Source organism: Paenibacillus sp. RC73 (assembly GCF_044908085.1).
GTDB lineage: Bacteria > Bacillota > Bacilli > Paenibacillales > Paenibacillaceae > Paenibacillus > Paenibacillus terrae_A.
In genome coordinates this window covers 346029-461371 of record NZ_JBIYCV010000004.1, presented here as the reverse complement: position 1 = coordinate 461371, position 115343 = coordinate 346029, and the positions used below count along the sequence as shown (strand labels likewise).

General features: G+C 47.9%; 106 protein-coding genes, 6 tRNA genes, 3 pseudogenes and 3 riboswitches (2 of these 118 cut by a window edge). Of the genes and pseudogenes, 27 read left to right on the top strand and 88 right to left on the bottom strand.

All coding sequences use genetic code 11. The features are described from left to right. From ABH897_RS12195 to ABH897_RS12180, 4 genes are all read right to left on the bottom strand, one after another. Positions 1–1210 carry the 5' portion of an L-cystine transporter gene (locus ABH897_RS12195; protein ID WP_283655122.1) on the bottom strand. Its footprint begins 188 nt before the window's first position, so the window shows 1210 of its 1398 coding nt (coding positions 1–1210); it begins with the start codon at positions 1208–1210; its stop codon lies off the left edge, out of view. Between the two features lie 233 nt (positions 1211–1443). Then, a complete protein-coding gene (locus ABH897_RS12190) occupies positions 1444–3342 on the bottom strand; it encodes a beta-glucoside-specific PTS transporter subunit IIABC (protein ID WP_283655121.1) in 1899 nt (632 codons plus the stop codon). A gap of 165 nt (positions 3343–3507) precedes the next feature. After that, a complete protein-coding gene (gene licT / locus ABH897_RS12185; protein ID WP_404592045.1) occupies positions 3508–4341 on the bottom strand; it encodes a BglG family transcription antiterminator LicT in 834 nt (277 codons plus the stop codon). Positions 4342–4665: 324 nt separating this feature from the next. Beyond that, a complete protein-coding gene (locus ABH897_RS12180; RefSeq protein ID WP_283655119.1) occupies positions 4666–5907 on the bottom strand; it encodes a PTS transporter subunit EIIC in 1242 nt (413 codons plus the stop codon). 514 nt (positions 5908–6421) lie between these two features. Here ABH897_RS12180 and ABH897_RS12175 point away from each other — a divergent pair. Then, complete coding sequence (locus tag ABH897_RS12175; RefSeq protein WP_283655118.1) at positions 6422–8122, top strand: methyl-accepting chemotaxis protein; 1701 nt, start codon at positions 6422–6424, stop codon at positions 8120–8122. 100 nt (positions 8123–8222) lie between these two features. Here ABH897_RS12175 and ABH897_RS12170 read toward each other — a convergent pair whose 3' ends face one another. The 10 genes from ABH897_RS12170 to cobD form a co-directional block, all read right to left on the bottom strand. Further along, entirely contained in the window at positions 8223–9839 is a 1617-nt protein-coding gene (locus tag ABH897_RS12170) for a cobyric acid synthase (protein ID WP_283655117.1), read from the bottom strand. Positions 9840–9878: 39 nt separating this feature from the next. Beyond that, entirely contained in the window at positions 9879–10745 is an 867-nt protein-coding gene (gene cobS, locus ABH897_RS12165; RefSeq protein ID WP_283655116.1) for an adenosylcobinamide-GDP ribazoletransferase, read from the bottom strand. Next, positions 10742–11503, bottom strand: a complete 762-nt coding sequence (locus ABH897_RS12160) for a bifunctional adenosylcobinamide kinase/adenosylcobinamide-phosphate guanylyltransferase (protein ID WP_404519905.1) — start codon at positions 11501–11503, stop codon at positions 10742–10744. The genes cobS and ABH897_RS12160 overlap by 4 nt, the downstream gene beginning before the upstream one ends. Beyond that, entirely contained in the window at positions 11500–12570 is a 1071-nt protein-coding gene (cobT, locus tag ABH897_RS12155; protein ID WP_283655114.1) for a nicotinate-nucleotide--dimethylbenzimidazole phosphoribosyltransferase, read from the bottom strand. Before cobT ends, ABH897_RS12160 begins: the two co-directional genes overlap by 4 nt. An 81-nt stretch (positions 12571–12651) precedes the next feature. Further along, on the bottom strand, positions 12652–13518 hold the full coding sequence (locus ABH897_RS12150) for an ABC transporter ATP-binding protein (RefSeq protein ID WP_283655113.1): 867 nt from the start codon (positions 13516–13518) through the stop codon (positions 12652–12654). Further along, entirely contained in the window at positions 13515–14561 is a 1047-nt protein-coding gene (locus ABH897_RS12145; protein WP_404592043.1) for a FecCD family ABC transporter permease, read from the bottom strand. The genes ABH897_RS12150 and ABH897_RS12145 overlap by 4 nt, the downstream gene beginning before the upstream one ends. Continuing rightward, complete coding sequence (locus tag ABH897_RS12140) at positions 14558–15562, bottom strand: ABC transporter substrate-binding protein (RefSeq protein ID WP_283655111.1); 1005 nt, start codon at positions 15560–15562, stop codon at positions 14558–14560. The genes ABH897_RS12145 and ABH897_RS12140 overlap by 4 nt, the downstream gene beginning before the upstream one ends. A 207-nt stretch (positions 15563–15769) precedes the next feature. After that, positions 15770–15963, bottom strand: a riboswitch (cobalamin riboswitch). A gap of 200 nt (positions 15964–16163) precedes the next feature. Continuing rightward, a complete protein-coding gene (locus ABH897_RS12135) occupies positions 16164–16913 on the bottom strand; it encodes a histidine phosphatase family protein (RefSeq protein ID WP_283656221.1) in 750 nt (249 codons plus the stop codon). A 44-nt stretch (positions 16914–16957) separates the two neighbouring features. Then, positions 16958–17929 (bottom strand): adenosylcobinamide-phosphate synthase CbiB, encoded by a 972-nt coding sequence (gene cbiB, locus ABH897_RS12130; protein WP_404519903.1) that lies wholly within the window; start codon positions 17927–17929, stop codon positions 16958–16960. Further along, a complete protein-coding gene (gene cobD, locus ABH897_RS12125) occupies positions 17919–19022 on the bottom strand; it encodes a threonine-phosphate decarboxylase CobD (protein ID WP_283655109.1) in 1104 nt (367 codons plus the stop codon). The genes cbiB and cobD overlap by 11 nt, the downstream gene beginning before the upstream one ends. Before the next feature lie 163 nt (positions 19023–19185). On the opposite strand from cobD, the gene lplA reads away from it, so the two are divergent. Then, positions 19186–20187 carry a lipoate--protein ligase gene (gene lplA / locus ABH897_RS12120; RefSeq protein WP_404592041.1) on the top strand — a complete coding sequence of 334 codons (1002 nt, stop codon included), beginning with the start codon at positions 19186–19188 and terminating at the stop codon, positions 20185–20187. 162 nt (positions 20188–20349) lie between these two features. Then, a complete protein-coding gene (locus ABH897_RS12115; protein WP_044644680.1) occupies positions 20350–21150 on the top strand; it encodes a Cof-type HAD-IIB family hydrolase in 801 nt (266 codons plus the stop codon). Between the two features lie 116 nt (positions 21151–21266). Here the strand turns inward: ABH897_RS12115 and ABH897_RS12110 are convergent, their stop codons facing one another. Next, entirely contained in the window at positions 21267–22178 is a 912-nt protein-coding gene (locus tag ABH897_RS12110) for a DMT family transporter (protein WP_404519901.1), read from the bottom strand. Positions 22179–22311: 133 nt separating this feature from the next. Here ABH897_RS12110 and ABH897_RS12105 point away from each other — a divergent pair, with 133 nt between their 5' ends. After that, complete coding sequence (locus tag ABH897_RS12105; protein WP_404519900.1) at positions 22312–23805, top strand: aminotransferase-like domain-containing protein; 1494 nt, start codon at positions 22312–22314, stop codon at positions 23803–23805. A gap of 9 nt (positions 23806–23814) precedes the next feature. Here ABH897_RS12105 and ABH897_RS12100 read toward each other — a convergent pair whose 3' ends face one another. Continuing rightward, on the bottom strand, positions 23815–24585 hold the full coding sequence (locus tag ABH897_RS12100) for an MBL fold metallo-hydrolase (RefSeq protein WP_283655104.1): 771 nt from the start codon (positions 24583–24585) through the stop codon (positions 23815–23817). Between the two features lie 152 nt (positions 24586–24737). Next, positions 24738–25799 (bottom strand): sulfate/molybdate ABC transporter ATP-binding protein, encoded by a 1062-nt coding sequence (locus tag ABH897_RS12095; protein WP_283655103.1) that lies wholly within the window; start codon positions 25797–25799, stop codon positions 24738–24740. 234 nt (positions 25800–26033) lie between these two features. Here ABH897_RS12095 and ABH897_RS12090 point away from each other — a divergent pair, with 234 nt between their 5' ends. Continuing rightward, positions 26034–26435 (top strand): secondary thiamine-phosphate synthase enzyme YjbQ, encoded by a 402-nt coding sequence (locus ABH897_RS12090; protein ID WP_283655102.1) that lies wholly within the window; start codon positions 26034–26036, stop codon positions 26433–26435. A gap of 168 nt (positions 26436–26603) precedes the next feature. Here ABH897_RS12090 and ABH897_RS12085 read toward each other — a convergent pair whose 3' ends face one another. The 3 genes from ABH897_RS12085 to ABH897_RS12075 all read right to left on the bottom strand — a co-directional run bounded on the left by ABH897_RS12085 (position 26604) and on the right by ABH897_RS12075 (position 29328). Beyond that, positions 26604–27185 (bottom strand): TetR/AcrR family transcriptional regulator, encoded by a 582-nt coding sequence (locus ABH897_RS12085; RefSeq protein ID WP_283655101.1) that lies wholly within the window; start codon positions 27183–27185, stop codon positions 26604–26606. 5 nt (positions 27186–27190) lie between these two features. Beyond that, positions 27191–27823 carry a YigZ family protein gene (locus tag ABH897_RS12080; protein ID WP_014280426.1) on the bottom strand — a complete coding sequence of 211 codons (633 nt, stop codon included), beginning with the start codon at positions 27821–27823 and terminating at the stop codon, positions 27191–27193. A 149-nt stretch (positions 27824–27972) separates the two neighbouring features. Beyond that, positions 27973–29328 carry a glucose-6-phosphate isomerase gene (locus ABH897_RS12075; protein WP_014280425.1) on the bottom strand — a complete coding sequence of 452 codons (1356 nt, stop codon included), beginning with the start codon at positions 29326–29328 and terminating at the stop codon, positions 27973–27975. Between the two features lie 251 nt (positions 29329–29579). On the opposite strand from ABH897_RS12075, the gene ABH897_RS12070 reads away from it, so the two are divergent. Then, entirely contained in the window at positions 29580–30479 is a 900-nt protein-coding gene (locus tag ABH897_RS12070; protein WP_283655100.1) for an NAD(P)-dependent oxidoreductase, read from the top strand. Positions 30480–30589: 110 nt separating this feature from the next. Here ABH897_RS12070 and ppnP read toward each other — a convergent pair whose 3' ends face one another. The 6 genes and pseudogenes from ppnP to ABH897_RS12040 form a co-directional block, all read right to left on the bottom strand. After that, the gene (gene ppnP, locus ABH897_RS12065; protein ID WP_283655099.1) at positions 30590–30904 is read right to left on the bottom strand and encodes a pyrimidine/purine nucleoside phosphorylase; all 315 of its coding nucleotides are present in this window, start codon (positions 30902–30904) and stop codon (positions 30590–30592) included. A gap of 170 nt (positions 30905–31074) precedes the next feature. Next, positions 31075–33120, bottom strand: a complete 2046-nt coding sequence (gene tkt / locus ABH897_RS12060; RefSeq protein WP_404592039.1) for a transketolase — start codon at positions 33118–33120, stop codon at positions 31075–31077. Between the two features lie 349 nt (positions 33121–33469). Continuing rightward, positions 33470–34584, bottom strand: a pseudogene (locus tag ABH897_RS12055) (RNA-guided endonuclease TnpB family protein). A gap of 11 nt (positions 34585–34595) precedes the next feature. Further along, the gene (gene tnpA, locus ABH897_RS12050; protein ID WP_283655097.1) at positions 34596–34994 is read right to left on the bottom strand and encodes an IS200/IS605 family transposase; all 399 of its coding nucleotides are present in this window, start codon (positions 34992–34994) and stop codon (positions 34596–34598) included. Positions 34995–35296: 302 nt separating this feature from the next. After that, positions 35297–36196, bottom strand: coding sequence for a formyltetrahydrofolate deformylase (purU, locus tag ABH897_RS12045; RefSeq protein WP_134910680.1), 900 nt, complete (start codon positions 36194–36196; stop codon positions 35297–35299). A gap of 22 nt (positions 36197–36218) precedes the next feature. Further along, positions 36219–37346, bottom strand: a complete 1128-nt coding sequence (locus tag ABH897_RS12040; RefSeq protein ID WP_404519898.1) for a deoxyribonuclease IV — start codon at positions 37344–37346, stop codon at positions 36219–36221. A 272-nt stretch (positions 37347–37618) separates the two neighbouring features. On the opposite strand from ABH897_RS12040, the gene ABH897_RS12035 reads away from it, so the two are divergent. Continuing rightward, on the top strand, positions 37619–38533 hold the full coding sequence (locus ABH897_RS12035) for a TIGR01777 family oxidoreductase (RefSeq protein WP_283655095.1): 915 nt from the start codon (positions 37619–37621) through the stop codon (positions 38531–38533). A 79-nt stretch (positions 38534–38612) separates the two neighbouring features. Here the strand turns inward: ABH897_RS12035 and ABH897_RS12030 are convergent, their stop codons facing one another. From ABH897_RS12030 to ABH897_RS12015, 4 genes are all read right to left on the bottom strand, one after another. After that, positions 38613–38963 (bottom strand): hypothetical protein, encoded by a 351-nt coding sequence (locus tag ABH897_RS12030; RefSeq protein WP_094155898.1) that lies wholly within the window; start codon positions 38961–38963, stop codon positions 38613–38615. Beyond that, positions 38963–40084 (bottom strand): WXG100 family type VII secretion target, encoded by a 1122-nt coding sequence (locus tag ABH897_RS12025; protein ID WP_404592037.1) that lies wholly within the window; start codon positions 40082–40084, stop codon positions 38963–38965. Before ABH897_RS12025 ends, ABH897_RS12030 begins: the two co-directional genes overlap by 1 nt. 357 nt (positions 40085–40441) lie before the next feature. Then, on the bottom strand, positions 40442–40696 hold the full coding sequence (locus ABH897_RS12020) for a hypothetical protein (RefSeq protein ID WP_283655093.1): 255 nt from the start codon (positions 40694–40696) through the stop codon (positions 40442–40444). A 5-nt stretch (positions 40697–40701) separates the two neighbouring features. After that, positions 40702–41097, bottom strand: coding sequence for a hypothetical protein (locus ABH897_RS12015; protein WP_283655092.1), 396 nt, complete (start codon positions 41095–41097; stop codon positions 40702–40704). Between the two features lie 271 nt (positions 41098–41368). Here ABH897_RS12015 and ABH897_RS12010 point away from each other — a divergent pair, with 271 nt between their 5' ends. Next, on the top strand, positions 41369–41593 hold the full coding sequence (locus ABH897_RS12010) for a helix-turn-helix domain-containing protein (RefSeq protein ID WP_283655091.1): 225 nt from the start codon (positions 41369–41371) through the stop codon (positions 41591–41593). A gap of 77 nt (positions 41594–41670) precedes the next feature. On the opposite strand, the pseudogene ABH897_RS12005 reads toward ABH897_RS12010, so the two are convergent. After that, positions 41671–41844 (bottom strand): annotated as a pseudogene (locus tag ABH897_RS12005) (FHA domain-containing protein); the annotation flags it as partial. 256 nt (positions 41845–42100) lie between these two features. Next, the gene (locus ABH897_RS12000) at positions 42101–42688 is read right to left on the bottom strand and encodes a hypothetical protein (RefSeq protein ID WP_283655090.1); all 588 of its coding nucleotides are present in this window, start codon (positions 42686–42688) and stop codon (positions 42101–42103) included. 485 nt (positions 42689–43173) lie between these two features. Between ABH897_RS12000 and ABH897_RS11995 the strand changes: the two genes are divergently transcribed. Beyond that, positions 43174–43413, top strand: a complete 240-nt coding sequence (locus ABH897_RS11995; RefSeq protein ID WP_283655089.1) for a helix-turn-helix domain-containing protein — start codon at positions 43174–43176, stop codon at positions 43411–43413. A gap of 80 nt (positions 43414–43493) precedes the next feature. On the opposite strand, the gene ABH897_RS11990 is transcribed toward ABH897_RS11995, so the two are convergent. The 16 genes from ABH897_RS11990 to ABH897_RS11915 form a co-directional block, all read right to left on the bottom strand. Beyond that, a complete protein-coding gene (locus tag ABH897_RS11990; RefSeq protein ID WP_283655088.1) occupies positions 43494–45419 on the bottom strand; it encodes a DUF6382 domain-containing protein in 1926 nt (641 codons plus the stop codon). 65 nt (positions 45420–45484) lie between these two features. Beyond that, a complete protein-coding gene (locus tag ABH897_RS11985; RefSeq protein ID WP_283655087.1) occupies positions 45485–45997 on the bottom strand; it encodes an A24 family peptidase in 513 nt (170 codons plus the stop codon). A 117-nt stretch (positions 45998–46114) separates the two neighbouring features. After that, entirely contained in the window at positions 46115–47110 is a 996-nt protein-coding gene (locus ABH897_RS11980; RefSeq protein WP_283655086.1) for a TadE/TadG family type IV pilus assembly protein, read from the bottom strand. Further along, positions 47079–49295 (bottom strand): hypothetical protein, encoded by a 2217-nt coding sequence (locus tag ABH897_RS11975; RefSeq protein WP_404592035.1) that lies wholly within the window; start codon positions 49293–49295, stop codon positions 47079–47081. Before ABH897_RS11975 ends, ABH897_RS11980 begins: the two co-directional genes overlap by 32 nt. Positions 49296–49334: 39 nt before the next feature. Further along, entirely contained in the window at positions 49335–50003 is a 669-nt protein-coding gene (locus tag ABH897_RS11970; RefSeq protein ID WP_404519890.1) for a TadE family protein, read from the bottom strand. Beyond that, positions 50003–50194 (bottom strand): Flp1 family type IVb pilin, encoded by a 192-nt coding sequence (locus ABH897_RS11965; RefSeq protein WP_013309278.1) that lies wholly within the window; start codon positions 50192–50194, stop codon positions 50003–50005. Before ABH897_RS11965 ends, ABH897_RS11970 begins: the two co-directional genes overlap by 1 nt. Positions 50195–50207: 13 nt before the next feature. Next, entirely contained in the window at positions 50208–51086 is an 879-nt protein-coding gene (locus ABH897_RS11960; RefSeq protein ID WP_404592033.1) for a type II secretion system F family protein, read from the bottom strand. 11 nt (positions 51087–51097) lie between these two features. Continuing rightward, positions 51098–51895, bottom strand: coding sequence for a type II secretion system F family protein (locus ABH897_RS11955; protein ID WP_404580795.1), 798 nt, complete (start codon positions 51893–51895; stop codon positions 51098–51100). After that, complete coding sequence (locus ABH897_RS11950; RefSeq protein ID WP_283657719.1) at positions 51892–53139, bottom strand: TadA family conjugal transfer-associated ATPase; 1248 nt, start codon at positions 53137–53139, stop codon at positions 51892–51894. Before ABH897_RS11950 ends, ABH897_RS11955 begins: the two co-directional genes overlap by 4 nt. A gap of 15 nt (positions 53140–53154) precedes the next feature. After that, positions 53155–54312: a P-loop NTPase family protein gene (locus ABH897_RS11945; protein WP_283655080.1), complete on the bottom strand. Its 1158-nt coding sequence runs from the start codon at positions 54310–54312 to the stop codon at positions 53155–53157. 546 nt (positions 54313–54858) lie between these two features. Further along, positions 54859–57186 carry a histidine kinase gene (locus tag ABH897_RS11940; protein ID WP_404592031.1) on the bottom strand — a complete coding sequence of 776 codons (2328 nt, stop codon included), beginning with the start codon at positions 57184–57186 and terminating at the stop codon, positions 54859–54861. Then, positions 57173–57364 carry a hypothetical protein gene (locus ABH897_RS11935; protein WP_404592029.1) on the bottom strand — a complete coding sequence of 64 codons (192 nt, stop codon included), beginning with the start codon at positions 57362–57364 and terminating at the stop codon, positions 57173–57175. Before ABH897_RS11935 ends, ABH897_RS11940 begins: the two co-directional genes overlap by 14 nt. 38 nt (positions 57365–57402) lie before the next feature. Then, entirely contained in the window at positions 57403–58290 is an 888-nt protein-coding gene (locus tag ABH897_RS11930) for a metal ABC transporter permease (RefSeq protein WP_137062022.1), read from the bottom strand. Next, on the bottom strand, positions 58287–59216 hold the full coding sequence (locus ABH897_RS11925; protein WP_283655077.1) for a metal ABC transporter permease: 930 nt from the start codon (positions 59214–59216) through the stop codon (positions 58287–58289). The genes ABH897_RS11930 and ABH897_RS11925 overlap by 4 nt, the downstream gene beginning before the upstream one ends. 5 nt (positions 59217–59221) lie before the next feature. Then, a complete protein-coding gene (locus ABH897_RS11920; protein ID WP_283655076.1) occupies positions 59222–59986 on the bottom strand; it encodes a metal ABC transporter ATP-binding protein in 765 nt (254 codons plus the stop codon). Positions 59987–60001: 15 nt separating this feature from the next. Beyond that, on the bottom strand, positions 60002–60973 hold the full coding sequence (locus ABH897_RS11915; protein ID WP_283655075.1) for a metal ABC transporter solute-binding protein, Zn/Mn family: 972 nt from the start codon (positions 60971–60973) through the stop codon (positions 60002–60004). Positions 60974–61209: 236 nt separating this feature from the next. Between ABH897_RS11915 and ABH897_RS11910 the strand changes: the two genes are divergently transcribed. Next, positions 61210–62019, top strand: a complete 810-nt coding sequence (locus ABH897_RS11910; RefSeq protein ID WP_283655074.1) for a DUF3153 domain-containing protein — start codon at positions 61210–61212, stop codon at positions 62017–62019. A gap of 4 nt (positions 62020–62023) precedes the next feature. Here the strand turns inward: ABH897_RS11910 and ABH897_RS11905 are convergent, their stop codons facing one another. From ABH897_RS11905 to ABH897_RS11895, 3 genes are all read right to left on the bottom strand, one after another. Next, entirely contained in the window at positions 62024–62464 is a 441-nt protein-coding gene (locus ABH897_RS11905; RefSeq protein WP_283655073.1) for a thiol-disulfide oxidoreductase DCC family protein, read from the bottom strand. A gap of 123 nt (positions 62465–62587) precedes the next feature. Beyond that, on the bottom strand, positions 62588–62914 hold the full coding sequence (locus ABH897_RS11900) for a hypothetical protein (protein ID WP_137062016.1): 327 nt from the start codon (positions 62912–62914) through the stop codon (positions 62588–62590). Between the two features lie 124 nt (positions 62915–63038). Beyond that, positions 63039–63458 (bottom strand): organic hydroperoxide resistance protein, encoded by a 420-nt coding sequence (locus ABH897_RS11895; RefSeq protein WP_283655072.1) that lies wholly within the window; start codon positions 63456–63458, stop codon positions 63039–63041. Positions 63459–63748: 290 nt separating this feature from the next. Between ABH897_RS11895 and ABH897_RS11890 the strand changes: the two genes are divergently transcribed. After that, positions 63749–65071, top strand: a complete 1323-nt coding sequence (locus tag ABH897_RS11890) for an Nramp family divalent metal transporter (RefSeq protein WP_404519883.1) — start codon at positions 63749–63751, stop codon at positions 65069–65071. Between the two features lie 97 nt (positions 65072–65168). Here the strand turns inward: ABH897_RS11890 and kdpC are convergent, their stop codons facing one another. From kdpC to ABH897_RS11860, 6 genes are all read right to left on the bottom strand, one after another. Then, positions 65169–65894 carry a potassium-transporting ATPase subunit KdpC gene (gene kdpC, locus ABH897_RS11885; protein ID WP_283656220.1) on the bottom strand — a complete coding sequence of 242 codons (726 nt, stop codon included), beginning with the start codon at positions 65892–65894 and terminating at the stop codon, positions 65169–65171. Positions 65895–65952: 58 nt separating this feature from the next. After that, the gene (gene kdpB, locus ABH897_RS11880; protein ID WP_404519882.1) at positions 65953–67983 is read right to left on the bottom strand and encodes a potassium-transporting ATPase subunit KdpB; all 2031 of its coding nucleotides are present in this window, start codon (positions 67981–67983) and stop codon (positions 65953–65955) included. A gap of 52 nt (positions 67984–68035) precedes the next feature. Next, positions 68036–69712: a potassium-transporting ATPase subunit KdpA gene (gene kdpA / locus ABH897_RS11875; RefSeq protein WP_283657988.1), complete on the bottom strand. Its 1677-nt coding sequence runs from the start codon at positions 69710–69712 to the stop codon at positions 68036–68038. Between the two features lie 149 nt (positions 69713–69861). Continuing rightward, positions 69862–69936, bottom strand: a complete 75-nt coding sequence (kdpF, locus tag ABH897_RS11870) for a K(+)-transporting ATPase subunit F (protein WP_223264321.1) — start codon at positions 69934–69936, stop codon at positions 69862–69864. Between the two features lie 215 nt (positions 69937–70151). Continuing rightward, the gene (locus ABH897_RS11865; RefSeq protein ID WP_283655069.1) at positions 70152–70547 is read right to left on the bottom strand and encodes a hypothetical protein; all 396 of its coding nucleotides are present in this window, start codon (positions 70545–70547) and stop codon (positions 70152–70154) included. 115 nt (positions 70548–70662) lie between these two features. Next, a riboswitch (cyclic di-AMP (ydaO/yuaA leader) is annotated at positions 70663–70838 on the bottom strand. A gap of 159 nt (positions 70839–70997) precedes the next feature. Then, the gene (locus ABH897_RS11860; RefSeq protein ID WP_404529652.1) at positions 70998–71180 is read right to left on the bottom strand and encodes a hypothetical protein; all 183 of its coding nucleotides are present in this window, start codon (positions 71178–71180) and stop codon (positions 70998–71000) included. Between the two features lie 125 nt (positions 71181–71305). Between ABH897_RS11860 and ABH897_RS11855 the strand changes: the two genes are divergently transcribed. Beyond that, positions 71306–71791 carry a glutathione peroxidase gene (locus ABH897_RS11855; RefSeq protein ID WP_283655068.1) on the top strand — a complete coding sequence of 162 codons (486 nt, stop codon included), beginning with the start codon at positions 71306–71308 and terminating at the stop codon, positions 71789–71791. Positions 71792–71943: 152 nt separating this feature from the next. Here ABH897_RS11855 and ABH897_RS11850 read toward each other — a convergent pair. Further along, a tRNA-Leu gene (locus tag ABH897_RS11850) sits at positions 71944–72026 on the bottom strand. A 262-nt stretch (positions 72027–72288) separates the two neighbouring features. On the opposite strand from ABH897_RS11850, the gene ABH897_RS11845 reads away from it, so the two are divergent. Then, positions 72289–72978, top strand: a complete 690-nt coding sequence (locus tag ABH897_RS11845; protein WP_349361957.1) for an urease accessory protein UreF — start codon at positions 72289–72291, stop codon at positions 72976–72978. Positions 72979–73330: 352 nt separating this feature from the next. Then, the gene (locus tag ABH897_RS11840) at positions 73331–73552 is read left to right on the top strand and encodes an XRE family transcriptional regulator (RefSeq protein WP_134910706.1); all 222 of its coding nucleotides are present in this window, start codon (positions 73331–73333) and stop codon (positions 73550–73552) included. Positions 73553–73679: 127 nt separating this feature from the next. On the opposite strand, the gene ABH897_RS11835 is transcribed toward ABH897_RS11840, so the two are convergent. From ABH897_RS11835 to ABH897_RS11810, 6 genes are all read right to left on the bottom strand, one after another. Beyond that, entirely contained in the window at positions 73680–74063 is a 384-nt protein-coding gene (locus tag ABH897_RS11835) for a helix-turn-helix domain-containing protein (RefSeq protein WP_014280376.1), read from the bottom strand. 96 nt (positions 74064–74159) lie between these two features. Beyond that, positions 74160–74534, bottom strand: coding sequence for a helix-turn-helix domain-containing protein (locus ABH897_RS11830; RefSeq protein ID WP_283655066.1), 375 nt, complete (start codon positions 74532–74534; stop codon positions 74160–74162). A 185-nt stretch (positions 74535–74719) separates the two neighbouring features. After that, positions 74720–75175 (bottom strand): MarR family winged helix-turn-helix transcriptional regulator, encoded by a 456-nt coding sequence (locus ABH897_RS11825; RefSeq protein ID WP_283655065.1) that lies wholly within the window; start codon positions 75173–75175, stop codon positions 74720–74722. Positions 75176–75338: 163 nt separating this feature from the next. Continuing rightward, positions 75339–75421, bottom strand: a tRNA-Leu gene (locus tag ABH897_RS11820). A 15-nt stretch (positions 75422–75436) separates the two neighbouring features. Beyond that, positions 75437–75512: transfer RNA gene (locus ABH897_RS11815), tRNA-Lys, on the bottom strand. An 81-nt stretch (positions 75513–75593) separates the two neighbouring features. Then, a tRNA-Glu gene (locus tag ABH897_RS11810) sits at positions 75594–75665 on the bottom strand. A 245-nt stretch (positions 75666–75910) separates the two neighbouring features. Here ABH897_RS11810 and ABH897_RS11805 point away from each other — a divergent pair. After that, a complete protein-coding gene (locus ABH897_RS11805; RefSeq protein ID WP_044644752.1) occupies positions 75911–76669 on the top strand; it encodes a DeoR/GlpR family DNA-binding transcription regulator in 759 nt (252 codons plus the stop codon). A gap of 47 nt (positions 76670–76716) precedes the next feature. Then, positions 76717–77589, top strand: a complete 873-nt coding sequence (locus ABH897_RS11800; protein WP_283655064.1) for a Cof-type HAD-IIB family hydrolase — start codon at positions 76717–76719, stop codon at positions 77587–77589. Positions 77590–77718: 129 nt separating this feature from the next. Here ABH897_RS11800 and ABH897_RS11795 read toward each other — a convergent pair. From ABH897_RS11795 to ABH897_RS11785, 3 genes are all read right to left on the bottom strand, one after another. Further along, positions 77719–77807 (bottom strand) — tRNA-Ser (locus tag ABH897_RS11795). A gap of 1 nt (position 77808) precedes the next feature. Continuing rightward, positions 77809–77884, bottom strand: a tRNA-Asn gene (locus ABH897_RS11790). A 44-nt stretch (positions 77885–77928) separates the two neighbouring features. After that, on the bottom strand, positions 77929–78429 hold the full coding sequence (locus ABH897_RS11785; protein ID WP_283655063.1) for a SprT family protein: 501 nt from the start codon (positions 78427–78429) through the stop codon (positions 77929–77931). Between the two features lie 160 nt (positions 78430–78589). Between ABH897_RS11785 and cmpA the strand changes: the two genes are divergently transcribed. Further along, a complete protein-coding gene (gene cmpA / locus ABH897_RS11780; protein WP_007429337.1) occupies positions 78590–78724 on the top strand; it encodes a cortex morphogenetic protein CmpA in 135 nt (44 codons plus the stop codon). A 101-nt stretch (positions 78725–78825) separates the two neighbouring features. On the opposite strand, the gene ABH897_RS11775 is transcribed toward cmpA, so the two are convergent. The 16 genes and pseudogenes from ABH897_RS11775 to iolA all read right to left on the bottom strand — a co-directional run bounded on the left by ABH897_RS11775 (position 78826) and on the right by iolA (position 97205). Further along, positions 78826–81048: a Tex family protein gene (locus ABH897_RS11775; protein WP_283655062.1), complete on the bottom strand. Its 2223-nt coding sequence runs from the start codon at positions 81046–81048 to the stop codon at positions 78826–78828. A gap of 182 nt (positions 81049–81230) precedes the next feature. Beyond that, complete coding sequence (locus ABH897_RS11770; RefSeq protein WP_007429335.1) at positions 81231–81581, bottom strand: type II toxin-antitoxin system PemK/MazF family toxin; 351 nt, start codon at positions 81579–81581, stop codon at positions 81231–81233. A 6-nt stretch (positions 81582–81587) separates the two neighbouring features. After that, positions 81588–81869: a CopG family ribbon-helix-helix protein gene (locus ABH897_RS11765; RefSeq protein ID WP_007429334.1), complete on the bottom strand. Its 282-nt coding sequence runs from the start codon at positions 81867–81869 to the stop codon at positions 81588–81590. 294 nt (positions 81870–82163) lie between these two features. Next, complete coding sequence (gene alr / locus ABH897_RS11760; RefSeq protein WP_283655061.1) at positions 82164–83360, bottom strand: alanine racemase; 1197 nt, start codon at positions 83358–83360, stop codon at positions 82164–82166. A 261-nt stretch (positions 83361–83621) separates the two neighbouring features. Next, the gene (locus ABH897_RS11755) at positions 83622–84944 is read right to left on the bottom strand and encodes a LolA family protein (protein ID WP_283655060.1); all 1323 of its coding nucleotides are present in this window, start codon (positions 84942–84944) and stop codon (positions 83622–83624) included. A 116-nt stretch (positions 84945–85060) separates the two neighbouring features. After that, positions 85061–85367, bottom strand: a pseudogene (locus tag ABH897_RS11750) (hypothetical protein). 244 nt (positions 85368–85611) lie between these two features. Then, complete coding sequence (fba, locus tag ABH897_RS11745) at positions 85612–86484, bottom strand: class II fructose-1,6-bisphosphate aldolase (protein WP_349361956.1); 873 nt, start codon at positions 86482–86484, stop codon at positions 85612–85614. A gap of 53 nt (positions 86485–86537) precedes the next feature. Continuing rightward, positions 86538–87389 carry a 2-keto-myo-inositol isomerase gene (gene iolI / locus ABH897_RS11740; RefSeq protein ID WP_283655058.1) on the bottom strand — a complete coding sequence of 284 codons (852 nt, stop codon included), beginning with the start codon at positions 87387–87389 and terminating at the stop codon, positions 86538–86540. 105 nt (positions 87390–87494) lie between these two features. Beyond that, positions 87495–88370: a sugar phosphate isomerase/epimerase family protein gene (locus ABH897_RS11735; protein WP_192510392.1), complete on the bottom strand. Its 876-nt coding sequence runs from the start codon at positions 88368–88370 to the stop codon at positions 87495–87497. A gap of 138 nt (positions 88371–88508) precedes the next feature. After that, positions 88509–89537 (bottom strand): bifunctional inositol 2-dehydrogenase/D-chiro-inositol 1-dehydrogenase, encoded by a 1029-nt coding sequence (gene iolG, locus ABH897_RS11730; protein WP_283655057.1) that lies wholly within the window; start codon positions 89535–89537, stop codon positions 88509–88511. Between the two features lie 32 nt (positions 89538–89569). After that, positions 89570–90997: a sugar porter family MFS transporter gene (locus tag ABH897_RS11725; RefSeq protein WP_283655056.1), complete on the bottom strand. Its 1428-nt coding sequence runs from the start codon at positions 90995–90997 to the stop codon at positions 89570–89572. Positions 90998–91002: 5 nt separating this feature from the next. Beyond that, positions 91003–91908 carry a myo-inosose-2 dehydratase gene (gene iolE / locus ABH897_RS11720; protein WP_283655055.1) on the bottom strand — a complete coding sequence of 302 codons (906 nt, stop codon included), beginning with the start codon at positions 91906–91908 and terminating at the stop codon, positions 91003–91005. Positions 91909–91925: 17 nt separating this feature from the next. Beyond that, complete coding sequence (iolD, locus tag ABH897_RS11715) at positions 91926–93836, bottom strand: 3D-(3,5/4)-trihydroxycyclohexane-1,2-dione acylhydrolase (decyclizing) (protein WP_404592026.1); 1911 nt, start codon at positions 93834–93836, stop codon at positions 91926–91928. A 14-nt stretch (positions 93837–93850) separates the two neighbouring features. Further along, on the bottom strand, positions 93851–94867 hold the full coding sequence (gene iolC, locus ABH897_RS11710) for a 5-dehydro-2-deoxygluconokinase (RefSeq protein WP_404592024.1): 1017 nt from the start codon (positions 94865–94867) through the stop codon (positions 93851–93853). Between the two features lie 22 nt (positions 94868–94889). Then, complete coding sequence (iolB, locus tag ABH897_RS11705; protein ID WP_404519874.1) at positions 94890–95726, bottom strand: 5-deoxy-glucuronate isomerase; 837 nt, start codon at positions 95724–95726, stop codon at positions 94890–94892. A gap of 15 nt (positions 95727–95741) precedes the next feature. Further along, on the bottom strand, positions 95742–97205 hold the full coding sequence (iolA, locus tag ABH897_RS11700; RefSeq protein ID WP_404592022.1) for a methylmalonate-semialdehyde dehydrogenase: 1464 nt from the start codon (positions 97203–97205) through the stop codon (positions 95742–95744). A 372-nt stretch (positions 97206–97577) separates the two neighbouring features. On the opposite strand from iolA, the gene ABH897_RS11695 reads away from it, so the two are divergent. The 3 genes from ABH897_RS11695 to ABH897_RS11685 all read left to right on the top strand — a co-directional run bounded on the left by ABH897_RS11695 (position 97578) and on the right by ABH897_RS11685 (position 101792). Continuing rightward, positions 97578–98339, top strand: a complete 762-nt coding sequence (locus ABH897_RS11695; RefSeq protein WP_404592020.1) for a DeoR/GlpR family DNA-binding transcription regulator — start codon at positions 97578–97580, stop codon at positions 98337–98339. Between the two features lie 586 nt (positions 98340–98925). After that, positions 98926–99921 carry an ABC transporter substrate-binding protein gene (locus ABH897_RS11690; protein ID WP_283655050.1) on the top strand — a complete coding sequence of 332 codons (996 nt, stop codon included), beginning with the start codon at positions 98926–98928 and terminating at the stop codon, positions 99919–99921. A 275-nt stretch (positions 99922–100196) separates the two neighbouring features. Further along, complete coding sequence (locus tag ABH897_RS11685; protein WP_481857801.1) at positions 100197–101792, top strand: ABC transporter substrate-binding protein; 1596 nt, start codon at positions 100197–100199, stop codon at positions 101790–101792. A gap of 26 nt (positions 101793–101818) precedes the next feature. On the opposite strand, the gene ABH897_RS11680 is transcribed toward ABH897_RS11685, so the two are convergent. The 3 genes from ABH897_RS11680 to ABH897_RS11670 all read right to left on the bottom strand — a co-directional run bounded on the left by ABH897_RS11680 (position 101819) and on the right by ABH897_RS11670 (position 104356). Beyond that, on the bottom strand, positions 101819–103450 hold the full coding sequence (locus ABH897_RS11680; protein ID WP_404519868.1) for a formate--tetrahydrofolate ligase: 1632 nt from the start codon (positions 103448–103450) through the stop codon (positions 101819–101821). A 210-nt stretch (positions 103451–103660) separates the two neighbouring features. Next, positions 103661–103807, bottom strand: a complete 147-nt coding sequence (locus ABH897_RS11675; protein WP_404580782.1) for a hypothetical protein — start codon at positions 103805–103807, stop codon at positions 103661–103663. A gap of 36 nt (positions 103808–103843) precedes the next feature. Further along, the gene (locus tag ABH897_RS11670; protein ID WP_283655047.1) at positions 103844–104356 is read right to left on the bottom strand and encodes a DUF6933 domain-containing protein; all 513 of its coding nucleotides are present in this window, start codon (positions 104354–104356) and stop codon (positions 103844–103846) included. A 338-nt stretch (positions 104357–104694) separates the two neighbouring features. Between ABH897_RS11670 and ABH897_RS11665 the strand changes: the two genes are divergently transcribed. The 6 genes from ABH897_RS11665 (at position 104695) to ABH897_RS11640 (ending at position 111747) form a co-directional block, all read left to right on the top strand. Further along, positions 104695–105402, top strand: a complete 708-nt coding sequence (locus tag ABH897_RS11665) for a response regulator transcription factor (protein ID WP_404519867.1) — start codon at positions 104695–104697, stop codon at positions 105400–105402. 1 nt (position 105403) lies between these two features. After that, positions 105404–106348, top strand: a complete 945-nt coding sequence (locus ABH897_RS11660) for a sensor histidine kinase (RefSeq protein WP_283655045.1) — start codon at positions 105404–105406, stop codon at positions 106346–106348. 118 nt (positions 106349–106466) lie between these two features. Beyond that, complete coding sequence (locus ABH897_RS11655) at positions 106467–107390, top strand: ABC transporter ATP-binding protein (RefSeq protein ID WP_404592018.1); 924 nt, start codon at positions 106467–106469, stop codon at positions 107388–107390. Next, complete coding sequence (locus ABH897_RS11650) at positions 107383–108078, top strand: ABC transporter permease (protein ID WP_404519865.1); 696 nt, start codon at positions 107383–107385, stop codon at positions 108076–108078. Before ABH897_RS11655 ends, ABH897_RS11650 begins: the two co-directional genes overlap by 8 nt. Before the next feature lie 122 nt (positions 108079–108200). Then, a riboswitch (FMN riboswitch) is annotated at positions 108201–108345 on the top strand. A 170-nt stretch (positions 108346–108515) separates the two neighbouring features. Then, entirely contained in the window at positions 108516–109463 is a 948-nt protein-coding gene (locus ABH897_RS11645) for a DMT family transporter (RefSeq protein WP_283655042.1), read from the top strand. 241 nt (positions 109464–109704) lie between these two features. Continuing rightward, positions 109705–111747 carry a methyl-accepting chemotaxis protein gene (locus ABH897_RS11640; RefSeq protein ID WP_283655041.1) on the top strand — a complete coding sequence of 681 codons (2043 nt, stop codon included), beginning with the start codon at positions 109705–109707 and terminating at the stop codon, positions 111745–111747. A 113-nt stretch (positions 111748–111860) separates the two neighbouring features. On the opposite strand, the gene ABH897_RS11635 is transcribed toward ABH897_RS11640, so the two are convergent. Together ABH897_RS11635 and ABH897_RS11630 are read right to left on the bottom strand one after the other, a co-directional pair. Beyond that, positions 111861–113342: a carboxylesterase/lipase family protein gene (locus ABH897_RS11635; RefSeq protein ID WP_404592016.1), complete on the bottom strand. Its 1482-nt coding sequence runs from the start codon at positions 113340–113342 to the stop codon at positions 111861–111863. 154 nt (positions 113343–113496) lie between these two features. Beyond that, entirely contained in the window at positions 113497–114060 is a 564-nt protein-coding gene (locus tag ABH897_RS11630) for a GbsR/MarR family transcriptional regulator (RefSeq protein ID WP_134910742.1), read from the bottom strand. A 517-nt stretch (positions 114061–114577) separates the two neighbouring features. On the opposite strand from ABH897_RS11630, the gene ABH897_RS11625 reads away from it, so the two are divergent. Next, a protein-coding gene (locus ABH897_RS11625; RefSeq protein WP_404580780.1) for a quaternary amine ABC transporter ATP-binding protein crosses the window boundary here: on the top strand, positions 114578–115343 show its 5' portion. 458 nt of this gene lie beyond the right edge of the window; the window shows 766 of its 1224 coding nt (coding positions 1–766); it begins with the start codon at positions 114578–114580; its stop codon lies beyond the right edge, outside the window.

Sequence of the window (115343 nt, the reverse complement as noted above, 5' to 3'; positions counted from 1 at the left end):
TGGTCGAAAGCACGATCAGAGAAGCGAAGGTGGCACCACCGCCTACACCCGCCACGCCGAAGGAACTAACCGTAACGACCAGAATGAGCGTGAGGATAAAATCCCAGCTCGTCGGATTTATGCCCACGGTTGGCGCAATCATGACCGCCAGCATGGCCGGATAAATACCTGCACAGCCGTTTTGTCCAATGGTCGCTCCCAAGGAGGCAGACAGATTCGCGATGCCGTCTGACACACCGAGCTTTTTCGTTTGCGTTTCAACATTTAGCGGAATCGTTGCCGCACTGGAACGGGATGTAAAGGCAAAAACCAGCGTAGGCAATACCTTTTTCACATACGTTACCGGGTTATAGCCGAACAGAGCCAGCAAAATAAGATGAATGACGAACATGACCAACAGAGCCACATAAGAAGCGAGTACAAACTTGATCAGCTTCAAGATTTCATCCGGATTCGTCGTGGCTACAACTTTAGTAATCAGCGCCAAAATACCGTAAGGCGTCAATCTCAGCACCAGCGTCACAATCCGCATCACCACCGCGTACACGGCGTCGATTACTTTACGGAAGGTTTGCGCCTGCTCTGGCTTTTTACGATCCAGTCCAAGCACGGCTACCCCGATAAAAGCCGAGAAAATCACTACTGCCAGCGTCGAAGTACGACGTGCTCCCGTCATATCCTCAAAAGGATTGGATGGAATAAATTCCAGCACCTGCTGTGGAATCGTCATATCCTGAACTGTTCCAAGACGCTCCTCCATCTTCAAACCCTGTGCTTGTTCCTTTTCCCCACTTTGAATCTCAATCGCTTTAAGATCGAACGACAAGCTGGTCACAATACTGACCGAAGCGGCAATAGCCGTTGTAATCAGCAGTACTGCAATAATAGACACGCTTATTTTGCCAAGATTCTGTCTTCCCTTCAAATTCATAATAGCCGAAATGATCGACACCATGATGAGCGGAATAACTACCATTTGCAGCAAACGGACATAACCATTGCCTGCGAGGTTGAACCAATCGACCGATTTTGTAATGACCTCTGAGCCCGCCCCATAGGCGTATTGAAGAATAACCCCGTAGATCAGCCCGAAGCCCAGCCCGGCAAATACCCTTTTTGTAAAGGAAATGTGTTTTTTCTGCATCCAGACCAACACGCCGAGCAGTGCAAGCAGCACAAGCACATTCAAAATAATAAAGAAGGTATCCATATATTTTTCCTCCAGACAGATGATATTTTATTAAGTGACCCTTCAATCCGTTAATTACTATATCACAATACCAACTATCTTTGTAGGTTTTGTTTTAATAAATGGGTTGAAGCCAGTATAGCTTTGGGGGATTACATTGAAAACGCAAAAAGGCAAGTCTTCCTGTTTCGAAGACTTGCCTTTTGTTAATCCAACGATTGATGTTAGATTATACGTAAAATCTTTTGTTGTCGTTAGACGATTACTGTATAAAAAAGCTCCTGTTCCTTAACCACTTTATGCTCATTTCCAGCAGGCTCCAGTTCACTAAACTGAGCTACGTTCGTAACAATAACAGGTGTAATCGTTTCGTAACCAGCCTTGCGAATTTCCGCCAGATCAAACTCCAGCATGAGATCGCCTACTTTCACTCGATCCCCTGCTTTCACATGAGGAGTAAAATGAAGGCCTTTCAGCTTTACCGTATCCATCCCAACGTGTATGAGCATTTCAAGCCCGGAATCACTCACCAAACCTACGGCATGTCCACTTTTGGCAATGGAGAATACGGTACCTTCAACTGGAGAAACAACGCGACCTTCAGATGGCTCAATAGCCCATCCTCTACCCATGATTTCCTGAGAAAAAGCAGGGTCATTGACTTCACTGAGCGGCTTAACCTCACCCATAATCGGGCTGTATACCGGGATTTTCTCGCCTTTTGGCAGTGAGGCCACAGGAGATGGTGCTACTTCCTCAGTAGAGATGTCTCCAGCAGCACCTGTTGATGAAGCTTCTTCTTCCTTCACATCTTCAAAACCGATCAAATAGGTTGCCACTGTAGCAGCCGCAAATGCGATAATGATACCAAGAATTGCGTACAAGAAAGTTGGTCCGATAAACATTGCCAAACCAGGCAAGCCAGCCAGTCCACCCATAACATAAGCTTTTGTGCCAAACAAGCCCATGAATCCTCCGCCAACGGCACCTCCGATCAACGCTGCGATAAACGGTTTTTTAAACCGCATGTTTACCCCATACATTGCAGGCTCGGTTACACCCATAATAGCTGTCAAGCTTGTGGAGAAAGCCAACGTTTTGATTTTGGCATTTTTGGATTTCAAGAATACACCCATTGTAGCGCCAGCCTGAGCCAAGTTAGCTGCTGCCATAATCGGAATCATGTAGTCATAGCCCAGCGTGGCGATAGAACCAATCATGATAGGAATCAACGCATAGTGCATACCTGTCATGATGATCAGGGAGAAGGTACCACCGAGTACCAGACCTGCAAGCGGACCTGTATTTTCAAACAACCAAGAAATACCACCCGACAGGCCATTACCAATAATGGCGCCCAGCGGACCTACTGCAATCAACGTTGCAGGCACAACAATCAACAAAGTCAGTGTCGGAACGACAATCAGCTTCAATGATGCATGTGTATACTTATCAATGAATTTTTCAACATGGGCCGCCAGCCAGATCGCAATAACGATGGGAATAACAGTCGATGCATAGGTTGCCGCCGTCACCGGAAGACCGATAAAGCTAACCTTCACATTGGATGCCAGCAATGCCGTAATCGTCGGATGCAAAATAGAGGCACCTATCGCAGCCGCGATAAACATGTTACTTCCCAGTTTTCTAGCAGCACTCACAGCCAGAATAATCGGCAGGAAATAGAATGCTCCGTCTCCTATTGCCGCTAAAATCGTATAGGTTTGACTCTTATCGGACATCCAGTTCATTGCCACCAATAGAGCAATGATCCCTTTGATCATACCTGCACCGGTGATCGCCGGCAAAATAGGTGTAAACATACCAGCTATAAAGTCAAACAGACTGCTGATCGGGTTTTGTTTTTTCTTGGATGCATTGCTTGCGACTGTCTCACTTTGCGGCACCTTGGACATGTTGCTCACCAACGATTTGTACACGTTAGCTACATCATCACCGATAATAACCTGAAACTGGCCGCCACTCTCCATCACTCCCATGACGCCATCCGTTTTTTTCAACTGATCTTTCTGAGCTTTCTTATTATCATAAAGATTGAAGCGCAAGCGGGTCATGCAGTGAACTACCTGCTCAACGTTTTCTTCACCACCAACCAGTTTAAGTATCTCTTTGGATAATTGATTTCGATCCATGAGGGTTTCCTCTTTTCTTTTAAGGTATAAAATGCGTAAATTGGCAATAAAAAAACCTGAATACAGAAAGCAGACAGCTTTATAAAAAGCCAATCTTCTTTCAGCATTCAGGTTTTGCCTTCTGGTTTAGAAGTAGCAATCCTAAATCCCTGATCATCCATGAAATCATTGATTTTTAATGATACGCTCGATATGAATGGTGAGATATAGCATCTCATCCTGGGATAAGCTCCGACCATAGATTTTAGTCGTATAATCTCTTATTTTTTCAGCACAGGCGTAGGCATTCTTGTACTGCACCTTAACCATATCATGAAGGGAATTATCTGCATTTTGTACAGGGGTCCCGTTCATTACCCGTTGAGCAAAAAATTTGAGATGTGTAATAAAGCGGTAGTAGCTTAACGACTCTTCATCCAGCTCCATTACAAAAAAGCGGCTTACAATGTTAATGATATCCTTGACGATGTTAGTCAGGGCTATCGTTTCGCGCATTTCACTGTTGAGCTGAGCATTCACCAGATGCAGAGCAATGAAGGCTCCTTCATCATCCGGAAGCGTAACTCCCAGCTTGTCCTGAATCATATGCAGTGCTTTGGTCCCAATCGAAAATTCCTTGCGGTACATTCGTTTGATTTCCCAGAAAAGGGCGTTCTTTATATCCATCCCCAAACGATAACGCTCTATGGCAAAATGGATATGATCCGTCAGCGAAATGTAGATGCTGTCATGTAATTCCACACCGAGTATCGTTTTGGCATATTGAATGATCTCATCAGAAATTTCAACATATTCAATAGGGATATCAGACATCAGGGTCATCAGTTTGCGGGAAACCTCGGTGCTTTCAAGCTTAAAGATTTTCTCGATATGCCCTTCATCAATCTCATCGCCTGCGCTTTTCTTAAAAGCAATGCCTCTTCCCATAATGACTAATTCTTTCTGCTGCTCATCAATGACCGTTACAACATTGTTATTCAGCACCTTTGCTATCTTCATTCCATCACCTTAGGCCGCTTGGAGTAGTAAAAAAAGGCAATACCAAAACTGACACTTAGTGCCTGCTTATGGTTTTGCCTGATACAATCAGTAACAATCCACGAATGTGCAGTTTTGAATAACTGCCATCATAATATCATATAAGAACTGAGCTGACAAGTTTTTTTTGTAAACACTTTCATAAGGCCCCTAGGCGATGGGAGCACCAAATTACTGCCTTTAATCTGCACGATAGTGCTGCAGCGTGTCCGCTTTTGGAGTTAGAAAACACGATCCCTCCACTGGGGGAAATGACAAGTCCTTCGATGGTTTATTCGAAGCAGCCTAGTTGTTGGCGCTCTTTTCCACTGCCAAATCCGAAGCAGTGCTGGTGCCAGATGTGGATGGTCCTTTTGAATGTTCCTCTTTTTCCTCCACAAAGCCCATGAAATACGTAATTACACCAGCCGTCACAAACGAAATGACCATCCCCAAAACGGCATACACAAGCGTGGAGTCACTAAACAGCGGTAAAGTCATTAGTCCGAATAAGCTTACCAGAGCAGTGATCGCCGTTTCAAACAGGCACACAAATGCCCCACCAATGGCCCCGCCGATCAACGCAGCAAGAAACGGTTTTTTGAAACGTACATTAACACCATACATGGCCGGTTCAATGATTCCTAGCACGGCTAACAAGCCTGTGGTTGCGGCCAGCGCCTTGACTTTGGAATTTTTGGATTTAATACATACGCCGAACGCCGCCCCCGCTTGAGCCATAACCGCCGCCACCATGACAGGAGCAATGTAATCATAGCCCGTCGCAGCAACGGATTCCAGCATATCGTTCACCAGCATATATTGCATGCCCGAAAAATGAAGCAAAGGTATAGTGCCTCCATACAGCAGACCCGCCAATACTTCCGAATTGAAGAAGAACAATGAAGAAAATTCTTCTGACAATGTATGAGCCAAGGTAGTCCACAGCGGACCGAAAACAAACAGCAATAAAGGCATGATAATCATGAGCGTCAACGTTGGGACAACCATCAGCTTTATGGCATAGCGATTAAATTTGCCTAATCCTTGCTCAATTTTCGCTGCAAGCCAAACGGTAATAAGGATCAGTATAAAGGAAGAAATATACTGGGGCTCCGCCACTGGTAAACTGGTCGAGCTGATCTCTTTAGCGGACTTCAGCACTTCCGTAAGGCTGGGAAGAAACGAGCATCCCCCGATGACTGCTGCAATGAATATGTTGCTGCCAAGCTTTTTGGCTGCACTTACTGCTACCATTAGGGGTAAAAGATAAAATACTAATCCGCCAATGTACATTACAATTGTAAAAATTTTAAATTTAGAATCAATATCCAGATACAACAAGACAGAAGCAATCACCTGAATGATTCCCGCCCCGATCAGTGCCGGCAGGATTGAGGTAAACACACCCGAAATAAAATCAAACAGGCGACTTATCGGATTCCTTGCTGTGCCAGTTTTTCCATTGCCGGAAGCGGAAGCAGGCTCCTGTTTGTCTTCTCCTCCTGCCTGCGAAATCATTTCTTTGGAAAGTAAATCCTGATTCATAAAAGCCTTTTCCCCTTTTTTATGTATATTGAAGGCCACATTCGTACTTAATATATAACTGCTTACAGGAAGTACATGGAAAGCGACATTCCTTATACTACTTTCATTCCTTCTTTTTTACAATAGTCTTAAAAGAAGGAATGAGATATTCATTTTCATCCTCTGATGATTTTACATCAAGCTTACATCTAATAGCCCACGACCATAGTTACATTTTTTTGTTTGTTTTTGGGCAAATATGACTATTCAACCGCCTGTTAATTATGTAAAATAGGTCTAACCTACTTTTTAGTAATTCATGGATTGCTTCCCTTTCTTGTTCTTGCCCCTTGAATACAACTGAAATATACATAGAATCCGAACATTTTCAGTTTTTTCTTCAAGCAGAAAAGGAAAATAAGTAGATCATGACGTGTCTAATGTAAATTGGACAAGCGACCTACTTCAAGCAGGGAAATCTGTATATTTTCTTTTTAATACCAACTTATCATTATCATGTGAGAGGAGATTTTCCATGCAACGTTTTAATCGTTCCATTGGCGCAAGATTGCGGATTATGATTATATTGATTCTGCTCTTCGCGTCCCTTCTGTTCAGTGTCAGTTTTTATGCAGTATCCATGAGTATCATTAATAACAGTGTCATTCCTCAGGTGGATCAAATGCTGGAAACCGGGGCCAAGAGTGTGTATCAGGATCTTAATATTTCTTTGGCAGTTCAGGCACAGCAAGGAAATGGTTCAGATTCCGGGTCTGGTATGCAGATGGAATCTTATCTTCAAGATAAGGTCAACACGCTTAAACTTGAATCGGCATATATCGCAGTGGTGAAAGATGGTAATGCCGAAGTTGTCGCACGAAATGAAAAATCGGTATATAAGGTTAAAGATGTACTTGTTCCTGTGGAGGATATCAAAAAAGCAAAACAAGGCGAGATGAATGTCAGTGACATTTACAGCGATTCATACGGATTACACAAAACCGCCTTCTTTGCCATAGCGGGCAGTAACCTGGTCCTGGGTGTGAACGAGGACGTTGGATTTGTGCAGGACAAATCCCAACAAATTTTATGGATCTGCATAGGTATTACAATTGTAACGCTTCTGCTGGGTGGAATTATTTCTACCATTGTCGTACGCAAGGTTGTAGAGCCTATTGCCGAATTGGTTCGTCATAGTGAAAAAATTGCTCAAGGTGACCTGTCGCAAGAACCGAAGGTTATCGGTAACAACGAAATTGCGCAGCTTGCCCGCAGCTTCCAATCCATGTCCCACAATCTGAAAGAAATGATCGGTCATGTGCTTTCCACATCCGGTGCGGTTGTACAAGGCTCGGACGAGCTGCTTCGCCGGACTGAAGCCATGGGTGTAAAAGTACAGGACTCTACAGTTGCCGCAGAGGAAGTGGCAAAGGGTAGTACCAGCATAGCTTCTGCTGCTGCTGAAAATGCACAGGCTATGGAGGAAATCGCTCAAGGTGTTCAACATATCGCCTCCTCTGCCAATGATGTATCCGATCAGATCAGTGAAGCAACCGAAGAAACAGTGAACGGTAATACACTCGCTCAAAATGCTGTTGCCCAAATGTCGCAGGTAGGACAGGCTGCCGATGAGTCGCTTCGATACATCCATAGTATGAATGAGCGCTCCGAGGCCATTGGTAGCATTGTTTCAGCTATTTTTGATATTACGAAGCAGATTCAAATGTTGTCCCTGAATGCCTCCATTGAGGCTGCCCGTGCGGGTGAGCATGGACGCGGCTTCGCCGTTGTAGCCGGAGAAGTTCGCAAGCTGGCCGAGCAGTCGAAAGAAGCGACACAGCAAATTTCCGATTACCTGGTAACCATCCAGGAAGTATCGCAGCAGTCCGTTGACTCTGTGACCCGGGTCAGCCGTGAAATCCATTCGGGAACGGAAATGGTGCAGCAAGCGAGTACAGCCTTTAATCAGCTAAGTCAGCTCATGCAGACGATCAACGCGACGATCCAGACGGTATCCGCAGCAACAGAGCAGGTATCCGCCAGCTCGGAGGAAGTATCGGCTTCCGTGGAAGAGACAGCTCTCATCGCTGCCAATGCCCAGCTTATGATTCAGGAAATCGGTTTAAATTCCGATGAGCAACTGAATGAAATGGAAGGCTACAGCGAGGTCGTACGCCAATTAAGCAAGCAAGCGACCGAACTGCAAACAGCCGTACAAAAATTCAAAATCAAGTAAGCTGAACTACAAGGAAAGAGGTATCTCGCGGCCACGAACACGGCTGTGGAGATACCTCTTTATTTTTTAAAGCGTGATGTTATACGATCATCTATAAAGGTTAAGAGTCCATCCCCATAATGCGGTAGATTCGGTCCATGTCCAAATGAGCCCGCACCACCTCTGCAACACGGTCAAACTCACGTTCCTTGGCTTCACGTACGGTAAAGGTGCTATCCAGCCCTGCCAAGCCCTTGGCTTGTCTCAATCCATCCAGCCAGGAACGGCGAAAACGATCATTATCAAACACACCATGCAAATAGGTACCCCATACTTTACCATCCGCTGTTCCCCAACCTTCCTCAAAGGCTGTTCCCTCGCCGCGACGGATATGGAATAAGGTGTGCATTGGGTTCATTCCCTCGGTACCATCTTTAGGCGCGTGTGGTTCTGTAACACACTCCGTGACGCCCATATGTATTTCATAGCCTTCAATTATCGACGTGGGAGCAGAATCCGAATCGGGTGCAATTAGCAACAAGGGGCAGTGATTAGACAAGGTTCCCTGTACGCGTACCGTTTGCTTTTCCTTTAAAAAGGTCGTGGATAGCGCCAGCCAACCTAACCCTTCTGCCTGCTGCGGCAACCCAGATTCGACCGCTTCGGGATCAAACAAGGCTGTGCCGAGCATCTGATAACCTCCACAAATGCCAACCAACTGCGTGTGTCCCGTATTCATAGCCTCCCGAATGTCCTGCTCCAGACCTCTTGTCCGCAATTCAAGCAGATCGCCAATCGTGTCCTTCGTCCCCGGTAAAATAATAGCGTCAGGTACACCCAGTTCTCCGGCCTCCGTGACATAACGTACACTCACATCCGGCTCTACGGCCAAAGCATCCGTGTCTGTAAAATTGGAAATACGCGGATAACGAATGACCGCGATGTCCAGCGCTTTATCCTTTGCAGACAGCTTGGGCTTCTTGTCCAGCACCACAGAATCCTCTGCCTCAATGCGGATATCCGGTAGATAGGGCAGCACGCCGAGTACAGGAATACCGGTTCGTTCCTCCAGCCAGTCCAGTCCCGGCTGAAGCAGGGACAAATCCCCTCTGAACTTGTTAATGACAAATCCACGGATACGCTGCACCTCATGCGGCTCCAGCAGCTCAATCGTTCCTACCAGAGAAGCGAAAACACCGCCCCGGTCGATATCCGAAATAAGCAGCACGGGAGCGTCCGCCCAGCCCGCAAGATTCATATTTACAATATCGCGGTCCTTTAAATTAATTTCTGCCGGACTGCCTGCCCCTTCCATAAGCACAATGTCATAGGTATCACGCAGCCGATTCAGCGCGTCCATGACCGTCTGTTTGGCTTGCGGCAAAAAATTCTTTCGATAATCGGAAGCACTCATATATGCATAAGGCACACCGTGAACAACAATTTGTGAATGCATATCCTTGACCGGTTTGATCAAAATCGGATTCATGTCGGTCGTCGCTTCAATACCGCAGGCTTCTGCCTGCACACCCTGAGCGCGTCCAATTTCTTTGCCGTCCTCGGTGACATAAGAATTTAGCGCCATATTTTGTGACTTGAACGGTGCGGGACGATAGCCATCCTGCGTGAATATACGGCACAGTGCAGTGGTCACCACGCTTTTGCCCACATCCGATGCTGTGCCCTGGAGCATAAGCACCGCTGCGGGATTCGTGCGGGACGGTTCGAAATTTGACAATTGCCTCTTCCCCTTTTACCAATTCATTTAAAAATCTGCCTACAGTCCGTGCAAAATTACAATAAACAGCAATAAAACGGTCTCCAGCAATTCGTTCAAGGCTCCGTAAATATCCCCTGTCAGTCCTCCCAAACGGCGGTTAATACGGCTTGCTGTGAAGCTTCCAACACCATTAGCCAGCAGCGGCAGCAGCAAAAAGCCTGTCCAAATGGCTAATTCGCCCGGATGGGAAAAAATTGACTGCCCATACGCTATAAAAGATGTATTGCCCAAGCCGCCTGTTCCTGTGAACCATCCGGCAATGATAAATTGCCCTACTGCGGCACACACCGTAATGAGTACAGCCCAGAACACAGCCAATCCGGCACGTCTGCTACTCATATCAGCAAAACGCGCCGCCAGTCCATCATCATTACGAGCTTTCGGCCAACGCTTCATCGCGCTTACCATAAACCAGCGGCTCCAAACCATCGGAAGCAGCAATAAACCGGACAGATCCCGTTCAGCCAGCACCGTATACAGCAAAGAAGCCTTGAGCATAAGCAACAACACACAAGCAATGACACCCATCGCTCCTACACGGCTATCCTTCATAATCTCCAGCATCCGTTCACGGGAACGGTAGCTGAACAAAGCATCAGCCGCATCCATCCAGCCGTCCAGATGTAATCCACCCGTGAGCCAGACCCAAACAGCAAGAGTAAGAACTGCACATGGCAACGGTGGCAATATCAGAGAAGCAAGCGCTGCAAAGCACCATACAATGAGGCCAATGACCATCCCTACCAACGGATAATAGCTTGCACTACGTTTTAGCAGCTCTGGCGAAAAATCCAGCTCCGCCTTAACTGGAAGACGGGACAAAAATTGAAAAGCCGCCGCAATCGCCTGACGTTCGCCGCTCATAGCTTGTATTCCAACTGTTTTAGTTCTACGGGAATGCCAGCCGTCACCAGAAATACCTCATCACAAAGGCGGGCGATCCGCTGATTCATCATCCCGCTTAAATCCCGATACAGCCGTCCAAGCGGATACTCGGGCACAATGCCATCACCGACCTCATTGGTCACGATGACAAGTGGCCCCGGATACTGCTCCACAGCTATCGCCAGTTCATCCATGGCGGCACGGGCCGCAGCTTCGTCGTCCTCACCTGCGGCCAGCAGCACGTTCGACAGCCAAAGGGTCAGGCAGTCGACCAGCACCATCGGCGCGGACGCTGGCTGCGGTGTTTGACTGGCGTGCAAGTTGGCAGTGTCACTGCCGCGCTGCTGTTCCACAGCGACAGACTGCGCCGCAGAATGCAAAACGCTGCGGCCTTCGCCTGTTGGCGATGCGTCAGGCTGCGCCACTGAGAACGCAGCAGATGCGCCCGATGCAGAGGCTTCGTCGCCAGGATTGGTGCCTTGCGCAGCCAGCCGTGGCTCTACGCCGCCGCCCAGACGCCGCAGCAGCTCCGACAGCGCCTGCTCTTCCTCCAGCGTCTGCCAGTCGTACCCGGCAGACTCGCGCTGGAGCCGATGAAGGGCGATGCGCTCCTTCATCTCCACGTCATAGGCTTGCGCCGTTGCAATGTAGCAGGCGCGCGGGGCGCGCGACATGCACAATCGCTCGGCAAAGCCGCTTTTACCGCTGCGTGCGCCGCCGGTCACGAGCGCCTTCATCGCTGCGCGGCTCCCTGACCGTCCGATACGCCTGCATCGGCAAAGGTCGCCATTTCGCGCATAATGCGGCACGCCGCATCAATCAGGTGCAGGCTAAGCGCACCGCCTGTGCCCTCTCCAAGCCGCATGTCCAGATGAAGCATCGGCTCCAGCTTGAGCTCGCGAAGCACCGCCGCATGCCCGCGCTCGTCCGAGGCGTGCGAAGCGAGCATGTACGCTGCGCTTGCAGGCGCAAGTGTACGCGCAGCGAGCGCAGCTGCGCCGGAGATAAAGCCGTCCAGCACGACCGGACAGCGATGAGCGGCTGCGCCGAGGATGACGCCTGCCAATGCGGCAATTTCCAGACCGCCGACCTTGGTCAGTACATCTAAGGCATCGTTCCCATCAGGCTGGTTCACGTCCAATGCGCGGCAGACGACCGCTATTTTACGGGTCAGCCCAGCCGAATCCACACCTGTGCCCCGGCCGACGATTATTTCTGGCTCCAGCCCGGTAAGGGCACATACGACCGCAGCGCTGGCCGTCGTATTTCCAATGCCCAGCTCTCCGGTTACGAACAGTCGTGTGCCGCCTTTGACTGCTTCCGCAACGGCTTCAGCTCCTGCCAAAACCGCTTGCTCGGCTTCTGTACGCAGCATCGCCGGCCCCTTCGCCATGTTCGCGGTACCCATACGCACCTTGCGGTTCACCAGATCCGCATGAGCGACATCTGCGTTCACACCCACGTCTAGCACCTTGACATCTGCTCCTGCATGACGTGCCAGCACGTTAATTGCCGCGCCGCCGGACAGCATGTTATACAGCATTTGCTGTGTAACCTCAGCCGGGAAGGCGCTGACCCCCTCTTCACACACACCATGATCCGCAGCCATCACCATAACGGTTTTACGGTCAAACTCAGGCTTGTCCACCCCCGTAATGCCTGCTAACTGTATAGCCAGACTTTCCAGCTTTCCAAGACTTCCCGGTGGCTTCGTTAATTGATCCAGATGCTCCGAAGCCGCCAAGGCTGTCGCCCCATCCGGCTGTGCAATGCTGTCTATTAACTGCCGTAATTTTTCGTTCATGCCTTCCACTCCCTGCTCCGTATATATGTGTTTAGCGATCTCATCGTAAATTCTGTTGCTTCAGCACTTGACTCAAGCAAGCTACTCAAGTCGTTCACCCTGACCAGATACATCCCTTGCACGTCTTCGCAGTAAAAGCTGCGGCACACCACTATCCGGGTGAGGCAGCATCACAGGCTCAACACCGTACACATGGCGAATACGTTCCTCTGTTAGCAGCTCTGACGAAGCTCCTAACCCTTCAACCATCCCGTCCTTGAGCACAAGCAAATCATCACAAAACTGGGCAGTCAAATTGAGATCATGCAGAACAGATATAATCGTCACACCTGTTTCCCGGCGCCATTCCGCCAGCAGCTCCATAAATTCAAGCTGATAGCGCAGATCCAAATAGGTTGTAGGCTCATCCAGCAGCAAAATCTGCGGCTCCTGCACCATCACCTTCGCCAAAGCCACACGCTGCCGCTGTCCCCCGCTCAATTGGTCTAACGGCCTGTCCGCCAAAATAGTAAGACCCAGCCTCTCCAGCACGCGATCCGTGATGATTCCCGGGTCCATCCCTTTTTCCTTATCCACCTTTTCTCTACCAAACCAGTCCTGATGGGGAAAGCGTCCCATTTCCACAACTTCCCTTACCGTGTAGCCCACTGGAGGAAGCCCTTCCTGCTGGAGTACAGCCACAAAACGGGAAAGCTCTTTTCTGCCATAGCTGCTGACCTTTTTTCCATATATAAGAACGTTGCCCGAAGTCGGGTGATCCACACCGGAAAGCAGATGCAGCAACGTCGACTTTCCACTGCCGTTCGGACCGATGATGCCCCACCAATCTCCTTCGTCTACGCTCCAGCTTATATTTTTCAACGCATGGAATTCCCCGAAATCACGAGTCAGACTGGCAATCTCCAGCGCCCGGACTCGCGTCTCCTGTGGTCCATTTGCTTCTTTCACAGCAATCCCCCCCTGCGCAGCTTCTTGTTCCGGTACAGGAGATATGCGAAGAACGGTGCACCGACAAAGGCCGTCATGACACCAAGAGGAATTTCCGTCGGAGCCAGCAATGTACGCGCCGCAGTATCGGCCCATGCCATAAAAATAGCCCCGCCCAGCGCGGATAACGGAACAATCATCCGATAGTCGGGGCCCGTCACCAGACGGATAATATGCGGTACAACGAGTCCCACAAAGCCAATCACTCCGCATACCGAGACAGCCGCGGCTGTCAGCAGCGTGGATATGATCAGAACAGATAACTTCGTTGCATCTACATTAACCCCCATATGAGCCGCCTGACGTTCACCCAAGGCCAGAATGTTCAGCACTCGTGCCCGGTTCCACAGAAACACCAGCCCAATGACCACATAAGGTAAAAGAATGCCTGTATACGACCAGCCGCGCAGACTGAGGCTTCCCATTGTCCAGTACAATATTTCATTGACCGTCTCCCTGGACATGGCTGTCAGAAAGGAAACGACCGCACCCAGAAAAGATTGCATCACCACGCCCGATAAAATGAGACTTTGCGTCGGAATTTTGCCGCCTTCCCTCGCCAGCGTCAGCACCATCCACAACGTCAGCATTCCGGTCGTAAACGCCACCAGCGGCAGTGTCCATACGCCTACAAATGAAAATTGAAGCCCCCAATAAATCAGTACCGCTGCCCCTACCGAAGCCCCCGAGGATACCCCCAACGTGTAAGGATCAGCCAGCGGATTGCGCAGCACACCCTGAAATCCGGCTCCCGCCAGCGCAAGCGCTGCGCCTACCAGCATACCCAGTAACACACGCGGCAGTCTGACCTTCAAAATAATCTGCTCTGTGGATGTATTCCAATCCGGTGTAATCGTCTCACCTAACCACGGCAGATGGTTGACCAGAATACCCGTGATTTGGCTGACGGGAAGCTTGGCTGAGCCGATGCCGAGACAGAGCAGCAGCGTCAGCAGCAATAAAGCAAGACCTGCCCCTCCAAAGCCAATCAGTCTACGATTCATTTGAAAATTTCAGGATACACGCCCTTGGCCACTTCCTTGAGACCTTCCGTTACACGCGGACCCGGCCGACTGATCAGATTATCATCCACGGCAAACACCCGGTTGAGACGAACAGCCGATATTTGATCCCATCCACTACGGGCTTTGATGATATCGCCCAGTGTCTGGCCTGTTTTGTCGTCCTTGACATTTTTGCTGTATAAAATGACGTCCGGATTGGCCGCAATAATATTTTCCTCACTGATCTGATACCAGCCCTTTTGTGTTGCAGCCACATTTTCGCCGCCCGCCAAAGAAATCAGCTCGTCCATAAACTCGCCCTTGCCGACCGTCCAGCCGGGTGAAAATTCGACGTAGACTCTCAGCTTTTGCCCTTTACCGATATTTTTAACACCGTTTTTCACTTCCGCTACATCGGCTCTCATCTTGTCGGTTACCGCTCTCGCTTCTTTCTGATGATCGGTAATTTTCCCATATAGTTCGATATTAGCCATGACATCTTCAACCGTTTTCGGCTCGGTTTTAAAAATCATAATTCCCATGTCACGGAGCTTGGTTGTCGCCTGCTCACTGAGTGATATCCCTGCAAAAACGACTTCCGGATTCGCAGCAATGATCGCCTCTTCATTCGGCTTCATAATACCGCCCACTTTGGGCTTCTTTGTAGCCGCTTCCGGGTAATCCGAATAGTCCGATACACCGACAATTTCCTTATCCAGTCCGATGGCGAACAGCGCCTCGGTTTCAGCCGGGGAGACGGAAACGATTTTGTCCGGCGCTTTTTTGAACGTAAACTCCTGCCCGGTCGCATCCTTAATGGTCAGCGGGTAGACCGTTTTGCCCGGAGGCTCCTGAGCGGTTGCCGTCTGCCCCGGTTGCTGTGAAGCTTGATCCCCTTTATTTTCAGCGTTCTTTCCGTTAGCTCCACATGCACTCAGCACAACCGCCAAGACCAGAGCCAATAAGCCTGTAGTCCAGACCTTTATTTTATTCCCTGCCATAATTTACACCCCTCCATATAAATTCTTTTAAGAGCGTCACTTGAACATCATCCGATATCTGCTAAATCCAGCCTTCTTTTCCTTTCAAAAAACCCCTGCATCCTCAGATAAGGACACAGGGGTCACGTTAGCGCAGATCGTACGCAGGCGGCAGTTTCTTCCGCATGGACAGTCACTGCGAACACGTCATCCTTTCCTCGAAGGACTATGGTGACAGGCGGACGGGCAGGTATCCTGACTTACAGAAACATGCGACAGCCTGTTGCTCCTTCATATGCTTTATGGCACATAAAGCAGAGCGGGCTGGCATTTTTCCATTTACAGTGGCGGGACCGCGCCGGATTCAAACCGGCTTCCCTTTTAACAGCGCACCGGAAAGAACCCGAGGGTTTCATCCCGCTGCACCGACCTCGTCTGCTGGATATTTGATGTAGTGTTGGTCAAGCCGTTCTTTTACTTGATGATTATAGGTTAAAAAAGACTGGCTTACAACCCAAACCGCCTGTTTACCTGCCCTATGTCTGTGATCATGAGAAGTATAGCGTAGTCAGTTCATCCAGGTTATTCGGGAGTAGCAAATGCGGAGCCAGAGCTATAAACATCATGCCTGCTCCACCAGCCATCCGGTGAACTTATGCCCTGTAGCCAAATCTGGATGTGATTCTGTAGAACGGGTGGCGGTTAAATCTGCAAATGGCTTTTGTGCCAAACTCAACCGAATCGTAATTGCCGCTCCCGGCTTCGGATTCAGGCTCCAAAAATCATGACCCGGTACCAGCATACAAGCCAACTGACGAATCACTCCACCATGCGTGACGACCAGAACAGAAGGTGGAGCATCAGACAAACCTGTTTTCTGAATCTCCATCATTTTACGCCACTCATACAAAGAGTATAGAAATTCACCCAGGCGGTTCACAAAGTCTTTCCAGGACTCTCCACCCGGCGGCGTAACCCGTTGCGGCTCATCAATCCACGCGCGGTACAACGCCACATCCTTGAGCATATCATACGTTTTTCCATCCCATTCCCCAAAATGAAGCTCTCTCAGACGTGGTTCCATGGTGGCAGACCAAGCAGACATATTATCTGGTTTCAGTTCCGATTCTGGCAAAATGATCTGCAAGGTCTGACGACAACGTATCAAGTCACTACAATAGATTCGGGCAAAGGAATGTCTCTGTAATTTTTCCCGCAAAGACTCTAATTCCTGCTCTGCTCCCGGTAGCAAGCCCAGATCGGAGTGCCCCAGGTATCGACGTTCCCTGTTCCATAAGGTTGTGCCGTGACGTACCAGCACAAGCTCCAAATCCCATTGCGGGTGTTCTGTAAAATAATGCTTCAAGGTCATGTCACTTCCTGCTCTATTGCCGGTGTTCGGTGCGTCACGCTTCATCACTGCGTCCACCCCAGTGCATAGCATCCGGCGGACACGAACAGACACAATCCCACGAACATACTGGACACGGCAAACATCAGCCGAATCGTATGTCGGATATCCTCCGGCTCCATCGGTCGCACCAGTTCTCCCATATATGCACGGAAAGAGCGCACGCCATGATATACATTATAGCCCCCGAGACGAATTCCCAACGCACCCGCAACTGCTGATTCTGGAAAGCCACTGTTCGGACTGGGATGCAGCCGCGCATCTCGCCTTACCATACGCCAGCTACGTCCAGCATCATGCCCATAAACCCACGCCGCTACTACCAGCATACCCGCTGTCAGGCGTGCCGGAATGTAATTAGCCACATCATCCAGACGTGCCGAGGCCCAGCCCAAATGCAGATACTTTTCATTTTTGTAGCCAACCATGGAATCGAGGGTATTCACAGCACGATAAGCCAGAGCTAATGGTGCTCCCCCGATCAGGGCATAAAAAAGCGGGGAAATAATTGCGTCCACGATGTTTTCAGCCACCGTTTCGACGGTACCGCGCGCAATCTCAGGCTCATCAAGCCGCTGCGTATCCCGCCCGACGATCATCCCCAGCTCCCGGCGTGCCGCAGACAGGTCACCTGCCTTCAATTCGCGATACACCGCCATTCCGGCGTCCTTTAGTCCTTTGGAAGCAATCGTGGTGGCGATCAGCACAATTTCCGCGCCGATAGACAGCCACGGATGAATCCAGGCAAGCAAGCGCAGTAACGCCCAGCCAAGCGCGAAGGAGCCGCCCACCACAATCAATGGCAGCAGCAAGCCAGCGCGTTTCAAACCACGGTCACTGTGAACCCGGCGGCGAATCGCCTTTTCCAAGGCAGAAATGGCATGTCCCATGCCGATGACCGGATGTGGCAACCACCTCGGATCGCCGATCAGCCTGTCCAGAAGATATGCAGCCATCATGATCAAGCTAACTATCACGCCGCCGTTCCTCCTCCAGCACTTCACCCAATACAGACAGTAGCATGCCGTTGGCTTCCGTGTCCTTGACTGCAATTCGAAAATGGCTCGCCGTTAGCCCCGGGTACATAGCACAGCTACGTATAAGAATCCCGCGCTGTCCAAGCGCCTGTTGAATGGCCGATGCGCTCCACGTCCCCGGCGCCCGTGCCAGCACGTAATTCGCTTCACCGGGGATGACACCGCAACCCCATTCCGCCAAAGCGGTCAGCAGATGGCTACGCTCCGTAGCAATCAGCTCCTGCGTGCGGCGCTCGTACGCCTCACCGCTCCGCAAACACGCCTCTCCGGCCAGCAACGCCATTCCGTTCACGCTCCAGGTCACCTGCTTGGCGGTCATTCGCCGGATGTAGTCCGGATGAGCAATCGCATAGCCCAAGCGCAAGCCCGGAATCGCATAAAATTTCGTCATCGACCGGATCAAAATCACATGGGGATACCGATCCAGCACAGGCAATAGTGAAATTTGCCGCTCCTGCGGGATAAAATCAATAAACGCTTCATCCACCACCAGCACGGTGTCCGTTTTCCCCGCCGCCTCTGCCAGCTCGCGCAGCTCCTGATCGCCGTATTGCACACCGTTCGGATTATTCGGCTGACCGAGAAACAGAACATCCACCTGCTCCATGAGCTGGAGTATGTCCTCCACATCCGCCTTCCATTGAAGCGAGGCCTTGCCGTACACCCTGCTTACCTCGGCTCCAAATTTGCCTGCCAGCTCGGCATATTCCGAAAAGCACGGCTCCACCGTGCCCACACGCTTGGGAGCCAGTCCCAGTAACAGCAACGCCATACTCTCAGCCGCACCGTTTCCGATACTCAGCGACTCTGGTGGAACATGCAGTCGCCGCGCCAGCATATTTTTAAAATTCCGGTGTCCAGGGTCTGGATAGCGAACCACAGTGTCCAACGCGCTTTGTAGCACCTCAAGCACCTCTGGTGGCGGACCCAGCGGATTAATGTTCGCGCTAAAATCCACAAAATCCGCAGCCGCCCCGCCGAATGTCGCCGCAGCCGTCTCCCTGTCCCCACCGTGACCGTAAACCTCTATCATTGCCTATCATCCTTTCCGGCCGTTCCGAATCATTAGCTCCATTATGGGGCTGCTTTTCGCGTTGCGTCAATGCAAATGAGCTTTTGTGTACATCGCTCACTTGGGTTACAATAGAAGGAGGTACACATAAAACTACACAGTTTATATATACGGAGGAATGGACATGCTGTTCATCGACAACCAGGGCATACACGATCCAGCCATTAATCTTGCCATTGAGGAGTACGCACTCAAGCATCTTCCGCTGGACGACAGCTATCTGCTGTTTTACATTAATCAGCCTTCTATTATTATAGGCAAGCATCAAAATACCATTGAAGAAATCAACGCCGAATTTGTCAGAGACAACAACATTCAAGTCGTTCGTCGCCTGTCTGGTGGCGGGGCTGTATATCATGACCTCGGTAATTTAAATTTCAGCTTCATTACCAAGGATAACGGGGAGTCCTTTCATAATTTCCTCAAATTCACACAGCCTGTCATTGACGCCCTGCGCCAAATGGGTGTGGAAGCCGAAATGACCGGACGCAACGATCTTCAGGTTGGTGAGCGGAAAATTTCAGGGAACGCCCAATTTGCCACGCGCGGACGCATGTTCAGCCACGGTACACTGATGTTTAACCTGAACCTGGACAATGTGGCCGCATCACTGCATGCCAATCCCGAAAAGTTTAAATCCAAAAGTACTAAATCTGTCCGTAGCCGTGTCGCTAACATCAGCGAGCTAATGGACCGTGAGATGACCATTGAGCAATTCCGCGAGGAGCTGCTGCGCTACATATTCGATGCAGAGCTGGATCAGGTACCCCAATATAAGCTAACCGATGCCGACTGGGCCAAAATCCATGAAATTTCCGCTGAACGCTACCAATCATGGGACTGGAACTACGGTCAATCCCCTGAAAGCAATATCAAGCACACACGTAAATTTCCGGTCGGCATTATTGATATCCGCATGGATCTCAAGGAAGGCCACATCCGTGATATTAAAATCTACGGCGATTTCTTCGGTGTGGGTGACGTCGCTGATATTGAAAATATTCTGCGCGGCAAACGCTACGATGAAGGTGAGGTTCGTCAAGCCTTGTCCCCTCTTGATTTGAAGCATTATTTCGGAAATATTGAGCTGGACGATTTTGTAGGACTCGTATTTTTGGAAGACTAACAGCCACTTTTTCCCATTGATTCAATCCAATTCTTCAGTGGTTATAAGGGGACAGGCTCTTAAAGGAGTCGTCCCCTTTTCATTGTGATATTGTCATTTTGAATATTATAAGATACAATTTGGACATTGCCCCATGATAGAGATAAAGGAGAGAATACCGATATGTATAAATTAATTGCCATTGATATTGATGATACACTCATTAACGACCAGAAAGAAGTTACTCCTGCAACGCAACTGGCGCTTGAAGCTGCTGTAGCCAAAGGTGTCGTGGTTACACTTGCAACAGGACGTGCTTATGCATCTGCCAAACAACTCGCCCGCCAAACTGGCTTGAACGTTCCGATCATTACGTACCAAGGTGCCTTGATTAAAAACCTGCTGGACGAAAACGTGCTGTATGAGCGTTATGTTCCACTCGTGGCTGCACGTCGCTTGTATGAATTCTGCGTGGAACGCAATTTGCATCTGCAAACGTATATAGATGACAAATTGTACACACGTGAAGATAATCAGAAAATCAAAGATTACACCGCGCTAAACAATACGGAATATTTTGTTGAGCCTGTATTCAGCAAATTGGTAGAACTTCCTACGCCTAAAATGCTGATTATTGACGAGCCGGAAGTACTGGACAAATTGATTCCAGAACTGCGCGAGCTGCTTGGTGATGAAGTGCATATTACCAAATCCAAGCCTCATTTTCTGGAAATCATGCATCATGAAGGCACTAAGGGTCACGCTCTTACGTTCCTTGCTAACCATTACGGCTGTGATCTGTCCGAAACGATTGCAATCGGCGACTCCTGGAATGATCACGAAATGCTCGAATGCGCAGGCCTCGGCATAGCGATGGAGAATGCCATTCCTGATTTGAAAAAGCTGGCTGATTACATTACTAGCAGCAATAACGAAGACGGTGTTAAGCACGCCATCGACAAATTCGTGCTGAATGCTGAATAATTTGTGCTAATGAAATAGCAACACAACAAAACCTCCAAACGTCGCATATTCAGTAACACGCGGCAGCTTGGAGGTTTTTTCTGTCCTATCATAGGGTGCCTAACAGCTTCTGAATATCAGGCAGCAGAACGCACCTTTCGCCTGTTCACCAGACGGATCATTCCATTGTTCATCAGCATTAATCCGGTCACAATGAGCAGCACCCCCGCCAGCATCCACCAGCTTACATGCTCTCCGTACACCAAGGCTCCCAACCCCACCGCAATCGGCGGTGAAATATACAACCACGTCGTCGGGAAAAGAGGATTTGTACGCTCCATGAGCCAGTAAAACAGTGTATGTGCAATCATCGAACCAAACAGAATCAGATACAATAAAGAGCCCATGGCAGGAAGGTACTGCCACCCCTCAGAACTCCACGGCTCCGTAATCGCAGACAGTACCAGCAGCATCCATCCCCCATGGAGCATTTGCGCCGCATTCAGGGCAATCGGGTTCGTTTCCCGAAATACATCCATCACCCGCTTGGAATAAAGAGCTCCCCCGGAATAACACAGCTCCCCCAGCAAAATGACAAGGCATCCCGCCAGCCACAGGCCGCTGATCTGAACCGCCAATCCGGGCAGCACCACCAGCACCACGCCAAGAAAGCTGACCATGCAGCCAATGACCGTAATCCGCGACGTTTTTTGCCTTAGCAGCATTGATTGCAGAATAACAATCATCATCGGTCCGGTAGCTGACAAAATGGCTCCGATCCCCGAGCTGACATATTGCTCTGCCCAATACAAGGCCGAAAACGTACCAAAGGTCGTTCCCGCTCCAATGAGTACCATTTCCTTCCGCCATAATAACGACCAGCGGACCTTACCCGTGAGCTTCATGGCGATAAACAAAATGGCCCCTGCCGCGAAAAAACGTACGCCCGCCGACAAAAACGGCGGAAGTCCCGCTTCTACTCCCACTTTTATAGCCAAAAACGTTGTACCAAAAATAAGACACATTATCGTAAACGCGATACCAACCATGATACGTCCCTCTCCCTTCAGTTGCTTTCAAGCATACAGGGAGACGAACAGAACAGATGTATACCTACAGAACAGTTGTATACAGTTTTGAAATGTTTTATAGTAAAATACACACAAAAGGAGCGTGGACAGCATGGGCAAGAACAACAGCGAATTACTCTTTCCAGCCGATCATGCCTTAAAGCTGTATGAGCAGGTCATCCATTATGTGACTGTGCGGATTGATCGCGGGGATTGGCAAGCAGACACGAAGCTGCCGTCCGTAAGAAGCCTGGCTCAGGAGCTGGGTGTACATAGGCTAACCGTTTTCCGGGCCTATCAGGAGTTGAAGCAACGGGGGCTGGTCTATGTAAAGGACAAATCTGGATATTACGTTCATGCTTCCCCAGCGACCGGCCATGCGAAATATGCTGGCTACTCGGGGCATTCATCCATTGACCTTACGTTTCACTCCGAATCCGCCCATGCGGCAGATGATCCGTCTGTTTCAGCCTGGAGGGGAATGGATGGACTTAGCCGCGTTCAATCGGTGAATGCGAATTTTCAATTTTCCAAAGCGCTGATTGATCCGTCTCTCCTGCCCAACCGATATTGGGGTGAGCTGATGATGCAGGTATTTGAAAAGCATCCGAAAGTAGCGGCCACCTATTCCTCTGTACAGGGCGATTCCGAGCTTCGGGATGCGATGGCGCAGCATTTTAGCGTCGATAAGCATTTTGCATTGTCACCAGACGAAGTGCTGATTACCTCCGGCGCACAGCAGGCTATCGACCTGATTTCCCGTTCTCTGATCCGGACAGGAGACCGCGTGTTGACTGAGCGTCCCGCCTATGGCCCTGCTATGGAAATATTCCGCAGACAAGGTGCACGCCTGACCATGACCGATATCCAACCGGAAGGCTATGATATGGAACAGATTGAATGGTGCATGAAGACAGAAAAGCCACGTGTGTTCTATATCAATCCAACGTTTCATAACCCGACTGGCTTCACGGTACCCGATGAACAGCGCAAGCGTCTGCCCGAGCTGGCCGAGCGCTACGGCTGCCTTATTGTCGAGGACGACAGTACCTATGACATCAGCTTTGGGCAAAAGCCGCCGTTACCTATTTTCGCTTATGATATTTCGGGAAGCGTCGTCTACATTCGCAGCTATAGCAAATATGTCGCGCCAGGTCTGCGAATCGCAGCCGTGACCTGCCGACCACAGCTCATGAACAGCCTGCTGAACGTCAAAGCGCTGGTAGATAACGGCTCGCCACTGCTGAATCAAAAGCTGTTCCTGCAATACTTTCAATCTCCACGCATGCAGCAGCATCTCAAAAAGCTATGTATAGCGCTCCAGATTCGTAAGGAAACGATGGAAGACAGCCTCCGCGATTCCGGCTGGACATGGACCAGCCCGGCAGGCGGCCTCAGTCTGTGGCTCCAGTTGCCTTCTACGTTGAAACCTAATGAACTGCTCTCCAAATGCGTACAGGAGTCGGTCACCTTCGTACCGGGTAATGTATTCGATCCGATTGGCGAGGAAGGCAAAACGCATGTGAGATTGTCCTATTCGTATGCCAACGAGCTGCAAATCAAAGAAGGCATCGCGACCCTTCTCCGCATCAGCCGGACGATGTAAGGGACAGCATTATTCCAATGGCAGGCTCATTCCGGTCCGTGCCAGGCTGATCCCTTCCAGAAGCCCGTAGTTGCGTGTGGCATCCACATCATGAGACATATGTGTAAATACCGTGCGGTTGGGCTGGAGTCTCCCTATAAGCTCCTGAGCCTCCAGCATGTCATATACCGAGCGGGATGCATATTCGGCTTCTTCATGATAAAAGCTCGTTCCCAGCACGAGCAAATCCAGATTGTGCAGGGGCAGAATTTCCGCATCATTTAGTCCGATCGAATCTGAACAGTAGGCCCACGAGAAGCCGTCCTTTTCCAGTCGATAAGCGTAAGCATATCCGTTCTTCCCGTGATTCACACGCCAACCCCGGATATTCCATCCTCCAAGCAAGGCTCCCTGATCGACAGGGATAAGGTCAAGATGCCCCGGAAGCCAGGAAAATTGACGCAGGATCGTGTCGATTACCTCCTGTGGAGCGTACAAACGGCCTCTGTTTCCCGTCCAGCGGCAGGCATCCGCCCATTCCGGCAGTCCTCCAATATGGTCAAAATGTGCGTGCGTCACGAGGATCGTACGGATAAAGCGTAGCCCGCGCATTTCCAGTTGTTTGCGCCAGTCCGGGCCGCAATCAATCATAAAGTCCTCCGTCTCGCTTTCGATCATCACAGACGACCTCAGCCTCACATTTGCCCCTGTCGTGCGGGCCTCCGTACATACGAGACAATCACAATATACACGCGGAACGCCCATCGCATCCCCCGTGCCAAGAAAAATAAGCCGATTCATGGTTTAACTCCTATCTATCTGGGTGTTTTTACTACTATTATAACGAACACATCAAGTCTGCGTAAATCCTTCCAGCGCCCAACGCCAAAAGGAGCATGCCCAAACCTTGAAATCAGGCCAGACATCCCCTTAAGTATGATCGCGTTATAATTTTAAATCATAATAGGCATTGGATCTTTCTTGAGACGGTTTTCCACCATCCAACTGGACTGGTCGTTATACAGATAAGCCCGATGCACCAGTACGCGCACCTGCTGACCGGGCTCCAGCGTGGACTTCTCCAGCGAACGGTACGTCATGAGTCGATGATCCCCGACCTGTACTTCGACCATCCATTCACTCCCCCGAAAATGCAAATGCTTCACAATGCCTTCCTCGGTCGCCGACAAAAGCGCAAACTCCTCGCTTGGCCCGACATCAATATACTCCGGACGGATCAAGGCACGTGCTCCCGTTCCGGCAGCTTCCTCGAAGCCTTTGAGACTGCCCGCCTGTTCGATCACCGTCGATTCCCCAATAAAGGAAGCTACGAACGGGGTCCCTGGCTTTTTATAAATATCCCAAGGTGTTCCCTTCTGCTCCAGCCGTCCCTGATTAATCACCATAATTTCATCGGCTACTTCAATAGCCTCATCCTGATCATGCGTAACGAAAATCGAAGTGATTCCCACCCGCTCAATCAACTCCCGCAGCCAGGTACGCAGCTCCTGGCGAATCTTGGCGTCAATGGCTGCAAAAGGCTCATCCAGCAGCAGTAATTGAGGCTCCGGTGCCAAGGCGCGTGCAAAAGCAACCCGCTGCCGCTGTCCACCAGACAACTGATGCGGATAACGATGCTCGAAACCTTTGAGTCCTGTCAGCTCGACCAGCTCTGTGACGCGTTCCTTGATGCGGGCTTTGGAGCTTTTTTTCACTTTTAGACCAAAGGCAATATTGTCGTACACGCTCATGTGCTTGAACAAAGCATAGTTTTGAAATACAAATCCGATTCCGCGTTCCTGCGGGGCCAGCTCGTTTACCCTTTTTCCGTGAAAATGAATTTCTCCCGCATCCGGTTGCTCCAGACCTGCCAAAATCCGAAGAATGGACGTTTTACCGCCACCACTCGGACCGAGTAAACCAATCAGATGACCCGCTTGAATATCAAAGGATACGTCCTTAACCGCATGAAAATTACCGAAATGCTTGTTTAAACCCCTTACTTCCACATGCATAACCGTACACTTCCTTTCCGCTTCTGAACCTGTGCAGGAACAGCAGCAGCCTTGCTTACCGCAAAGCGCGTACCTCATTTGAAATCATATTATTATTCCAATGTATATACTATGTTTTTCTTATGTGATACTTTATCAAAGGAAAGCTTTCGTCGTCAACTCTATATATTACGTCAGGTGTTCATTGGGTAAAGTAAAATGGGTAAAGTAATAAGAAGAAGGGAGAGTGTAATAATGTTGCATACTTTAGAATTATCCACTAGCGGACGAGATGAGATGCGTGATATTACACGCGAGGTCGCTTCATTGATCGAAAAAAGCGGAGTCCAGGAAGGAACCGCACTGATCTATTGTCCACACACAACGGCCGGAATAGCCATTAATGAAAATGCAGACCCGGACGTCAAACATGATGTGATTTTAAGGCTGGATGAGGTTTATCCGTGGGAGCATCCCCAATATCGCCATATGGAAGGGAATACGGCATCCCACCTAAAATCTATCACCACAGGTCCCTCTCAGACTGTCATTATTCATGATGGAAAGTTGTTGCTCGGACGGTGGCAGGGGCTTTATTTTTGCGAATTCGACGGACCGCGCAGACGCCAGTACCATGTGAAAATCATGAAGGACTGACCATGCAAAAAAACAGACCATGATGTTCTCCTGCTGGATGCATCATCGTCTGTTACAATCTTAGTCGCTTTCGCAAAGTACCGTAATGATAAGGCACCGTCATGAAGTGAACATATCCAGAAAAGCGCCCTACAGATTCATAGCCGAGGCGTGTGATTGCAGGTACGCTCATAGGTTTCTGCACAGCAGCTTTACATGTGCCAAAGCAGCGGGCCTGATTTCTTCAAATGTTAAACCATCCTGAATATAAAAGGATACAAAGCCATGCATAGACAAAAACAGACTTTGCGGTACTCGTGAAGAATCTTCCTCTGAATGTCCCTGATCACTCAATTCCTGACGGATCATGGACGCGAATAATTCCACACAACGGTTTTGCTCCGTGCGACAGTAAGCGAACAGTTCTTCATCGTGCATCATGAACATAATTTCGTATTGATAAGGATTTTCCAAGCCAAAACGGATAAACTCCAGCATCAAGTGCTCCAGTCTGTTCAGACCATCCTCTGGGGTGCCTGTTGCTCCTTGTAGTAGAATTCCGCGTAACGTATTAAAATCCTCAATTACAATGGCGTAGAACAGTTCAGCCTTCTCTTTAAAATGATAGTATAACGAACCATGACTGTAACCCAGATGCTGGCCAATGCTGCGCATTGAAATCGCACGGTAGCCCTTGGTAATAAACAAGTGCCTGGCCGCTTCCAGAATCCGCCCTCTTGACAACTCCTGTTCTACTGCTCTTCTAGCCATATTTTTTATTCCCCTTCAATAAAGTAAAGCTGCTCTCCCTCCGACACAAGCGATTGCCCCTGTGTCAAGTCTGTTATCCAGTTGCTGAAGGATTCCGCATCACCAGCCAGCGGCAGACAGGTTAAGGTAACTTTATCCGTAAACATGGTTTCTCCTGTACGGATGCTGCGATTTCGCAATTCATTTTCCACTTTGCCCAACCAGGTGTAATCCAATTCCACAAAAATTTCACGATGCAGCACACGCGTAATCGCATCCCCTGCCTCAATGGCTGCAACAGCACCGTCTGAATATGCACGAATCAGACCGCCTGCTCCCAGCAAAATCCCCCCAAAGTAACGGGTAACGACAATTGCCACATTTTTCAGCTTCTGGTTACGGATAACCTCCAAAATGGGCTTGCCCGCCGTACCGCTCGGTTCACCGTCATCCGATTGCTTCTGGATTTCGTCTCGTTCCCCGATCATGTAGGCAGAACAATTATGGGTTGCGTTCCAATGCTCTTTTTTAATGCGCTCGATAAAAGCAGCCGCTTCTTCCTCGGTCTGAACAGGCTGGATGTGACCGATAAAACGGGATTTCCGGATCACAATTTCCTTGCTGCCGGAGCCGCGTACAGTTCGGTATTGTTCCAACATTTCACGTATAACCTTCCTTACTTCATTTTACAAGAAAGCAGTCCCCCGCTTCTGGCAGCCGGTGAACTGCTTTCCTGTACTTTATTTGGTGCTATACGCTATAACGCTCCTATCTGAAATCCTGTTTCAGTCAGGAGTTTACAGCTTCCTTATTCGGACAATCTCGCTTCAAGCTCCGCTTTTTGCTCTTCGAAGCCTGGTTTACCCAGCAGAGCAAACATGTTTTTCTTGTAAGCTTCTACGCCCGGTTGATCGAACGGATTCACACCCAACAGGTAGCCGCTGATGCCACAAGCTTTTTCGAAGAAATAAGCCAGGTACCCGAAGGAGTAAGGGCTCAAGTCAGGAATGTTCACAATCAGATTCGGTACTTGTCCATCTGTGTGAGCCAGCAATGTACCCTGGAATGCTTTTTTATTTACAAAGTCCACCGTTTTGCCTGCCAGGAAGTTCAGTCCATCCAGATCATCCTCATCTGCTTCGATGGTGATGTGGCTAGGTACATTTTCCACTTGGATAACCGTTTCGAAAATGTTACGGCTACCTTCCTGGATGAATTGTCCCATGGAGTGCAGGTCAGTCGAGAAGTCAACGGAAGCAGGGTAGATACCTTTGTAATCCTTGCCTTCGCTTTCGCCGTACAATTGTTTCCACCACTCGGAAACGAAATGCAGGGACGGCTCATAGTTCACGAGAATTTCAATAGCTTTACCTTTACGGTACAACGCGTTACGAACGGCTGCATATTGGTAAGCCTCGTTCTCAGCTACATTCGGATTGCTGTATTCCTTGGAAGCGTCTGCCGCCCCTTGGAGCATTTCCTCAATGTTAATGCCAGCTGTAGCAATCGGCAGCAAGCCTACTGCTGTCAGCACGGAGTAACGGCCACCTACATCATCAGGAATAATGAAGGATTCGTAGCCTTCCTCATTAGCCAGTTTTTTCAGAGCACCGCGTTCTTTATCTGTTGTTGCATAAATACGTTTGCGCGCTTCTTCTTTACCGTATTTTTTCTCCAGAGCCGCACGGAATACGCGGAAAGCGATAGCTGGCTCTGTTGTTGTACCTGATTTGGAAATGACATTCACGGAGAAATCTTTTCCTTCAATCAGTTCCAACAGATGATTCACATATGTAGAGCTGATGTTATTGCCTGCAAAATAAACAGCCGGGCCTTTGCGCTTGTCCTTAGGCAGTGCATTGTGGAAGGAATGCGACAGCATTTCAATCGCAGCGCGTGCGCCAAGGTAAGAACCGCCGATGCCGATGACGATCAGCACTTCGGAATCACTTTGGATCTTTGCAGCAGCTTTTTGGATGCGTGCAAACTCTTCTTTATCATAATTGGTAGGCAAGTCAATCCAACCCAGGAAATCGGAACCTACACCGGTTTGGTTATGCAGCTGCTCATGAGCCAGCTTGATGGGTTCTGCAAAATAATCAATTTCGTGCTGTCCTACAAAGGAGAGCGCTTTGGTGTAATCAAAAATAACTTTTTTAGACATGTTTGGAACCTCCTGTTTTGTATTGCTAAGACCATGAATACGAACATAAGGACTTAGGAATAGGATACTTTAATTTGCAGGGCCTGACAAGCTTGCGTTACCTGTATGTCCGGTGCCTTGCCAGACCCTAGTCTAGATAGGGTGGCATACCCATGCTACAATAAACGGAGATCAACTGATTCAAACCGTCAAATCAAGCCGAACTCGCATCTGCATCGGACGGCAACCTCCAACAAGAAAGGTGATTAGCTATGAAGAACATCGGATTTATCGGACTGGGCACCATGGGCGCCCCGATGGCATCCAACCTGCTGAAACAGGGATATGGAGTCACGGTCTACAACCGCACCGCCTCACGCTGCGAACCACTGGCAGAACAAGGCGCACGTACGGCTTCAACGCCCCGTGAGGCGGCTGAAGGCCAGCAGCTGGTCATTACCATGGTCAGCGATGATCACTCGATCCGTGATATCTACTACGGCGAGGACGGCGTGTTTGCCGGTCTTACGTCTGGTGTAACTGTGATGGACAACAGCACCATTTCACCTGAGCTGGTCAAACAACTGGCCGCCGAAGCGGACAAGCTGGGCTGTTCCTTCATTGATGCTCCAGTAACGGGCAGTAAGCCTGCTGCTGTAGACGGCACGCTTGTGTTCATGGTTGGCGGTGACGCGGAGGCCATTGCCGCACAGTCGGACGTTTTTGATACGCTGGGCAAAAAGGTGCTTCACATGGGACCGAATGGCAGCGGAGCCGTCGCCAAGCTCGCACATAACACGATGGTCGGTATTAACAACCTCGCTCTGGCTGAGGGCTTCGCCATTGCTGCTAAGTCCGGCATTCCGGCGGAAAGCTTCCTTGAACTGGTACAGCTCGGATCGGCAGGCAGCAAGGCTGCTGACCTGAAAGGACGCAAAATCATCGAGCATGATTTCAGCAACCAGTTCTCACTGGCCTTGATGCTCAAAGACTTGAAGCTTGCTGCCTCGCTGACGGATAGCCAGTCCATCCCGGCGCCTATGCTGTCCATTGCCAAAAGCCTGTTTCAAGCCGGGCAAACGCAAGGCTATGGCGACGAGGACTTATCCGCTGTCGTGAAGACCTATGAATCGTGGATCGGCCGCACTATTGGCGGTAAGCCACTCGAATAAGCCGCATCCTTCTTTTTAACCATGTTGCTGTGCTTTTGTACATATCGCATAGCTTATAGGGTAAGCACACTTGACTTAGAGTCGAGTGGTGCTTGCCCTTTTTTCACTACTTATTCCGGGTAAGAACAGCAGTAATCTGTTACGCTTCGTACTTCCAGCTTGAATGAAGATTGTGCAGGCACGTGGAACGTTGCCGTTCCCTGTATTTCCAGCCATTCCTCAGTACCTGGAAGCAACACCTTCAAATCCCCTGCCAAAATCTCCATAATCTCACGAGAATCCGTTCCGAATTCATACGTTCCAGGCAGCATAATACCCAATGTAACCTTACTGCCATCACCCAAAATAACTGTACGGCTTGTGACCTGACCGCCGTAATATACATTTGCTTTTTTAACTACGCTGACTCCATCAAACTGTGTCATTCGTTATCCCCTCATCTGCTCATCAATGGTTGAATGAATATTTATGGATCATAACATAGTTTTGATCCAAGCCTCAGTATGAAAATACACAAGGCTACAAAATTCCTCAATGTATGAAACAAACAGCCGTAAGCCTTGCTCAGGTTACGACTGTCTGTTTAAAGATTGTTTTATTTCAACAAAGTTTTTACACGATTAACAACGTTCTCTACCGTAAAGCCATATTCCTTAATGACGCGGTCGCCAGGTGCGGATGCGCCAAATGTGCTGATACCGAGAATGTCGCCTTGGTCGCCGACATATTTTTCCCAGCCCAGTGGATAAGCCATTTCTACAGCCAAACGTGCTTTTACTTCAGGCAGTAGAACGGAATCTTTGTATGCTTTGTCTTGTTTTTCGAACAGATCCCAGCTTGGGAAGCTGATAACGCGTACTTGGATACCTTGCTCCGCCAGTGCTTCCTGGGCTTTAACAGCCAGTTGTACTTCGGAACCCGTAGCCAGAATTTGAGCAACCGGCTTGCTGTCTGTCGCATCTGCAACGACATAAGCACCGCGTTTGATACCTTCGCGTGCATGCTCAGCAGTAGCAGCCAGGATTGGCAGGTTTTGACGAGTCAATACCAGAGCAACCGGGTTTTTCTTGTTTTCCAGCGTGTAAGCCCAAGCAGCAGAAGTTTCATTGCCGTCCGCCGGACGAATGACCGTCAGGTTCGGGATAATACGCAGGGAAGCCAATTGTTCGATTGGCTCATGAGTCGGGCCATCTTCACCAACAGCAATACTGTCGTGAGTCAGAACGTAAGTAACAGGCAATCCCATCAGAGCTGCCAAACGAACGGCCGGACGCAGGTAATCCGTAAACACGAAGAATGTACCGCCGAATACTTTTACCCCTTGGTGCAATGTCATACCATTCATCGCAGCAGCCATACCAAACTCACGGATACCGAAATAGATGTTACGGCCGGCATAGTCTTCTGGTGTAAAGTTCGTCAGGTTGTTCAAGTGTGTCATCGTGGAGCTTTCCAGATCGGCAGATCCGCCAGTCAGGAACGGTACGTTTGGAGCCAATCCGTTCAGTGCATTACCGGAAGCCACACGAGTCGAAACTGCTTTGTCTTCGGTCGTGTACTTCGGAAGATCACGGTCCCATCCTTCTGGAAGGTCGCCGTTTACGGCTGTTTCGAACTGAGCTGCCAGGTCAGGGTGAGCCGCTTTGTATTTCGCGAACTGCTCATCCCATGCTTTGTTAGCTGCGATGCCGCGCTCTTTTACTTTAGCAAAATGCTCACGAACCTCTTGCGGTACATGGAAGTCCTCTTCATATACCCATTTGTAAAATTCTTTAGTCAGCTTGGCTTCGTCTGCACCCAGTGGGGAACCGTGAGTACCGCCATGTCCGCCTTTACCTTGTTTGTTCGGACTTCCGTAGCCGATGACTGTTTTCACTTCAATCAACGTAGGGCGTGTCGAGTCGCCTTGCGCTTCCTCAATCGCTTTTTGGATCGCTGGAAGGTCGTTACCATCTTCTACGCGCAGCACTTGCCAGTTGTAAGCTTCAAAACGTTTTGCAACACTTTCGGAAGAGGACAGGTTCAGCTTGCCGTCCAGTGTAATATCGTTGGAATCAAATAATACAATCAGCTTGCCCAATTGTAGACGCCCAGCCAGCGAAGCCGCTTCGTGAGACAGGCCTTCCATCAGATCGCCGTCGCCGCAGATTGCATACGTGAAGTGATCCACAACTTTGAATTGATCTTTATTATAGGTAGCGCCCAGTTGAGCTTCAGCCATTGCCATACCTACGGCCATAGCTACACCTTGTCCCAGAGGTCCGGTCGTAGCGTCTACACCAGCGGTATGTCCAAACTCAGGGTGACCTGGTGTAAGGCTGCCCCATTGACGGAATTGTTTCAGTTCTTCCATAGGCAGATCATAGCCGCTCAGGTGCAGCAGGCTGTACAGCAGCATGGAGCCGTGTCCTGCGGACAGTACAAAACGGTCACGGTTAATCCATGTAGGGTGATTCGGGTTATGATTCATCGTTTTAGCAAAAAGTTGGTAGCCCATCGGCGCGGAACCCATCGGCATGCCGGGATGTCCCGAGTTTGCTTTCTCGATAGCATCGATTGCCAACGTACGGATTGTCGTAATGGACAAATTGTCGATCGTGGAGTTTTCATCCTTTTGAATCGTTTGATTCTGGTCAGTCATAGTTAGCCTCCTCATATTGTAAAAAGTATGCCAATTGCATTTGGTCATGCTCTCCAATACCGCCGTCCGATATAGTAACGACGCCCATTGAAGTGAGTGAATCTGCTTGAATGTTTCAATATGACTTATACATCCTTAAATATTGTACCATTTGCCGTGCAGGTTTGCCAGATCGTTTATAAAGATGGTTGTCGAAATGTCGTACCGAGTCCTCATATAAATATACCCGCAAAGTATTAACCTCATGTGTACTACCCTCCACTTACGCTAACGCTTAGAGGTGAGGGCTTCTAAGGTAATCGTACCTAACGGTACGAGCTATCAAGCCTGAACCATGCTCTATTGTGGGCTACAATTGCTCTAACAGCCGCAATCCTTCGCTTCTGATATTGATAGAAGCGTTCCCATCCCTATCTGACACAAAACCACATTCACAGTGGAATATACGTTCAGAAAGGGATAGAGATTCCTTTACTTTACCGCAACACGAGCAAGTCTTAGACGATGGAAACCACTTGTCTATTTTTATCAGTTTTTTTCCTTGCTCCTCTAACTTGTATTGGAGAAATGTCGTGAACATTCCCCAAGCATTGTCAGCAACGCTTTTGCCAAAGTTCAGGGCTTGCGACATTCCTTTCATATTGAGGTCTTCAATGACCACTCCGTCATACCGTTTGGCCAATTTGTGTGATTCCTTATGTAGAAAGTCTTTTCGTTGGTTGGTGATTTTTTCATGAATCTTTGCTACTACCATCCTTTGCTTGTTCCAACGAGAAGAACCTTTCACACGTCTGGATAAGGTACGTTGTGCTTTCACTAAACGATCTAACATTTGACGGTAGAAACGAGGATAATTGGCTTTCTCACCCTCACTACCGACATATAGTTCAGCCATTGTAAAGTCTAACCCAACGACGGTTTCGACTTGTTTTTGAATACGTTCCGTCTCATATTCAGTGAGAATAGACACGTAGTATTTCCCAGTGGATGTCATCGAGATCGTACATGACTTCATGATATGTTCAGCAGGGATTTCTCTATGTTGTTTTACTTTCACCCGTTTGAGCTTTGGTAATTTGATATAGCCATTCATAAGCATAATGTTTCCGTTCATAACATGGGTTGTGTATGATTTTCTTGCCTTCTTACTCTTGAATGTAGGGAAATCAGTCGTTCCACTATAGAAATTTCTGTAAGCAGTCTGCAAGTTTAATTGGGCATTAGCCAATGCCAAAGAATCGACTTCTTTCAGCCACACAAACTCATCTTTGTATTTGCAGGGGTAGGGAACTTTTGCTTTTTCAAGGCTTCTTTATCGTCCTTGAATTGTTCGTAAACTTCCTTGCGTTCAGCTAACATTTTGTTATACACAAAACGAACACAACCAAAAGTTTTACGCATAAGGTGGGCTTGTTCCTCTGTTGGATACAAACGGAACTTATATGCTTTATTATATTTAGCCATATATTCTCACCTCACTTTTGGCCTTGATTTTCTATATACTTCTTTATTACCTCAACAGGCGAGCCACCTGTTGTAAGTAAGCAAAAACTTCTTGACCAAAACATTTCTTTCCAAAGCTTCTTTCTGACTTGCGGAAAATCTCTTTTGATGAGTCGAGAACTTGCACTCTTATACGCATTTATGAACTTTGTCATTTCAGTGTTCGGATGTGCTTTGAACAGAACGTGAACATGGTTATTGTCATGATTCCATTCCATCAGAGTTATGTTGTAACCCTCCGCAAGTCGCACAAACATGTCTTTTGCATAATCGGATATTTCATCATCAAATACATTTCTTCTATATTTCACGACAAGTACGAGATGATAATACAATAAGAACACTGAATGATTATTACTATCTAATTTCATTGATATACCAATCCTTATACTCGATACGACTGATTATAAACCAACCCAAATAATAAGCAAACCTTTTTGGCTACGCCAAACTGAAATTCATCTCCACCTTACCATTGGAACTAACGTTCCTTAACACGCTTGAAGATGGAGACTTAATTTAGAAAATCGTTTAAAAATCATAAAATCGCGACAAATAATGCATTTTGTCCGGTTTTGACACCCGCAGCTGTAGAAAAAAGCAAAAAACCCGTCATTTCGACGGGCTTTGCTTGTAAGAAGTATGAACTTTTACATTTTAAAAAATATAAAAATCAGTTAAAAACGACCGTTTTATTTTCATGAACCAAAATTCGGTCCTCTGCATGCCACTTCACGGCTCTTGCCAAAACGACCCGCTCAATGGTGCGACCGATCCGTTTTAACTCATTGACATCATCACCGTGGCTTACCCGCTGCACATCCTGCTCGATGATCGGGCCGCCGTCCAGTTCCTCAGTTACATAATGCGCAGTAGCGCCAATAATTTTCACACCGCGATTATAGGCTTGAGCATATGGCTTTCCACCCACGAATGCAGGCAGGAACGAATGATGGATATTAATGATCCGGTTGCGATAATGCTCAATGAACTTGGGTGAAATAATCTGCATGTACCGGGCCAAAATAATGACGTCGATATCCTCACCAATAACCTCCAGTTGACGGCGCTCCGCCTCCGGCTTGGTATCGGCTGTCACTGGAATATGGTGATACGGAATGCCGAATGATTCCACGTACTCCTTCATATCCGGATGATTGCTGACGACCAAAGAAATATCCGCGTCCAGATCCCCTGCCTGCCATTGCCACAATAGCTCTACCAGACAATGATCTTCTTTGGAAACGAAAATAGCGAGCTTTTTCTTGCGGCTGACCGCTGAAATCGTCCACTCCATCCGGAATTGTTCTGCAACCGCGGCAAAATCCTGCTCCAGTTGGGGCTGGGTTTCACTCAAATATGGCAGATCAAATTCAACCCGCATAAAAAACATACCGCCGGACGGGTCCATCGTGTATTGATCAGATTGAACAATATTGGCTCCATGCTCGTACAAAAAGCGAGACACGGCCGCTACAATACCCGGGCCATCAGGACAGGATACGAGCATACGCGCACGGTTTTCATGCGCAGATTGAGTACTGTTTGGCTGATGTTTTACGTGAAGTTCCATGTGGCTACAAATCCCCCTTGGCTTATACTGTCACTGGCAAATGACTGCCGGCAAACCAGGCAATCAGACGATGATTAATATGTTCTTCGCTCAGCTCTGGAAACAGGGCTGCTTCCGTGATCATGTCGTACAGACGCTCCAGCGGCTCACGTGGGTCGGCTTTTCTCGCTTTGGCATCATTTTTCAGCAGCGTCCAGGTGTCTAGCACAAATTTTCGTACATCCACATCCTGCTTTTTGAAAAACGAATTCAATTGCTCTACTTGACCCAAAAATTCATCGCCAAAACGCTCCTTCACATTCCCGCGAAGCAAAGCTATTTCAACCTCATACATTGGACGCTGAGTTTTGGCTTCCTTTCCGATCCATGGCGTTTCCAAAATAAATGGACGTCCTTGAAGTGCTTCATGATGCACCACATTATGAATGGTCTGATAGCCAATCCAGCCCGATCCAATCGGAGTATGGCGGTCTTTATGAGCGCCGACTGGATTTTTACTGTCATTGACGTGAACCACTGCGATGCGATCCAGCCCGACAATACGATCAAATTGCTCCAACACGCCGTCCAGATCATTCACAATATCATAGCCCGCATCGTGAATGTGACAGGTATCCATACAGACAGTAAGACGCTCGTTGTGCTCTACTTTATCTATAATGGAGGCAATTTCCTCGAAGCTACGTCCCATTTCGGTGCCTTTGCCTGCCATCGTTTCCAGCGCAATGTTAACATCCGTCTCCTTCACACCGTTCAGTACCTCGTTCAAGCCATCAGCAATACGCTGAATGCCATACTCTGCATCCTTATCGGTAAAAGCGCCCGGATGAAGCACGATATTTTTCACGCCAATCGCGTGGGTGCGACGAATTTCCTCCTGAAGAAAGCTGACTGCCAGCTCATAGGTATTTTCTTTGTAAGAGCCGAGATTGATAATATACGGGGCATGCACCACGATATCATCCATCCCTTTTTCAGCCATCAACTGCTTGCCTTCCTCCAGATACATGGATTCCATCGGCTTACGACGCGTGTTTTGCGGTGCACCCGTGTATATCATGAACGAGCTGGACCCGTATGAAGACCCTTCTTTTGTAGCGCTGAGCAGACCCTTGTCCGAAAAGGACACATGAGAACCAATTTTCAGCATGATTCGGTTTCATCCCCTTATCCCTGTTATTCTGTTATGCTTATCTTATTTTGATTTAATCATTTTAACGTGATTATCGAAATCAAACAACATGGCTTTTATGGTAGTGCACACACAAATCAGGATTACACGAAGGGAAACGAGGTAAATGAAAGCATGGATTGACATCCTTTAGCGTATACAGATACATTCGAATGAGGTTTTTTTCTTGAAAAGGGTTATATTCTATAACATACATATTTTTTTGCGAATCGGAAGGAGAGTCAAACTCCATGAACATCGTCATATGCGGAGGTACTGGATTAGTAGGGTGTGCGCTGACCAAAAGCTTGCTCAACGACGGGCATACGGTGAAGGTAATCACCCGTAAACCCATGGTAGGTCACGAAGCGAGCCCACGCTTGCAATATATGAGCTGGAACGAACTGAAACAAAAGCCGGAAGCATTAGAGGGCACAGATGTGGCCGTTAATTTGGCAGGCGAAACGCTGAATCAGCGCTGGACGGATAAGTCCAAACAAAAAATTCTCCAATCACGCCTGCTGTCTGTTGCCAAATTGGCCCAAGCACTAAATGCTCTGCAAAAAAAGCCGGAAGTTATCATTCAGGCTTCGGCTGTCGCCGCCTACGGCACATCTCTTACTGAAACGTTCGATGAAACCAGCCCGCGCCGTTCGGAAGACTTTCTGTCTCAAGTGGTCGAGCAGTGGGAGGAAGCCGCCAACGCCTACCCTTCCGATACCCGGTTAATCAAGCTGCGCATTAGTCTCGTACTGGACAGCAAACGCGGTGCATTTCCACTGATGAAGCTGCCTTACAGCTTTGGATTCGGCGGAAAAATAGGCAGCGGCCATCAATGGATGAGTTGGATTCATATTAAGGATATCGTCCGCCTGATCACCCACTGCATCCATACGCCGGATATCACTGGGGCTGTGAACGCTTCATCACCACATCCGTTGACGAACGACCAGTTTGGTAGAACCGTGGCTGAGGTATACCACCGTCCACACTGGTTTCCCGTTCCCGGCGTTCTCGTACAAAAGCTAGTCGGTGAGATGAGTACCCTCGTATTGGATGGTCAAAAAGTAATCCCGCGCAAGGCGCTGGAGCACGGATTTCAGTTTAAATATCCTTCACTGAAGGAAGCACTGGAGGAATTATATTCTCCTCATAAGCAGCATTGAATTGATTTTAAAAAGAGGAACTCTATGTGGCGGCATCTCACCAGCTCAGAGTTCCTTTTTTAGATAATCTATTTTCATTTTAGCCTATCCCTTCAGCTATCCTCTCAACTATTTCCTTATCAAAATCATCTAGTTCAGCCATTAAAAGATCATATTGTTTTATAGATTCAGAGGTGTTCAATACTCGAAGTACAGCAATACTGTAGTGTCCAAGAGTATCAATACCAAATAGCTTATTTACCTTAGGATCTCTGAACTGGCTAATATGCTTCAATTTTTCGATAATTTTTTCGTTGCAGAGCTTCTTTTTTGCTATCTGACTCATAGCATTCATCATAACCTGGTTATGATGAATATCCAGACACTCCACCAATTTATCGTCACTTATCTTTCCCTCTCGTATTTCTTTTGATAAAGTAAGTAGATTCATTATACAATAATTCTCTCTGCTTCTTTTATTTCCACCATATAAGCCCTAAGCTCCATGATAATTCTATTTTTGAATTCATATGTTACATCCAAACTTGGAAATCCTTTAGCCTTATCATCAAGGAAATGTTGATACTCATGTCGCAATGCACTAATTGAAGCATCCTCATATATATTCAGCTGACCAGGCTTCCCTGATCCTTTGGGAGCATACGCCATAATATCTCTATCCAAAATCCTAACTTCAACGCCCGCTTCTTGTGTGTTTTTAATAATGTTACTCCACTCTTCTGGGTGAGAAAGTCTTCCCGGACCATAAATATCCCTAAATGGGTCAGCATCATTTTTACCTAACATATTATCAGATAAACGTTTTGAAGTCCCTTCGGCTTCAACAATAGTCCCAGATTTCACCTCATATTTTATTGACGATCCCAAACCAACTTTAGGCTTAATTACTGAGCTAACTCCTCCAAATATTGCTGCTGTACTAATCATATTGGCCCAATGTTCCTTTGACCAGGCATTTGTAGGCATTGTAGCTTCTCTGATCGTTCCATGTACACCAAAAGTCCAGAAGTTAAAAAAATCATTTGCTGAATCAAACTGCTTGGATGCTCGCTCCGCATATCCTTGATACAGACCTTTCGGAATACCAAATGTCCAATAGTCTAAAAATCCTCCTACTGAATCATAGCGTTTTTCATACCTTTCCTCAGCAGCGTTCAAGAAATCTTGACCAAGCTCCAATAAACTATCTGCCGATTTCTGAAACGCATTTCGTGTATCTGGAGGAGGAACAGCACATGCATTAGGTGGAGGTGGTAAACAACTTGCGTCAATGTAACCTGCTTTCATCAGATCAGCTAATCTGAATTTGTCTGCATGGTGACGTAGCTCCCTCGCAATAGAATCCGTCAGGGTAACAAAGTCAGTCATATTCTTCTGAGAGACTTGAAATTGACTATAAAATTGTTGTTTAGTTGTACCATCCCATGATTGCTGCATAAAAGAAATTTGCTGCATCAATTGACTATTCATCTGAATCGCTGTTTTCTGTGCAAGGTCAAATTGCTTGGAGACGGTTATAAGTTGTTCAGGAGTCACTTTAATGGTTGTCATAATTTACCTCGGTTCAAGTTCATTATGACATGATAGCATTATTCAAATTTATGGAAAACAGCCTTATCTCCTAAATTGTTATAAGAAAGAGTGTTTCTTTATACCTGTATCAAAAGACTTAGCCCTGAGTATCGCAAATAGTCATTCACACGTTCTTTTCACAAGAAGAATGAGCAATCGAAGGCTAATCCATTTATCGTCCCAAGTCTTGAGAAAAAGTTTACCGTCAATGAGTTTTCCGGTTTTGTACATAGATAAGCTCCTTTACGGAATAGAGGGGTTGTTGATTACAGGTTTAAAGCTATTTATATTTTGGGTAGTCGGATGTATTTTCCCTTTATGTAGGTTATAGAGAGGTTAATATCCAGATGCCAAACCTCTTGTTTCATCCTCAGCACGTTCTATCGCCTGAATCAAAGTCATCAAAGGTTTTTCAAGTTTGTATTGAATGGCTTTTTCACACGTACCACCAGCAGCTTCCCACTCCCAAAACGCAATGATGTCAACGGGTTCAAGGAAATATAAAGCTAAGGCATTCACTGGATTTGCAGTGTACAGTTTCATAAACTCTTCGTCTAAAAGTTGATTATACGTAAGATATTGCTCTTGCATCACTTCTAGGAGAAAAAGTACACTTCCTCATTCACATTAGTAATTCGATTAACAAAAGCATTTCGTCTTTCAACCGTATTCAGTATAATTTGTATAGCATTTCGAGTACGCGAAGCATCAGAAGTAATACCAAGCATATTAATTAGATCATTAGTAGTGAGATCAGGATTAAATGGGGCTTGCTCTATAATATACATCCATTTATCGTCGCTTCCATTTTGAAATACTCGAATAGCATCGGAAACGTTATAGCCAATCGTTTGCCATTTTCGATTAAGCACGTCAATAATGTGATAATAGTACAACTCTGTTTCTCCGTTGCCTACTTCCTGTCCCCAGACCTTTTTCATACGAACAATGTTTTTAATATCTTGTTTATTGAACTTTTCTTTTAAAATCATAGGTGTCATCTCCAGTTCTATTTTGGTAAAATGTCCATAGCAAAGCTAAGGGTGTTGTACATCATTTTTTTAGGATGATATGATATAGCTTAGCTTTGTTTCATCAGTTCCTTTTTAGATTTTTTTCACTTTGTCGTAAATATTTACGACTTGTTATAAACGATATCATCAACCCTTTCATTATTCAACTGTTTTAACGTAATTATTTCCGACTTATTGGAATTAAATCATATTTTCTATGTCATCTGGTATTAAAGAAGGAGAATGATAAATGATTAGTTTTGAACCATTACAAATAACTTTGATTAAAAAGAAAATCTCTAAAATGGAGTTTATAAAACTAATGAATATCTCCCCGTCAACTGCCGCTAAAATGTGGCGTAACGAGTACATAGCTATGAAAATTATCGACGATATATGTAACAAGCTAGAATGTAATTTGACAGATGTCATTGAACATACTCCAGATGATAAATTGAATCAAAGTACTCAATAGCTACCCCCAAATTAAACGTCAAAAAGAAGCCCATAACATTAATAGGCTTCTTCTTTATACATATCAAACTATTTCACTCAAGAGGCGTTGGCGGAAGATTTAAAAGAGTCCAGTCTATAAGCGTAGGACACTCCGGCAATCTTAAAAGTGTCTCCAGCATTCGGGATGAACTTCTTGTATGGCACCATCGCCTCTCCATTCAGAACAGTTCCGTTCGTCGAGGACAAATCCTTGATGATGTGGCCGTGCTGCTCTCTGCGTTGGAACTTTTATCCGTCTTTTTGATTTCGTCTTTTCCCATATCAGTGTTTTGCAACCGGCCGTAACTGCTTGTAAATGTCGGCATACGTGAAATGTTCATTGCTTTACCTCCTAATTCTGTAATGAGGAAATATATGTTTTCGTACACCACAATTCATTGTCAGTTTTTTGGGAAAAGTAAAGATGAATGACAGAAAAAATGAAGCGGAGCAATCCAAAGAGATTACCCCGCCCTAGCCTAACGGATTATTCCAAAACGTAGGAAATAGTCATTTCAACAGATTTATAAGAAAGGCTGCCGAACCATCTATCTCCGGTAGAACTTGCAATGTTTGTTCCAAAGACCTGTGCTGTCCATGTACCACGTGCTTCCTGATCTAGAAAACTTGCTCTCTCAGTCATTCCACTGGGCTTCCATGCGATAGTAGCAGATTTGCCGCTAGGAGAGGATACATTCAAATTAGAAAAAACAACCGTCCCCAGCATATTTCTATTGTTGTTGTTGATAATTCCTCTTCCTGGGTCAATCTCAATCGACTTTACCTTGGCATTAAGAGGCAATGACGTAAACCGGAAGCTAACCTGATCGGAAAAACCGCTTTTGCCGGGGGCTAATGCCAACCCTAGGCTTTTGCCTGCGCTCACTGTTCTACTGCTGCTGGAAGCATTGGGAGCGGCACTTAACTGTACATCCACTGTCTGTGTATAGACAGTTTCACCAGCCACATTGGTGGATACCTTAACATTCGGCTCCGCTGCAAATGCAGTCACGGACATTGCGGCACTCATGGATACCGCCAGTAACATTGCACCTAAACGTTTTTTCATGCTCATACTTTTTTACCTCCAAAAAATATTATTAAGGTGGTATGAATTGCTATCCGAGCATAAAGACCTATTTCCAAAAAGGATGACGTTTTCTAGTAGAACAGCAATAACCCCTTGTTAATATTATCGGTATATGGTTGGAAAAAGTCAATTGTTTCCAATGATTTTTTGGGTATAAATGGATTGAATTTTAATATTCTACCCTTTGTGAACCATCGCCTTAGTTCATCGTCTTCGCACAACTTTTTATAGCGTGAATGCGTGATAATCAAAACATCAGATTCACGTACAGCCTCAAGATTTTGCCTATAATAACTCCACTTTTTGGTAAAATGTCCATAGCAAAGCTAAGGGTATGTTGTACATCCCTTTACTAAAATGATATAATCATTTAATGAACATGAACATTTGTTGATTATATAAACAATATAAGACTATATACATCTGTTATCAATAATAATTCAATATGTTCTTGGAGGCTATCCATTGTCATGAAGATTAAATTCGAATTAACCTGTAACTTGGAGAGAATTCTTAAAGAAAAAAACATTACACCTTATAAGCTATCAAAAGATACAGGAGAGAGAATCGGAACGATCTATAAGCTAGTAAACAATCAAGGTCTGGATAATTCACGTCTTTCAACCTCATTGCTAGCCAATATTTGTGGATATTTAGGAATTACTTTAGGGGAATTATTTGACGTTGTTCAAGTGGAAGAAACTGAATAAACCTCCTTTCTATTAAAATACAAAAGAAGCCCGTAGCATTAATCGGGCTTCTTCTTTATACATATCAAACTACCCTTCACTCAAGAAGCGTTGGAGGAAGATTTAAAAGATTCCAGTCGATAAGTATAGGATACTCCGGCTATTTTAAAAGTGTCTCCGTCCTTCATAGCATACTCCTTGTAAGGCACCATTGGCTCTCCGTTCAGAACGGTTCCGTTCGTCGAAGACAAATCCTTGACGATGTGACCTTGTCCTTCTGCATCTATACAAAGCTCAATATGAGAACGGGACGCTCCCTCCGTATGTTCTACAAACTGGACCAATTGCGGGTCTCTTCCGATGAAGAAACTGCCTGCAACAAATTGATCCGGCTGCAATCGAATGCGCTCGTCCGCTCCACTTCCTGGTGGCTTGCGCTCCAGACAAGCAATCGGTGATTGTTGAAGGTGTGGAATATGTACTGCCTGATCTGCACGAAGCAGCACGGTTTCCTGCCTTGATGTAGCATTTAACAGCTCCGTCACACCAGACAAGGACTTATAATATGCCTCGCTGGTATCACTGGCTTCCAAATCATTTCTTCGAGCCGCACCTATCCCCTGTGGCTCGTGCAAGTCGTGACGTGCAGAAGCTTTATCTCCTTGTCCCGTATCCCGGCTACCCACATTTTCAGACTCCGGGTCAGGAAAAGACCAGCGCCAGCTTTCCTGTCCTTGATTACCTGAATCGGAAGAGTGCTTATCCTTATTCTGACGTCCTGCTACGAATCCGGTTAGCTTGTCAACCTGATAACGGTCATTTTTCCGTTGTGCAGGAGAAGCTGCGCCAAGCCATTCCGAATCCAGCATAGGGACTGAATCAGCATAAGTATGAGACGAAGCATCCTTGCGTCCCCATTTTCCTGTCCAGCTCATATAAGCAACGGCTACGAGCACCAAGGTCAGCACAACGGAAATAGCCAGCGGCACCGTATCTGGATGGTCCAGATAAATATAGCGCCACACGATGGCTGAAGCTAGAAGACAGCCTAAAGCAATATACGTTTTGTATTTCTGCAATGCAGGCTCCGTTTCTTCTATTTCTACATCTGCCTCATCATTCTCCTGGGGCTTCACGGACGGCTTGAGCCGATTGATCCGTTTAAGCTCCTGGATCTCCTGTAGTGTATCCTGATCCTCATGCATTTTTTTCCCGATTCTCGGATCCCTTGAGGCGAAAAATTTGTATTCCTCTCCTTGCCCATATCCTTCTTGACTCGCTGAATGATCACGCGTTGACGAATGACCGGATAAGGATTGATTAGCAAACGGAAAAGATTTTCCGTTTGCTGTTGAATGCAATCCATCACGCTCTCCTTGAACTCCCATTTGAACATGGGTATCTCTGCTGCGTCCTTCTCCATCTTCACCTTGAACGCTAACACTGTCAGTGCCGACCGCCATCCCTTGCAACAGCAGTTCCTTCAACGCTCTCGGATCAAATTCATCCCTATCACATAATTCAAATATATACTGCATATGGGCCCCTTGAAAATGAACCACACGTGTCATCAAGCGAATAACCAATTGCTTAAATTGGCTCCCAGCCTGTCCTTCATACAATACACCCTGCAAAGGGACATAGGTTAAACTGACGTTTTCCCTTGAACCTGAACCGCTCATAAAAATATAATCTTCGTGTAAAATAAATTGGCGCATATCCAGCATATACTGCGGACTACGATGGAGAGCATCCACTACTGCAAAAAGAATACGATAGAAATCGGAAGTCGACACTCCCCCTCCCTTCCATACCTGGGACAGCATACGTTGACCCGAAATATCGTAGTGCAGCTCCACCTGAAAATCGACTTCCTTGATTCTCAGCTCCAGAAGACCGGGAATCCGATTGCCAGTCATCATTCCGGTTTGCACGGAATTTAAATCATCGGTCTTAAGCCCGCCTTCCTTGTTTAAAATCATAAATGTCCCGCCGTTGCGGGCAAAATCCCTGCTTAAACCAAACAAATCATGACCTCCTTAGCATTTTCCCGATCTCCGTGAGTACCATGCTATCTACCTAACCGAACCTGTTATGGCAAAAAGTAAAGATAAGCGCTGATCGCTCCCGGAATGACAGCGGTCATAAAAGGAAACCTGAGGTGTGCCTCCCTCCCGTTCGTCAGCGCCTTGCCGCTGCGAAACAGAAAGAATCCTCCCAGATTAAAAGCCACACGCCGCAATCTCATCATGGTTTCCCGTCTCCACAGCAGGATCACCAAACCAATAATACCCGCGAAAAAAATCGAATAGAGAGCCGACTGCCATGCAAAAGCAGCCCCCGTCCATGCTCCGATCAAGCCAAACAGCTTCACATCGCCTGCACCGACAGCTCCCATCCAGTACAGAATCAACATGAAGCCGAATCCCGTCCCCAATCCAGCTGCTGCAAATAAAAATCCATGCCAGCCCCCAAACACCGTATTAAACAGCAAGCCCATCGCCATGCCGGGCAGCGTAAGCTTGTTAGGAATTTTCATACTACGTAAATCCGTGACCAGTGCAATCGCCAGCAAAACACCACATACGATATACATCCACGTCAATGCAATTCCCCCCTTAATGATAAGCACGAAGCGTTTCAAACCTTTTCCGTCGTTATTTTCTCTACCTATTCGCATCGTTCCCATATATCCGTGCTATGGCGAACCATCTGTGTTCCTCTATCCGTCCGCCGTCTTCTCCACCGAAAATGGAACCTCGATACGTTGTCCATCCTCCGTTTCGATCACAAAGCTCCATTGACCGGGTGTCGTATTTGTACCTACAAACCAGTTCCATTCAATAATCCCGTCCGCATCGGCAGAGGTCCAGCCCAAGTGTTGAGCCGTGCTTTGACCCGACTTATAAAGTACAGAAAGATTAGCAGACGTTCCAGGTTCCACCTTGGCCTTGATCAAATTGTATATACCCTTCACAGCAGGCTCAGGCTTGGCAAGCAGTTGTATGGAACCCTGCGCATCCTTAGCCGCTGTAGCATCTCCTGTACCTGCTCCCTCTCCCGTATCACCGATCCAAAGACGTTCCTCTGCCGCCGCTTGGAGCACAATACTACGATACAGAAAAGGAACCTTCATCGGCAGCTCGTAAGACAGCTCAACCCTAAAATAAGGGTCCTTAGTTCCCGTAAGAGACGGCACATGCACGCTCGTTACGTGTATACGGTCGTACTCCAGAATGCTATCCTCTATAAAAGGCTTTAAGAGCGGCTTTAGAGCAGGATCAAGTACGGCTTCCGTCAAGCGTCCTCGTAACTCTTCCATGGGCTTTTTGCCCCCCTGCACAGCGCTTTCTACCCAATCACCGATGGGAGGTGGCAGTTGGGCAGCGAATTGGCTTGCATATTCACTCACAGATAACTTGGGCAGCTCATCCAGCGGTTGGCGAACTGCATCTATTTTCGCAGATGCCGCATCCACAGCCAGAGACACCGGATAGATTTTAGCCGAAACCTGTTTAACCGCTTCTGAAGCGGTGGTCTGCAAGGCCGTAGATACCAGCGTCATCTGTACCATATAAATCAGAAAAATAATAAAAAACAGAAACAACGGCAACACCAGCGACGCCTCTAAAACGATACTTCCTTGTTCACGGCAACTCCGTCCCCCAATCCGCTGTAAATACCGATTAATAAGAAAAATGGGCTGTTTTAGTAACATAGTACACACTTCCCTTAATGCTTTCGCCTTCCTCTGAGGCAGTGCCCAGCATCTTCATCACCCCAGGTAAAAACAACAGCCTCATCCCGTTCTTAACCTCTCCCCTTGCATACGTTTGCCGTTCAGCAGGATTGACATCAGTATTCAGGCGAATCAGGGCCAGCATGCGGGACATTTTGCGTTCATTATTGCTATGGAGCATCAAGAACAATCGCAAATGATCCTTGTACGTCATTCGAAATTTAAGAAAATCAGACAAAGGCACATACCCCTTCTGGGCCAGCATAATCATATCTTCAATCGCCTTCTCTACCCCATATAGAAGAGCTGCCGCCAAAACGACCAACGGATTGCCTTTGGAGCTATTTTTGACCAATCCCTCCATCGTACGAATGGCCAGCCTCATGGCAAAAATCTCGCCATAAGCGGAGGCCAGGTTTCCGGTCGGATTATGGAAACCGTACAGAATGTACTCGACCTCCTGATTATTCAACTCCAGTTGGTCTCCCAAAATTTGCGCTGCGTTTCCCACACTTCTGCCTGATCCGGCTAAACTGCCAAATCGACTAAAATCCACGTGATTAAAGTATGAGAGCGCATATTCATTCTGGAAAAATTCATCACCCATTTGCGTCAGCAAGCCGGATGCTGCCCCGTATAGACCATCCATACTGTCCATGGAAGCTCCTGCCGCATCATAGGTGTCATAGGACAAATCAGCCGATACAGACGGGCTGGATGCAGACTGGTTAAAAGAAATACTTTCATCGTAATACTGCTCCAACTTTTGAAATTGTCCGGCACCTTGCGTACCTTTTGAAAGCATTTCAATGATCCGATAGGCTTGCTTGAGCTTGTTCTTCGCCTCTTTTTCCATTTTTTTGCGTTCTTTATCAGGTCCGCGTCGCGTGTCCATTGCTCTGGCTTCATCATCGAGTACATTAGAAGGTCCCGACCAGGCATACGCATTCAAGTATTGATCCATTTCCTTGAGCGTTGAGATCACTTCTTGTCTGAACATATCTGTATTGAAATTCGGATCTGTATAAAAGGATAATGTGCGGATCATACTCGTTAATCTGTTGTTAACCGTATGAATAGCCGTTCGCTGCTTTTCTATAGTCGCTTCCATCTGATCAAATTCCTTATCTGGAATCAATAAATCGTCAGCCTTTTGCCTTGCGCTTCCTACAGACGGATCAGCACTGGAGCTCCCTCCACTCGGAGTAGGGGCTGCGGAAACCTCATCATACCCTGCATTGGCAGCTCTCTGTTTATATTGAGCAATGACTTGACGCATCTCTTCGTTAATTTGCCTGGCTTCATTCAGCGGCTCCTTAGCCTCTACAAGCAGCTCATCATGCTCTTTTCCTACCTTGGTCATGGCTTGGCCCAGACGATCAAGTGCCAATCTCGCCCTTCTCGCATATTTCTCGATCTGCATGATTTTAACGTCGTCTACACTCTTTTTATTATCCTCATACACATGCACGTAATGCTTATATTGGGCGGCAATATCGGCTACAACCTCAAGCGAATCCCAAATATACTGATTGGGGATATACGCACCCCTCTGTTTAATAATCCGTTTGCGAACCTCTTCCATATAAGCTCCTGCCTCACGCTGCTTTTCCAGCATGTCATCCAGCTTGGCCTCACGTTTGTCATACAGCTTTTGCAGCCGTTTCAGCAAATCAACCGTATGCGAGGCCTCTTTCATGTTCTGAGAGAGCGGCTTCAGCTTTTCCAGCACTTCCACTGTAAAAACGACAGGCGCTTTATACTTCATTTCTTCTCGAATCTGCTCATTAAATATGGCATATTTACCAAGCTCTCTTTCCATATGCAAAGAGCTTGACTCCAGCTTCATATTCATAAGCGGCAGTGTGTCTGCCCGCGACGTACGCTTGGCGCTGTCATTCAGCACTTTGACCATAATTTGTTCTCCGCTGCTCTCACCATAAGCAAACAGACCGTAATCCTGTTGCAATGTTGGATCATAGGCAGACATGACTGAACGAACCGCCGCATGGGTCAACCGTTCGGTTTGCACATGTAGCGCAGCAATTCGTGCATAATCAATAAAAACAGCAATGAAGCCGAACATGACCGCCAAAATCAGAATCAAAAAAACCGTGACGGCACCTGACTCTCCATCCTTTGCATTACGTCCTCTTCCAAACACCCGCTTCCTCCTTTCCAGTCCATTCGCGTTCCCCGCTTCTTACTGACCGTTCTGTCCATATTGCGTCAATACTTGTCCTGCAACTGCCGGGTTTACCTTTTCCCCTGATCCTCTGCCCATAAACTTTGCTCCATAATATCGAGCCAGCTCCACCGTGCGAATCCATTCCACAGGCTCCACTACCCCTGAGCTCATGGTCCCCTGCAAATCCGTCTGATCCAGAAACTGATTCAGCAAAGGCACTTTCACTATTTTATTCAGCTCCGTCGTCACCTTGCGGCTGATCAGGCTGTTCTCATACGTCATCTGTCCCTGCATACCGGCAGGCATGCCACTCTCGGCGTGAGACAGCTTCTGAGCGGGCAAATCGCCTCCTCCACCGCCACCAGGCACCTGCACACTTACCTGATTATTGGCTCCAGCCCACCCAAACAAAGCTCCCAGCATCACATCATCCTTTAAGCGCCAATAAAGCGAATCTCGTTGTCCTTGGGTGAATGCGCCTGTACGCGGTTCCTTGAAGCTGTTATCCCAGCTATAAGCGGCTCGTTCCGAAGCAGTAGAAGCGACCTGCACCAAGATGGATTTTTGATATATGTACAGGCAAAAAAATAACATCACAAAAATGACCAGCAACAGTATAGGAAAGACGAGGGAAGCTTCCAATGAGAAGCTCCCTTCTTCTTTGTGTGCCAAATTGCGCAGCATTATGAATCCATGAAGTCGTTACTCTTTTTATCCGCTTTTTTCAACAGACCTTCTACAATCTTCTTGATCTGATCCTTGAAAATAATCGCCACCGCAATCAGAATCGCGATAATCAAAATCATTTCCAACGTACCCAGACCGTCCTCATCCTTGTACAATTTACGAATACTGCCTGTTACTAATGTCATCATCGTTGTATTCCTCCTACATATTCATCATCATTAAAGCGGGAGCACCCACCAGCACAATAACCGTTAGCAAAATCAGCGCCATCGGAAATACCAGCTTAGATGAAGCCTGCTCTCCTCTTGTGCGGCTAATCGAAGTCCGCTTGCTCCATAACGTCTGGGACAACTCACGTAAAGCCATCACAAAATCGCTTCCGCCGCGTCTCATATTCAGCAACACCGTTGTCGTAAACACCGTCATTTCCTGAATGCCGCAGCGCTTGCTCAAATGCTCAAATGCCTGTTGAAAGGAATAGCCACTTTCCAATTCCCCCACCGTCTGACGCAGCTCCCGATACAACGGATGTACCGTATCCGCCCCTTTGCGCTCCACGCAATGAAGCAATGCCCGCTGTACCGTCTCGCCTGCACCGACCAAAAGCATGATTTTACTCAGCAATTCAGGTAACTCCATTAAAATTTGCTGATCCCGCTTCTGTACCTTCCCGTGCAAATCCTTGACCAACGCGATAGGCACCAGAATACCCAGCCCTAATCCGAGCACCAGCCCGGTCGTATCCCCGTCCATCATGAGCGATATTAAAGCTCCACCAGCGACCATCAAGTATCCGTAGCCGAGCATCTCAGCTAAAAAAATCATCGTTTTCTCCCCGCTGTTGCGCATACCGTAGAGCTTTTGTACCGAGCGCTGTAGCTTGAACATCAGCAAAGGCAGTCTTTGGGCGGCACGTGAAGCATGGATCATGTGTACGAAAGGAACCGAGAGCCTTTGCAGCCGCAGTCCTTCCAGCTTCATATGACGAAAGCTCGCATACTTAGCACCATATATCCGGTTCAGCACCACCCAACCTCCCACTTGCAGAACCAGCATGACCAGACAAACCAATATCACCACGCTATCTCTCCTTACACTTCAATCTTCATAATGTGGTTGATCCACACGAGGCAGCCACCAAGCACCAATAGGCAAAAGGTAGACAAAATCATACCTGTCCCGCTGTATAACGGCATCATGTAATCTCCCGCAGTCATGGTCATAAACAGTACAAACAAAAAAGGCGCCGCAAACATAACTCTCGATTCAAAACGTTTCTGCGCGATCATCACACCGATCTCTTGCTGAATTTCCAGCTTCTCCCCTATAACACTTGAAGCCCGTCGCACGACCTCCACCAGATCACCCCCGGTTCGTTTGCAAGCTGCAAACACGTCCGCAAAATTCGTAATATCCTCCATCTGCGCCCGATGAGCAAAATCCTGCAAAGCCGTCTCCACAGGTTGTCCAATTTCCAGATAGGCTGTAATAATGTTAAATTCAAAAATCAGATCATGATCTCCATCCGGGCTAAGTAGCCTTAAATCCTCCACGGCTTCACGAAAGCCGTTCTCCACCGACCTTCCCGCCGAAAGGGAAGACGAGAGCGAATATAAAGCCTGCTTGAATTGAATGCTTAGAGCCGACCTGCGCCGTTGCAGCAAAAGCTGACGAAAATAACGTGGCGTCACTAAAGCTCCAGCAGCGCACAGCAACGACAATATCCATTGATGATAAAAAAGATAGCCGATCATCGCGAATAGCACGCCACTAAAGAGGATACACAGGCTTTTTTGCACAGGTGACAGTGTATATACCGTATAGTCCGGCAGAGAATTAGCCTGACGGGATGCTTGCCCCGACTTCACAGCCGCTTTTCCTGGCTTCATACCGACGCTTCCCCCCTGCTCCAGCTTTCCGGCTTCATCCCGGCCATTTGCAGCTTCAACGTATGCTGCAGACCTTCACCGCAACACTCCAGCCTTCCGACGATGCGTCCTTTACTTTCCCCCCGCTCCTGAAAACGATAGAGCGGATTGAGTATCACTTCACCATTTTCAAAGCCAGTTACCTCGCTAATTTCCAGCACCCGTCTGGATTTGTCGCGCAATCGTGACAGATGCACGAATATATCAATGGCCGAGCTGATCTGCTGTCGTACCACACCAAGCGGAAGATCAGCCCCACCCAGTACCATCGTTTCCAATCTGCTGACCATATCACGAATATTATTCGCGTGCCCCGTCGATAACGATCCATCATGTCCTGTGTTCATCGCCTGTAACATATCCAACGCCTCGCTCCCCCTGACCTCACCCACCACAATGCGATTGGGCCGCATACGCAGGGAGGAACGAATCAGATCACGAATCGTGATTTCGCCCTTGCCCTCGGTGTTGGCATTCCGTGTTTCCATGGAAACCAGATTAGGGACGGTTACAATTTGCAGCTCTGCCGAATCTTCAATCGTAATAATCCGTTCCGACGGCGGGATAAACTGGGATAATGCATTCAGAAAGGTGGTTTTACCGGAACCCGTACCCCCGCTTATAAAAATGTTGTACTTGCTACGTACCAAGTCCTTGAGCATATGGGCGGCTTCTGCATCCAGCGCCCCCATTCGTATCAAATCATCCATCGTCATCGGACGCTCGGGAAACTTCCGTATCGTCATCGTCGGCCCTTTGAGAGCGACTGGCGGTAGCACAATATTTACGCGTGATCCATCCTTTAATCGGGCGTCGACAATCGGCGAAGACTCATTCACAATCCGGTTCACCCCGGCTACAATCGTCTGGATCAAATCCTCCAGTCGCTCACGGGATTCAAATTGATCGGGTGCCTGGATCACCTCACCTGCCCGCTCCACAAAAATTTCCCGATGACTGTTAATCATAATTTCCGTAACCGTAGGATCATCGATCAACGGCTGGAGCACATCCAGCCCACGGAAGGAATTAAAAATTTTACGGACCAGCGCATGCTTTTCTCTGGAGGTCAAACCTGCCAGCTCTGTGTCATGCAAAATTCGATTTTCAATATGCCGCACTAACTCTGCATCCCCTACCGAGGACGTGACGTCCAGGCCTCCCCGGATATCCGCTCGTAGTGCACGAAACCGTTCTTCATTCATGTTCATCGGCCCCCTTTAAGACCAAGCAGCGGGCGGCTGTGTTACAGTCTCCACATTCAGCAGCTCGCGGCACAGCTGGCGAATTTCCCGCTGATAAATCGGCGAACTAAGCAGCAGCTCACGATGCTGCATCTGCTTCCATGAAGGAATGTAAGGCAGCGCCCCGTTCAGCTCCATAAAATCCCGAGGTAACGAGTTGACCATAGTTCCCATATAACGGTTCACCACAAAGCGGGTTTTGGTCAGCATGGCTTCAAGTCCTTCCGGCTGTGTGGCTTCCAGAACATCCAGCCATAGCCCGCACTTGTGCATGCTCATTAAATCGTCAGCCAGCAGCCAAATCAGCCTATGACTGGCTTTAAGCACAGCTTGAGCCCGGTCACTATTTTCAGACTCGCCATCTACAATTACGACATCATACTGTCCACTTTCGGCAATCGTCCGAATCAGCTCTACCGCTTCATCACAGGTCATGTCTATCAGTTCCTTGCGGTTATCGACAGGTTGAAAGGTGTCGGCCTGAATTTCAGAACGGCGCACACAATACGAAGCGACAGATAAGGGATTTCCGTTATGTCCCATCGCCTTGAGATCATAAAGCAGTCTGGACAGCCCCTCTCCTTCTCCTTCACTAGAACTGCCGGAACCTGTGAATAACGAACTTGAATCCACCGTTTCCAAATTCAAATAAAAAACCGAATACCCCTCATTTCCCAGCTGCTTGGATATATTGAGTGCGGCCGTTGTCTTGCCCAGCCCGCCGGAGGCTGCAACCATGCCAATAATCATTCCGCCTTCCCGGCTGTTTAAGCTCTGCTGCCCACTTGTCCGCTGTCTCACCGTTTCCAAAATAAAGCCCACCAGTTCAGACAAGGGCTGATATTTTAATAAAGGTTGTCCGTATTCGCTCACCTGTTCTCCCTCATGTAGCACCAGACAAGGAATATCAGAAGCTTCCCGATCTGTCCACAGACTCAAAAAAGCGGCTTCACCCACCACAACATCCGGCTTTTTCATTCCAGCCGTTTCCATCATGTATTGGCGAAATGCCTCCGGCTGCGAAAATGCCGTTACTCTCAGCCTTCTGGCGTACTCGCTTCCGTGTACATAATTCAGCAGTGGCTCGATATAATCCCGACTACCTACAGCCAGAACCACTTTTACCGGAATCATGACGCTCATCCCCTCCCCCAAAACAACAACGCAAAAAAGCACCGTTCATCAAACCGTACATACATACGGTTGGTGAACGGTGCTTCCGTCACGTGCAATCTATTTACTGGTAGAATAGCACAGCGCCTATTTTAGAGCAAGCATTTTTTATGTTAGAATTTCTTCACAATCCTTATGTAGCAAAAGGCGGGCATTCAAGCCCGCCTCCATTGCCTTAATCTTAGAAGAATTTGTGGTGACAACGGTGACAGTCATGGTGACGATGATGACGATGTTTCCGGTGGTGATGGTGATGGCCTTTCAGCACGCCACATTCCACATGAGTGAAATGACGACGTTTAACTTTAGGTTCAAATTTAATTGTAGTCACCGTTGTTTTGAAAATCTTCTTAAAGAAACGTTTTCTTGGCTTAGGAAAATGACAATGACGCGGACGATGTTTAAACATATTCGAATTCGCCTCCAATTCTTTGAGATAGAATATACTATGGAAGCACTGAACAACCGGAAACCAGCATCTGACTATTTATAAAAGGATTAGGCGATTCAATCCTCTTCCTCCAACTTGATGTCCGGGTCATAGTCCGCCACGATCAGAACATCCATATGACGCGCTTGACGGAGAATTTGCGGGACGACCGCATCCTTTCCCCAACGGCTTCTTCTGGAGGACTGCCCCACAATTAACTGCGTCCCCGTGTACCCTTCCACCGGAGTAATCAATATATCAGCAATCTTTCCCCGACTGGAAACAAGCCGGATTTCGAAGGTTCCTCCCAGACGGTGGGTTAGCATTTTCAACTGCTCCAGTCGGGAGTTTAGCTTCTCCGGTATGCTTATACCTACATGAACATAGGTCACGATCCACACCGCCTTCAAACGAAAAGCAATACGAAAACCGCGTCGAATCAGCCTTTCGGCATTGTTACTGAGCGTCACCCCTACGAAAATTACTTCCTCTCTACGCCACGGACCTCTAAGCGATTCGTGTCGATCCCACGATTCCAGCCGTTCGTCTACGTCATCTGCCAATTCCCGCAGAGCAAGCTCCCGCAAGGCAATCAGATTGCCTAATTTAAAAAAATGGCTAAGCGCCTGCTCCACCTTGACAGGATCGTATATTTTGCCATCACGCATACGCTGTTGCAACGATTTGGGAGCCACATCAATGAGCTGCACCTCATCGGCCAGCCGCATCATATGGTCGGGAACAGTCTCCCTCACCCGAATCCCGGTAATCTGCTCAACCGCGTCATTCAGGCTCTCCAGATGCTGTACATTCATTGTGGAAATGACAGAAATCCCTTGTTCCAAAATCATCAGCACATCCTCATAACGCTTGGATCTTGAACTGCCGGGAACATTGGTATGCGCCAGTTCGTCAATTAGGACCACCTCGGGATTGCGCCTGAGAATCGCTTCAGTGTCCATTTCCTCCAAATGTACGCCATGCCGCTCCATAGTCTGACGAGGAACGGTATCCAGCAAGCCTACTTGTGTCAGCGTTTCCGTCCTTCCATGCGTTTCCAGTAGTCCGATAACAACATCAATCCCGCTTGTCAGCAGATCATTTCCCTCTCTGAGCATCGTGTACGTCTTGCCGACACCGGGAGCAGCACCAATATATACCTTGAGCCTGCCGCGCCGGATTTTGGCAGCCTCAGCCTGCGCTTCTTCATCGCTCAGACGATGATACGGATCATTGTCTCCTTCCTCCTGCCTCATCGTCGGCAAAATACGTTCGCCCTCCTGCTCAGCGCGGTCGGCAATAAGCAGCAGATCCATATTTTTCATTCGCTTAAAGATTCCGTTCACCAGCGAGCCTCTAACCAGTTCCTGCCACCGGGTCTGCCGGGAATGTCCCATAACGATCCGGGTAACATTGCGCGCCACCGCATAATGGATAAGCTGCCGAGGCAATCTTCTGCGGGAAATGAGCGGGATTTCTTCAAATTCCGACCCTACCTTGTCAACCAGTTGCTCAATCGAGCGCTTGAAGGCCGCCGATTCCTTGGACAGCTTGCGCTTCGGATCGACAAAGGAGGCCACCAGCATATCTCCACCCAGCCGCTTGGCCACTTGCTCCCCCCTGCGTACATAAATGGACCCGTTCCAGTGATACTGGACAGGCACCAAAATACGCTCTGCGGCTCCTGATGCCCCGTGCAAACCCAATTCCTCTCGATGCCGTTCCAGTGAATCGTTCACATCCTCCGCCACCAATCGCAGAGCCAGCTCACGCAGCTTACCCAGATTCCCCCGATGAAACATCTCAGGATTGGGCGCATGCATGTACCCTTTCGCCAGCCGTTCCAAAATCGTTTCGGGTGTGACATCAATCAGACGAATTTCATCCGCCAGCTCCAGCGTATCGATAGGAACTGTATATTCCGTTTCTATTCCTGTTAGCTGATAAACCCACTCCGTAATTCCTTCCAGCTCATAGACATTGACCGTCGTAATGACACTAATCCCCAGCTCCAGCAGATATTGAATATCCTCCAGCCGGGTTGGAAATGGGGCGCCTTCCCGGTTGCGATGTGCCAAATGATCCACCAGCACCACCTCGGGATTGCGTTCCTCCAGTGCTTTTAGATTTAAATCCTTCTGCTCTATCCCATCCTGAACCCAATGGATACTGGGTATCCGCTCCAGCGTGCCCACCTGCTCCACCGTCTCGCGCCGCTGCATGGTCGACACTGCACAAATCACAACGTCGATACCTTCATGCTGAAGCGATTGTCCTTCCTGAAGCATATGATACGTTTTGCCCGATCCACTGACCGCTCCAATGTATATTTTGAGTCTGCCTCGATGCAGTTTATTAATGGAATCCAATATTTCCTCTGGTGATTTACGTTTAAAGCTCTCCATCTTTGTGCCTCCCTGCAACGTGACAGATCGTTCCGTCCGTTCTTGTATCGCTGTAATGAATGTACTCCCGTGTCCCCAACAATTCAAGACGATCCGCTCCAGCTTGCGCCAAATAAGTCACACAGGGCAGCATACGCGCAAAAAAACGCGCATTCAGGCATTTTCTACCTGTCTGCACGCTATTTTAGGCACTCATAGATGATCGCTTTCTGCGAATTACTTGCTGTCTTCACGAACCAGTCCTCGTTGCTGGAACAACTTTTGCCACACCACCCCATGGGACGGGGAAAAGAGAAAGGCCAACAGCAACAGCAAACCCGATACACACAGCATACATGCGGCAATAGAGGCATCCAGTACACTTGCTATGTAAAAGCCTGCTACCGAACTGATCGCCCCCAACCCGACGCTGTACACAATCATACGGGATAACTTCTCCGTCAGCAGATAAGCCGTAAGAGGCGGTACCACGAGCATTCCGACCACCAGAATCGCACCCACGCTCTCAAACGATGCCACCGTCGTAAGCGAGACGAGACTCATCAGCAGATAGTGAAAAAAAACAACCGGAATACCTACCGAAGCCGCCAGCGCAGGATCGAAAGAAGTGATTTTAAATTGTTTGAAAAATACTCCTACCACGAGCAAATTAATCAAAAACATCGCACCCGTAATCCATACCGCTCTCGGACCGACATCTACGCCGGCTATCTCCAGCGTATTCCATGGCACATATGCAATCTCACCATATAGCACGTGATCCATATCCAGATGGACATTGGAAGCAAACACACTAACCAGCAGAACACCTATGGCAAACAGTGTCGTAAACACCACACCAATGGCGGCGTCACTTTGCAGACCACTTTGTTGGAACAGCTGAATCAGATACACCGTAAGGAGTCCCAATACCGCTGCACCAAACATCATCCACACCGAATCCCTGGACCCGCTGATCAAAAAGGCAATGACAATCCCTGGCAACACGGCATGGCTGATGGCATCACCAATCATGGCCATTTTTCGTAGCACGAGAAAACAGCCGACAATGCTGCATCCCCCTGCCACTAACATTCCAGTCAAGATCACATAAAATGTACTCACAGGGCATGCTCCTTTCCTGGCTGTGTTGCAGCTGCCAGCTCCAGATTCTTTTTGGCGTTCAACCGAACGATAGCCTTGGAAATCAATCCACGCTGCGGTGCAAAAACCAGACTCACCCCGAACACGACAGTCGCACACAGCACACACAACGGCCCTGTGGGCAGATTTTGTCCCAGAGAACTAATAATTGTTCCACCGAAGCCCGCTATAGCACCAAACAAACCCGACAGACACACCATGACCCCCAGCTTCTCCGTCCAGTATCTTGCAGACACCGCGGGTGTAATTAACAAGGCCGCCATCATAATGACACCCACCGCCTGAATACCGGCAACCACCGCAATAACAATCAGCAGCATCAACAGCTTATCCAGCAAGCCTGCCGGAAAACCAAGTCCACGGGCAAAGCCGGGATCAAAGCTAAGCAGCTTAAATTCCTTGAAGAACAATATACAGATCCCGATCAGTACCACCGAAATGGCCGCCATCGTGTAAACATCAGACAATACCATCGCCGCTGCCTGACCGAACAGAAATTTATCCAGCCCGCTCTGATTCCCCGCCCCGCTGTGCTGGATTTCCGTCAAGAGCATAATGCCAAAGCCGAAAAATACAGACAGCACGGCCGCAATCGCCGAATCGCTTTTGATTCGTGAGTATCGGGTCAGCGCACTGATGGCAAAGGTTGCAACAATACCTGCAATGGCGGCCCCGATCATAAATCCAAATACGGATTTTGTGCCCGTAATCATAAACGCTACACATACCCCCGGCAAAGCCGCATGTGCCAAAGCATCCCCCATGAGCGACTGCTTGCGCAAATACATAAAGCTGCCAATCACGCCGCTGCTTAAACCGAGCAAGATGCAGCCCAGTAAAATCCACTGCATATTCGGATCGGCCAAAAGCGTAGCCAAGCTTGTCATACCGCTCACCTCACTCCGAGTATCGATCCGGAATCCGGACCTGTTTTGAGTATGCTCAGACGTCCGCCATACGTACGTTGCAGATTTTCCTCGGTGAAAATATCTGCCGTCTCTCCGAACCCCATCAGATGCCCGTTTAGCAGCATGACCTGATCAAAATAATCTGTGACCGTAGACAAATCATGATGAACGACAAGTACGGTTTTTCCTTGCCGCTTCAGATCTGTGAGCAATGAAATAATGGCTTTTTCTGTTGCAGCGTCCACACCTACAAACGGTTCATCCATAAAATAAAGCTGAGCGTCCTGCGCAAGTGCTCTGGCTAGAAAAACACGCTGCTGCTGCCCGCCGGATAACTGACTGATCTGCCTGTCCGCATAGTCGCTCATGCCTACCTTGTCCAGACTTTCCAGCGCAGCCTGACGATCAGCGGCTCCCGGCCGCTTGAACCAACCAAGTCTGCCATATCGTCCCATCATGACCACATCCAGCGCATTCGTTGGAAAATCCCAATCTACCGACTCACGTTGCGGCACATAACCAACCTTGAGCAACTGCTGTTTATAAGGCTTGCCGTAAACCAACACCTCGCCCCTGAGCTTTGGTATTAGTCCCAGCGCAGCCTTGATCAGCGTGGACTTCCCAGCCCCGTTCGGACCGATAATACCAATCAGCTTGCCTTCTGGCACCTCGAAGGAAACGTCAAGCAGAACGGGCTTTTTTTGATAAGCTACAGATAAATCACGAACCACAAGCGGTGAATGCCTCATGTGTTGCCTCCTCCTTTAATTAAGAGCTTTAACAATCGTATTGACGTTATGCTTGACCATTCCAATATACGTACCGTCTTCCGTGCCCTCTTCACCCATGGCATCCGAGTACAACTCGCCACCAACCTTGATCGTATGACCCTGCTGAGCCGCTCCCTGAATGACCGCATCTATGGCCTTTCTCGGAACGCTGGATTCTACGAATATGGCCTTGATTTTATGTTCAACCAAATAATCACGCAGCTTGGTCACATCCTGAGAGCCCGCTTCTGATTCTGTACTCATTCCTTGAAGCCCTTTCACTTGAATGTCGTATGCATCTCCGAAATAGCCAAAAGCATCATGGGCCGTGACGAGCACGCGCTGGGCTTCCGGTATGCTGGCAATCTGCTCCCGCGTGTAATCATCCAGCTTCCGCAGCTCAGCGAGATAGGCTTCTGCATTCGCCTTATAATCCTCCGCATGAGCAGCATCAAGCGCAGACAATTCATCTCTGACGGTTTCTACCGCAGACATCCAGTTTTGTACGTTAAACCAGATATGCGGATCATGCTCCGACCCCATTTCCGGGCTACCTGAGCGCAACTGATCCTGAGCAATATTTTTGGATACAGGTACGACAGGTTTTTGCTTGCCGATCTTCTCCAAAATGTCCTGCATTTTTCCTTCCAGATGCAACCCGTTATAAAAAATAATATCTGCCTGATCCAGTTTGCGCATATCTCCCTGAGAAGCCTTGTACAAATGCGGGTCAACGCCTGATCTCATAATGCCTGTGACCTCCACATGATTACCGCCTACCTTGCCGACAATATCAGAAATCATGCCAATAGTAGCTGTGGCCTTTATTTTTTGCCCCGCCTCCCCGGCAGCTCCCTGCTCCGCCTTCTTACCATTAGTGCATGCACTTGCTGCAACTAAAATCAGGAACAATGTTCCTGCAATCAAAGCCCAACGCGGTACAGCCGCCTTAAACCGTTTATTCATGTTTCAATATCCTCCTCTATTTATATGCATTCAGGACAAACTATTTCGTGTTATCAATTGTTTTTTACTAATACTATTTTTTAGAGTATACACTAAAATGTTTCCCTAGGTAAACATATTAAATATAAAAATCTATTTATACTGTCAGCTCGTTCGATTTTAGCTCTCCGAATGTGTAATATATAGAAGATATCCAATCGTTAAATGAAAGAACATATATAAAGAAGGTGAAGATCATGGAGCAAACAGAATACGACCCTTACCGGGACAAGCATCAACAAAATCAAACACGGAAAATGCTGCCCATTTTTGTGTTGCTGTGCTGTCTGATCCCTCTCACTTCCTGTGCACGTGGGGATGTCCATGTAGACGTTCATCTGGATCAGAGCGTGGATATGGATGCTTCGTTCAGTGTAAACAATCAGACGCTGTTGATGCTGAATAATCCCGGGCTACTGGACCGCTTGGCCAAGCGGATTCAAGGCAACAGTCTAAATGTTAAGCCACTATCTGAGCAGGGAAGAAAGGGTTATCAAATCAAGGGGCACTATCAAGGAGATTGGAGTACAAGCGGAAAAAATCCCATTCTGGGTTTAAATCTACCTGAGGGATTAGAATTTAAAAGCGCTGTGACTCAACATTTTTTCACAACGAATGTTGATCTTACAATGAAGCTCGATCTGCCACGAATGCTTCCTGAAGAAGCTCGGGGACTGAGTGACAAATTGGAGCAAATGAATGTGTTCGCACGCAAAATACTGGAGCGGCAGCTTGATCTTAATTTTAGCCTGTCCTTACCGATCCAGCCCGCTGCGAGCAATGCCGACAGTGTATCGGCAGACGGGAAAACGCTACGTTGGGATATTGCCCCATTAGAGCCTAATGAGCTAAAGCTATCCGTCAACGTACCCAATGTGCGTCATATTATATATGTAGCCGTTGCGGGCCTGATCCTCATTACGGCAATTGTGATATGGCTAATCCGTCGTCATCGCTCCAAAAAGGGCGCTAATAAGGAAGCTGCTCCTCCGAAACCTGAATCCTGAACAGTTAAAAAAATCGTTGCCTCATTTCTGGTGGGGGGATCTGACATTGATCCTCCTCATCCTTGCCAAACCAGCGGTATCGGTTACGTGCCACCCAGCTATAGACTGCATTGCGTATAAAGCGGGGGACGAGGATGAAGACATAGGCCAGCGGATATGGAAAACGAAGACGTCTGGCAATCCGCAGAGCTGCGGTTGACCTCGTGTAATACATACCGCCTTCAATTAGTACGAACGTATCCAGCTTATCCGTTGACAATCCTCCTGCACGCAATAGCTTTTGTCCCTGCTCGGATTGCAAGGAACCAAAATGAAACCTCCCCTTCGGGTCACGCTTAATAATGAAGCGGGCCGCCCCCTGACAAAAATGGCATACACCATCCACCAACACAATTGAATAATCTTGCTGAGAAGGATTTCGATAAGCATCGTCAGATTGCTTCATAAATGCATTTCACCTCCAGGAAATAAACAACAGAATATAATCAGCAATATAGTATAAACAAAAAAACGCCGAAATCATCCGACGCTTGTTTAACAATGTATAGGCTTTTACCTGTTTTGAGAACTAGCTCAATGCTTTCTCAAACAGCTGTTTCGATTTAATTTGCTCTAAAAACTCATCATGGAACTTATCCATACACTTGCAGATAAAATCCTTATGACATACCGGGCAAGGCGTCGTTAGCAATCGACTGATATTCGTCAAGATCCACTCCGGATTACGTTGAGAAAAAACGCGGCACTCCGTTCCATCGGCCAAACTCATTTTAAACTCATAAAGCCCTTCTTTTTCGTTGCTGCCAGCCAGCGTGAAATTAACAATATTCGGTCTGTAAGACATCATATCACCCGTATTTTTCAAATTTGTTTCGTACCTGATGACCAGAATCACCTAAGCCATCTTAATGAATTTTGGCGATGATGTCAAATGGTCGCGGATCTCGGCGAATCAAGGTCTATATGCAAAAGCCGCCGATCAATCAGCGGCTGGAACGTAGAGATGATGTGTTTCGTGATCAAATGACGTTCAGCTCAACGTCAATGTTGCCGCGAGTCGCTTTGGAGTATGGACAAAAATCATGCGCCTGACGTGCCAAATCTTCGGCTTGGGGACGCTCAACACCCGGTATTTTCACGTCCAGACGCACCGCTAATTGGAAGCCGCCGTCGCTCGGGTCCTTGCCGATGGACACGTGGCTGGTGACCTCAACATTGTCTACCTTTACCTTGGCTTTGCGGGCTACATTAGCCAATGCGCTCTCATAACATGCACCATAGCCTGCCGCAAACAATTGCTCCGGATTCGTTGCCTCTCCACCTGCGCCACCCAATTCCTTCGGCGTACTGAGCTTATGCTTCAAAACTCCGTCCGAGGAAGCGACAGAGCCGTCTCTTCCACCATGTACCGTTGCTGATGCTGTGTATAATGCTTCCATGATTTCATCTCTCCTTCTTTTATGTTTTACATTCTGCTGGCTGGGATTATCGTCATATTAATGATGATTTCCTTCTCGTATGTACTTTAAACGAACCACACAAAATGAATCATTTGAAATATGAATGAAGGGAAAGCTTGATTTTTTCATTATATCTATAAAATAAGATTAATTTGCTTGACCACACAAAAGTTGCACTAGACAAAAACTATTGTGGGTGTACAATAGGGATAAGGCAATCATTATGTCACTAATAATATATTTCAACATGAATAAAGAAGGTGAAGCGTATGAGAAATACAAAAGGTAACTTGGCGGAAATCGCTTCACTAGCGGAAGTGAATCGTTCCTTGAACGTCCCGAAGAACGGCACGTGGTTTCGGAAATTCCTAGCCTTTGCCGGACCCGGCTATATGGTCGCTGTCGGCTATATGGACCCCGGCAACTGGGCTACAGACATTGCGGGCGGATCGCAATTTGGCTATACACTGCTCAGTGTCATTCTGATCTCTAATCTGATGGCCATCTTGCTGCAGGCCTTATCCGGCAAGCTCGGCATTGCCACAGGTAAAGATTTGGCTCAAATGTGCCGTGAAGCCTACAGTCGCCCGGTCGCGATCGGCTTATGGCTTTTATGCGAAATCGCTATTGCAGCCATGGATTTGGCCGAGGTCATCGGTTCAGCCATTGCACTCAAGCTGCTGTTCGGCATACCCCTATTGTACGGTGTCCTGATTACTGCATTCGATGTCATGCTCATTTTATTGCTGCAAAACAAAGGTTTTCGTGCTTTGGAAACGCTGGTCATTGTACTGATGGTGACGATTGCCGGCTGCTTTGGCATCAATCTCATTTTGGCCCAACCGGAATGGAGCGGCGTGTTAGGTGGCTTTGTGCCGGACTCGCAAATCTTGACCAACCCAAGCATGCTGTATATCGCCATTGGTATTATGGGTGCTACCGTGATGCCCCATAACCTGTACCTGCATTCGTCCATCGTACAAACTCGTAAATTCGAGCAGACGTCAGCAGGCAAACGGGAGGCTATCAAATTCGCGACATGGGATTCGAGTATAGCACTCATGTTCGCCCTGTTTATCAATGCCGCCATTCTGATCGTGGCCGCAGCCGTGTTCCATACAGCAGGAAAAACCGATGTGGCGGAAATCAGCGATGCTTTCTATCTGCTGTCGCCATTGCTCGGAACCACACTCGCGAGTATCCTGTTCGGGGTGGCGCTGCTCGCTTCCGGTCAGAATTCAACCGTAACCGGTACCTTAGCCGGGCAAATCGTCATGGAGGGCTTTCTCAGCCTTCGTCTCGCGCCTTGGCTGCGCCGTCTGGTGACCCGACTCATTGCTATCATTCCAGCGGTAATCGTCACAGCTATCGCGGGTGAAAAAGGGGCCGAAGAGCTGCTGGTACTAAGTCAGGTTATTCTGTCCATCCAGCTTCCCTTTGCCATCATCCCATTGCTGATCTTCACCAGCGACAAAAAGCGTATGGGTGAGTTTGCGAACAAAACATGGCAAAAAGTATTAACCTGGATCGTGACCGCCGTCATCATTGTTTTGAATGTGGTGCTTATCATTCAAACCATTTCAGGTCATTGAGAGATAAGCAACACTTTAAAATCAAGAAAAAGGTATCTCACTAGCCCAAATGGCTGCGGGATACCTTTTTTTGATCGCTCTATTCCAACCTCTAGACTTACCGCTTGGCAGGCTGGGCCCGCGTTTGGGCTTCAAGCGCGAGGTTCAGCTTGAGCACGTTCACACGTGGCTCACCAAACACTCCGGCACTGCGTCCTTCGGTCTGCTCCTGCACCAGTGCCTTCAGCTTATCCTGCGCAATACCGGTCAAGCCGCTAATACGCGGGATCTGAACCTGTGCCGCCTGCGGCGAGATATGCGGGTCCAGACCAGAGCCGGAGTTCGTAATCAGGTCCACCGGAACCTGACTGATCGGTACATCCGGGTTATTTTTCTGCCAATCCGCTATGGAATCCTTGACCCGCTGTATCAAGGCCGGATTGGACGGTGCGTAGTTACTGGAGCCTGAACCGGCCCCATTATAATCTATGCTCGATACCCGCCCCTGAAAAAACGCCGGATTGGCAAAGGACTGCCCGATCAGCTCGGAGCCGACTACCTGACCCTCGGCATTACGAAGCATACTGCCATTCGCCTGCTGCGGAAACAATACCTGTGCCACGCCCGTGCTAACCAGCGGATAAGCGAGGCCGCACAGGAGGATCATCAGCACCGAGGTACGCAAGGCTACTCCTATAATGGTGCCTCCCCGCATCTCTTCTCTCTCCGACTGTCCATTCGGCACAGCCCCCTCTGGACGCTTGTTATTCCCCTGCCGGGCAGACCCGGCTTTTTCGTGGGCAGCAAATCTGCGTCCAGACATCATCCGATAAAAGCCACTCATATTGCTCACCCTTTCCGCTTCCATTCAGTATCCAAGATGCACACCTTCACAGGCTGCGTTAAATCCACAAATGCACTAGCAAATCAATGGCTTTAATGCCAACAAACGGCACCACCATACCGCCCAAACCGTAAATCAGCAAATTCCGTCCCAGCAGGCGATCCGAGCTCATGGGCTTATACTTCACGCCCTTCATGGCCAGCGGGATCAGAAGCGGAATAATAACAGCATTAAAGATCAGCGCCGACAAAATAGCGGACAACGGAGAGCCAAGCCCCATTACGTTCAATGCGCTCATTTGCGGAATCGCCAGCATGAACATCGCCGGAATAATGGCAAAATATTTGGCAACATCGTTCGCGATACTGAATGTCGTCAAAGCACCGCGTGTCATGAGTAACTGCTTTCCGATAGCGACCACCTCAATAATTTTGGACGGATCGGAATCCAGGTCCACCATATTGGCGGCTTCCTTGGCTGCGACCGTGCCACTATTCATGGCAAGCCCAACGTCAGCCTGCGCCAGCGCAGGAGCATCATTCGTACCGTCCCCGGTCATGGCAACCAGCTTTCCCAGCTCCTGCTCACGACGAATAACCGCGATCTTATCCTCTGGCTTGCTTTCAGCCACAAAATCATCCACACCCGCTTCCCGCGCAATCGTCGCAGCAGTCAGCGGATTATCCCCTGTACACATGATCGTACGGATACCCATTTCCCGGAGCTGATCGAACCGCTCCTTCATGCCCGGCTTCACCGTGTCCTTCAAATAAATAATGCCATACATCTGATCATCCAGCGCGACAGCCAGCGGCGTACCTCCTTCAGAGGCCACCTGATTCGCCTTTTCCTCCAGATCGGCTGGGACGCTGCCGTTTTGCGATAGTACCCACTGCCGGACAGAGTCCACCGCGCCCTTACGTACCTTTCGTCCATCGGCCAGATCCAGACCACTCATCCGGGTTTCCGCCTTGAACTCGATAAAGGTCCCTCCTGCTGCCAAGGATTCATCCAGTGTGTACTCCTGCTTGCGCATCAACTCCAGAACTGAGCGCCCCTCGGGCGTCTCATCCTTCATCGAGCTCATCGCAGCCCACTTTACTAACTTTATTTCCTCTACGCCCCCTACAGGCACGAATTGGCTCGCCATCCGGTTACCGAAGGTAATTGTACCCGTTTTGTCCAGAATCATTGTATTGATGTCTCCAGATGCTTCTACCGCCTTGCCTGACATCGCCAGCACGTTAAACTGCGTGACCCGGTCCATACCGGCAATCCCGATGGCTGACAGCAGTCCTCCAATCGTCGTCGGAATCAGACAGACCAGTAACGAGATAAGTATGGGAACAGGCAGATCGATGTTAAAATGACGAGCAATCGGTGCTAGTGTCACTACCACGATCAGAAAAATAATCGTTAGGCTGATCAGCAGGGTATTCAGCGCAATCTCGTTCGGCGTCTTTTGCCGCTGTGCGCCTTCCACGAGCGAAATCATTTTATCAATGAACGTCTCACCCGGTTCTGTCGTAATCCGGACCTTAATCCGGTCACTAACCACACGCGTCCCGCCGGTTACCGAGCAAAAATCACCACCCGATTCCTTGATCACCGGAGCCGATTCTCCCGTAATCGCCGATTCATCCACTGAGGCAAGACCTTCAATAACCTCACCATCGCTCGGAATCATCTCGCCCTGGGACACCATCACAATGTCACCTTTCCGCAGCTCGGTTGAGCTGACCACCTGAATCTCATCCCCGACAAGCTTGTTAGCTTGTGTGTCCTGCTTGGATTTTTTCAAAGAGGCAGCTTGTGCTTTACCCCGACCCTCTGCGAGCGCTTCAGCAAAGTTAGCAAAGAGCAACGTGAACAACAGGATGATAAAAACAGCCAGGTTAAAGCCCATTTCATTACCCGTTCCAAAATAACCGGGAAACAGCAGCATCAGCAACACAACCAAAGTGCCGATCTCCACGACGAACATGACAGGATTTTTCATCATGATCATCGGATTTAATTTCATAAAGCTATCCTTGATCGCATGCTTCAAGATGCTTTTATCCAGCATGCGTTTGCGTTGTTCCTTCATGATCAAGCACCCCGTTCATCCATTCTCAATTTCTTCTTCATGTTCATCTTCTTCACATGGTCAAAAATTCAGCCACAGGCCCCAATACGATGACGGGCAAGAAGGTCAACGCACCAATCAGCAGCACAACCCCGATCAGAATCGCCCCAAACAGCTTGTTGTCCGTACGAAGTGTGCCTGTCGTCACTGGAGTCGGTGCTTTGGCATTCAATGAAGCTGCTACAGCTAACAGTGCAACAATCGATACATATCGTCCGAAGAACATAACGATACCCGTTGTCGCGTTCCAGAATACGTTGTTATCCGCAAGCCCCTCAAATCCCGAACCGTTATTAGCCGCAGATGACGCATATTCATATAACACCTGAGTCAACCCGTGATATCCGGGGTTTGTGACCGCATCGTATCCCCAATGACTCATAAAAGCGAGCGCAGTCGGCACCAAAATGAGAAACGGATGTACCAAAATGGCAATTGCGATCAGCTTCATTTCCTTGCCTTCAATCTTCCTGCCCATAAATTCCGGGGTCCTGCCGACCATCAATCCACATATAAATACACCCAGAATCGCGTACATCAGCATATTCATCAGCCCGACACCCTTACCGCCGAAAATGACGTTCAGCATCATTTCACCCAAAGCAGCCATACCGCCCAGCGGGGTCAGTGTATCGTGCATATTATTGACCGAACCTGTCGTAGCCGCCGTCGTTACCGCCGTGAACAGTGCCGATTGTCCGATGCCGAAGCGGACCTCTTTCCCTTCCATGCTTCCCTGAGAAGCATCCACCCCCAGTGCCTGAATCAGCGGATTACCCGTTTTCTCTGACACGTACGTAATAGATAGGAATACGAGAAACAGTACCATCATGGAGCTAAAAATAATCCACCCCTGCTTGCGATTACGAGCGAACAGCCCAAAGGTATACGGCAGAGAAGCTGGCATCACCCACATCGCCAAAATTTCCAGCACATTCGTCCAGGGACTTGGATTTTCAAAAGGATGCGCCGAGTTGGCCCCATCGAAACCGCCCCCGTTCGTCCCCAAGTGCTTGATCGATTCCATCGAAGCAACGGGTCCCAAGGCAATCTGTTGCTGTGTTCCACTCATCGTCGTGATATCCGCCGTAGGCTGAAGCGTCTGCGGTACTTTCAGTCCGACCAGCACCAGCGTAAGCACAAAGGCCAACGGAAGAAAAATCCGTATAATTGCTTTGATAAAATCCTGAAAAAAGTTGCCCATTCCTTCACCGCGCCGCGTCAATCCTCTCATAAAAGCCGCAGCAACCGCAAAACCGGAAGCAGCCGAAGTAAACATCATCATCGTAACGAACGCCATCTGCGTCATATACGTAAGTCCACTTTCTCCGCTGTAATGCTGGAGATTCGTATTGGTCATAAAGCTGATCACTGTATTAAAAGCCAGTGACGCTTCCATATTGTCGTTTCCAGCCGGATTACCGGGGAGCAGTCCCTGCAAGCGCAGTAGCACATAGCTGATCGCCACAAGCACGACATTCGTAGCGATAAAGCTCATCACATACGTGGTCCAACGCATGCTCTCCAGCTTTTTCAATCCTATAACCTTGTAAATCAGCTTCTCCGTCCCGCCAAACACTCGGTCCGTCCGATTCGGTTCATTTGAGAATACATGATACATATAGGTGCCCACTGGTTTCACCAAGAGCAGCAATATCACAATCACAATTCCAATTTGCAGCAGCTCCATCATCTATTCCCTCCTCCAAAATGCTCCTGCGTTTGGAATAACAGACGGGTTCGTAGCACCAGGCGTTGCACACGTTTGCGAAAGCCCGCTGCCTCTGATGCTTCATCCATGATCTGCTGTTCCCCGCCCGCTTGATCCTGTTTAGCTGATTAGAACTTTTCAGGATTCAGGAGTGCGTAGATTAAATACACAAACACAATAGCCGTAAGCGTAAGCACAACCATCATCCTTTTCGCCCTCCTTTGGAGGTCTGTGCATCACACCAGCGTACAAACAGCAGTATCACTCCATAACTCGCAGCCATCACGAGCAGCATGTATATATCCATCATGTTCATACCCTCCCGTATCTGTCCTCAGATCGTTATTCTTACACCCTCGTAAAATCAACATACAATTACTTTGAAAATTTTAATTTATATTAGCCATATCGTAAGCGACTATCCGTTCAGCAGGAAACCCACCTCTCCATTCAAAGTGTAGATCACATGGTCCGCTCCCAAACCTCGATAAATCCCTTGAGGATTACAGCCGTGTGTAATGACATAGATCGAATCTGATGTCAGCGGCCGGCATATTTGCAGAAAACGGCACGTCAGATTCAAGCTGTTCTCGAACAAATACACGCAGCCAATTTCTTTTTTGGGAAAATTCCATTTCCCCGCTTGCATCGTATTGATGCGCACAATATGCTCCACACCCATTTTTTTGAGCTGTCGTTCCTCCTGAGCGCTATTCGTAAGAACCGCAAACGCCAGTTTTTTGAACATAAGCAATTTCACAAAATTTCTGCCCGTTTCATTCGGTGCAGTGACAATGATTAGCCGACCTTCCATCAGTAGCTCCTCTCCCGGTATAAAAAGACAACAAAAAGAAGCCAAAGGAAAAAGGCTTTCCTCCGGCTTCTTACGTAACCATGATAAAATAAACCATGGCTGCACACGGCGGTTTGTTGCCTCTCCCTGTACGCTTACGAGGTTAGCTGTCGGATTCGGACGTGAGAGTCGCCCTATTTCTGACACTTGGCCAGAAAATTCACCCCTTGAGACACTCGGCCCTTTAAAAGCCGCATAGATCTCGTTTGGTTCCCCCGCTTTTGCAACTGCAAAATTCAGCGCTATAGACAATTCGTTGCTGCTTCATTCACTTAATTTGAAATTACGTCTTGAATCATACACCCGCGCAAGGAACACTGTAAAGCTCACCTGCGGGGTTATAAATCGGTCTTTGGAGCATAAAAGATTAATAATAGCGTTTACAACACAAATATCCTTCTCCCAGCTCCTTCAATCTCGGTTTTTCATCCCTTTTCGAAAATGAAGAGGCATGTCAATATTGGCGTATGGGGAGCATTTTTTGTCCTTTTTTTGTAAAAGAGAAAGGAAAAGTGCTGTATGTACCTGATAAACGCCGATTGAACCTGTTTTTACCATGAGAAACACCGCTATTTGCCCCATTTGCAGTGCCATTTGCCGTTTTGGACAAAATACGATTTTACAGCAGCAGACGGCGCATTACATCTATTTATAGACTTGCAACTCTTCGTTAAATTGCTTACAATTTAATTGTAGAATATCAAATTAGGAGGAAAACCATGACCGTTTATGAACATGATGCACAAACCCTGCAAGGGAAAGAAATTCCGTTGTCCACATACGAAGGAAAAGTACTGCTCATCGTGAATACAGCCAGCAAATGCGGGCTAACCCCCCAATACAAGGCGCTACAAGAGCTATATGACCAATACCATGAGCGGGGTCTTGAAATCTTAGGGTTTCCCAGCAACCAGTTTGCCAAGCAAGAGCCGGGTTCCAGCGAGGAAATTTCGGAGTTTTGCCAGATCAACTATGGAGTTACATTTCCGATGTTTGCCAAAATAGATGTCAATGGCGATCAGGCGCACCCTTTATTCCGCTACCTCACCCAAACAGCTCCGGGCGTATTAGGCTCCAAAGCAATCAAATGGAATTTTACTAAATTTTTGATTACACGCGAAGGTAACGTATTTAAGCGCTATGCCCCACAGACAACTCCGGATAAATTGGCGGGGGATATCGAGAAGCTCTTGCAACAAAGCTGACAGGTCCATCCCTGTTCACAAGCAGCCAATCCAAACGGCTGCTCCTGTGGCTAGGAAAAAGGGATATTTTAGTTCGGCTTATATAACAAAAAAAGCAGCCAATCACGTCAAAAACGTGTCAGGATGCTTTTTTAACTGTGTCTTGCATGTAATGCGGTCGAGAGGACTCGAACCTCCACGGGCGTACGCCCACTACCCCCTCAAGATAGCGTGTCTGCCATTCCACCACGACCGCAAATTCTAATGTTTTGAGGCAACAGATTTATTATACTCCCTTGCATTCTATTTGTAAACATAAATACAATAATTATTTTTATGTCAAATAATCTAACATATAAAAGCTATAAAAATATTTAATTTGACATATCAACACTATGAGTGTAAATATATATTACATAATATCTCTAAATTTTTTCTGAATTCATTTTTAAAGTCATTTAATATAACATAAACATTCTACTCCAAGGAGGCGAACCGCATTGCACAAAGGCAATCGTTTGCTGAACTACGCATTGCTGTTGGACCCTTCCCTGCCTGTCGGTGGCTTCACTCGTTCCTACGGGCTGGAGGAGCTGTTTCGCAATGGCCGCTTAACCTGTTTACAAGACCTGGAACACTATGCACGCACTGATCTGCTTCCTCAGTTCACATCCCTCGATGGCATGGCTATCAAAAGCCTTTATATTGCCGTTCAGCAAAATGATGGTTGGCGTATCGCCCTCATTGATAAAATGCTGCACGCCCAGCGCTCTTCCCTACAACACGTGAAAGAGTCACGCCTATCCGGCCAACGCCTGCTTAAGCTCGCCAAAGCCTTGTACCCTTGGCTTGAATTCGACCAACTCGAAGCTACACTCATCCAATACAATGCGATTGGTACACTTGCAACCGTTCATAGTTGGATTAACGTTTCCCTTGGAAATGATGTAGAGCAGACCATTCACGGCTACCTTGCCGCAGCAGTGTCCTTCTGTGTCGAAGATGCTTCCAAGCTGCTTAATCCCCCTTATGAGGAAAAGAATCCTGTTATTCAGCGAATGACCAACGAGCTTCTAACCGCATGGAAACAATTCAACACCCCAGAGTCTGAGCCAACCGCATTTCAGCGTGGCCTTCTGCATAGGCATTGGTCCAGCTCCTACATTGCTCAGCCACCCTATATGAGCAGCAACCACCAGCGCGGGTGAAATTCACTGATTCCTTTGTCCGGCCCCATTATACGCCTACAGCATCCCCCTGATGCCTGTTTTCACCAATCCAGTACCAACGACAAAAGCACTCCCACCACTTTTTCCAGTGGCAGAGTGCTCTTTTTATCCAGAATACAACTGCAATTTCGCACAATTAACAGGCTCCAGATGGATTATCCAGACATCCATCACTTAATTAAGTTATATTTTTATCTGAATTACGTATTTTAGATTGTAAAAACACGTATAAACGTGTATCATAGTTTTAGATGGTTAATTCTAACATGTTTACTGATGATTATTATAACACACCAATTATTCCGCAAGAATCCGTAAGGGGCGATTTCACTTGAACAACAAAATGCCTGTCACCTCCTTAGGGTGGGCCATCAAACAAAGGCTTGTCGAACTTCGGCTGGATCAGAAAACATTTTGTGAAACGCATAACATCCCGCCTTCACGCTTGTCCAATCTGATTCACGGCACCCGCAAAGCACAAAGGTACAGAAAACAAGTTGCTGCAATCCTCAACATCGACGATAACGATTATAAGGAGGCATCACCACTCTGAAACCAACGATGTGAGCGTCCCCCAAGCATGCGGCACGCTATAACATCGGCAACCCAAATAAACTCGTCAATCGAACCCGTCGGTCCGTTTTACGGGTTTTCAACCTGAGTGATCTTTAGCGAGAAGATCATTCAGGCTGTGTTTTGTCATTCTCACCTTTTTGCTTACGATATTTCGCAAATTCCACATATTCTAATATGAAATTCTGTTCTTCTGTATCCAGATCCTCTGCCTGGCAATTCAATGGCCCCATCACTCCAAAAAAATAAGCAGCCTTCTGCTCCTGAAGTACACCCTCACCCGGTTTGACGCCTTTCATTAACCAATCCAGCGATACATTAAAAAAGTCCGAAATCTGGATTAAATGCATCGTTCCCGGCGTTGTTTTACCTCTTCTCCAGTCTCCAAGATTACCCGAGCTGATTTTGAGCTTTTCACAAAACGCCTTCTTCGTCATTCCCCGATCCTTAATCAAGGCTTCAATTCGCTGATAAATCGTTTGGTCTCCCAAAATTATCCCCTCCGACACCCTAACTTTTTCTTGAACTATTCCCAAAATTTCAACCATACTTATTCGGTTATCATTACTTTAATATTCCGCACCCGATTATTCCGTAGTGGAACCTTCCTGCCTTTTCTCTTTACGAAAGCGGGTAAATTCAATATACTCAAGTATAAAATCCTTTTCCACCTCGCTAAGCGATTCCCCCTGGCAATCCAGTTGCCCTGAAACTCCAAAAAAATAAGGGTCTCTCGACTCCCTCAGCGCCTCACCCTGCACATTGCGCCCCAACATGATCCAATCCAGACTGGCATTAAAAAACGAAGCGATTTCAATGAGCTTATTCGTGCCTGGCGTCGTTTTTCCTCTTTTCCAGTCCCCAAAGTTCCCTGTACTAATACCCAACTGCTCGCAGAACGCTTTTTTTGTCATTCCACGTTCCTTGATAAGTTCTTCAATACGTTGGTAAATAGATTGCATAGAAGTTCCTTCCTCCCCAGCAGACTCTCAAATAACCATATCATGTCCCCTGTTCCCATTTCAAAGATCACGTGTGCCAAAATTGCCGAATTATGTATGTTGGCTTTCATTATACCACAATATGCAACAAAAACCGCCTATTTTCCGAAGAAAATGGCGGCCCTCAGTCAGCTCGTGTACACCCATTACAAATTATAGTTGTCAATTTTAAGTAGAATCTGCTTCAATTCGTTCAAAGTTTCACTCAAGTGTGATAAATCTTCTTCTGGCAGAAGCACCAGTCTCTCTTGAATTTTATTGGAAAAGGTATGAAATACCTGTTCACAAAAAGCATCGCCTTCTTCTGTAATCGCCACGTTCACGACTCTGCGATCCGAGTCACACGACTGGCGGTCAGCCAACCCAAGCTCCACCAGCTTGTCCAGCAGAGGAGTCATGTTCGGGCGTGAGACATTAAGTAGTTTGGACAAATCAGATACCGTAGACAAACGCACTTCTCGCAGCAACAGTAATGCCTGAAAGTTATTAGGCGACAAATGTAATGGGAAATCGAGCGGACCGTAGGTGAAAAATTTCTTCTTCACCATTGGAAACAAGCCCAAAATATTTTCTGATATATTCCCTAACAGTTGAGTGTCCATATTTTTCACCATCACTTCATCAGTTTATACTTATCATTCTATAACATTATGGCTTTATATTATACTATGGAATCATTATTTCTTCATAATAATTACTTTATTACATTACTGCACAAACAAAAAAAAGCCTCTACTACCAGAGACTTTTCCGTTTATTCATTGATGCGGTCGAGAGGACTCGAACCTCCACGAGCATACGCTCACTACCCCCTCAAGATAGCGTGTCTGCCATTCCACCACGACCGCATAATAAAATATAAATGGTGAGCCATGAAGGACTCGAACCTTCGACACCCTGATTAAAAGTCAGGTGCTCTACCAACTGAGCTAATGGCTCATGCTGTTCATCCAAGATGTCCGCCATCAGACTTCAGGAATTTCCCTTAAGCATATAACATGTAGTCCATAAAGACAACAATGACCCGTAGGGGAATCGAACCCCTGTTACCTCCGTGAAAGGGAGGTGTCTTAACCGCTTGACCAACGGGCCGCATTTTTAAACACCAACTTGGCGACAAGAAAGAGTATATCAAATAGAAGAATGAATGGCAATACTTATTTAAAAAAATTTAAAACAAGTAGTTTACCGAAAATTAAACCGCATTTTCACTTACGTAAATTTGCTCTTTTCACATTAATCAGAAGCATAAAAAGAGATTATATTGCAAAATAACTTAACTTTACTTATAATCACTTACATAATACCGAAATCATTTTGAACACAAGGAGCTTTGTATGTATCAAGAAGAACGGATGCTAAAAATTGTGGATTACCTACAGCTTCACAAGCGTATTTCGGTGGATGATATTTGTGAATTTTTTAATGTATCACGAGATACGGCCCGCCGGGATCTGGTAAAGCTAGAGGAGCACCAGAAGATTATTCGAACCCGTGGCGGTGCCCTTCTGCCTACACTGGATCATGAATTAACCAGAAACTATAAAGAGAGACTGCTCACCGTATCCGCAGAAAAACAAATTATCGGACAAATAGCTGCCAATATGGTTCGTGACGGAAATCGCATCATACTCGACTCCTCCACCACTGTGCAGGCATGTGCCGAAAGACTCCATGTACAGGAGTGCTCGGTCATTACCAATTCGATCAATCAGGCTGATGTTCTTTCCGAAAAGGACGGCGTTTCCATTCATCTGCTCGGCGGACGCTTGCAAAAGGAGCACCGTTTTGTCTACGGTTCCTCCGCCATCGCTACCCTGTCCCGCTATTTTGTAGACAAAGCTTTTGTTGGGGTCGGGGGCATTTCTCTCCATGGACTGAGCATTAATCATGAAGAGGACGGTATGCTCAAGCACCAAATGATGAAACAGGCCGATCAGGTGATCATTCTTGCGGATCACTCCAAATTCGGCAAAAACCTTTCTTACCGCTTTGCCGATTTATACGAGGTGGATATCGTTATCACCGACCGCTTGCCAGACCCGGCCATGCTGGATGTTTTTCGCCGTCATGATGTTGAAATTATTGTTCCGTAAAGGAAGAAGTTGCATGAGACATAAAGAAGAAGACAGGAGATGGAGAAATGAAACTGTTTGCGATTGATTTGGATGGAACTCTGCTAAACGACGAAGGAAAAATAAGTAAGGTGAACGCGGACTCAATCCGCAAGGCACAGCAGCAAGATATTCAGGTAACCATTGCCACGGGCAGAGCCGCTTATGATGCCTGGATCAAGCTGGAGGAAGCAGGACTTGTCACCCCCGTCATCGGGGCAAACGGCGCGACCGTACACGATGCACAGCGTCGCCAGCTAACCTCTACGCCTATGGACCGGAATGAAACGTTTGAAGTGCTTAGCTGGCTGCGCGAAAACGATTTTTATTATGAGGTCATGACAGACCGCGCTATTTATTCTCCACAAAACGGTCATCAGCTACTGGCTGTTGAAATGGATCGCCTGTTAAGCGCCAATCCGGATATTTCGCTGGATGCTCTGTTACATGCAGCCGAAAAACAATATGAACAGACCGGACATACCCGTATCCCCTCGTATGAAGACATTCCGCTGGATGTAGAGATTTATAACGTGCTGTGCTTCTCCTTTGATCAAACCAAGCTGAACCGGGGTCGTGAGCGTTACCGGGATTTTCCCGGCCTGAACATGGTCATTTCCTCAGACCGCAACTTCGAAGTCGAGCATAAGGATGCTTCCAAAGGAAACGCACTACGTTATCTGGCAGATTATTTGAGTATTCCCATGGAGGAAGCCGCAGCGGTAGGAGACAGCTATAACGATATTTCCATGCTGACAATGGTAGGTAAAGGCATCGCTATGGGCAATGCAAATGACGACATTAAGGCCGTCTGCTCTGAAGTTACCCTGACCAATGTAGAGAATGGCGTAGCTCATACTCTCCTAAATATACTGGATCAACTTACGAAGCCGACCTTTTAAACTAAAAATTCACATGCTGTGCCACTTTTTAGATCATCGTTATTTTCAGAATCGAATATAGACAAAAAAAGACGCTCGCAAGCATCATCCGATGCATACAAGCGTCCTTTTTCTGATTTGAAAAACCAACGGAGAGAGAGGGATTCGAACCCTCGCACCGCTTTCGCAGCCTAACCCCTTAGCAGAGGGTCCCCTTATAGCCACTTGGGTACCTCTCCATGGCTCCCCGAACAGGACTCGAACCTGTGACAACTCGATTAACAGTCGAGTGCTCTACCAACTGAGCTATCAGGGAACATTACTGTAAATTATCATACAGTATATTTAATTTACCATGATTCAGGGGGTGCCGTCAAGTGCCAGCAGACGAAGTTTACCTCCGCATTTGCCGCAGCGGTAACGCTGCGGGTTCATTTTACGCTTCCGTAAGTATTCCTGACTACATGAGGCGCACACCAGCTTGTAGCGATAGGGCTGCGGCTTCCGTTCCGCTCTCCCCGGTAGAGTTTGGCAATGCCTGCTCCCTCCTACACGGGCCAACCATGCTTTGAAATCCGCATCTCGGTGCTGGTAGCCCATCCCGCGCAAATGCAAATGATAATGGCACAGCTCATGCTTAATAATTTTTTCCACCTCGGGCCGCCCGTAGGCTGCAAGCTGATGCGGATTAATTTCAATATGATGGCTTTTCATAAAATATCGACCGCCTGTGGAAGACAGACGCGAATTAAAGCTGGCACGATGGCGAAACGGTACGCCAAAACTCTCCATTGAAATGTGCTCCACCCATTCCTGAAGCTCTTCCTCGCTCATGGAATTGCTTATGGACTTGGACTCCATCCTTCCCCAATCCCCTCCTTTGCTCCATACTGCCAAGCATATTACAAAATAGCGTCCAAAGTCTAACCCTCAATTCATAAGCCATTCAATTGATAAGCACACTTTAGGCACCCACCCCATATGCTAAACATACAGATGTAACGCAGAGGAGGAGATTGGCTTGCCTCAATGGCTCAGCAACCAGCTTATGCGGGCCTTTTACAAAAAGGACCGGCGCCAGATCAAACTGTTGAATGACTGTTGGTTTTTTTATCATAAAGCACCGGGTGTAGAGTTTGATGCCAACAATGGGTAGAAGTTCAGGGCAGTAAAAAATGAAGGCCGGAATCTCCGAAGTGGTTCGGAGATTCCGGCTTTTGTTATACCCTAAAGGCGGTTATACGGATTTGTAGAGTATTATGCCTGCGATTGCGCTTCTGCCGGAGCTTTCATCGTCAGACCGACCCTGCCTTTTTTCAAGTCTACATTCAGCACCCACACGGTTACGTTATCACCAACGGATACGACATCCATCGGATGCTTGACGAAGCCGCTGCGCAGCTGCGAAATATGAACCAATCCATCACTCTTGATGCCGATATCGACGAACGCACCGAAATCAATTACATTGCGGACGGTTCCCTGAAGCTCCATGCCCGGTGCCAGATCCTCGATCTTGAGCACATCCTTACGGAATACAGGCAACGGCAGCTCGTCACGCGGGTCGCGGCCCGGACGCTGGAGGCTGTCCAGAATATCCTTCAACGTCGGCACGCCGACTTTCAGCTTCGCGGCCAGTTCGTCAATGCTGGACACGTTCAGCGCTTCCGTCGCAGCCTTGGTGCCCAGATCGTGGGCGCTGATGCCCAGTTCAGCCAACAGGCGGTCTACGACAGCATACGATTCAGGGTGAATCGGCGTGCGGTCCAGCGGATTTTCTCCACCCGGTATACGGATAAAACCAACCGATTGCTCGTAGGTTTTCGCGCCAAGACGCGGTACCTTTTGCAACTGACGACGGTTGTTGAATTTGCCGTTTTCCTCACGGTATTTCACGATATTTTTGGCAATTGTCGAGTTAATGCCCGCTACATAGGACAGTAATGCCGAGGAAGCGGTATTCACATCCACACCGACATGGTTAACTGCCGATTCAACAACATCCTTCAAGCTTTCATCCAGATGCTTCTGTGACACATCATGCTGGTACTGGCCTACACCAATGGCCTTCGGCTCAATCTTGACCAGCTCGGCCAACGGGTCCTGCACACGACGTGCAATGGATGCCGCGCTGCGCTCAGCCACGTCCAGATCCGGGAACTCCTCCTGCGCCAGCTTGGAGGCGGAATAAACGCTCGCGCCTGCCTCATTGACGATCAGGTACGCCAGGCTGCTGTCGCCAATATCTGCGATGACTTCAGCCACGAATTGCTCTGTTTCACGCGAAGCCGTTCCGTTACCGATGACGATCAGCTCAATGCTGTATTTGGCAATGAGCTGCTTGAATTTCTCGGCAGCCTCACGCTTTTTGTTGTTCGGCGGTGTCGGATACGTCACCGCGACTTCCAGCAGCTTGCCCGTATCATCTACGACCGCCAGTTTGCAGCCTGTCCGAAACGCCGGATCGACACCGAGCACACGGCGGCCCTTGATCGGGGCCTGTAACAGCAGGCTCCGCAAATTGCCCGCAAAGATAGAGATGGCCTGCTGCTCGCCCTTCTCTGTCATTTCAGCGCGCACCTCACGCTCAATAGAGGGTGCGATGAGCCTTTTATATGCATCCTCAATGACGTTGCGCAGCAGCTCTTCCACGGCGGATGAGCCTTTAATCACTTGACCTGCGACGTAATTGTGAATCGAATCGGGCGCTACCTCCAGTCCGACCTTGAGAATGCCTTCACGCTCTCCGCGATTAATCGCCAAAATACGATGAGGCGGCATTTTCTTAGCCAGCTCACGATAGCTGTAGTAATTCTCGTAGACAGACTCTTGCTCTGCATCCTTCGCTTCGGAGGTTAGCATGCCATGATCCAGTGTATATCGACGCACCCATTGGCGAATACCCGCGTCGTCCGCTATATTTTCCGCTAAAATGTCCAAAGCTCCTTGTATTGCCGCCTCAGCGCTGTCCACTCCCAGTTCCGCATTCACATAGGACTCAGCTTCCTTCAGAGCATCACCCTGCTTCGGCTGACTCCAGATCCAGATGGACAACGGCTCCAGCCCCCGTTCCTTCGCCACACTCGCGCGGGTTTTGCGCTTTTGCCGATATGGACGGTACAGGTCCTCCACTTCCTGAAGCTTAACCGCAGCAGTGATGGCAGCCTGAAGGTCTTCTGTCAGCTTGCCCTGCTCATCAATAATGCGAATGACCTCTACCTTGCGGTCCTCCAAATTACGTAAATACAGCACACGATCTTCAATTTCACGCAGCTGATTTTCATCCAGTTCCCCAGTCATTTCCTTACGGTATCGTGCGATAAAAGGAATCGTATTCCCTTCATCCAGCAAACTGATCGTCGTCCGGATTTGCTTGAGTGCCAGCGACAGCTCTCTCGCCACTTGTTTGACAATCCGCTCCTGGCGTTCTGCTTCGTTCGGCTCCTGCCGGACTTCCATCTTCGTTTCCTCGTTAGACAAAGCTATCCCTTCTTCCTTACAACTCTTGTCTTTCATCATGTCTTTCATTATCACAAAAAAAGAATCAAAGCGCCAGCACGTAACGATGAGGCCAGGCCCAGCCTGCATTTTTCATCGGACACGCAAAAGGACAGCGCCCACGCGCTGCCCTTTTCCCGTTTCACTCGTCGTTCCAAAAATGCCTAAAAATCAATCAAACCAAGACTGATTTGTAGCGAATCGCTCACTTTGCGCATGGTTTCTTCATCCAAATGGGTGATTTTGTCGGTAAGCCTTTGCTTGTCAATCGTCCGAATTTGCTCCAGAAGAACGACAGAATCGCGATCAAAGCCATGCGTCGCCGCGTCGATTTCCACGTGTGTGGGTAGCTTCGCCTTTTGAATCTGGGCGGTGATGGCCGCCACAATCACGGTGGGACTGAACCGATTGCCGATATCATTTTGGATGATCAGCACAGGTCTGACGCCACCTTGCTCGGAACCGACTACGGGTGAAAGGTCTGCAAAAAAAACGTCGCCGCGCTTTACGATCAATATGGATTACACCCCGCTAACTGTACGGCCCAAGGTGCTGTTTGCATCTTCCTCCGCATGAAAGGCTTCGGAGGCCATGGTCAAGTTAATTTTAGCCATCTCCATATAACCACGCTGCATGGCTTCACGAATGTAACGTTTCTTACGTTCGCCCACATACAGCTTCATGGCCTGCCTGATAAATTCACTACGGTTGGAATTTTCCATGGCTACGATCCCGTCCACTTCCTGCAAGAGATGATCCGGCAAACTGATCATTATTCTTTTGGTGTTCTGCAAATTGGCCAACTTCTCTTCCACCCCCAAAACCTTGTCGCCATTGTACCATTATAACGTTATTCCCGGTAATTTATTCAAACGGAATACAAGAGAATGTATATGATATTCGTATATCATCTATGCTGTATTCCATTATAAACTACGCAGTTCGTTTTCGTACAGGCGTTTGATCCCCGAAATACAAGTGTCAGCGGAGCCTGATGCGTCGTTTTGACAGTTACAGCGCTCTTTTCTTTCCTTTGTACATATTTCGGGACGTTCTGCGAAAACTCCTGCTTTTATCCGGTAATTTGCGTCATGAAATTAATCCCAGCGGGTTGGAAGAAGCGAATTCACTCGAACGACAGGAGTATCTCCCCGTGTATAAACACGCGGCACCCTGTGTGCGATCATGCAGATCACCTCATAGTGGATGGTACCCAGCTTGGATGCCAGCTCATCCGCCGCAATCGTTTCGCCGGACTGCTGGCCGATGAGAACAACCTCTTCGCCGATTTGAATTTCTTCCGCATCCTCTGCGAAAGATTGTAAGGATACCATACACTGATCCATGCAAATGGTGCCGAGCACCGGGACGCGGCGGCCGCGTATCAATACTTCGATGTTCCCACTCAGCATGCGGGAGTATCCATCCGCGTAGCCAATCGGCAGTGTGCCAATTCGTTCTTCCTCAGTGGTCACGTACCGGGTGCCGTAGCTAACCCCCCAGCCGGGAGGGAGCGTCTTGGTGTAAACCACTGCCGTCTTTAATGACAATACAGGCAGCAACTCAATGGCTTGCCGATTAACCTCATCAGATGGATACAGGCCGTAAATACTGATGCCAATCCGCACCATATTGGGGGAAAGCGCAGGGGTATCAATGGTGGCCGCGCTGTTGCCCGTATGTATAATGGGAATGGTGATGCCTTGTTCCCTTAGCGCTTCCGCCACGCCCTGAAACCGATTATACTGTTGCAGTGTATAGCTTTTGTCTTGTTCATCCGCGCGGGCAAAATGGGTGTACATGCCTTCCAGCAGCACTTGCTCCAACTGGTGAGTCTGCCGGACAAAGGCAACTGCCTCTTCTCCAGGCAGCAGGCCCAGTCGTCCCATGCCGCTGTCTATTTTGATGTGCACCTTCAGCTTGCGTTCGCTTCCTTTGCGGTCCAGTCTGCGAATACCCTCCAGCACTTCTTCACTGAACACAGTCAGTGTAATATCATGCTCCCAAGCCGTCTGCACAGCTTCGGGCAGGGTATAACCGAGTACAAGGATAGGCAGTCTGATCCCCGCCTGCCGAAGCTCCAGCGCTTCGTCCAGAAAAGCGACGCTCAAGTAATCCGCACCAAGGCGTTCCAATTCCTTTGATATTTCCACGGCACCGTGTCCATAGGCATTAGCCTTGACACAAGCCAACAACAGCTTATCCGCTGGCAATGCCCTGCGAAAAGCCTCATAGTTGGCGCCAAGGTGATTCAGGTTGATTTCGGCCCGGGTCGATCTGTATTGTGCTTGCAAAATCCAGTCACCTTCTTCAATTGTTAGCCTGTAACATAGCCTCTTACCATTCGAAATGGCAAAATCCTTACTTCCAAAGGTTAATGGTAATGTTCAGAAACGTGGCTGTCAATGGCAGATGGCGTTTGCCAGCATCCTCCATAAAGAACATGACTCCCAAGCGAGCGGTGCACACCTCTAGACCTCGAATGAACAAAAGACGGATACGGGCGGAAGCAGAGTAAAATACACTCTAAACCGTCTGCATCCGTCTATAAAGTTTTATTTACCCGATTGATCCTGTATAGAAGCGGCAATTTGTATCATTTCGCTCACGGGCAGGTCAGCACTGGTAATACGGAACTCTATGCCGTCATTCATCCAGGTCATCGTCTGCTGCTCACTACCCGTCAGAACAGCAAAGCTTCCTCCAATATCGACCAGTTCACCCGCAGCCAGCGAAACGGCCCGATCTTTCGGACGCGCCTCCACTAGCGTATAGTTATACGTCCCACTATACCGTAGCATCACCGCATGTGTACCATTGTCCTCCAGCTCCGGCGTATCCTTAATCTGTACCCCGGCCGGCGTATAGGACGGTTCAATCAAGCCGAACTCACCCATCACAGCTTCAGCAGCATCCGTGCCTGCCGATGTCCCTGTTGCTGCATCAGATGCACCCGGGGTTTGCTGCTGCGTCTCTGTGTTGCCCGCTGTATCCGGCTTGGCCTCCGTATCCGTGCTGCCCGTCGCGTCCGCGCTATCCGGTTTTGACGTATCGCCTGTGGCAGCTCCATCCATCGACGCTTCTCCTGACGGCTGCTGTGCCTTCTCTCCTGCTGTTCCCTGCACTTGTCCTTGCTCGCCCGAGATTACGCCAGTCGTGCCATCAATCGTACCTGTAGGATCTAGTTGCCCGCTGGAATCCACTGCTCCGGCCGAAGGCGTCCCTTCATTTCCCTTACCTGTTTTTCCAGAAGCCATATTGCGCTCCATATCAAAAGAGTCCTTGTCGAACTTCGTATCAAACGCAAATTGATCGAATTTCAAATCCACAACTACCTTCGCATTCGCATCAGATACCTGTACCTGAGTGGGTGCATAGTTATTTTTGGACAGCCATATTTTTTGCCTTACCAGCGCGTGGCTGTTGTAGTTTGCCGCTACATCGAACACATAGGATTTATCGTCCGAAGCCAGCTGACGTGAAGCATCGCCGATAATACTGCGAACCAGCGTTTCATACAAATATACCTGGCCCTGGTTGTTCGGCCAATCGCTTTTAAAGCGGAAGCTCTTATTCAGACTGGGCGTCAATACGAATACACCCTCATCATTTCGCAACACGATCTGAGTAACATCCTTTTTCTCATTCGTCATGGCAATTCGGTAATAGGAAGGCTTGCGGTAGGAAATGTCCACCTTGTACTCCTGCGGCGTGTCGCCGGTATGCAGCGTCATCAAAGCTGTACCGTGGTAGCTGTTCAGGTCACTCACCACGTCACTCAAATCCTTAACCACATCATCCGCGCTCTTCTTGCCGCACCCGGCCAGCAGCAGCGTTACACACATGACCATGGCAAGCATCCATGAAATCCGGCGCATATCATCAACCCCTTCAGCACATGTTTTAAATGAATTAGTACATGTCTATGAAGGACTTGTTCGATTTATGCAGACTGGCATGACAAGCTTGAGAGCTTGGATGGCGATTTGTATTGCTACAAAAGCTTTTGAACACTAATGATAAATTCATACCAAAAATACATCGAAAAACCGATTAAAACAACTCCGGCACTGATCGTGACCCACTTAATTGCCGTTCGATTCATCGCTTTTCGAGTAGTTGCTACGATAGTCATTAAGCCTAAATCATGAATCAGAATACCAGATTTCCAGGTGAAATAGCTACGAGCAACCCATTTTTGTATGAAGAGAACAACGTTTAGTAATAAAATTAACTTTCATTCCTCCAAGGCCCACAATCCATCCATGCATAAACCCGTTCTTTAGCCCTTGTTTCGTCATCTCAACCGTAATCGTACCCACAGGCAGTGCTATAGAAAAGCCCAGTAAAACATATGTAAAAAGCAATCCCGTTACAAAACCTCTTTCATTAATAATGTATAAAAATACATTGTATACTATGGAAAATAAAAATCGATACATTTTGCCTACTTTTTGCGCACGAAAAAAAGCCGTTCCCTACACGGTAAAATCCGCACAGGAAGCAGCTTTGAAATTACTTTGAAGGCTGTGTTCTCTAATCGCATTACACGGTAAAACGCGCATCTGCCTTATGACTCGTGCCAAACTCTTGCATCTTCCCTTTGACCACAGCAGTAATCGCTGCCGTACCCGGTGTGAGAATTGTTTTCGGATCATAGACATGGGAATCACTCGTTAATACGTTACGAACGGCCTTAGCCCAAGCCTGAATGCATTCGGTATTGACGTTGATTTTGGCGTGGCCCAATTCAATCGCCTTGGTAATCTGATGCTCAGGGATGCCGGAACCACCATGCAGTACAAGCGGGATGCCCGTCAATTCCGAAATATGCTTCATTTCAGCAAAGCCCAGCTTGGGCTCTCCCTGATACGGCCCGTGAACCGAGCCAAGGGCGGGCGCCAATGCGTCAATTCCCGTTTCCTGCACCATGCGTGAGCATTCCTGTGCATCCGCGTACCGGATTCCGCCCACCAGCCCGTCTTCCATCCCTCCGACCGTACCGACCTCTGCTTCCACAGAGACCTTATAAGGACGCGCATAATCTACGACTTGTCGGGTCATCGCTATATTGACATCAATCGGATCATGAGAACCGTCAATCATCACCGAGCTGAACCCGGCATCAATCGCTCGCTTGCAGTTCTCTACCGTCCTGCCATGATCCAAATGAAGCGCCACCGGAACGGTAATCGACATTTCCTCCATTAAGGCGCTGACCATCACTGCAATCGTCCGATAGCCTCCCAAATATTCTACCAGCCTGTCGGAAGCAGCCACAATGACGGGGGCATGCTCTTCCTCGGCTGCCTGTAAAATCGCTTTAGCCCATTGTAAACCGTTTAAATTGTACTGTCCCACCGCATATTTCTCGTCTTTGGCTTTGAGCAGCATCTCTTTCATGGACACGAATGGCAACGGCATAGTGGCCCTCCTTTCCGGGTATCTCTATTTCCAGATCATCTGACCGATTATCTGACTTCCTGCCGAATCTCATAAACGCCGGACACCGCCTGAATGGTTGTCTCTTTGGCCGTCCGGATGGCTTCCTCGGCATCCAGCTCATAATATTCCGGCCGGAACAGCTCCACCGATACAACGTCCGAGAAGCCAATTCCTTTTAAAGTGGACAAAATGCTCTCCAAATCAATGGCGCCAAGTCCCGGCCATACCCGGTCCTCATCGGTCAGAAAACCAATTGGGAAATCCTCGGTGTCGTCAATGTGCAAAATAAATATTTTCGAGCCGTCCGCCTTTTGCAAATCCTCCAAACGTGAACCCATCGCATGGAAATGGAAACAATCCAGCACCAACCCAACATTAGCCCGATCCACCGCCTCGACAATATCGTAAGCCTGACCAAATGTATTAACTGTACATTGCGGATGCCCCACAAACTCGACCGCTATACGGATGCCGTAAGGCTCAGCTAAATCCGACAGCTCTTTCAAAACAGACACAGCGCTTTGACGAATATCCTCTTTGCGTATTTTTTCTTCTGTCACCAGCGGAACGGCTACGATGTATTGAATCCCCAGTTTTTGGCCTGTAACGAGCATTTCTTTAAATTCACGAATGATTTCCTGATATCCGGCTTCGTCACGATTGTTGAAAAAGACTAACGCGTTGAACGCCAACGGCTTAATATGATGAGTGTTGAAATACGCTACCAAATCGTCAATCGTATGATCCTGCAAGTATTCCGGTAATTTATCCATCGTGCGAATTTCAATGTAGTCGTAGCCGTGCTGTTCACAAAGCTCCAAATCCTTCACCAGATTGGAATTTTGCAGGGTCGTCGCCTGATTAAAACATAGCTTCATCGTCTGCACCTCTCTCCTGTTATGAGGAAACACCGTAGTCCCAGTTCGAACGGGTCTGCCCAAGGCGTTTCGTAAAATATCTTCAAGTTCCGGTTATTGCCTTGATCATTTCGTCGGTGACGCAAGTCCCAAACCATCTTTGATTTTGTTCAGCATAAAGGTGCTGGATTCATCTGCCTTTTCCATCCAGGCAAATACGGAGTTGGTGGCAATTCCGTCGAATTTCATCTCTTTTAACTTACGGAAGATGGTGTCAAAATCCACTTCTCCCTCGCCAATGTTCAAATGCTGATGGACCGTCGCTTCGACGCCGGGAGGGTTGACGATATAACGCAGGCCGTCAGCAGCTTTGTGGTTAAATGTATCTGCAAACAGTACATGCGTCAGGCGGTCGCCTGCATAGTCGAACATGGGCGCAATATCGCCAATCCCATCATCATAGAAAAAGGTATGCGCCGTGGAATACACCAGGTTAATCCAAGGTTTGTCGAGCGCCCGAATCATATCCACTGCGCCCTGATTGGTTTCGATAAAATCATACGGATGCGCTTGCAGATTCAATTTCACGCCTTCCCTCTCAAAAACCGGAAGCAGCTCATCCATGGATTTGATAAACTTTTCCTCGCAAATATCCGCGTTAAACTTGGAGCCGTTAAATTCGCTGTTCATCAGGTCCACATCCAGCTCCACCGCGATTTCAATGGCACGCTTCCAGTTCCGCACGGCAGCCTCGCGGCGATCTTCGTCTGGTCCGGCCCAATAATATAGCGGCAGCAACGATGAAATTTTCACTCCTGCGTCGTTTAGCCACTTTTTCAGATTTTTAATCTGAGCCTTATCGACCTTGGGATATTTGTAAAATGGACAGAAGTCCTCACGAGGTGACAATTCAATGTAGTCATAGCCCAATTGCGCCGTTTTATCTACCATTTCTTTCAACGGGATATTTTTGTACAGGGTTGGGTCCAACGCTAATTTCATATTTCATTCCTCCATTTTTTGTGATGATTTTTTAGCCTTACATCAAAAGCTGTACCAGACAAGCATATGAGCATCTAAGGCGCTACGGGGTCGGATGAAGTCACACACAAATTTTTCGCTATAAGCCTGTTTTCGTGATTATTGATGTACTACGTTTTGGTAGAAGGCTGGCTTATCTCCGATTGTAACCGCTTCCTTAACTCCGCTTGCTTGTGCCTTCACACACGCATCGGCTGTCACTGCGGCAATGTAGCCGTCCCATGAGGTTGGGCCTTTCGGTTCGCCTGTTGCCTTGATCGAATCAATGAAATCCTGCAACTCCCGGTCATAGGCATCTATAAAGCGTTGCTTCCAATCCATCAGCAAATCCACGCCCAGTTGAGCTTCCTTGCGGTACACAATGCCCGGCACCTCTGGCAGCTTCGCTACACCCTCTTCACCAATAATCTCGCATTGGATGTCATAGCCGTATTTGCAATTCACGAACACCTCGGCTTGAATAGCGATCCCGCCTTTGGTTTCCAGCATAATAATTTGAGGGTCCTTCAAATGGCTTGATGCATGGCGCGTTTTCTTAGGATATACGACCTGTACGGAGGTATAATCATCATCGACGAGCCAGTGCAGCACATCTATTTCGTGAATCAGCGTATCGGTAATCGCCATGTCAGTCGTGTAGTTATCGTCTACTTCCGGATTCCGGTGTGCGGCGCGGATCATGAGCGGCTCTCCGATAAAACGATTGTCAATCGCTTGCTTCAATTGCTCGTAGCCCCGGTCATATCGGCGCATAAAGCCCACTTGAACCAGTCGCTTGCCATGCTTGATCTCTGCTTCCACGATGCTTTTGCAGCCTTCGGCTGTCGTAGCCAGGGGCTTTTCACAAAAAACGTATTTTCCTGCCGCAATCCCCGCCAGCACGCTCGCCTCATGTGCAGGTCCCCAGCTCGTAATAATGATCGCATCTACATCGGATGCAGCAACCAGTGATTTATCATCCGGGTACACGACGGCATCCAGCTTGAATTGCTCAACCGCACTTTTGGCAGCTTCCGGGTTCACGTCTGTGACTGCTACAATTTTACCGCCGGACAGGTTGTTGGTAATTCGTCTGATATGCTCGCGTCCGATGGCTCCCGTTCCAATAACTCCAATATTTAATGTCATGTTGTTGCTCCTCCTCTAATTCATCTGTACGATTATTTCATTTGCACGATCTCTTCAAGATGCTTGCCAGCAACGGGCTGTTTGCCGTGATTACGGAAATTATGCTCGACTTGCTCCAATGTAAGCCCTTTCGTTTCTGGCAGGAATTTTTTGACGAACAGGATTGCGAGAATGCCAAGTACGACGAAAATGTAAAATGTTGTGGACAATCCCAAGCCCCCGAGCAAAACCGGGAACAACAAGCCAATAATAAAGTTCACAATCCAAAGGAAGAAAACGGTTAGTCCCATACCAAAGCCACGCAAACGAAGCGGGAATATTTCCGACAGCATCAGCCAGGTAACCGGAGAAATGGCTCCCTGTTGGAAAGCAAGGAACGTGACGGTCAATGCCAATACTACATAAGGCAGGGCAGGTGATCCTGCTAACGTGCTGGAGAAAATGGAAATGAGCAGCAGCGCCGAGGTGGTCCCGATCAGCCCCGTCATGAGCATTGGACGACGGCCCACTTTGCCAAGTAGCCATATCCCTACAAAGGTCGCCAGTACGGAAATCGCACCGTTAGCAATGTTGCCTATCAGAGCGGCCTGGGTTGCAAACCCCGCATTTTTTAATATTTCGGTGCCGTAATACATGATGGAGTTCACGCCTGTAATCTGCTGAACCACCGCGATACCAATACCGATAAGCAAAATACGACGTACCCAGGGAACCGCCAAATCCTTAAAACCTGCTTTTTGGATATCAGACTCTTCTGCCAGATTGGTTTTGATTTCTACCAATTCGCTGGATGCCTGCTGTTCATTACGAATTGTTTTCAATACGTCCAGAGCCTGATCATTTCTGGCCTTAGATACAAGCCAGCGTGGACTTTCTGGTACACGCAGCATACCGAAGAACAGGAATAAGGCGGGTAGCGCTGCAATGATGAGCATATAACGCCATACATGTGGATGCTCGCCCATCGTTGTACCGAGAATAGCATTGAAAATAAAAGCAAGCAGCTGACCACTTACGATCATTAATTCGTTTTGGGTGACGATCCGGCCGCGCCTGTCGGCGGGAGACATTTCCGCCAGATATGAAGGCACGGTTACGGATGCGCCACCAACAGCTAACCCGAGCATAAAGCGGCATATAATCATCACCGTGATGTTCGGTGCGAGCGTACAGCCAAGCGTGGAGATAAAGAACAGGATAGCGAGGTACAGTATATTTTTTCTGCGACCGTTGTAATCGGATAATCTGCCGCCGAACACTGCACCAAACGCAGCGCCGAACAGCAGCGCGCTGGCAACTAAACCTTGTGTAAGCGCTGTAAGATTAAGCTGATCTTTGGCTGACATGTAAGGAAGCGCACCGTTAATAACTCCAGTGTCATATCCGAACAGCAGGCCACCCAAGGTAGAAATGATGACGATCTTGCGCAAAAATGTATTTTGAACTGCCCCGTTACTCAATTCGTTCACCTCTCCTCTGTCTTCCCTAAAGTGTGAGCAAGTAAAGCTTCATTAATATACTTGCGAGCGATCAGCGCGTACTCCAGAGGGTGCGCAACCGCCGGGTCCTGTTCCGCTTCGACAACAATCCAGCCGCTATACTGATGCTTCAAGAGCACTTCGTACACTTTGCTGAAATCGATGCATCCATCGCCAGGGACCGTAAACATGCCCATCAGGAAGGAATCACGGAAAGATTTTTTCTCTTTTTTACAGCTATCCAGCACTTTCTTGCGTGCATCCTTGAAATGCACATGCTGAATGCGGTCCATATGCCGATGCAGCAGCGTCAGGTAGTCTCCATCTGACACATAAATATGGCCTGTATCATAGAGCAAATGTACATACTTCGGGTCGGTATTTGCCATGAGACGATCTACTTCTTCCAGCGTCTGCACACCTGTTCCCATATGATGATGAAATACCAGCTTTAACTGATATTGCTCTGCAATCCTGCCCAGCTCATTCAGCCCTTGGCACAACTGGCTCCATTCTTCATCTGTAAAATAAGGCTTGTCGGAAAAAACGCATCGGCCTGTGCCTTGTATGCTGTATGTTTGCTCGGAAACAACTGCCACACTGGCATGCACCTGCTGCAAATAAGCACAATGCTTGTGGAAAGCCGCCGCTGCTTCCTCGATACCGTCACGAATGATGTAGCTGCTGAACCACTGTCCGGCAATTTTCAGATTGCGTAGCTGTAATTCTTTATTCAGGATTTGGGGCTCAGGGAAAAAGCCGCCTACCTCTGTTCCGTCAAATCCAGCAACGACAATGTCACTAAGTAGATGCTGAAGCGTGTTGTCTGCCCCGATTTCCGGTATATCATCGTTTCGCCAGCCAATCGGGGCAATCCCCCACAAAATAGACATGAGCCAGACCTTCCTTCCTAGTATTGTTTGGCGTTTTCCAGCTTTTTCTCTTTGGCCTCATACGCCTGTTGTACGTTGTCTGAATCAGATACTTCGGCTACACCGACATGCCACCAGCTATCATAGCCATCCGTCATTGTCTTCGGCAGCACCTTCAGTTCAATGAGTGTGGAAACCGTCTGGTTTTTCGCGTCTTCGAGCGCTGCTTTTAATTCCTCTACCGTATTGGCACGGTAAGTCTTCGCTCCATAGCCTTCGGCTACTTTGGCATAATCTATATTGAGAATCTGATTGTCATGTGTACGGAATTCACAATAGTAGCTGCCGCTGCCATGCTCCATCTGCAAATTGTTAATACAGCCATAGCCCGAATTGTCGAATAGCACAATGTTGATTTTCTGATTGTATTGAATCGAAGTAATCAGTTCGGAATGCAGCAGCAGGAAGCTGCCATCACCTACGATGGAGTATACTTCCTTATCCGGTTCCGCCAATTTCAGTCCCAACGTGCCGGATACCTCATACCCCATGCAGGAGTAACCATATTCGAGATGATAGGTGTTCGGGACGGCAGGATTCCATACGCGCTGCAAATCCCCCGGCAAAGATCCGGCTGAGCTAATGATGATACTGTCTGGCGCAATCGTATCGTTAACTGCGATCAAAGCCGTCGTTTGCGGCAATTCGGTCTGGAGAGCGTCCGCATATTCATTCAGCACTTCCTGTGTAAACTGGTTTTTCACCTCTGGTGTAAAGCCTTCTCGACTAAAGGTCACTTGGCTTAGACGGTCACGTTCGGCTAACCAATCCTTCTTCAACTGTGAAATGGTGTCTCCCCACGTGCTTGTGTAGCCTTCCAACCGGGAGCCAAGCTGTTCCAGCGTTGTTTTGGCATCTGCGACAACCTGAAATGCATCCAGTTTGTACGCTTGCATACGACTGACATTGATATTCAGGAACCGGGTCGTATCCCACTCAAAAGCCGTTTTCGAGGATGTGGCAAAATCGGTGTATCTTGTGCCAATCCCGATGATCAGATCCGCCTGTCGCACCGCCGCATTTGCTGCTGCCGTTCCGGTGATACCCACGCCGCCCAGGTTGTTTGCAAACGTGCTTTCCACCGTCGATTTCCCGGCCTGTGTTTCGACCAGCGGAATCTGGTATTGCTCGGACAGCGCGATCAAAGCTTCGCGTGCCTCAGAGTATTTAGCACCGCCGCCGACCAGAATCACGGGCTTGCGGCTCGCCTTTAAAATATCTGCCGCACCCTGTAATTCCCGTTCGGACGGCAGCTTGCGGTCGATATAATGAATGCGCTTACTAAAAAACGATTCTTCGTAATCGAATGCTTCGCCCTCCACATCCTGAGAAATACAGATCGTTGCTGGTCCTGCCGTGGCCGGATTCGTCATCGTTTCGAACGCCCGAATCAGGCTGGACATAAGCTGCTCGGGGCGGGTGATGCGATCCCAATAGCGGGACACGGGCCGCAGCGCGTCATTGGTCGTGATGGCTGCGCTGTGCTCCTGCTCCACCTGCTGTAGCACCGGATCAGGCTGGCGTGTAGCAAAGGTATCCCCCGGCAGCAATAGCACAGAGATGTTATTCGCCAGCGCCGTACCTGCGGCAGCCACCAAATTGGCTGCGCCCGGTCCGACAGATGTTGTGACTGCATATATTTTTTTCCGCAGTAGCTGTTTGCTGTACGCAATGGCTGCATGGGCCATACCCTGCTCATTTTTGCCCTGAATAATCTTCAAGTGACCTGATTCCTGCTCCAGTGCCTGACCGATTCCCAGTACGTTTCCGTGTCCAAAAATGTTAAATATACCTTCTACAAATGGAAACTCTCGGCCATCGATATGCACGTATTGCTGATTCAAAAAGCGTATTAACGCCTGTGCGGTCGTCAAACGAATTGTTCGCATCGTCTGCTCTCCTCCTATCTGTACTGTTTGGCTTCATTCTCCGCGATCAGTTGCTCGATCTCTGTGGCTGTCGGCATGGCATCGGAAGAACTGTGCTTGCTCACCACAATAGAAGCCGAGGCGCTGCCGAATCTAAGAGCCGTTTCAATATCCTTGCCCCGCAAGAGTGCATACAGGAACGCGGAGGCATAGGAATCGCCTGCACCAAATGTTTTTAAAACCTTCGTCTTATAGGCTCGGCCGCTGAACGTTTCTCCTGTGTTGGTATAAGCGTAGGAGCCTTTGACCCCATGCTTGATCACGATTAACTCCGGTGAATGCTGAAACAGATAGCGAATCGTCTGCTCATTGGCTTGCTCTCCCTGCTCATCGTCAGCCGTTTGATTTTCCAAAGCATCATATTCGTCACGAGTGCCTATAACTACATCTGACTGCTCGGCAACCAGTGCGTAGTACACTGCCGTTTCCTCCGGTGTGGCCCACGAATACGGACGGTAATCCAGCTCAAACACCACTTTAACGTCATTTTTCCGTGCCAGACTTACCGCTTTCAGCACCGCCTCGCGGGAGGGACTTTTGGACAAAGCTGTCCCTGACACGAGCAACAGCTTGGCTTTGCGGATATATTCCTCATCCACCTCGGACGGGGTCAGGTACAAGTCCGCCACATCCTGACGGTACATCAGAATACTGCATTCATCCGGACTTTTAATTTCGGTAAAAGCCAGCCCGGTCTTGTGCCCTTCCTGATCCACCACGATATTGGAGGTATCAATGCCTGTGTTGCGCATGTATTTTTCAATAAAACGTCCATGCTGGTCGTCAGCAATTTTGCCAATAAATCCGGCCTTCAAGCCCAACCTGCAACCCCCAATCGCGATATTCGCCGGGGAACCCCCTACATATTTGGTAAACGTCATCGTCTCTTCCATCGGGCGGTTATATTCCGTTGCGTTCAGATCAATACAAGCTCGACCGATGGCAATCAGATCATATTCTCTCTCGGTGGGACTGTTGAATTCATATTTCACGGGCTGTTTCTCTCCTCTCCGGTTAACGCTTCAATATCCATTCATGCGCAGGATCATTATGAAACTTCCAAATACGTGTCGGTCCAGCCATGACATTCAAATAATAGGACGTATAACCGTCCGGCACACCCACCGGATGATATCCCTTCGGTACAATGACCACATCGCCGTTCTCCACGGTCATCGTCTCATCCAGCAAACGGTCATCGGTATAGACACGCTGAAACACAAAGCCCTGTGGCGGGTTGATTTCATGATAATAGGTTTCTTCCAGCAATGATTCATCTGGCAGACGATCCCGGTCATGCTTATGCGGAGGATAGCTGGACCAGTTTCCGCTATCCGTGAACACTTCAACCACTAACAGACTGTTCGCACCCGGATCGGAATCCGGTAAAATGCTATGCACCGTGCGTTGATTATGATACTGCCCCCGATGCTCCACCTGATTATCTGCAGCCCGAATGAGCCGGGTCGGTAGCTGCTTGGTCGAAGGAGAGTAGCATAACGCAATCCGGGCTGGCGTGACCGCCTCCACCTGAAAAGCACTATCATTGGATACATACACACTATCGGTCGGTATTTTCTCAAACACGCTCGTTCGCGTGCCTATATTCTCATAAGTTTCTCCCTGCGCGGTAACATGAATGTGGCCTGTGACCGCCACAATACAGCATTCCATTTTGCCCAGTTCCTCGGCGTACACTTCACCCGGAGCCAAATCCACGATTTTAAAACCGATATAGGATAATCGCGAATTACTCGCTGTTACATCATGGACGAGGGTCCCCGTTTTCGTAGTTGGTGTAGTTGTTGGAGCTTCGTTATTCGTGCCTGGTTTCCGCAGCAATTTGCTCATCTCTCTACTCCCCCCTCACTCAAAAACAGGCTTGGGATACCGCGCTGTCACAACCTTTTTGCGGGTATAAAATTCTACCCCATCCTTACCGTTGGCAGGTAGTGTTCCGAAGAATGAGGATTTCCATCCCGAGAAAGGGAAGAAAGCCATCGGTGCGGGTACACCCAGATTTACGCCCAGCATGCCTGCGTCGATATTTTCACGGAAATAACGAATCGCTGACGCATTCGTAGTGAAAATACATGCTCCATTTGCAAATTCAGATTGGTTGGCAATGTCTACCGCTTCCTGGAGATGCTTCACACGGATAATGGACAGCACAGGAGCAAAAATTTCTTCCTTCCAGATCGTCATGTCCGTAGTTACGCCATCAAAAATCGTTGGCCCGATAAAAAAGCCTTCGTCCGACACACGTTCACGCCCATCACACAATAAAGTGGCTCCTTCTTCAATGCCTTTTTCAATGTAGCGAATGGTTCGTTGCTGATTTTCTTCCCGAATGACCGGACCGAGGAACACCCCATCATCCAGCCCATTGCCGATTTTCAGGCTCCCTGCTTTTTCTGTCAGCTTGACTAGAAGTGCGTCCGCAATTCCTTCCTCCACAGTAACCACGGCGCATGCCATACAGCGCTCACCTGCTGAACCAAAAGCCGAAGCTATAATGTTCGTCACCGTATTGTCCAGATCCGCATCATTCAGCACAATGGTATGGTTTTTCGCTCCCGTAAGAGCCTGAACACGTTTGAGATTTTCACTACCACGCTTGTAGATGTATTCCCCTACCGGCTTGGAGCCGACAAAGGAAATCGCCTTGATCTGCGGATGATCCAAAATACCGTTGACCACATCATGAGCGCCGTACACCACGTTAAATACACCCTTTGGCAGTCCGGCTTCCGTAAACAGCTCCACCAGCTTTTCAGTTAACAGCGGCGTTCTCTCGGAAGGCTTCAAAATAAACGTATTTCCCAGCGCAATCGCCATCGGGAACATCCAGCACGGTACCATCATTGGGAAGTTAAAAGGGGCAATGCCGCCAACCACTCCTATCGGATACCGATAGTTCGCCACTTCCACATCCGTTGCAATTGTCGCCAACGAGTCACCCATCATCAAGGTAGGCGCTCCAGCGGCAAACTCCACATTTTCGATCCCACGTCCAACCTCACCCAACGCTTCGGACAAATTTTTACCGTTCTCAATGGTGATCAGGCGGGCCAGCTCTTCTTTGTGCTGTATGAGCAACTGTTGGTAATTGAACAAAATGCGGGCTCGGCGCGGGACAGGGACCTTCTTCCACTGTTCAAAGGTACGGGCGGCAACCTCTGCCGCGTAATCTGTATCCTCCTGCGTCGAAATCGGCACCAGCGCTACAACCTCTTTCGTAGCTGGATTGTATACTTCCTCATAACGTGTTGTTTTGCTCTCTACCCATTCTCCGTTAATGTAGTTTTTCAGTTTCCGTGCTTCAGACATACATTGTTCCTCCTTGCGGCTATTTGGTTGATGCTGAAGTAAGCTCTTGGTTACATTGGGACAAAATTCATTCACAGGGGTGCTAAACCATGGTGTTCATCCCTCTTTTCATCGTTTGTTTGTTATCTTTTTGTTATGTTTTGGTCATAATATGATAACATCATAATATTTGAAGCGCTTTCAGTCAATACGTAATTTGAATTTTTTATAAATTTATCTATCCAAATTACGAATATATATCGAAATAAACATAAAACAAAAAAAATGATTAAGTTTTGGTTAAATGTTGTTATAATGAATGTAAGAGAACCTTTTACCGCTGTTCAATTGCAATAATCGCTCTCATTTAACCAAATTAAAAGGTGGATTTACATGTTAAAGACGAAACGCATTAAACAAATTCAGGAATATGTTTTTGAGCACCAGACAGCTTCATTAGATGAATTAGTTAATGTATTTGATGTTTCCAAAAATACGATTCGTCGCGATGTTCAGGAACTCGTGGAACGTGGAGAGCTTAAAAAGGTATATGGAGGTGTGGCGGTTAATCATACGACACTGGAGCCTTTTAACGACCGAATCACACGGCACCAGCAGGAGAAGACACTCATCGCCAAAGCGGCGGCAAGCTATGTGGAAGACGGGGATATTATTTTCATAGATTCGGGAACCACGACGCTGGAAATGATCGAATTTCTCAAAAACAAGCAACTGACGATTATCACTAACAATTTTGATTTTATGATCGACTCTTTCCCGTTTCCGGGTTTGAATGTTATTTCGACAGGCGGTATGCTGGAGCGGAAAACCAAATCTTTTGCCAGTTTCAAAAATATTGAACTCTTAAAATCCTATAACATTAATAAAGCGTTCATGGCTTCTACCGGCATTTCCATTGCCAATGGGGTCACCAATTCCTCTCCCCTGGAGAGCGAGATCAAGCAGGTAGTGGTCGAAAAAAGCTCGGAGATTTTCTTGCTGGTGGACCACTATAAGTTCGACAAATACGCGCTCATGACCTATTGCAGTCTGGATCAGATTCATTATCTCGTCACAGACACGATGCCAGATAACACGTATCAGGAATATGTGCGGGAGCACGATATTCAGTTGATTATTGCGGATCGGGAGTAGAAGTAGAGCGATCAGACAGGACGTTGCGACAGAACAAAACACACGGATAGAACCGGGACAGCCGGCTTATCCGTGTGTTTGTGTTTTGTACAAAGTTAAATTGAGTGCATTCCAAAAAATCTTTATATAAGCTGCACTGAAAGTAAATAGTTACATTTGGAGCCACTGCGCAGTCGGATGGTGCTTCCCATCACCGTCGCCCCTGGATTTCTTGAATAAAGCTTATATTAGGATCAATAAGATATTTAACCTTTGCTTCTGCATCTGAAATCACAATAGTATATAGCTCGTTCTACAGTAATGTACCTATTTCCTCTTTATTAAATAACTAAATTAGACAAAAGCACATAGGGCTGGCTCAAAAGTAGTTTTAACTACTATAAGCGGCCTCTTTTTTGCGTGAGACAAATTGTAATACAAGGTGCGATACGTGTCAGCTCTATTCATGCATCTTCATTTTGTACAAAATCGAATTCCGTGACCAAGTTTGTCCATTGAGTATTGAAGGTGCATCGCTTATCATTGCTTCTGTGATAATAATTCTCATTTACACAACCCTGAATCCATCAATCATACGGAGGTTACCATGATCAATAAGAAATCCACTCGACAATATACGACTATGCTCGGCCTATTCTCTCTTATCGGAGCATTGCTGTTGGGATGCGGCACCTCGGAGAAACCTGCTGCAAATAGTAACACAACAGCACCCACTGCAGGAACGACGGCATCTACCAAGACTTCAGAAGCGGCTGCAACACGCTCTTACACAGACTATAGGGGACACACGGTAAACATCCCCACGTCTCCCCAACGTATTGCCTATTTCGGAGAAAACTATGGGGATCTGCTGGTTTTGGGCGTTCAGGCTGTAGGCACATCCACTTCCATGATTGAGGGCAAGGTGTATGAGAAGCAGGTTCAGAATGTAGCCGATCTGGGATTTCCGATTAATTTGGAAAAAGCATTGACGCTAAAGCCTGACCTGATCATTACAGGCAATACAGACGAAAAGCAGTATGTAGCTCTGAGCAAAATCGCGCCTACGATTGTATTCGACACCTTCGCTCCGCTGAACGAGCGATTGCTGCACCTCGGAGAAATCGTAAACAAGAAAAAAGCTGCCGAGGATTGGCTTGCACAGTACAAAATCAAGGAAACCGAGATGTGGAGCAAGCTGCATGCCAACGGCGTCAAGCCGGGAGAAACAGCTACGGTCTTCACTTACTATCCCGGTGATCGCTTGTTCGTGATGGGAAAGACAGGACTGTCACAGATATTGTACGAAAAGAATGGCCTCAAGCCTACGGCCCCTGTCCAGAAAGTGCTGGATGAAGACCAAGGATTTGTGCAAATTTCACCTGAAGTGATTGGACAATACGCCGGAGATCGGATTTTCATACTCAATACCCCAATTGCTGAAGCCAAGCAATCTACTGAGCAGTTGATGAAAAGCAAGCTCTGGCTCCAGCTTCCTGCCGTAAAGCAGGGACATGTGTACGCTCAGGATATTGGCAAGACCGAAAGTGATGCCACCACTCGGGAATGGTTGCTGGAGGAATTACCCAAGCTGATCAAATAAGAATGGGGAAGCATATCGACACTTGTTGATGTGCTTCTTTTTTGTTCACCCAAAAGGAGGTATACTTATGTATATATGATAACGATTCTCAATAAAAGGAGTGTTACACAGTCATGCAGCCTCAATCGCCCGTCTGTCCTCCCTCACCCAGCTCGTTGCTTTTTCACTTTAAGGGGATTGAGTGGGTTCGGAAGCCTGGTGAAGTGCAGTCCTCCAGCCCTTCAGCATCTGCATTTACATCTTATTCACATGCGGTTCCATATCACTGCCTGCTTATGTTCATCGATGGCACAGGTATGGTGGACATTGGACCGGAACAGTTTCTATTCCATGCGGGTCACGGGTATTGGCTGACTCCCGGTGATTCCTATCGGATCGCTCCCCTGAATGGAACTGTACCCGAATACTACAAGCTCATGTTCGAGGTCATCGTCATGTCATCGGAATCAGGATCAGACACAGCTCTGGTTGAAAATACAAATAGCTCTCCTTCCATATATAGAGGTCCTCTACTGCCGGGGTCACGTGAGCATATCGTTACCTCCTCTTCCAAGTCCATTCGGTTGACCGATGAGCTATTCCATAGCGCCCATCAGCCGATACACCTGCATAATGGCCTTTCTGGATTACGGCAGCAAATTATCTTTCAGGAGCTACTGCTATTGTGGCAGGAATCGCATGTCAATGTGGAGCATAAAGATAATTCTTGCCCGGCTTTGCCAGCATCAGTTGAGGCCACCATTACCTACATGGAGAAACACTACGAAAAGCCGATTACCGTCAAGCAGCTTGCCGAACAAGCGAACGTTTCCATTTGGCAATACTCGCAAATGTTTCGCAAAAGGACAGGCAAAAAGCCGCTGCATTACCTCACTGAGCTACGCTTGAATCATGCCAAGCGGCTGCTGCTGGAATGCAAACGGCCTTTACGTGAAATTGCCCGTCAGGTTGGTTTCTCTGACGAATATTATTTTAACCGCCGCTTTCGGCAAATGACCGGGATTCCCCCGAGACAATACGCGCTTACCGTTCCCTGTTCTGTCCGCGTCAAGGATTGGACGGGTCACCAAATCCATATTCCGCGCCGCCCCTGCCGTATTATTTATCATGGAGAAACGATGGGCGACCTGTTCGCACTGGGGGCCAAAGCCATCGGTGGAAGTTTACGGTTCAGTGAATACAGCGTCTATAAGCATCGTCTAGCGAACGTTGCCGATGTCGGTCTTCCACTCGATACTCGCTTGACCAGTGCTCTCGATCCCGATCTGATTATCATCGCCAATTCGGATGAACAGGAATATGAGCGCATTGCCGGCATTGCGCCCACCGTTACCTTCAACTCCTTTGCCACGCTGGAGGAACGTCTGCGGACGCTCGGCTCCTGGCTTGGCAAGGAGCGCGAAGCCGAACAATGGCTGTCTGCCTTCGCCGACCGCAATCTGAGTATGTGGCAACAGCTTGGCACAGAGATTACAGCCGGAGAAACGGCCTCCGTCTTCATCTTCGATCATGGTAATCGTCTATTTGTAATGGGGATGTCCGGCTTCTCGGCGGCTCTTTACCACCCGCAGGGCTTTCAACCTGTTGAGCCGATCCAAAAGGTACTCGACGAAGGGCATGGCTTTGCGGAAATCGAGCCACACCAGCTTCCCGACTACGCCGGGGACCGTATTTTCATGCTCATTCCCACTGCACCGGACTCCAAACGTACGCTGGAACGCATGCTGAACAGCGCTCTCTGGCACAACCTGCCCGCTGTGCGTCAAGGCCGGGTGTATTTCGTAGAAGCTGACCGCTGGAACTGGAACGATGCCATGACCCGGCAAAAGCTGCTCATCGCATTGCCCAAGCTGCTCGGTGCTTCTTCGTAAAACGCCTAACATTTTTCATAAAAATACTACATCAAGCCCTGAATGCTCCCATCCGGCTCCAGCGACATATGCTCGGCTGCCGGGGTTTTAGGCAGACCGGGCATGGTCATGGTGTTGCCCGTTTCCACGACCACAAAGCCTGCTCCTGCGGACAATGACACTCTGGACACGTGGATCGTAAAGCCCTCCGGTGCGCCTAGCAGAGACGGCTGATCTGAAAAAGAATACGGCGTTTTGGCCATGCATACAGGCAGTTGTCCAAAGCCAAGCTGCTCCATACCGGACAACGCCCGTTTAGCCGCTGGAGTATACGCTACCTCTGTCGCGCCATAAAGCTCCTGCGCAATGAACCTGATTTTCGCTTGCAGATCAAGCGCACTATCATACAAGGGTGCAAAATGAGCCTTGTCCTCTTGGAGCAGATGTAGCAGACTTTGGGCCAGCTTTTCTCCCCCTTGGCTTCCCTGTGACCACACCTGCGATAGCTCTGCGGGTACACCCAGCTTGCCACACTCCGCGAAAATCAGTTCCAATTCGGCTTCGCTATCTGTTACAAAATGGTTGACAGCTACCAGTACAGGCACGCCGAATTTTTGCAAATTCCGTACATGCCGATTCATATTGGCTAATCCAAGCTGTAATTGCGCCAGATTTTCCTCGTCCAGCTCATTTTTAGCTACACCGCCGTTATATTTCAGCGCTTTGGCGGTTACGACCAACACAGCCGCATCCGGCTGCAAACCGGACTGACGGCATTTGATATCAAAAAACTTTTCTGCCCCCAGCTCAGCCCCGAATCCTGCCTCCGTCACGACAACCTCCCCTAGCTTCAATGCCAGCTTCGTACCGATCAGACTGCTGCATCCGTGCGCAATATTGGCAAAAGGACCACCATGCACAATGACTGGTGTTCCCTCCAGCGTTTGCACCAGATTCGGCTTTAACGCATCCCGAAGCAGCACAGCCATACCTTCCACTGCTTGCAAATCCTCCGCCGTTACCGTTTCGCCCGCTTCATTATATCCGATGACCATTCGACCCAAGCGCACTTTGAGGTCGTCGATATTCTCGCTCAAGCACAATACCGCCATCACTTCCGAGGCCGAGGTAATCAGAAATCCGCTCTCTCTCACTGCTCCATTACCTGTTCCCAATCCGGTTACTATACTTCGCAAACTCCGGTCATTCATATCTACAGCCCGTTTCCACATGATTCGTTCCGGCTTCAAGCGCAAAGCATTGCCATGAAACAAATGATTGTCAATCATCGCTGCCAGCAAATTATGCGCCGCCGAAATCGCGTGAATATCGCCCGTAAAATGCAGATTAATATCCTCGGCTGGAACAATCTGGGCTTTTCCACCCCCGGTTGCTCCCCCTTTCATGCCAAAGCAGGGGCCAAGTGACGGCTCCCGCAGCGCAGCTATGGTCTTGTGCCCCAGCGCATTCAGCGCCTGTGACAGTCCAATGGTGGTTAGCGTTTTTCCTTCTCCCGCAGGAGTCGGATTCATTGCTGTGACCAGCACCAGCTTTCCGTTCGGACGGTCCTTCACCTGCTCCCACAGGGACGGATTCAGCTTCGCTTTATATTTTCCATACGTCTCCAGATGCTCTTCTGCGATTCCTGCTTCTTTGGCTACCTCAATAATCCGTTTCATGCTCGTTATGTACCCCCTGTTTTTAAGTCTGACCGATGGTGTCAAACACTGTATCGTTTTATTTTACCAAAGTGTGACGCTTTTTGCGCTGTGATTCATTTCATCGCAAGCTTTGCTTTCCTGTGAGTTATAAAAAAAGAGCATCCCCCGCCCAGATGGACTTTGGTGGATACTCTTTTGGCACGTCCTGTTTAACGACCAGCTCAGAAACTAACCGACAAAGTTGGCAGCATAATTTTCAGCAATAAATCCTTTAGAAATCAGGACAGCTTGGGATTTCTTCGTCGCAGGACCATAGCCTTGGGACAGCAGATCATTAATATGTAAGCGATTATAATATACTAGATTATATATCATAAGAGGGAACAAATGGAACTTATTTCCGAATTGATCTCAAGACTCTCGAACATTTTCTTGTTTATAATGCTTCTCCAAGGCCTCTTTAAAAGCATCAATAGGATACTGGTATTGTATCGATTTGAAGACAATTCGGTTATTCCACTGGTTTTTTTCCAGATCGATCCCATGCTCCATATCCAGTTCCTTCATGACGAAAATAATCTCATTCAGCGTCCCGACGACACTGCGATTATTGGTTGTAGCAGGCAGCATCTGCTCACCTTCCTGTGTGTACGCCTCTACAATTTGCTCATCAAAACCCTCACTGAGCATAAGTTCCTTCAAGGCTTGGACAAAAAGAGTTGGCAGGTTTTTGTACTGCGCCTTTTTGATTCCGAACAGTGTAACACTCAAGCGGGATGCATCATGCATAAACACAATATTTTTTTTCCGATTCAGCAAAAACAAGTTGGCGTGCCAACTATTCAAAGGCGGATAAATATCAACTTGAAGTGGTTCGACATCCCATTCCTTCAGCAGCTTTTGTGTTCCCCGTATGACAAACATCGTTGCTCTCCTTTATGACGGTCCTGTGCCGTAGCTCATGTTTCGATCATGTCCAAACTTTCGTATAAGGCATGTCCCGGATATCATAACACTGTATTCCAAACTTCGGATTGTAAACTCTTTCAGTATAATATAGGAAGGCGGTGAATTTCCAGTAATTTGATTACATCTTATGCTGGAGATGGAGAAAAAAAATCTACTTCAGTGCATTTAAGTTGAGAATATTCGCCCGTTTAAATTCGTTGGATATTTTCATGGAAATCCTCTCCACTGCTCTATATAATTCAGGTACAGTTCGTCACACGAGCTTAATCTAAAATTAGGGGTGTTCCACACCTATGTCACAACATATTTTACTCATTGAAGATGATACAGCCATTGCCGAGATGCTGCTCAAAGCGCTCAGTAAAGAAGGCTACACATTAACCACCGCCTATGACGGGGAAGAAGGGCTTCTTGCCTTTGAACGTCACACCTACGATCTGGTATTGGTGGATCTGATGATGCCCAAGGTGGATGGTATGGAGGTCATCCGTCGAATCCGTACCCACAGCGCTGTGCCGATTCTGATTATGTCAGCCAAGGACAGCGACGTGGATAAAGCGCTTGGACTGGGCTTCGGGGCAGACGATTATATCGCCAAGCCTTTTTCGATGGTAGAAATGACGGCACGCATTCAGTCCGCTATCCGCAGATTCACTATCTATGCGCGGCAGCAACAGCAGGAGGAACAGCCGAAAGCACAGGTCCTGACCTACGGAAATCTGCGCATTGATTTTGATCATTTTATGGTCACCCGCAACGGAATCCAAATTCAGTTAACAGCTAAGGAATCTGATATTCTCAAGCTATTTGTCACCCATCCGAACCGTGTATTTACTAAAGCGCAATTATACGGGTTTATCTGGAAAGAGGATTATATGGGTGACGAAAATGTGATTAACGTCCATATTCGCCGCTTGCGTGAGAAAATCGAAAAAGACCCCTCCCACCCTGTTCATATTAAGACCTTATGGGGCATTGGCTACAAATGGGAGAACGGGTGATATGAACATCGAGATCATTTCTGAATGGATCGTCGTCCTCATCCTGTCCGTCGTTATTGTATGGCTCTGGCGGGAGCGTGTGGCCCAAAAGCGCAAAATAAAGGATATCCGAAACGCACTGGAACGGATTGTAACCGTTAATCATGCGGAAAAGCTGTTATATGTCACAGGCGATCCCGAGCTGCAAAGGCTCATGACGGAAATTAACCGTCTGCTGGACTTGAATTTGAGAGTGTCTGTGGATTACAACCGAAGCCAAATCGCCATGCGTAAAATGATTTCAAACATTTCTCATGACCTCAAGACCCCGCTGACGGTGGTACTCGGATATGCCGAGATGCTGGATGCCGATCCGCATATTTTGCCGGAAGAACGTGCAAAGCTGCTATCCAGGATTCATCAGAAGACAAGCGAAGCGATTAAGCTGATCGGAAGCTTTTTTAGCTTGGCGAAGCTGGAGGCTAATGATACGGACATTCCGTTGACCCGGCTAGAGGTGGGAGAGCTGTGCAGACGCAGCATTTTGGAGTTTTATGATCTGCTGACCGCGCAGGGGTTTGCTGTGCATATTGATATCCCGGAGCACCCCATTCATGCCTTGGGGAACGAAGGAGCGTTTGGGCGGGTGCTGAACAATCTGATCTCGAATGCGATTCGCTACGGTGCCGATGGTCGGACACTGGGACTGACTCTAACGGAACAGCAGGACACGGTGCGTATAGAGGTATGGGATCGGGGGCAAGGCATACAGGAGCCTGAGCAGGACAAGGTTTTTGAACGTATGTACACGCTTGAGGATTCCCGAAATAAGGCGATACAGGGCAGCGGGCTGGGTCTTACGATTGCCAAACGTCTGGTTGAGACGATGAACGGAGAGATTCATTTGAGCAGCATTCCTTATGAGCGGACGGTCTTCTCTTTTACATTGAAAAAAATCAACTATTAATCGAACTCAGCATTATGCAGAATGCTCAACTTAATAAATTTGTAAGAATCGAGAAAGAAAAATGAACATTTCACCCTTTATGCTTAAATTATCAACAGTATACGAAGGGAGAACACCCATGACTTACATATTAAGGACGCATCAACTGACCAAAGCCCTGAAGGGCAACGAAATTGTAACGGGGGTCAGCATGAATGTGCACCAGGGGGAAACTTATGGCTTTCTCGGTCCTAATGGGGCGGGGAAGACGACGATTATGAAAATGATTACGAACCTGCTCAAGCCCACCTCCGGTGAGATTGAATTGTTCGGTGAAAAATTAACGCCAAAGTCGTACCACCTGCTCGGCCGGATGGGCTCGATTATTGAATATCCGATTTTTTATGACAGGCTGACCGCCCGACAAAATCTCGAACTTCATTGTGAATACATGGGCTATTATAACAAGCAGGCTGTTCGGGATGCACTGGAACTGGTGAACCTGCGAAACGCAGATGACAAGCCGGTAAAGGATTTCTCTCTGGGGATGAAGCAGCGTCTCGGGATCGCCCGGGCGATTGCGACCAAGCCGGAGCTGCTGATTCTGGACGAACCAATTAATGGATTGGACCCGGTGGGGATCAAGGAAATCCGCCAATTGTTCCACATGCTGTGCAAGGAATATGGCATGACGATCCTTGTGTCCAGCCACATTTTAGTGGAAATCGAGCAAATTGCCGATACGGTGGGTGTGATTAATCACGGTCGACTGATTGAGGAAGTGTCGATGGAACAGGTGCGGGAAACCAATACGGAATACATCGAATTTACGACCAATGACTGCAAAAAAGCAGCCTACGTCCTCTCCCATCACCTGAATCTGACGAATATCCGGGTGCTGAATGATCAGAATATACGCATTTACGATACAAGTGTACCGCAGAAACAAATTACGAAAACACTCATTTTAAATGATGTAGAGGTGGATTCCATCCACCAAAAAAACAGTACACTGGAAGACTACTTCGTGCGGCTGTTACATGGAGGTGAACTCCATGCTTAAACTGATGCAACTGGAGCTGAAAAAGTTTCATTTGGCGGGATATATCCGTTCGGCGTTGATCGCCAACGCGTGTATTTTTGGCCTGTTCATCATTATTGCGCTGGACAGCCAAAGTGAAGGAGTGCCCGAATTTACAGGGTACGCTGAGCTTTTGGACCTCCTGGACTATATGGTCAGAGCCACATTTATTATTTTTGCCTCCGTCCTGCTGTGCCGCTTTATTGTGAGCGAATTTAAGTCCAAGTCGATTAACATCTTGTTCATGTACCCGATTGACCGCAAAAAGCTGATGTTCGCCAAACTCTTGGTCGTGTTGCTGTTTACGTTCCTGTCCATTATTTTATCGGAAATCATCATTACGGCAGCCCTTCATCTATTAAATCAGTTCGTCGTTATTGTACCGGATAAGCTTAGCCTCACTATACTGGGACAGCAATCAGTGCGGACACTGATCAATGCGGTTGCAGCAAGCTTTATGGGGCTGGTTCCGCTGTACATGGGGATGCGAAAATACTCGATACCTACCACCATTGTGAGCTCGATCCTGATCGTAGCCTTGCTTTTCTCGAATAATAACGGCGCTACGCTTAGCTCCATTGCACTTGTACAGATCGGCTTTGCCGTGCTGGGAATGCTCGTAGCTTATGCGGCCATCCGCCGCATCGAGTATAACGATATTACCTCGTAATATGTAATTTTGTAAAACGCTTTCAAGAAATATATGAAAAACCTTGCTCGATGTACACATATTTTTCACTGGACTTCATTCTAAAACAGGTATATCCTATAGGAGAAATTAAAAAACGGAATAAGGATCTTCGGGGTAGGGTGTGATTCCCAACCGGCGGTATGGCTCATGGAGCTAAGCCCGCGACTCTGTATCTGGCAACAAGATACGGACTGATTTGGTGAGATGCCAAAGCCGACGGTAAAGTCCGGATGGAAGAAGATCGAAGCATGAACATGCCGTCAAGTGGATGAATGCTGCATTCTTGGTTTTGCAGCAACTTCTTAACTTGCATAAAGCGGCAAGTTTATTTGATCAACCCCCGTCTTGCATGGCCTATCGCCATGGACGGGGGTTTTTATGCCACCGGTCCTGTATTCGCAAGGAGCTAATTGAGTATGAGTCAATCATCAACTGTACTAACATCCAAAGGTTTTGATCGTAGCTCCCACATGAAAAGCGGTTTTTGGCTAGTCGCGATTGGAGCGGCCTTGTGGGGCGCGGACCCGCTGTTTCGCATTATTTTGCTCAAATCATTTACCTCTACACAAATTGTGCTGATGGAGCATGTGCTGCTCTTTATCGCCCTGGCACCAGTGCTGTGGAAGCATCGCGAGGAGCTTAAAGCGGTACGGCTTCGTCAGATTTTGGCTATCTTGTTCGTCTCGTGGGGCGGTTCTGCTCTGGCCAGCGTGATTTTCACGATGGCACTTAGCAACGGTGATCTTAACGCTGTGCTGCTGCTCCAAAAGCTTCAGCCGTTGGTCGCTATTATTCTGGCCCGCGTTATATTGAAGGAAATGCTGCCGCGTAATTTTGGAATATTAATTGTCGTGGCTCTGTTTGGGACGTATCTTCTTACCTTCGGCTGGTCGCTCCCTTTTGGACATGTTAATGATTTCGTCCACGTCGGCAGCCTGCTTGCACTAGGAGCAGCGGTCCTGTGGGGCGGTTCGACAGTGATGGGAAGCTACTTGCTTCGTTCGATGAAATATGAGACGGTGACCTCCCTGCGCTTCATGGTGGCTCTCCCTCTGCTGATCGTTCTCACCTCTGTGGAGCATGCACCCTGGAATATGCCTGCTGGCACATGGGCGGGCGCAGCCGTGATTATCAATCTGTTGTTGCAGGCGCTGCTCCCCGGTCTTCTCAGTCTGTTACTGTATTACAAGGGCCTCAGTACGACCAAGGCGTCTTATGCCACGATGGCAGAACTAAGCTTCCCGATGGTCGGTGTTGTAATTAACTGGATCGCTTTCCAGCAGATCGTTACGGTAGCGCAATTGACTGGCTTTATGCTTATCTGGATTACGCTCTTTATGATTTCTCGTCAGCAAAAAAACTAATAGGTTCAATGTCCATTTTATCCCTCACCCAAGCCAAATCGAGAAGATGCTTTTGCATCTCCGATTTGGCTTTTTATGTATAAGTATTAATATATAACATGATACTTTAGAACTATTTTTAGATAAAAACGTGCAAAACAAGCACCTATTTATCTTTTCCCATAGATTACATCTATAAAATTCATCGGTTTCTGTCGAATAAAACAATGTAGTAATTATCAGACACAGAGGAGTAAGAACTATGACTAATAAAGCAAAACAAACAGTGCCATGGTGGACCAGGTTTCTCAGACAGTTTTATTTAATGAAAACAAGATTAATTGTAGCTTTTTTGGCTGTCTTATTGATTCCCAGCATATTGATTGGGTACTTTTCCTATCAGAGTGCCGAAACACAGCTTCGCCAGCAAATGGGTAGCTCGATTGATTTCAACCTGTTTTTATTTCGCAGCAACATTAATCAATATGTATCACCTTTAATAAAAGATTTAAATGTATTAGCTACTGAGGTTCAATCCAATACCCTGAACTCCAAGGAAGAAGAAATTCAGGCTAAATTTGATGTGATCCTGAAAGCTCATCCCGAGCTGGATGGGGTACTTCTCGGTAATACAAAAGGAGAATATGTCCGTTCACCAAAGAAAGAATCAACGGATTATGATCCCCGTGAAAAAACATGGTATTCAAATGCGATGAAGTTAAACGATGAAACATTCATTAGTGCTCCGTCAGTCAGTGCTTCCTCGGGTAATTTAGTGGTCACGTTGTCCAGAAACTTACCAGATGGTCAAGGAGCTATAGCAATGAACTTGAGTCTGGATAGACTAAGCCAAAGCTTGAAGGATGTTACGATCGGCAATCGTGGCGGACTGTTTGTGGTTGATGCGAACAGTACAGTTGTAGCGGGTGCTGGAGCTGCCTTTAAGAATACGGGGAAAAAACCGGCAGACTCCATTGAGGGACTACCCGTTATTACCAAGTTAAATGAAGGGGAAACCCAATCATCATCTGCAACGAAAGAAATTCGATTTATGAACAGAGATATGCAATCATTTACACTCGTTGATCCTCTCACGGGATGGAACATCATCGCCTTGGCAGATCAGGAGGATTTTAGCGATTCGGTAGCTCCCATTTTGAAACAAAGCCTGATCGTTATCGCTATATCCGTGCTGGCTGCTGCTATTGTTATTATCCTGATGATTCGCTCGTTCCTGATTCCACTGGGCAAGCTGCAAAATGGAACCCGCAGCGTCCGTGACGGCAATCTCACCGCACGGGTCAATCTGTCCGGCAAGGATGAATTCAGCGAGCTGGCGCAAAATTTTGACCAGATGACACATGCACTGCATACGATGGTTTCCGAGGTCAACCAAACGTCGTCCCGACTCGCGTCCTCCTCCCTGATGATCAAGGAAAGCACGGAGCAAACGACGGAATCCGTGCAGCATGTAGCGGAAACGGTTATGGAATCCGCAGAAAATGCGACCACCAGTGCAGAGGCATCCGAGCAAACGGCCAATGCCGTTGAGGAAATGGCCAAGGGTGTCAGCACCATTGCGGAATCGGCAAGCTCCATCGTAGATTCAGCAGGACAGACTGAGCATGACGTAGCCAAAGGCAGCCAAATGATCGGAAGCGTACGCACACAGATGGACCGTATTTTGGAAGCTGTGACCCAAACCGCCAGCCTGATGGATGAGCTGTCACAGCTCTCTGACGATGCGAAGCAGATGAATAGCGCAATTGCTGCCATTGCCAAGCAGACCAACCTGTTGTCGCTGAACGCGTCAATTGAAGCCTCCAGAGCAGGCGAAGCCGGGCGTGGATTCGCCGTGGTAGCCGTGGAGGTTCGCAAGCTGTCGGAGCAATCCAAGGAAAGCGCGGATTCCATCAGCCAGATCATTACACAGATGCTGGATCTGATCCAGCGCTCCACAGCTACGATGAACGGTAATGTTCGTAACCAGGTGGGCGAGGGACTGCGTATTAGCCAAGATGCAGAAGGTGCTTTCACGAATATTGAGCGCTCCACATCTCATATTGTGGAACAGATTCAAAGCGTATCCGCAGCCGCTGAACAAATTTCGGCCAGCACAGAGGAAGTTTCGGCTACTGTTACCCATCTGGCAAGCCTGTCCCGCAATTCGGCGGATAGCTCACAGACGACTTCCGCAGCCGTTCAGGAGCAAATGGCGGCGATGGAAGAAATCGCTTCTTCCTCTCAGGAGCTGTCCAATATGGCGCAGGATTTGCAAGAGCTGGTGAAGCGATTCAAGATTTAGTTCCTGTAATACATCTGCACCTGTTCAACCTAAAAAAGCCTTCGCCCGTATACAAAAATACGGGCGAAGGCTTTTGTGATGTTAGGGCATTAGACGATATCTCAATACTTGGATCAAATACTCATCTGTCCGGTCAACTGGCGGCGTCTTTCCCCTTCCGGGTCATGCTGCACCGAGATACCTTGATGAAAAATGGTCGTAGCCCGCGATTCCCTGTCATATACCGGCCATTCCCCTTCCGGCAGCACAGGCTTTCCGTCACGTGCAAAAGCAACCCATGCCTGCTGCATATCGTAAGCCAGCGTCCTCATAGGCGGATGAACGTCCAATCCAAGCTTGCCTAGCAGCTCCAGATTATCAAAAACAAACGCAATTTCCGCGCCGTGAACCGCTTGTCCGAATACAGGATGCCCCGGCAGTGTCCAGTCAAAACGGTACATCCACACCGGGGCATGAACCGCTTGGGCAACCGCTAGAGCCAGCGCAGGCCGCCAGAAGAACAGATCGGTCAGCATCTGCGCTTGCCCCTCAATCGTAACAGGGAAAGGTTCCGTCAAATCGCCAACATCTGACATGCCCGTCATCATTTCCAATGCCTGACTCGCCGTCGACTTGTTCATCAGATGGGATTCCTTGCGAATAAAGTAAGCACCCTCCTGCAAATTTGTTCCGATCATAACGGATACCCGCTTTGCTGATCCTTTTGCTATCGCAGAAAGGGGTACGTCAGGCAAGGTCACACCATCCACAACGGGTTGATAGAGCATTGCCAGTCCCGGACCCATCATTTCATGCGTCTTGGCCATGGCAAACATGAGCGCCTCCGTCGGTAGCGTAAACAATCGTTCCGGATGCAGGGTGTCCACCCCCAACTGCTGGAGATATGCAGCCGTGACTTGCTCCGCCTGTGAAGTCGGCAGCACCTGCGATGCTCCGCTCTGTAAAATAGCACGTCGGAACAGGCCCTCAGCGGCTGGCATGGCCAACAACGCGGCAATGCTCATGGCGCCCGCCGATTCACCGAACACCGTCACCTCGTCCGGGTTACCGCCAAATGCGGCAATATGGTCCCTGACCCATTCCAGCGCAGCAATCTGATCCAGCAGCCCCGCATTAGAGGTCAGTCCGTCTCCCCGTGGAGTCAGGTGCAAAAAGCCCAACGGCCCGAGCCGATAATTGAGCGTAACGACGACAACATCGCCATTTTCCGCCATCCGTGCCCCGTCATATAATGGAATAATTCCCGATCCTGTTACAAAAGCTCCGCCGTGAATCCACACCATCACCGGACGTCCCTTCGCAGGTGCCTCCGAAGCAGGCGTCCAGACGTTCAGGTACAAGCAGTCCTCCGACTGCTCAGGCGGTTCCACCAGATTCCCGGTCATACTCTCAGCAGATGGCATAGGCTGCGGACAGATCGGCCCAAAGCGCGTCGCATCTCGTACCTCTTCCCAAGGCTTCAAAGGCTGAGGCGCGTGAAAACGCAGTTCTCCCACAGGAGGCTGTGCATATGGGATCCCTTTCCATACACGATATCCATTCACCGTTTCCCCACGAAGCTGACCCAGGCGGGTATGTACTGTAATACTCTCCATAATGAAGCCTCCTTTAACTCTATTATACCCTTTGCACAGGGCCAAACCAAAATCGAACAAAGCTAATCCAAAATTAACAAAGCCAAACACAAAAAAACGCCGGGAACGCTTTTTACGCTCCGGCATTTTTATGGAAAGAAAAGAGGATAAACGATTAATCACGAACCTCTTCCTTCGGAATCAGCTTGTATATTTCTTCGCTCTCCATCGAATCAATCAGTCGGTCCAGCCACTTGTAATAGGCAACAGCCTGCTTCATTTTCAAACGATCCTGCTGGAGAACAGCCTTAAATTCCTCATATTCCCCATCCCGCTCCAGCAATCTGTCCAGCTCCTCAATGGCCTTGCGCAGCACCAGCAAATTCGTTTCAACCGCTTTTCTCCATTTAATTGCAAAGAAGTCTGTGAACGTTTGATGCCAGTCATATTCGACTTCATACAAATCCTTGCGTGAGCCTTTGCTCCACACCTTGTTGACCATTTTCAAATCCAGCAATGTTCGGACACCGGTACTCATGCTCGTTTTGCTCATTTCCATTTCACGACCCATTTCGTCCAGTGTCATCGGTTTATCCGCAAAAAAAAGCAAACCGTACAAATGCCCCGCAGACAGGGTGATCCCATACAAGTCCATATTTTTACCTATAGCTTCTATGACACGTTTGCGAATTTTTTGCAGCGAAGCCTGCTGCTCATCACCTAACTGGTACAAGCTCATGCTTGCAACCTCCTAATTTTAGAGCATTTTGCCTAAGATCGTATGAACGACTTTCACCCGTAATCGATTGGCTTTGACGCAACACATGAAATCTTTCAATTAAAAATGAAATGTTTCAAAAACAAAGCTTTTGTCTATATTACAACAGCATGGGTCGTTCAAAATCACAATTCGCAAAATTGCTAATGATAGTAAACTTTTTAAATTATGGATATACATAAATCTTTTGCTTATGGTTATATTTCATTGTCTATTTTAAAAAAAGAGCTATCGGTTGTAAAGTTCCGGATGTTTGAGCATTCTAAAGAACGAAGGAGCATATGGCAGGAAACTTTGTACAGTTTTTTCTGTACGTACTTTATGAACAGTTTTTTTGTTTGAAAAGTAAGCAATGCTTCTGTTACAATTAATTTTGTCATTAACCGTTCAGGATGTTCAAAATATTGATTTTTATACTCGATCCTTAATGCAACACGGGGTTAATACCAAGCAAAGTATAGAAAGAAGAGGTGTATGTATGACGATTTTGGAAGTCAAAAATGTCAGCAAACTCTTTGGTCCTCACGCAGAGCAAGGTGTTCCGCTCCTGGAGCAAGGCTGGGGCAAGGAAAGGCTGGCCAAAGAAAAACAAATTACCGTTGGTGTCAACAAGGCCAACATGGAAATTAAGCAAGGTGAAATTTTCGTTATTATGGGTCTTTCGGGCAGTGGCAAGTCCACTTTAGTGCGAATGCTAAATCGCTTGATTGAGCCTACCTCCGGTGAAATTCTGGTCCACGGCAAGGATCTCCGTAAGATGAACAAAGAACAACTCCGCGAAGTTCGCCGTAAAACCATTAGTATGGTTTTTCAAAAATTCGCCCTGTTCCCACATCGGACTGTATTGGAAAATGTAGAATACGGCCTTGAAATACAAAAGGTAGAAAAAACGAAACGCCAGGAAAAAGCACAGCAAGCGCTGGAACTGGTTGGTCTTAAAAACTGGGGCGATAAAATGCCCGATGAACTGAGTGGCGGTATGCAGCAACGTGTCGGTCTGGCACGGGCGTTGGCTAATGACCCTGAAGTGCTTCTGATGGATGAAGCATTCAGCGCACTGGACCCCCTCATTCGCCGTGACATGCAGGATGAGCTGCTGGAGCTTCAAGATAAAATGAAGAAAACGATTGTGTTTATCACCCATGACCTGGATGAAGCGCTACGGATCGGTGACCGGATTGCATTGATGCGGGACGGATCGGTCGTGCAGATCGGTACACCGGAAGAAATTATGATCCAACCGG

Bases quoted from the DNA above. Each gene is read 5' to 3' on its own strand.
- iolE (WP_283655055.1), bottom strand. From the start codon at position 91,908: ATGTCTATTTTGTGGGGGATTGCCCCGATTGGCTGGCGAAACGATGAT.
- ABH897_RS11690 (WP_283655050.1), top strand. From the start codon at position 98,926: ATGATCAATAAGAAATCCACTCGACAATATACGACTATGCTCGGCCTA.
- ABH897_RS11660 (WP_283655045.1), top strand. From the start codon at position 105,404: ATGAACATCGAGATCATTTCTGAATGGATCGTCGTCCTCATCCTGTCC.
- licT (WP_404592045.1), bottom strand. From the start codon at position 4,341: ATGAAGATAGCAAAGGTGCTGAATAACAATGTTGTAACGGTCATTGAT.
- iolD (WP_404592026.1), bottom strand. From the start codon at position 93,836: ATGCGAACAATTCGTTTGACGACCGCACAGGCGTTAATACGCTTTTTG.
- ABH897_RS11640 (WP_283655041.1), top strand. From the start codon at position 109,705: ATGACTAATAAAGCAAAACAAACAGTGCCATGGTGGACCAGGTTTCTC.
- purU (WP_134910680.1), bottom strand. From the start codon at position 36,196: ATGGAACTTCACGTAAAACATCAGCCAAACAGTACTCAATCTGCGCAT.
- ABH897_RS11825 (WP_283655065.1), bottom strand. From the start codon at position 75,175: ATGGACACTCAACTGTTAGGGAATATATCAGAAAATATTTTGGGCTTG.
- ABH897_RS11890 (WP_404519883.1), top strand. From the start codon at position 63,749: ATGAGAAATACAAAAGGTAACTTGGCGGAAATCGCTTCACTAGCGGAA.
- ABH897_RS12080 (WP_014280426.1), bottom strand. From the start codon at position 27,823: ATGTTGGAACAATACCGAACTGTACGCGGCTCCGGCAGCAAGGAAATT.
- ABH897_RS11695 (WP_404592020.1), top strand. From the start codon at position 97,578: ATGTTAAAGACGAAACGCATTAAACAAATTCAGGAATATGTTTTTGAG.
- ABH897_RS11910 (WP_283655074.1), top strand. From the start codon at position 61,210: ATGGAGCAAACAGAATACGACCCTTACCGGGACAAGCATCAACAAAAT.
- ABH897_RS11670 (WP_283655047.1), bottom strand. From the start codon at position 104,356: ATGTTTGTCATACGGGGAACACAAAAGCTGCTGAAGGAATGGGATGTC.
- ABH897_RS11905 (WP_283655073.1), bottom strand. From the start codon at position 62,464: ATGAAGCAATCTGACGATGCTTATCGAAATCCTTCTCAGCAAGATTAT.
- ABH897_RS11955 (WP_404580795.1), bottom strand. From the start codon at position 51,895: ATGAAGCCAGGAAAAGCGGCTGTGAAGTCGGGGCAAGCATCCCGTCAG.
- tkt (WP_404592039.1), bottom strand. From the start codon at position 33,120: ATGACTGACCAGAATCAAACGATTCAAAAGGATGAAAACTCCACGATC.
- ABH897_RS11945 (WP_283655080.1), bottom strand. From the start codon at position 54,312: ATGATTCCGGTAAAAGTGGTTCTGGCTGTAGGTAGTCGGGATTATATC.
- cobD (WP_283655109.1), bottom strand. From the start codon at position 19,022: ATGATAGAGGTTTACGGTCACGGTGGGGACAGGGAGACGGCTGCGGCG.
- ppnP (WP_283655099.1), bottom strand. From the start codon at position 30,904: ATGACACAGTTTGATGGAGTCAGCGTAGTTAAAAAAGCAAATGTATAT.
- iolG (WP_283655057.1), bottom strand. From the start codon at position 89,537: ATGACATTAAATATTGGAGTTATTGGAACGGGAGCCATCGGACGCGAG.
- ABH897_RS11665 (WP_404519867.1), top strand. From the start codon at position 104,695: ATGTCACAACATATTTTACTCATTGAAGATGATACAGCCATTGCCGAG.
- ABH897_RS12175 (WP_283655118.1), top strand. From the start codon at position 6,422: ATGCAACGTTTTAATCGTTCCATTGGCGCAAGATTGCGGATTATGATT.
- ABH897_RS12190 (WP_283655121.1), bottom strand. From the start codon at position 3,342: ATGGATCGAAATCAATTATCCAAAGAGATACTTAAACTGGTTGGTGGT.
- ABH897_RS11755 (WP_283655060.1), bottom strand. From the start codon at position 84,944: ATGCGCCGGATTTCATGGATGCTTGCCATGGTCATGTGTGTAACGCTG.
- ABH897_RS12075 (WP_014280425.1), bottom strand. From the start codon at position 29,328: ATGTCTAAAAAAGTTATTTTTGATTACACCAAAGCGCTCTCCTTTGTA.
- ABH897_RS11915 (WP_283655075.1), bottom strand. From the start codon at position 60,973: ATGAATAAACGGTTTAAGGCGGCTGTACCGCGTTGGGCTTTGATTGCA.
- kdpB (WP_404519882.1), bottom strand. From the start codon at position 67,983: ATGAAGGAACAACGCAAACGCATGCTGGATAAAAGCATCTTGAAGCAT.
- ABH897_RS12095 (WP_283655103.1), bottom strand. From the start codon at position 25,799: ATGCATGTGGAAGTAAGGGGTTTAAACAAGCATTTCGGTAATTTTCAT.
- ABH897_RS12145 (WP_404592043.1), bottom strand. From the start codon at position 14,561: ATGAATCGTAGACTGATTGGCTTTGGAGGGGCAGGTCTTGCTTTATTG.
- ABH897_RS11855 (WP_283655068.1), top strand. From the start codon at position 71,306: ATGACCGTTTATGAACATGATGCACAAACCCTGCAAGGGAAAGAAATT.
- ABH897_RS11995 (WP_283655089.1), top strand. From the start codon at position 43,174: ATGAAGATTAAATTCGAATTAACCTGTAACTTGGAGAGAATTCTTAAA.
- ABH897_RS11680 (WP_404519868.1), bottom strand. From the start codon at position 103,450: ATGAAACGGATTATTGAGGTAGCCAAAGAAGCAGGAATCGCAGAAGAG.
- ABH897_RS11865 (WP_283655069.1), bottom strand. From the start codon at position 70,547: ATGGAAGGTCGGCTAATCATTGTCACTGCACCGAATGAAACGGGCAGA.
- ABH897_RS12140 (WP_283655111.1), bottom strand. From the start codon at position 15,562: ATGGCAGGGAATAAAATAAAGGTCTGGACTACAGGCTTATTGGCTCTG.
- ABH897_RS11920 (WP_283655076.1), bottom strand. From the start codon at position 59,986: ATGAGGCATTCACCGCTTGTGGTTCGTGATTTATCTGTAGCTTATCAA.
- tnpA (WP_283655097.1), bottom strand. From the start codon at position 34,994: ATGAAATTAGATAGTAATAATCATTCAGTGTTCTTATTGTATTATCAT.
- ABH897_RS12115 (WP_044644680.1), top strand. From the start codon at position 20,350: ATGTATAAATTAATTGCCATTGATATTGATGATACACTCATTAACGAC.
- ABH897_RS11675 (WP_404580782.1), bottom strand. From the start codon at position 103,807: ATGATATATAATCTAGTATATTATAATCGCTTACATATTAATGATCTG.
- ABH897_RS12135 (WP_283656221.1), bottom strand. From the start codon at position 16,913: ATGACCTTGAAGCATTATTTTACAGAACACCCGCAATGGGATTTGGAG.
- kdpC (WP_283656220.1), bottom strand. From the start codon at position 65,894: ATGAGTGGCTTTTATCGGATGATGTCTGGACGCAGATTTGCTGCCCAC.
- ABH897_RS12010 (WP_283655091.1), top strand. From the start codon at position 41,369: ATGATTAGTTTTGAACCATTACAAATAACTTTGATTAAAAAGAAAATC.
- ABH897_RS12180 (WP_283655119.1), bottom strand. From the start codon at position 5,907: ATGAATCAGGATTTACTTTCCAAAGAAATGATTTCGCAGGCAGGAGGA.
- iolA (WP_404592022.1), bottom strand. From the start codon at position 97,205: ATGTCTGAAGCACGGAAACTGAAAAACTACATTAACGGAGAATGGGTA.
- ABH897_RS11970 (WP_404519890.1), bottom strand. From the start codon at position 50,003: ATGCTGCGCAATTTGGCACACAAAGAAGAAGGGAGCTTCTCATTGGAA.
- cobS (WP_283655116.1), bottom strand. From the start codon at position 10,745: ATGAGCGGCGAACGTCAGGCGATTGCGGCGGCTTTTCAATTTTTGTCC.
- ABH897_RS11830 (WP_283655066.1), bottom strand. From the start codon at position 74,534: ATGCAATCTATTTACCAACGTATTGAAGAACTTATCAAGGAACGTGGA.
- ABH897_RS11655 (WP_404592018.1), top strand. From the start codon at position 106,467: ATGACTTACATATTAAGGACGCATCAACTGACCAAAGCCCTGAAGGGC.
- ABH897_RS12160 (WP_404519905.1), bottom strand. From the start codon at position 11,503: ATGAAGGCGCTCGTGACCGGCGGCGCACGCAGCGGTAAAAGCGGCTTT.
- ABH897_RS11785 (WP_283655063.1), bottom strand. From the start codon at position 78,429: ATGGAGTCCAAGTCCATAAGCAATTCCATGAGCGAGGAAGAGCTTCAG.
- kdpA (WP_283657988.1), bottom strand. From the start codon at position 69,712: ATGGAGCTGCTGCAAATTGGAATTGTGATTGTGATATTGCTGCTCTTG.
- ABH897_RS12035 (WP_283655095.1), top strand. From the start codon at position 37,619: ATGAACATCGTCATATGCGGAGGTACTGGATTAGTAGGGTGTGCGCTG.
- ABH897_RS11940 (WP_404592031.1), bottom strand. From the start codon at position 57,186: ATGGAGAGCTTTAAACGTAAATCACCAGAGGAAATATTGGATTCCATT.
- iolB (WP_404519874.1), bottom strand. From the start codon at position 95,726: ATGAGCAAATTGCTGCGGAAACCAGGCACGAATAACGAAGCTCCAACA.
- iolI (WP_283655058.1), bottom strand. From the start codon at position 87,389: ATGAAGCTATGTTTTAATCAGGCGACGACCCTGCAAAATTCCAATCTG.
- ABH897_RS12070 (WP_283655100.1), top strand. From the start codon at position 29,580: ATGAAGAACATCGGATTTATCGGACTGGGCACCATGGGCGCCCCGATG.
- ABH897_RS12030 (WP_094155898.1), bottom strand. From the start codon at position 38,963: ATGAATCTACTTACTTTATCAAAAGAAATACGAGAGGGAAAGATAAGT.
- ABH897_RS12110 (WP_404519901.1), bottom strand. From the start codon at position 22,178: ATGGTTGGTATCGCGTTTACGATAATGTGTCTTATTTTTGGTACAACG.
- ABH897_RS12085 (WP_283655101.1), bottom strand. From the start codon at position 27,185: ATGGCTAGAAGAGCAGTAGAACAGGAGTTGTCAAGAGGGCGGATTCTG.
- lplA (WP_404592041.1), top strand. From the start codon at position 19,186: ATGCTGTTCATCGACAACCAGGGCATACACGATCCAGCCATTAATCTT.
- ABH897_RS11630 (WP_134910742.1), bottom strand. From the start codon at position 114,060: ATGAGCTTGTACCAGTTAGGTGATGAGCAGCAGGCTTCGCTGCAAAAA.
- ABH897_RS11635 (WP_404592016.1), bottom strand. From the start codon at position 113,342: ATGGAGAGTATTACAGTACATACCCGCCTGGGTCAGCTTCGTGGGGAA.
- ABH897_RS12015 (WP_283655092.1), bottom strand. From the start codon at position 41,097: ATGATTTTAAAAGAAAAGTTCAATAAACAAGATATTAAAAACATTGTT.
- ABH897_RS11685 (WP_481857801.1), top strand. From the start codon at position 100,197: ATGTTCATCGATGGCACAGGTATGGTGGACATTGGACCGGAACAGTTT.
- ABH897_RS12025 (WP_404592037.1), bottom strand. From the start codon at position 40,084: ATGACAACCATTAAAGTGACTCCTGAACAACTTATAACCGTCTCCAAG.
- ABH897_RS12090 (WP_283655102.1), top strand. From the start codon at position 26,034: ATGTTGCATACTTTAGAATTATCCACTAGCGGACGAGATGAGATGCGT.
- ABH897_RS11800 (WP_283655064.1), top strand. From the start codon at position 76,717: ATGAAACTGTTTGCGATTGATTTGGATGGAACTCTGCTAAACGACGAA.
- ABH897_RS11860 (WP_404529652.1), bottom strand. From the start codon at position 71,180: ATGGCACTGCAAATGGGGCAAATAGCGGTGTTTCTCATGGTAAAAACA.
- ABH897_RS11950 (WP_283657719.1), bottom strand. From the start codon at position 53,139: ATGAATGAAGAACGGTTTCGTGCACTACGAGCGGATATCCGGGGAGGC.
- ABH897_RS11735 (WP_192510392.1), bottom strand. From the start codon at position 88,370: ATGAAATTAGCGTTGGACCCAACCCTGTACAAAAATATCCCGTTGAAA.
- ABH897_RS11645 (WP_283655042.1), top strand. From the start codon at position 108,516: ATGAGTCAATCATCAACTGTACTAACATCCAAAGGTTTTGATCGTAGC.
- ABH897_RS12000 (WP_283655090.1), bottom strand. From the start codon at position 42,688: ATGAGCATGAAAAAACGTTTAGGTGCAATGTTACTGGCGGTATCCATG.
- ABH897_RS11805 (WP_044644752.1), top strand. From the start codon at position 75,911: ATGTATCAAGAAGAACGGATGCTAAAAATTGTGGATTACCTACAGCTT.
- ABH897_RS11965 (WP_013309278.1), bottom strand. From the start codon at position 50,194: ATGATGACATTAGTAACAGGCAGTATTCGTAAATTGTACAAGGATGAG.
- ABH897_RS12040 (WP_404519898.1), bottom strand. From the start codon at position 37,346: ATGCTGAAAATTGGTTCTCATGTGTCCTTTTCGGACAAGGGTCTGCTC.
- ABH897_RS12020 (WP_283655093.1), bottom strand. From the start codon at position 40,696: ATGCAAGAGCAATATCTTACGTATAATCAACTTTTAGACGAAGAGTTT.
- ABH897_RS11980 (WP_283655086.1), bottom strand. From the start codon at position 47,110: ATGTTACTAAAACAGCCCATTTTTCTTATTAATCGGTATTTACAGCGG.
- ABH897_RS11925 (WP_283655077.1), bottom strand. From the start codon at position 59,216: ATGACAAGCTTGGCTACGCTTTTGGCCGATCCGAATATGCAGTGGATT.
- ABH897_RS12105 (WP_404519900.1), top strand. From the start codon at position 22,312: ATGGGCAAGAACAACAGCGAATTACTCTTTCCAGCCGATCATGCCTTA.
- ABH897_RS11650 (WP_404519865.1), top strand. From the start codon at position 107,383: ATGCTTAAACTGATGCAACTGGAGCTGAAAAAGTTTCATTTGGCGGGA.
- cobT (WP_283655114.1), bottom strand. From the start codon at position 12,570: ATGAACGAAAAATTACGGCAGTTAATAGACAGCATTGCACAGCCGGAT.
- ABH897_RS12100 (WP_283655104.1), bottom strand. From the start codon at position 24,585: ATGAATCGGCTTATTTTTCTTGGCACGGGGGATGCGATGGGCGTTCCG.
- ABH897_RS11895 (WP_283655072.1), bottom strand. From the start codon at position 63,458: ATGGAAGCATTATACACAGCATCAGCAACGGTACATGGTGGAAGAGAC.